The 114,882-nt window shown below is 73.7% G+C and carries 91 protein-coding genes and 1 tRNA gene (1 of these 92 running past the window's edge); 37 read left to right on the top strand and 55 right to left on the bottom strand.

Annotation, left to right across the window (positions count from 1 at the left end):
• The 6 genes in view from ACFYXS_RS16585 to ACFYXS_RS16560 are tightly spaced (at most 55 nt apart) and all read right to left on the bottom strand, a layout consistent with a single transcriptional unit that may run on beyond the window.
• On the bottom strand, positions 1–981 hold the 5' portion of the coding sequence (locus ACFYXS_RS16585) for an ABC transporter ATP-binding protein (RefSeq protein ID WP_389248528.1). 36 nt of this gene lie to the left of the window's left edge; 981 of the gene's 1,017 nt are visible here — the first part of the coding sequence; it begins with the start codon at positions 979–981; its stop codon lies beyond the left edge, outside the window.
• Complete coding sequence (locus ACFYXS_RS16580; protein WP_319658032.1) at positions 978–1,871, bottom strand: ABC transporter permease; 894 nt, start codon at positions 1,869–1,871, stop codon at positions 978–980. Before ACFYXS_RS16580 ends, ACFYXS_RS16585 begins: the two co-directional genes overlap by 4 nt.
• Entirely contained in the window at positions 1,868–2,959 is a 1,092-nt protein-coding gene (locus ACFYXS_RS16575) for an ABC transporter permease (RefSeq protein WP_389248525.1), read from the bottom strand. The genes ACFYXS_RS16580 and ACFYXS_RS16575 overlap by 4 nt, the downstream gene beginning before the upstream one ends.
• Before the next feature lie 3 nt (positions 2,960–2,962).
• Complete coding sequence (locus tag ACFYXS_RS16570; RefSeq protein WP_389248523.1) at positions 2,963–4,822, bottom strand: ABC transporter substrate-binding protein; 1,860 nt, start codon at positions 4,820–4,822, stop codon at positions 2,963–2,965.
• Between the two features lie 55 nt (positions 4,823–4,877).
• A complete protein-coding gene (locus ACFYXS_RS16565; protein ID WP_389248878.1) occupies positions 4,878–6,188 on the bottom strand; it encodes a M20/M25/M40 family metallo-hydrolase in 1,311 nt (436 codons plus the stop codon).
• Positions 6,189–6,226: 38 nt separating this feature from the next.
• Positions 6,227–7,156, bottom strand: coding sequence for a MurR/RpiR family transcriptional regulator (locus ACFYXS_RS16560; RefSeq protein WP_389248521.1), 930 nt, complete (start codon positions 7,154–7,156; stop codon positions 6,227–6,229).
• A gap of 124 nt (positions 7,157–7,280) precedes the next feature.
• Here ACFYXS_RS16560 and ACFYXS_RS16555 point away from each other — a divergent pair, with 124 nt between their 5' ends.
• From ACFYXS_RS16555 to ACFYXS_RS16530, 6 genes are all read left to right on the top strand, one after another.
• The gene (locus ACFYXS_RS16555; RefSeq protein WP_389248519.1) at positions 7,281–7,913 is read left to right on the top strand and encodes a helix-turn-helix domain-containing protein; all 633 of its coding nucleotides are present in this window, start codon (positions 7,281–7,283) and stop codon (positions 7,911–7,913) included.
• Positions 7,914–7,918: 5 nt separating this feature from the next.
• The gene (gene lysA, locus ACFYXS_RS16550; RefSeq protein ID WP_389248517.1) at positions 7,919–9,346 is read left to right on the top strand and encodes a diaminopimelate decarboxylase; all 1,428 of its coding nucleotides are present in this window, start codon (positions 7,919–7,921) and stop codon (positions 9,344–9,346) included.
• Positions 9,347–9,375: 29 nt separating this feature from the next.
• Positions 9,376–11,448, top strand: coding sequence for a prolyl oligopeptidase family serine peptidase (locus ACFYXS_RS16545; protein WP_389248515.1), 2,073 nt, complete (start codon positions 9,376–9,378; stop codon positions 11,446–11,448).
• A 478-nt stretch (positions 11,449–11,926) separates the two neighbouring features.
• Positions 11,927–14,878, top strand: a complete 2,952-nt coding sequence (locus ACFYXS_RS16540; protein WP_389248513.1) for a SpoIIE family protein phosphatase — start codon at positions 11,927–11,929, stop codon at positions 14,876–14,878.
• A gap of 118 nt (positions 14,879–14,996) precedes the next feature.
• A complete protein-coding gene (locus tag ACFYXS_RS16535; RefSeq protein ID WP_389248511.1) occupies positions 14,997–15,941 on the top strand; it encodes a D-2-hydroxyacid dehydrogenase family protein in 945 nt (314 codons plus the stop codon).
• Positions 15,942–15,970: 29 nt separating this feature from the next.
• Positions 15,971–16,117, top strand: coding sequence for a hypothetical protein (locus ACFYXS_RS16530; RefSeq protein ID WP_389248509.1), 147 nt, complete (start codon positions 15,971–15,973; stop codon positions 16,115–16,117).
• Positions 16,118–16,346: 229 nt separating this feature from the next.
• Here the strand turns inward: ACFYXS_RS16530 and ACFYXS_RS16525 are convergent, their stop codons facing one another.
• The 5 genes from ACFYXS_RS16525 to ACFYXS_RS16505 all read right to left on the bottom strand — a co-directional run bounded on the left by ACFYXS_RS16525 (position 16,347) and on the right by ACFYXS_RS16505 (position 21,850).
• On the bottom strand, positions 16,347–16,976 hold the full coding sequence (locus ACFYXS_RS16525) for an MBL fold metallo-hydrolase (RefSeq protein WP_389248507.1): 630 nt from the start codon (positions 16,974–16,976) through the stop codon (positions 16,347–16,349).
• A complete protein-coding gene (locus ACFYXS_RS16520; RefSeq protein ID WP_389248505.1) occupies positions 16,976–18,061 on the bottom strand; it encodes an S-(hydroxymethyl)mycothiol dehydrogenase in 1,086 nt (361 codons plus the stop codon). The genes ACFYXS_RS16525 and ACFYXS_RS16520 overlap by 1 nt, the downstream gene beginning before the upstream one ends.
• Before the next feature lie 188 nt (positions 18,062–18,249).
• Positions 18,250–20,565 carry an FtsX-like permease family protein gene (locus ACFYXS_RS16515; RefSeq protein WP_389248503.1) on the bottom strand — a complete coding sequence of 772 codons (2,316 nt, stop codon included), beginning with the start codon at positions 20,563–20,565 and terminating at the stop codon, positions 18,250–18,252.
• A 5-nt stretch (positions 20,566–20,570) separates the two neighbouring features.
• Positions 20,571–21,347, bottom strand: coding sequence for an ABC transporter ATP-binding protein (locus tag ACFYXS_RS16510; protein ID WP_389248501.1), 777 nt, complete (start codon positions 21,345–21,347; stop codon positions 20,571–20,573).
• Positions 21,344–21,850: a PadR family transcriptional regulator gene (locus ACFYXS_RS16505; protein WP_389248499.1), complete on the bottom strand. Its 507-nt coding sequence runs from the start codon at positions 21,848–21,850 to the stop codon at positions 21,344–21,346. Before ACFYXS_RS16505 ends, ACFYXS_RS16510 begins: the two co-directional genes overlap by 4 nt.
• A gap of 170 nt (positions 21,851–22,020) precedes the next feature.
• Here ACFYXS_RS16505 and ACFYXS_RS16500 point away from each other — a divergent pair, with 170 nt between their 5' ends.
• The 5 genes from ACFYXS_RS16500 (at position 22,021) to ACFYXS_RS16480 (ending at position 28,539) form a co-directional block, all read left to right on the top strand.
• On the top strand, positions 22,021–23,298 hold the full coding sequence (locus tag ACFYXS_RS16500) for an ABC transporter substrate-binding protein (RefSeq protein ID WP_389248876.1): 1,278 nt from the start codon (positions 22,021–22,023) through the stop codon (positions 23,296–23,298).
• A gap of 224 nt (positions 23,299–23,522) precedes the next feature.
• Positions 23,523–24,854, top strand: coding sequence for an ABC transporter substrate-binding protein (locus tag ACFYXS_RS16495; protein ID WP_389248497.1), 1,332 nt, complete (start codon positions 23,523–23,525; stop codon positions 24,852–24,854).
• Between the two features lie 9 nt (positions 24,855–24,863).
• Positions 24,864–26,213 carry an ABC transporter permease subunit gene (locus ACFYXS_RS16490; RefSeq protein ID WP_389248495.1) on the top strand — a complete coding sequence of 450 codons (1,350 nt, stop codon included), beginning with the start codon at positions 24,864–24,866 and terminating at the stop codon, positions 26,211–26,213.
• On the top strand, positions 26,210–27,136 hold the full coding sequence (locus tag ACFYXS_RS16485; RefSeq protein WP_389248493.1) for a carbohydrate ABC transporter permease: 927 nt from the start codon (positions 26,210–26,212) through the stop codon (positions 27,134–27,136). Before ACFYXS_RS16490 ends, ACFYXS_RS16485 begins: the two co-directional genes overlap by 4 nt.
• Positions 27,137–27,267: 131 nt before the next feature.
• Entirely contained in the window at positions 27,268–28,539 is a 1,272-nt protein-coding gene (locus ACFYXS_RS16480) for an alpha-L-fucosidase (RefSeq protein ID WP_389248491.1), read from the top strand.
• 35 nt (positions 28,540–28,574) lie between these two features.
• Here the strand turns inward: ACFYXS_RS16480 and ACFYXS_RS16475 are convergent, their stop codons facing one another.
• The 6 genes from ACFYXS_RS16475 to ACFYXS_RS16450 form a co-directional block, all read right to left on the bottom strand.
• Complete coding sequence (locus ACFYXS_RS16475; protein ID WP_389248489.1) at positions 28,575–29,555, bottom strand: hydroxyacid dehydrogenase; 981 nt, start codon at positions 29,553–29,555, stop codon at positions 28,575–28,577.
• A gap of 144 nt (positions 29,556–29,699) precedes the next feature.
• The gene (locus ACFYXS_RS16470; protein ID WP_389248487.1) at positions 29,700–30,353 is read right to left on the bottom strand and encodes a hypothetical protein; all 654 of its coding nucleotides are present in this window, start codon (positions 30,351–30,353) and stop codon (positions 29,700–29,702) included.
• A gap of 118 nt (positions 30,354–30,471) precedes the next feature.
• Positions 30,472–31,560: an adenosine deaminase gene (locus tag ACFYXS_RS16465; protein WP_389248485.1), complete on the bottom strand. Its 1,089-nt coding sequence runs from the start codon at positions 31,558–31,560 to the stop codon at positions 30,472–30,474.
• Positions 31,557–31,979, bottom strand: a complete 423-nt coding sequence (locus tag ACFYXS_RS16460) for a VOC family protein (RefSeq protein WP_389248483.1) — start codon at positions 31,977–31,979, stop codon at positions 31,557–31,559. Before ACFYXS_RS16460 ends, ACFYXS_RS16465 begins: the two co-directional genes overlap by 4 nt.
• Before the next feature lie 146 nt (positions 31,980–32,125).
• A complete protein-coding gene (locus ACFYXS_RS16455) occupies positions 32,126–33,778 on the bottom strand; it encodes an amidohydrolase (protein WP_389248481.1) in 1,653 nt (550 codons plus the stop codon).
• Positions 33,779–33,880: 102 nt separating this feature from the next.
• Positions 33,881–34,837, bottom strand: coding sequence for a LysR family transcriptional regulator (locus ACFYXS_RS16450; protein ID WP_389248479.1), 957 nt, complete (start codon positions 34,835–34,837; stop codon positions 33,881–33,883).
• 128 nt (positions 34,838–34,965) lie between these two features.
• On the opposite strand from ACFYXS_RS16450, the gene ACFYXS_RS16445 reads away from it, so the two are divergent.
• From ACFYXS_RS16445 to ACFYXS_RS16435, 3 genes are all read left to right on the top strand, one after another.
• Positions 34,966–35,658: a type 1 glutamine amidotransferase domain-containing protein gene (locus ACFYXS_RS16445; protein WP_389248477.1), complete on the top strand. Its 693-nt coding sequence runs from the start codon at positions 34,966–34,968 to the stop codon at positions 35,656–35,658.
• Positions 35,659–35,722: 64 nt separating this feature from the next.
• A complete protein-coding gene (locus ACFYXS_RS16440) occupies positions 35,723–36,526 on the top strand; it encodes an SDR family NAD(P)-dependent oxidoreductase (protein ID WP_389248475.1) in 804 nt (267 codons plus the stop codon).
• A 65-nt stretch (positions 36,527–36,591) separates the two neighbouring features.
• On the top strand, positions 36,592–37,590 hold the full coding sequence (locus tag ACFYXS_RS16435; protein ID WP_389248473.1) for an NAD-dependent epimerase/dehydratase family protein: 999 nt from the start codon (positions 36,592–36,594) through the stop codon (positions 37,588–37,590).
• 6 nt (positions 37,591–37,596) lie between these two features.
• Here the strand turns inward: ACFYXS_RS16435 and ACFYXS_RS16430 are convergent, their stop codons facing one another.
• Positions 37,597–38,385 (bottom strand): tyrosine-protein phosphatase, encoded by a 789-nt coding sequence (locus ACFYXS_RS16430; RefSeq protein WP_389248471.1) that lies wholly within the window; start codon positions 38,383–38,385, stop codon positions 37,597–37,599.
• A 224-nt stretch (positions 38,386–38,609) separates the two neighbouring features.
• Here ACFYXS_RS16430 and ACFYXS_RS16425 point away from each other — a divergent pair, with 224 nt between their 5' ends.
• A complete protein-coding gene (locus ACFYXS_RS16425) occupies positions 38,610–40,073 on the top strand; it encodes an MDR family MFS transporter (protein ID WP_389248469.1) in 1,464 nt (487 codons plus the stop codon).
• A 130-nt stretch (positions 40,074–40,203) separates the two neighbouring features.
• Positions 40,204–42,621: a SpoIIE family protein phosphatase gene (locus ACFYXS_RS16420; RefSeq protein ID WP_389248467.1), complete on the top strand. Its 2,418-nt coding sequence runs from the start codon at positions 40,204–40,206 to the stop codon at positions 42,619–42,621.
• 333 nt (positions 42,622–42,954) lie between these two features.
• Here ACFYXS_RS16420 and ACFYXS_RS16415 read toward each other — a convergent pair whose 3' ends face one another.
• From ACFYXS_RS16415 to ACFYXS_RS16395, 5 genes are read right to left on the bottom strand one after another with little or no spacing between them, the layout of a single operon-like run.
• Positions 42,955–44,013, bottom strand: coding sequence for a YbhN family protein (locus ACFYXS_RS16415; protein ID WP_389248465.1), 1,059 nt, complete (start codon positions 44,011–44,013; stop codon positions 42,955–42,957).
• Positions 44,010–44,894 (bottom strand): methyltransferase domain-containing protein, encoded by an 885-nt coding sequence (locus tag ACFYXS_RS16410; protein ID WP_389248463.1) that lies wholly within the window; start codon positions 44,892–44,894, stop codon positions 44,010–44,012. Before ACFYXS_RS16410 ends, ACFYXS_RS16415 begins: the two co-directional genes overlap by 4 nt.
• The gene (locus tag ACFYXS_RS16405; RefSeq protein WP_389248461.1) at positions 44,891–46,000 is read right to left on the bottom strand and encodes a glycosyltransferase family 4 protein; all 1,110 of its coding nucleotides are present in this window, start codon (positions 45,998–46,000) and stop codon (positions 44,891–44,893) included. Before ACFYXS_RS16405 ends, ACFYXS_RS16410 begins: the two co-directional genes overlap by 4 nt.
• Complete coding sequence (locus ACFYXS_RS16400) at positions 45,997–46,395, bottom strand: 6-pyruvoyl tetrahydropterin synthase family protein (RefSeq protein ID WP_389248459.1); 399 nt, start codon at positions 46,393–46,395, stop codon at positions 45,997–45,999. Before ACFYXS_RS16400 ends, ACFYXS_RS16405 begins: the two co-directional genes overlap by 4 nt.
• Positions 46,396–46,417: 22 nt before the next feature.
• Positions 46,418–47,398, bottom strand: a complete 981-nt coding sequence (locus ACFYXS_RS16395) for a zinc-binding alcohol dehydrogenase (protein ID WP_389248457.1) — start codon at positions 47,396–47,398, stop codon at positions 46,418–46,420.
• Between the two features lie 92 nt (positions 47,399–47,490).
• On the opposite strand from ACFYXS_RS16395, the gene ACFYXS_RS16390 reads away from it, so the two are divergent.
• Positions 47,491–48,279 (top strand): CDP-alcohol phosphatidyltransferase family protein, encoded by a 789-nt coding sequence (locus ACFYXS_RS16390; protein ID WP_389248455.1) that lies wholly within the window; start codon positions 47,491–47,493, stop codon positions 48,277–48,279.
• Here ACFYXS_RS16390 and ACFYXS_RS16385 read toward each other — a convergent pair.
• The 4 genes from ACFYXS_RS16385 to ACFYXS_RS16370 form a co-directional block, all read right to left on the bottom strand.
• Positions 48,258–48,938: a RibD family protein gene (locus ACFYXS_RS16385; protein ID WP_389248453.1), complete on the bottom strand. Its 681-nt coding sequence runs from the start codon at positions 48,936–48,938 to the stop codon at positions 48,258–48,260. The genes ACFYXS_RS16390 and ACFYXS_RS16385 overlap by 22 nt on opposite strands.
• A gap of 144 nt (positions 48,939–49,082) precedes the next feature.
• Positions 49,083–50,105, bottom strand: a complete 1,023-nt coding sequence (locus ACFYXS_RS16380; RefSeq protein WP_389248451.1) for a TIGR03617 family F420-dependent LLM class oxidoreductase — start codon at positions 50,103–50,105, stop codon at positions 49,083–49,085.
• 50 nt (positions 50,106–50,155) lie between these two features.
• A complete protein-coding gene (locus ACFYXS_RS16375) occupies positions 50,156–50,503 on the bottom strand; it encodes an MmcQ/YjbR family DNA-binding protein (RefSeq protein ID WP_389248449.1) in 348 nt (115 codons plus the stop codon).
• Positions 50,504–50,620: 117 nt separating this feature from the next.
• A complete protein-coding gene (locus ACFYXS_RS16370) occupies positions 50,621–50,986 on the bottom strand; it encodes a PH domain-containing protein (RefSeq protein ID WP_389248447.1) in 366 nt (121 codons plus the stop codon).
• Between the two features lie 410 nt (positions 50,987–51,396).
• On the opposite strand from ACFYXS_RS16370, the gene ACFYXS_RS16365 reads away from it, so the two are divergent.
• Positions 51,397–51,906: a hypothetical protein gene (locus tag ACFYXS_RS16365; RefSeq protein ID WP_389248445.1), complete on the top strand. Its 510-nt coding sequence runs from the start codon at positions 51,397–51,399 to the stop codon at positions 51,904–51,906.
• Positions 51,907–52,102: 196 nt separating this feature from the next.
• Here ACFYXS_RS16365 and ACFYXS_RS16360 read toward each other — a convergent pair whose 3' ends face one another.
• The 5 genes from ACFYXS_RS16360 to ACFYXS_RS16340 form a co-directional block, all read right to left on the bottom strand.
• Positions 52,103–53,611, bottom strand: a complete 1,509-nt coding sequence (locus ACFYXS_RS16360) for an alpha-N-arabinofuranosidase (RefSeq protein WP_389248443.1) — start codon at positions 53,609–53,611, stop codon at positions 52,103–52,105.
• Between the two features lie 51 nt (positions 53,612–53,662).
• Entirely contained in the window at positions 53,663–54,598 is a 936-nt protein-coding gene (locus ACFYXS_RS16355) for a carbohydrate ABC transporter permease (RefSeq protein WP_389248441.1), read from the bottom strand.
• A complete protein-coding gene (locus ACFYXS_RS16350) occupies positions 54,588–55,451 on the bottom strand; it encodes a carbohydrate ABC transporter permease (RefSeq protein WP_389248439.1) in 864 nt (287 codons plus the stop codon). The genes ACFYXS_RS16355 and ACFYXS_RS16350 overlap by 11 nt, the downstream gene beginning before the upstream one ends.
• Positions 55,452–55,509: 58 nt before the next feature.
• A complete protein-coding gene (locus ACFYXS_RS16345; RefSeq protein WP_389248437.1) occupies positions 55,510–56,793 on the bottom strand; it encodes an ABC transporter substrate-binding protein in 1,284 nt (427 codons plus the stop codon).
• A 117-nt stretch (positions 56,794–56,910) separates the two neighbouring features.
• Positions 56,911–58,077, bottom strand: coding sequence for a LacI family DNA-binding transcriptional regulator (locus ACFYXS_RS16340; protein WP_389248435.1), 1,167 nt, complete (start codon positions 58,075–58,077; stop codon positions 56,911–56,913).
• Positions 58,078–58,375: 298 nt separating this feature from the next.
• Between ACFYXS_RS16340 and ACFYXS_RS16335 the strand changes: the two genes are divergently transcribed.
• Positions 58,376–60,232, top strand: a complete 1,857-nt coding sequence (locus ACFYXS_RS16335; RefSeq protein ID WP_389248433.1) for an arabinofuranosidase catalytic domain-containing protein — start codon at positions 58,376–58,378, stop codon at positions 60,230–60,232.
• A 353-nt stretch (positions 60,233–60,585) separates the two neighbouring features.
• Here ACFYXS_RS16335 and ACFYXS_RS16330 read toward each other — a convergent pair.
• Positions 60,586–60,659, bottom strand: a tRNA-Pro gene (locus tag ACFYXS_RS16330).
• Positions 60,660–60,820: 161 nt separating this feature from the next.
• Between ACFYXS_RS16330 and ACFYXS_RS16325 the strand changes: the two genes are divergently transcribed.
• On the top strand, positions 60,821–61,111 hold the full coding sequence (locus tag ACFYXS_RS16325; RefSeq protein WP_389248431.1) for a YiaA/YiaB family inner membrane protein: 291 nt from the start codon (positions 60,821–60,823) through the stop codon (positions 61,109–61,111).
• Here the strand turns inward: ACFYXS_RS16325 and soxR are convergent.
• A complete protein-coding gene (soxR, locus tag ACFYXS_RS16320) occupies positions 61,092–61,616 on the bottom strand; it encodes a redox-sensitive transcriptional activator SoxR (RefSeq protein ID WP_389248429.1) in 525 nt (174 codons plus the stop codon). The two genes, ACFYXS_RS16325 and soxR, sit on opposite strands and share 20 nt — an antisense overlap.
• Positions 61,617–61,670: 54 nt before the next feature.
• On the opposite strand from soxR, the gene ACFYXS_RS16315 reads away from it, so the two are divergent.
• The gene (locus ACFYXS_RS16315; RefSeq protein ID WP_389248427.1) at positions 61,671–62,372 is read left to right on the top strand and encodes a transketolase; all 702 of its coding nucleotides are present in this window, start codon (positions 61,671–61,673) and stop codon (positions 62,370–62,372) included.
• Positions 62,373–62,424: 52 nt separating this feature from the next.
• Entirely contained in the window at positions 62,425–63,360 is a 936-nt protein-coding gene (locus ACFYXS_RS16310; RefSeq protein ID WP_389248425.1) for a transketolase family protein, read from the top strand.
• Positions 63,361–63,378: 18 nt separating this feature from the next.
• On the opposite strand, the gene ACFYXS_RS16305 is transcribed toward ACFYXS_RS16310, so the two are convergent.
• The gene (locus tag ACFYXS_RS16305; protein ID WP_389248423.1) at positions 63,379–64,341 is read right to left on the bottom strand and encodes an aldo/keto reductase; all 963 of its coding nucleotides are present in this window, start codon (positions 64,339–64,341) and stop codon (positions 63,379–63,381) included.
• A gap of 135 nt (positions 64,342–64,476) precedes the next feature.
• Between ACFYXS_RS16305 and ACFYXS_RS16300 the strand changes: the two genes are divergently transcribed.
• Positions 64,477–67,152: an alpha/beta fold hydrolase gene (locus tag ACFYXS_RS16300; RefSeq protein WP_389248421.1), complete on the top strand. Its 2,676-nt coding sequence runs from the start codon at positions 64,477–64,479 to the stop codon at positions 67,150–67,152.
• Positions 67,149–68,048 (top strand): ABC transporter permease, encoded by a 900-nt coding sequence (locus ACFYXS_RS16295; RefSeq protein ID WP_389248419.1) that lies wholly within the window; start codon positions 67,149–67,151, stop codon positions 68,046–68,048. The genes ACFYXS_RS16300 and ACFYXS_RS16295 overlap by 4 nt, the downstream gene beginning before the upstream one ends.
• Before the next feature lie 61 nt (positions 68,049–68,109).
• Here the strand turns inward: ACFYXS_RS16295 and ACFYXS_RS16290 are convergent, their stop codons facing one another.
• From ACFYXS_RS16290 to ACFYXS_RS16260, 7 genes are all read right to left on the bottom strand, one after another.
• Positions 68,110–71,502, bottom strand: a complete 3,393-nt coding sequence (locus ACFYXS_RS16290) for a lectin (protein ID WP_389248417.1) — start codon at positions 71,500–71,502, stop codon at positions 68,110–68,112.
• Between the two features lie 496 nt (positions 71,503–71,998).
• Positions 71,999–72,286 carry a hypothetical protein gene (locus ACFYXS_RS16285; protein ID WP_389248415.1) on the bottom strand — a complete coding sequence of 96 codons (288 nt, stop codon included), beginning with the start codon at positions 72,284–72,286 and terminating at the stop codon, positions 71,999–72,001.
• Positions 72,287–72,364: 78 nt separating this feature from the next.
• The gene (locus tag ACFYXS_RS16280; RefSeq protein ID WP_389248413.1) at positions 72,365–74,098 is read right to left on the bottom strand and encodes a hypothetical protein; all 1,734 of its coding nucleotides are present in this window, start codon (positions 74,096–74,098) and stop codon (positions 72,365–72,367) included.
• Complete coding sequence (locus tag ACFYXS_RS16275) at positions 74,095–77,640, bottom strand: DUF5682 family protein (protein WP_389248411.1); 3,546 nt, start codon at positions 77,638–77,640, stop codon at positions 74,095–74,097. Before ACFYXS_RS16275 ends, ACFYXS_RS16280 begins: the two co-directional genes overlap by 4 nt.
• 5 nt (positions 77,641–77,645) lie before the next feature.
• Positions 77,646–78,830, bottom strand: coding sequence for an AAA family ATPase (locus ACFYXS_RS16270; RefSeq protein ID WP_389248409.1), 1,185 nt, complete (start codon positions 78,828–78,830; stop codon positions 77,646–77,648).
• Positions 78,827–83,815 carry a hypothetical protein gene (locus ACFYXS_RS16265; protein ID WP_389248407.1) on the bottom strand — a complete coding sequence of 1,663 codons (4,989 nt, stop codon included), beginning with the start codon at positions 83,813–83,815 and terminating at the stop codon, positions 78,827–78,829. Before ACFYXS_RS16265 ends, ACFYXS_RS16270 begins: the two co-directional genes overlap by 4 nt.
• Positions 83,812–84,666: a DUF4132 domain-containing protein gene (locus ACFYXS_RS16260; RefSeq protein ID WP_389248405.1), complete on the bottom strand. Its 855-nt coding sequence runs from the start codon at positions 84,664–84,666 to the stop codon at positions 83,812–83,814. The genes ACFYXS_RS16265 and ACFYXS_RS16260 overlap by 4 nt, the downstream gene beginning before the upstream one ends.
• Before the next feature lie 154 nt (positions 84,667–84,820).
• Between ACFYXS_RS16260 and ACFYXS_RS16255 the strand changes: the two genes are divergently transcribed.
• Positions 84,821–85,543, top strand: a complete 723-nt coding sequence (locus tag ACFYXS_RS16255; RefSeq protein ID WP_389248403.1) for a transporter substrate-binding domain-containing protein — start codon at positions 84,821–84,823, stop codon at positions 85,541–85,543.
• A 105-nt stretch (positions 85,544–85,648) separates the two neighbouring features.
• Here the strand turns inward: ACFYXS_RS16255 and ACFYXS_RS16250 are convergent, their stop codons facing one another.
• Together ACFYXS_RS16250 and ACFYXS_RS16245 are read right to left on the bottom strand one after the other, a co-directional pair.
• A complete protein-coding gene (locus ACFYXS_RS16250; protein ID WP_389248401.1) occupies positions 85,649–86,746 on the bottom strand; it encodes a glycosyltransferase in 1,098 nt (365 codons plus the stop codon).
• Between the two features lies 1 nt (position 86,747).
• Entirely contained in the window at positions 86,748–87,347 is a 600-nt protein-coding gene (locus tag ACFYXS_RS16245; protein ID WP_389248399.1) for a TetR/AcrR family transcriptional regulator, read from the bottom strand.
• Positions 87,348–87,498: 151 nt separating this feature from the next.
• Between ACFYXS_RS16245 and ACFYXS_RS16240 the strand changes: the two genes are divergently transcribed.
• The 3 genes from ACFYXS_RS16240 to merB all read left to right on the top strand — a co-directional run bounded on the left by ACFYXS_RS16240 (position 87,499) and on the right by merB (position 92,205).
• Positions 87,499–88,038, top strand: a complete 540-nt coding sequence (locus ACFYXS_RS16240) for an AAA family ATPase (RefSeq protein WP_389248397.1) — start codon at positions 87,499–87,501, stop codon at positions 88,036–88,038.
• Between the two features lie 410 nt (positions 88,039–88,448).
• Entirely contained in the window at positions 88,449–91,412 is a 2,964-nt protein-coding gene (locus tag ACFYXS_RS16235; RefSeq protein WP_389248395.1) for a glycoside hydrolase family 2 TIM barrel-domain containing protein, read from the top strand.
• Between the two features lie 91 nt (positions 91,413–91,503).
• The gene (gene merB, locus ACFYXS_RS16230; protein ID WP_389248394.1) at positions 91,504–92,205 is read left to right on the top strand and encodes an organomercurial lyase; all 702 of its coding nucleotides are present in this window, start codon (positions 91,504–91,506) and stop codon (positions 92,203–92,205) included.
• A gap of 60 nt (positions 92,206–92,265) precedes the next feature.
• Here the strand turns inward: merB and ACFYXS_RS16225 are convergent, their stop codons facing one another.
• The 4 genes from ACFYXS_RS16225 to ACFYXS_RS16210 all read right to left on the bottom strand — a co-directional run bounded on the left by ACFYXS_RS16225 (position 92,266) and on the right by ACFYXS_RS16210 (position 96,603).
• Positions 92,266–93,432, bottom strand: coding sequence for an MBL fold metallo-hydrolase (locus ACFYXS_RS16225; RefSeq protein ID WP_389248392.1), 1,167 nt, complete (start codon positions 93,430–93,432; stop codon positions 92,266–92,268).
• Between the two features lie 158 nt (positions 93,433–93,590).
• Positions 93,591–94,022, bottom strand: a complete 432-nt coding sequence (locus ACFYXS_RS16220; protein ID WP_389248390.1) for a PPOX class F420-dependent oxidoreductase — start codon at positions 94,020–94,022, stop codon at positions 93,591–93,593.
• Positions 94,023–94,029: 7 nt separating this feature from the next.
• The gene (locus tag ACFYXS_RS16215; RefSeq protein ID WP_389248388.1) at positions 94,030–95,883 is read right to left on the bottom strand and encodes a DUF2264 domain-containing protein; all 1,854 of its coding nucleotides are present in this window, start codon (positions 95,881–95,883) and stop codon (positions 94,030–94,032) included.
• Between the two features lie 93 nt (positions 95,884–95,976).
• Positions 95,977–96,603, bottom strand: coding sequence for a GNAT family N-acetyltransferase (locus ACFYXS_RS16210; protein WP_389248386.1), 627 nt, complete (start codon positions 96,601–96,603; stop codon positions 95,977–95,979).
• 100 nt (positions 96,604–96,703) lie between these two features.
• Between ACFYXS_RS16210 and ACFYXS_RS16205 the strand changes: the two genes are divergently transcribed.
• A complete protein-coding gene (locus tag ACFYXS_RS16205; protein ID WP_389248384.1) occupies positions 96,704–97,558 on the top strand; it encodes an alpha/beta fold hydrolase in 855 nt (284 codons plus the stop codon).
• Here ACFYXS_RS16205 and ACFYXS_RS16200 read toward each other — a convergent pair.
• Both ACFYXS_RS16200 and ACFYXS_RS16195 read right to left on the bottom strand, forming a co-directional pair.
• A complete protein-coding gene (locus ACFYXS_RS16200; protein WP_389248382.1) occupies positions 97,545–98,933 on the bottom strand; it encodes an NAD(P)/FAD-dependent oxidoreductase in 1,389 nt (462 codons plus the stop codon). The genes ACFYXS_RS16205 and ACFYXS_RS16200 overlap by 14 nt on opposite strands.
• 221 nt (positions 98,934–99,154) lie before the next feature.
• Positions 99,155–100,000 (bottom strand): NmrA family transcriptional regulator, encoded by an 846-nt coding sequence (locus ACFYXS_RS16195; protein WP_389248379.1) that lies wholly within the window; start codon positions 99,998–100,000, stop codon positions 99,155–99,157.
• 83 nt (positions 100,001–100,083) lie between these two features.
• Between ACFYXS_RS16195 and ACFYXS_RS16190 the strand changes: the two genes are divergently transcribed.
• Genes ACFYXS_RS16190 through ACFYXS_RS16180 form a run of 3 tightly spaced genes read left to right on the top strand, consistent with a single transcriptional unit; the run spans position 100,084 to position 103,773 of the window.
• On the top strand, positions 100,084–101,028 hold the full coding sequence (locus tag ACFYXS_RS16190; protein WP_389248377.1) for an AraC family transcriptional regulator: 945 nt from the start codon (positions 100,084–100,086) through the stop codon (positions 101,026–101,028).
• 15 nt (positions 101,029–101,043) lie between these two features.
• Positions 101,044–102,180: a site-2 protease family protein gene (locus ACFYXS_RS16185; protein WP_389248375.1), complete on the top strand. Its 1,137-nt coding sequence runs from the start codon at positions 101,044–101,046 to the stop codon at positions 102,178–102,180.
• Positions 102,181–102,237: 57 nt separating this feature from the next.
• Complete coding sequence (locus tag ACFYXS_RS16180; protein WP_389248373.1) at positions 102,238–103,773, top strand: ATP-dependent DNA ligase; 1,536 nt, start codon at positions 102,238–102,240, stop codon at positions 103,771–103,773.
• 646 nt (positions 103,774–104,419) lie between these two features.
• Here ACFYXS_RS16180 and ACFYXS_RS16175 read toward each other — a convergent pair.
• Together ACFYXS_RS16175 and ACFYXS_RS16170 are read right to left on the bottom strand one after the other, a co-directional pair.
• A complete protein-coding gene (locus ACFYXS_RS16175; RefSeq protein WP_389248370.1) occupies positions 104,420–104,938 on the bottom strand; it encodes an O-acetyl-ADP-ribose deacetylase in 519 nt (172 codons plus the stop codon).
• A gap of 27 nt (positions 104,939–104,965) precedes the next feature.
• Positions 104,966–105,811 carry an NUDIX domain-containing protein gene (locus ACFYXS_RS16170; protein WP_389248368.1) on the bottom strand — a complete coding sequence of 282 codons (846 nt, stop codon included), beginning with the start codon at positions 105,809–105,811 and terminating at the stop codon, positions 104,966–104,968.
• A 135-nt stretch (positions 105,812–105,946) separates the two neighbouring features.
• On the opposite strand from ACFYXS_RS16170, the gene dnaK reads away from it, so the two are divergent.
• Positions 105,947–107,830: a molecular chaperone DnaK gene (gene dnaK / locus ACFYXS_RS16165; RefSeq protein WP_389248366.1), complete on the top strand. Its 1,884-nt coding sequence runs from the start codon at positions 105,947–105,949 to the stop codon at positions 107,828–107,830.
• Positions 107,827–108,525 (top strand): nucleotide exchange factor GrpE, encoded by a 699-nt coding sequence (gene grpE / locus ACFYXS_RS16160; protein WP_389248364.1) that lies wholly within the window; start codon positions 107,827–107,829, stop codon positions 108,523–108,525. The genes dnaK and grpE overlap by 4 nt, the downstream gene beginning before the upstream one ends.
• A gap of 27 nt (positions 108,526–108,552) precedes the next feature.
• On the opposite strand, the gene aroQ is transcribed toward grpE, so the two are convergent.
• From aroQ to ACFYXS_RS16145, 3 genes are read right to left on the bottom strand one after another with little or no spacing between them, the layout of a single operon-like run.
• Positions 108,553–109,014, bottom strand: coding sequence for a type II 3-dehydroquinate dehydratase (gene aroQ, locus ACFYXS_RS16155; protein ID WP_389248362.1), 462 nt, complete (start codon positions 109,012–109,014; stop codon positions 108,553–108,555).
• 22 nt (positions 109,015–109,036) lie between these two features.
• A complete protein-coding gene (locus ACFYXS_RS16150) occupies positions 109,037–109,798 on the bottom strand; it encodes a pirin family protein (protein ID WP_389248360.1) in 762 nt (253 codons plus the stop codon).
• 58 nt (positions 109,799–109,856) lie between these two features.
• Complete coding sequence (locus ACFYXS_RS16145) at positions 109,857–111,005, bottom strand: helix-turn-helix domain-containing protein (RefSeq protein WP_389248358.1); 1,149 nt, start codon at positions 111,003–111,005, stop codon at positions 109,857–109,859.
• A 70-nt stretch (positions 111,006–111,075) separates the two neighbouring features.
• Here ACFYXS_RS16145 and ACFYXS_RS16140 point away from each other — a divergent pair, with 70 nt between their 5' ends.
• From ACFYXS_RS16140 to ACFYXS_RS16130, 3 genes are read left to right on the top strand one after another with little or no spacing between them, the layout of a single operon-like run.
• Positions 111,076–112,833: an FAD-dependent oxidoreductase gene (locus ACFYXS_RS16140; protein ID WP_389248356.1), complete on the top strand. Its 1,758-nt coding sequence runs from the start codon at positions 111,076–111,078 to the stop codon at positions 112,831–112,833.
• A gap of 13 nt (positions 112,834–112,846) precedes the next feature.
• Positions 112,847–113,722 (top strand): intradiol ring-cleavage dioxygenase, encoded by an 876-nt coding sequence (locus ACFYXS_RS16135; protein ID WP_389248354.1) that lies wholly within the window; start codon positions 112,847–112,849, stop codon positions 113,720–113,722.
• Positions 113,719–114,798 carry a maleylacetate reductase gene (locus tag ACFYXS_RS16130; RefSeq protein WP_389248352.1) on the top strand — a complete coding sequence of 360 codons (1,080 nt, stop codon included), beginning with the start codon at positions 113,719–113,721 and terminating at the stop codon, positions 114,796–114,798. The genes ACFYXS_RS16135 and ACFYXS_RS16130 overlap by 4 nt, the downstream gene beginning before the upstream one ends.
• Positions 114,799–114,882: the final 84 nt, after the last annotated feature.

The raw sequence follows: 114,882 nt of genomic DNA, 5'->3' as shown, positions 1-114,882 counted from the left end.
CGACCCGCCCTGGAATTCGGGCAGTACGCGCAGGCAGGCGGCGTCCCGCTCCGGTCCGCTCGGCCACAGCTGGACGGCACGGGTCCGGCAGGCGTCGAACACCTCGGGGCAGCGGGGGGCGAACGCGCAGCCCTCGCCGAGCTGCGACAGGTTCGGCGGGTCCCCCGGCAGCCCGGCGGGCGCACGGCGCGAGGCCGGGTCGCCGATGGTCGGGAACGCACGGCCCAGTGCCCGGGTGTAGGGGTGGCGCGGGTCGCCGAACAGCTCGGTGGACGGCCCGGTCTCCACCATCTCCCCCGCGTACATCACCGCGAGGCGGTCGCACATCTGCGAGAGCACCGACAGGTCGTGGCTGATCATGATGACGCCGATGTTCCGCTCCCGGACCAGGTCCGTGAGCAGTTGCAGGATCTGCGCCTGCACCATCACGTCCAGGGCGGTGGTCGGCTCGTCCGCGATGATCAGGTCGGGGCGGCAGGCCAGCGCCATGGCGATCATGATGCGCTGCCGCTGGCCGCCGGAGAACTCGTGCGGGTAGCTGCCCAGCCGGCGCGCGGGGACACCGACGCTGTCGAGGAGTTCGGCCGCGCGGGTACGTGCCGCCCGCCGGCCCACCTTCTCGTGCAGCACGATCGGCTCGCAGATCTGGTCGCCGATGGTCTGCACCGGGTTCAGCGCGCTCATCGCGCCCTGGAACACCACCGACGCCTGGGCCCAGCGCACCGCACGGAGCCGGCTCCAGGACGCGGTCAGGGTGTCCTCGCCCTGGAAGCGCACCTCGCCGCTGATCCGGGCGGACGCGGGCAGCAGCCGCAGCAGGCTCAGCGCCATGGTCGACTTGCCGGAGCCGGACTCGCCGGCCAGGCCGAGGGTCTGGCCGCCGTCGAGGTCGAAGCTCACTCCGCGTACGGCGGGTACGTCGCTCCCGTACTTGCCGTTCCGGTAGGTGACCTTGAGGTCGCGTACCTCGAGCATGCTCATGAGCCGCTCACCATCCGGGGGTTGAGGACGTGCTCGACGGCCCGTCCGGTGAGGGTGAAGCCCAGGACGACGACGAGGATCGCGACGCCGGGCGGCAGCAGCCACCACCAGTCGCCGGCGCTCACCGCGCCCTGCGCGAGCGCCGCGTTGAGCATCGAGCCCCAGGACACACTGATCGGGTCGCCGAGGCCGAGGAAGGTCAGGGTCGCCTGGGACAGGATGGCCGAGGCCACCGTCAGCGTGCTGGAGACCAGGATCAGCGGTGCCACATTGGGCAGTACGTGCCGCAGCATCACCTGGACGTCGCTGGCCCCGAGCGCCTTGGCCCGCTCGATGAACGGCCGCGCCTCGACGGCGAGCGTCTGGGCGCGGATCAGGCGCGCGGTGCCGGTCCAGCTCGTCACCGCGATGGCGATCGTGATGGACGCCGAGCCCTGACCGATCACCGCGGACAGCGAGATGGCCAGCGGCAGGCTGGGCAGCGCGATGAACCAGTCGGTGACGTGCATCAGGGCCTTGCCGACGCGGCCCTGGTAGTGGCCCGCCAGCAGTCCGATCGCACTGCCGAGCAGCACGGTCAGCAGCGTGGCGATGATGCCGATGGCCAGTGACGAGCGGGCGCCCCAGATGGTCATCAGCAGGATCGACCGGCCCGCCTGGTCGGTGCCCAGCAGGTAGCCCCCGCTCGGCGCCGCGAGCAGGGGGCCGTCCACCTTGACCACGTCGAGCTGGTCGTCGCCGATGAACAGCGGGGCGCACAGAGCGAGCAGGCCGAAGGCCAGCAGGATGCCGAGGCCCGCCAGGCCGGACGGGCGCTGCGCGTAGGCGCGGGCGAAGCGGCGCAGCGCGTGGAACCGCGGCGGCGCGAGTGCGGTGTCGAGGTGGGTCATTGGGCACGCACCCGCGGGTCGAGGAAGCGGTACACCACGTCGGCGAGAAGGTTCATGATGATCACCGAGGCGCTGAAGATGATGAAGGTCCCCCGGAGCAGCGGGAGATCGGGAACCTGGAGGGCCTGGTAGGTCAGATAGCCCAGGCCCGGCCAGGAGTAGACGGTCTCCACCGTGATCGCCCCGCCGACGATGGTGCCGAGGTGGAGGAAGATCACGGTCACCGAGGGCAGCAGGGCGTTGGGCACCGCGTGCCGGCGCCGGACGACGTCGTCCCGCAGTCCTTTGGCGCGCGCGGTCAGCAGGTACGGGCTGCCCAGCTCGTCGATGATGGAGGACCGCATGATGGTCACGTACTGCGCGAACACCACCAGGACCAGGGTCGTCGCGGGAAGCACCAGATGCCGGGCCACGTCGAGGACGTGCTCGATCCCGCCGCCGTCCAGGGACGGGTCGCTCATCTGGCCGGCCGGGAACAGGCTGGGGATCGGCCCGATGCCGACGCTGAAGACGATCAGGAGGATCATGCCGAGCCAGAAGGTCGGCACGGACCACAGCGTCAGCGAGGCGCCCGAGGTGATCCGGTCCAGGAGGCTGCCGTGCCGCCAGCCGCTGCGGACACCGAGCCAGAGGCCGAGCACGACGGAGATCACGGTGGCGGTCCCCATCAGCAGCAGCGTGGGGCCGATGCGCTCACCGATCAGGTGGGCCACCGAGTCCTTGAGCCCCCACGAGTAACCGAGCTTCCCCTGCAGGGTGTCCGTCACGAACGACACGAACTGCCGCCACAGCGGCTGGTCCACGCCGAGCTGGTGGCGCAGCTGGATCATCTGGGCGTCGCTGACCGGACGGCCCCGGGTCAGCGCCTGCACCGGGTCGGCCGGCATCAGGCTGAACATCACGAAGCAGATGACGAGGGTGACGGCGAAGCTCACCACGGCGGCGGCGAGTTTGCCGCCGAGGTAGCGCAGCAGGCCGAGTCGTCGCGGGTCGCGCGGCTTGCCCGGCCCCGGGCGGGGAGCGCCCGAAGGCGCCTCCCCCGCGGTGCCCGGGCCGACCGGCCCGGCGGTGTCCGTAGTGCTGGTCATCGGCTATTCACGCTCGTCCGCGCCGGCCCGGCGCCTGATCACGAACACGGCGCCGGCGAGGATCACGACCACGACCGCGACACCCACGCCGATGAGCGTGCCGTTGCCGGAGGAGGAGGCCGCCTTGCCGCCCGCCGCCGGGGTGGCGTTCAGGAAGTTCCAGAAGGTGGTCTGCGGCTGGTACAGGCCGTCCGCGTCGGGCTTGCCCTCGGCGAGGCCGGTCACCGTGTCGCTGCGCACCGCGTTCAGGCCGTTGGCGTAGTACAGGGTCAGGTCGCTGTTGGCCTTGTAGAGGATGGACTGCATCTGGCCGATGATCTTCGCCCGCTCGGCCGGGTCGAAGGTGATGACCTGCTGCTTGAAGAGCCGGTCGTACTCCGGGTCGCAGAAGAAGGCGTCGGTGCTGCCGGCGGAGCCGTCGTCGTTGGGCCGGGCGTCGCAGGTCTGGATGCCGAGCAGGTATGTCGGGTCCGCGCCGGTGCTCCAGGAGTCCATGAGCATGTCCCAGTCGCCCTTGGCCAGGTCGTCGTTGAGCTTGGTGGAGCTCAGCGCCTGGATGTCGACCTTGATGCCGATCTGCTTCAGCCAGCCGGACATATAGGTCGAGACCTGGGTGTCACGCGAGGTGTCGGAGTGGATCCCCAGGCGCAGGACCAGCGGCTTCTTGGTCCTGGGGTCGGTCCGGACGCCGTCCTGGCCCTTGGTGTAGCCGGCGTCGTCCAGCATCTGGTTCGCCTTGGCCGGGTCGTGGTCGAGCTTCTCCCCCGCGGCGGGGTTCCAGGACCACTGCGGCCAGGCCGGCGGCAGGTAGCTGTGGCTCACCGTGCCGAGACCGCCGAGCACCTTGTCGACCAGGGTCTGCTTGTCGGTGGCCAGCGCGATCGCCGTGCGCAGGGTCGCGTCGGCCAGCGCCGGGTTGCCGGTGCCGATCTTCTTGCCGGTCCGCGTCTTGGCGCCCGCGTTGATCTCGACGGCGGTCCAGCGGTTGCCGACCTCCTGGAAGGTCTGGACCGACTTCTGGCCCTTCAGCGACTCGTACAGCGTCGAGTTGAGGCTGGCGTTGTTGACGAAGTCGAGCTGACCGCTGCGCAGCGCGGCGACCGCGGCGTCGGAGGTCTTGAAGGACTGCTGGATCAGATGGTCGAACTTGGGGGCGCCCAGGACGAACTTCTTGTTGGCGTCGAACTTGGCGTACTGCTCGGTCTTGTACTGCGTCAGCGTCCACGGGCCGTAGCCGACGAGCGGGAAGCTGTCGTTCGTGTAGTCCTTGAGACCGGCGACGTGCGACTCCCAGATGTGCTTCGGCACGATCGGGATACCGCTGACCGGGATGCTGACGTACAGCATGTTCGCCTGCGGCGCCTTGGTCTTGATGACCAGCGTGGTGGGGTCGGGGGCGGAGACCGACGCGAAGTTCTCGACCAGTGACCCGTTGGCCGTGCCCGCGATGTCATCGGTCATGATGAGGTTGAGCGTCCAGGCGGCGTCCTCGGCGGTGAGCGGCTTGCCGTCGCTCCACTTCAGGCCGTCCCGGATCTTGAACGTCCACGTGAGCTTGTCCGGCGAGGTGCTCCACGAGGTCGCGAGGTACGGACCGGGGGTGCCGTCGGCCTTCAGGGTGTTGAGGGTCGGATAGACAGCTGCGTAGACGTCGAGCGAGCCCTTGAGGTACCCGAGGAAGGGATTCAGGGAGTCCACCTGGCCGGCCATCGCCGACCGCAGGGTGGTGCCCTGCGCGGCGGACGCCGTCGGCGCGGTGCCGATCGTCGCCGCGCCGAGCAGCAGGGTGGCGCCGAGAGCGGACGCGGCGCGTGCGAATCCGCGGCCGCGTGGCCTCAAGGGCGTGGCAGTGCCTATCGTCACGGAATCCTTCTCCTTTTCAGTGCCGTGGTCGTGCCAGGGCAGGGGGGACGTCGGCTCAGCGGGCCGAGCCGGTACGAGGGTCCGTTCGCAGGTAGCTGTCGAGGACCCGGACTCCGAAGGCAAGGCTGTCCACGAGCACCCGCTCGTCGACGCCGTGCACGAAGTCCCAGTGGGAGAAACCCGGTGGAGTGGTGCCGGGGGCGAAGCCGTAGCCGGCGATGCCCAGCCGCGCGAACGCCTTGGCGTCGGTGCCCCCGGACATGCAGTACGGCAGGACCAGCGCTTCTGGGTCGTGGGCCCGCAGCGCCGCCGCCATCGCGGCGAACTCGGCGGTGGTGTGGTCGGCGGAGACCGGGGCGGCGAAACTGGCGAACTCCCGGGTCACCGCGTCGCCCAGGATGCCGTCGACGACCTCGAAGAAGGCGTCCTCGGCTCCGGGCAGAATCCGGCCGTCCACGCCGCCGGTGGCCTCGCTCGGGATGACGTTGTGCTTGTAGCCGGCCTGCAGCATGGTCGGGTTGAGGGTGTTGGACACGGTCGCCTCGACCAGCCGGGCGGCCTCGCCGAGCCGGGCCAGGGAGGCCGGGTCCGCCGGGTCGACCTCGATCCCGAGGTGCGCGCTCAGCCCGTCGAGGAGGGCGCGCACGGTGGGCGTGATGTGCACGGGCCAGGGGTGGGCGGACAGTTCCGCGAGCACACGGGCGAGCGCACTGACAGCGTTGTCCGGATTGCGCCGGGAGCCGTGGCCCGCGGTCCCGCGGGCGGTGAGGGTCATCCAGGCGCTGCCCCGCTCCCCCGTGGCGATCGGGTACAGCCGTGTGCCGTTCGGCAGGTGCACCGCGTGGCCGCCGGATTCGCTGATCGCGGTGGTGACGCCCTCGAAGAGGTCGGGGTGCTTGTCCGTCAGGAAACCCGCGCCGTACGCGCCGGTGTCCTCCTCGTCCGCTACGAAGGCCATGACGATGTCGCGCGGCGGCCGGTGGCCGGTGCGCCCGAACGACCGGGCCACGGCCAGCATCATCGCGTCCATGTCCTTCATGTCCAGGGCGCCGCGGCCCCAGACGGCCCCGTCCCGCACCTCTCCGCAGAACGGGTCGAAGCTCCAATCGGCGGGCTCGGCCGGCACCACGTCCAGGTGGCCGTGGACCAGCAGGGCCGGGGCGGAGGGGTCGGTGCCGGGGATGCGCACGACGGTGCTGGCCCGGCCGGGGGCGGACTCCAGGACGGTCGGCGCGAATCCCGCGTCGGTGAGGGTCTCGGCGACCCACTCCGCCGCCGCACGCTCGCCCCGCGAGTCGCCGCCCCCGAAGTTGCTGGTGTCGAAGGTGATGAGACGGGAGCACAGGTCGACGGTGTCGGCGGCCATGGCGTCGTGCTCGGGCGTCGCGGGTGCGGGCTGTGCGGTCACGAGGTGCTTCTCTCGGGGTCTGCCTGCGGGAGGGGGGCAACGTCGGTCGGCGCGGCATCGTCGGCGTAGCACTGCAGCGCCCGTGCGAGCTCGGCCCGTCGCCGGTCGCGGCGGCCGGCGCCCTTCGCGCCCGCGGCGGCCAGCGAGGCCAGGATGTGGCCCACCGCGGTGACCGCTGTGGGCGAGTGACGCGGCGACTCGCTTGTCGTGTTGATGGCGAGCACGTGGTGCGCGGTCGCGCAGACCGGGCTGTCGTAGCTGTCGGTGAGGGCAATCACCGTCGCGCCGAGCGCCTGGAACTGCCGGGCCACGCCCAGGGTGAGCTGACTGTAACTGCGAAAGCTGTATGCCACAAGCACATCGCTGGGGTGAGCATCGCTGATCGCATTGACGGCCGCCCCGCTGCCCGGCTGGATCAGCGTGACGTCACGCAGTGACGAGGTCAGGTCCGAGGCGAGCAGCGCCGCGTAGCCGATCGACTTGAGGTCGCCGAAGATCCAGCGGCGGCGGCCGGCGAGGATCGCCTCGGCCGCCAACTCCAGGGCACCGTTGGCCTGCAGTGAGTTGAGCGTGCCGGCGAGGTTCTGCTGCTCCCGGTCGAGCGTGCGGCGCAGCGGAGAACGGTCCTGCGCCTCGCCGTCCCGGCGGGTGAACCGCAGATCGGGCGGGGTGAGCCGGCGGTTCGCCTCCCGGCCGGCCTGACGCCGCAGATCGTCGGTGTCGGCGAACCCGGCCATGGCCAGCAGTCGGTCGATGTCCTCGGACCTTGCACCGGCGGCACGGAGCAACTGGGCCGGTCTGCGTTCCAGCGCCGCGGGGTAGTCCGCGGCGATGACCGCGACGAGGCGCTCACCGGCAGGGCCGCACTGCGCGGCCGCAGTCCTCAGCAGAGTGAGCACCGGCGTGGGGGCGAATGCCGTGGCCATCCGCGACCCTCCCTCGTGTCCGATTCGCGGTGAGCTGATCCGTTAAGCGAGGTCAATTTACTGGGAGTTAATGCATCTGACGGATCGATTGCCCTAAGTGCTCGGCGAGTATTACTGTCGCCCGATGACATCGTCAAGGGTTGAATCACCCGAGGCATCACCACCGCCGGACGGGTCGCCCCGTGCCGCGCTGGACGAGGCCGCGAACCGGGCGATCGCCACACTCGCCGGGTCGGTGGCCCAGGTCAGACGGGCATCCGGCCTGACCCTGTCGACCGTCGCCGGCCGGGCGGGCTTCTCCCCGGCCTACATCTCCCAGATCGAGTCGGGATCGGCCAACCCGACCGCGCGCACGCTGGCACAGGTCGCCGCGGGCCTCGGGTGCGGCGTGGCCGAACTGTTCGGCGCGGCAGAAGGGGAGGCCGGGAGCGCCCCCGCGTTCCCGGCGCGCTTCGCTGCCGCCCCGCTGCTCGCCCAGGTGCCCGGCCACTCCGGAATCTGGGACCGCACCGCGAGCGGCGCGTCCCGGCTCCAGATCCGGCTGGTCCACGGCGATCCCGGCGACCACGGCGAGCCGGTCCGCCACCCGGGCGAGGAGGTCCTCGTCGTGCTCGCCGGCGGATGCACCGTGCGGGTCGCCGACATCGTGCACCACCTGCGCCCCGCCGACGTCTGTCACCTGGCGGCGTCGGACGAACACCAGATCACCGAGTCCAGCGACGACCTGCTGCTGCTGGTCGTCCTCAGCGAGGAGTAGCGCCCATGGCATCGGCCCACGCGGCCCCGCCCGCCCCGCGCCAGGCGTCCGCCGCCGGCAGCGTGTCCGCCGCGCACGAGGCGGCGGCCGACGGTCTGGCCCCGGCCGCCGGACCGGAGGATGCACCCGAGGTCTGGCCGCTGACCGCCCGCACCGTCGACGGTGAACTGCGCGTCGGCGAGGTCTCCTTGCCCGCTCTGGCCAAGGCGTGCGGCACACCCCTCTACGTCGTCGACGAGGCCGACTTCCGGGAACGGGCCCGCCAGTGGCGGGCCTCCGGGGCCGACCGGGTGCACTACGCCTCCAAGGCCTTCCTGTGCGCCGAGATGGTCCGCTGGGTGGACGCGGAGCGCCTGCACCTGGACGTGTGCAGCGAGGGCGAACTCGAACTCGCCGTCGGCACCGGCTTCGACCCGGCCCGGGTCGTCATGCACGGCAACAACAAGCTCCCGGCCGAACTCGCCGCCGCCGTCCGGCACGGGGTCGGCGTCGTGGTCGTCGACTGCCTGGAGGAGATCGAGCGACTGGCCGCCCTCGCGCACGCCGCCGGCCGGGTCCAGGACGTCTATCTGCGGATCGCGCCCGGGGTCGCGGCCGACACCCACGACTACATGGCGACCGGCAGCGACGACGTCAAGTTCGGCTTCCCGATCTCCGGCGGCCACGCCGAGCGGGCCGCCCTGGCCGCCCACCGCGCCCCGGGGCTGCGGTTCGTGGGTGTCCACTCGCACATCGGCTCGCAGATCGTGGACACCGCTGGGCTGCGCACGGCGGCGGCCCGGATCGCCGGCTTCGTGCGGACGCTCACCGAGCGCCACGGCATCACCGTCACGGAGATCGACCTCGGCGGCGGCGCCGGCATCCCCTACCTCCCCGGCCGCCCACGGCTGCGTCCGGCCGACGCCGTCGCCGCGCTGCGGGCGGGGATCGCCGAGGTGCTCGATCCCCGCGAGGTGCACCTGGCCGTCGAACCCGGCCGGTCGATGATCGGTACGGCCGGGGTGACGCTCTACCGGGTCGGCGTGGTCAAGGACGGCCTGCGGCGCCGCTTCGTCTCCGTCGACGGCGGCATGAGCGACGCCCTGCGCCCCTCGCTGTACGCCGCCCAGTACACGGCCTGGACCGCCAACCGCACCCCGGCCGCACCGCCCCGGCACTCGGTCGTCGTCGGCAAGCACTGCGAGAGCGGTGACATCGTGGTGCCCGACATCGCCCTGCCCGGGGACGTCGCGGTCGGCGATCTGCTCGCCGTCCCCGCCACCGGCGCCTACCACCACGTGATGGCCAGCAACTACAACTTCCAGCCGCGCCCTGCCGTGGTCGCGGTCGCCGACGGCCGCGCCCGGCTGATGGTGCGCCGGGAGACCGCGGCCGATCTGCTGGCCCGCGACGCGGCCGGACGGGCCGTCGACCTCAAGGGGAGCCCGCGTTGACGGAGCGTCAGGTACATCAGGAGCGTCCGGTGCGGCAGGACCCCGGCCACAAGCGGGTACTGCCCCACGGGGAGTGGCCCTCACCGATCACCGCGGACATGGTCGCGGCCGGTTCGGGGTCCAAGAGCTGGCCCTCCGGCGCCGGGGCGGAGACCTGGTGGTGCGCCCTGGATCCGCGGACCGCCACCGTACGGCTGCTGCGCACGCGTCCGTCCGCGCCGGAACCGCGGCCGGTGCTGGGCGAGGGCTGGTCCGTGCGCAACCGCGCGCTCGGCTACGGAGGGCGTCCCTACGTCCTGCGACCGGGAGCCGACCACCACCTGCTGGTCTTCACCGACCACCGCGACCAGCGGCTGTACCGCGCCGACGTCGCGTCCCTCCACGACGACGCCGCGGCCCCCGACGTACCGGCCGAGCCGGAGCCGCGTCCGCTGACGCCACCGGACGGCCCCGAAGCCACCACGTGCTACGTCGATATGACGATCAGTCAGGACGGGTCGGAGGTCTGGTGCGTCCGCGAGGTGACGACCGCGCCGTCCGGTCCCGGGGACGACGACCCGGCCCCCCGCACCCGCCGCGACATCGTGGCCGTACCCCTGTCCGGGGCGGCGGCCGACGACCCCGGAGCGATCCGGGTGGTCGCCCGCTCGCACCACTTCCTGTCCGGTGCCCGCGTCAGCCCCGACGGCCGCCGGCTGGCCTGGATCGGCTGGGACCACCCTCTGATGCCGTGGGACGCCACCGACCTGATGGTCGCCAACCTGGTGGACGGTGTCGCGGTCGGCGCCGTACGCGTCCTGGGCGGTGACGGGGTGTCGGTGCCGCAGGCGGAATGGGCCGGCCCGGACACGCTGTACGCGATGGCGGACCCTGACGGCTGGTGGAATCTGCACCGCGTCTCGCTGAGGCCGCACGACGCCGACGCCGCAGCCGACGCCGCTGTCGAGTGCGTCCTGCCGATGCGTCGGGAGTGCGCCGGCGCGCTGTGGCGGGTCGGGCAGAGCTGGTTCGCGGTCACCGCCGCGGGCGTCGTCCTGCGCCACGGCCTCGGCGACCAGCAGCTCACCCTTTGGCGTCCGGGCACCGGAACGCTCACCGAACTCGCCCCGGGATGGACCGAGTTCGGCTCCGACCTGTGGGCCGACGACACGCACGCCGTGCTCCTCGCCGGCGCCGCCGACCGCGGCCGCACCGTGCTGCGGGTGCCCCTGCCCGGTGCGGGGACGCCCCCCGCCCCGGCCGTCGACTGCGCTCCGGCGGGCCGCACCCCGTACGCCGCCTTTCACTCGGTCCCGGAGCGCCGTACCGCCCGCGCGGCGGACGGCCGTGAGGTGCACTACGTCTACTACCCGCCGGTCAACCCGGACGTCGAGGGACCGGCCGGCGAGACGCCACCCCTGCTGATCCACGTCCACGGCGGCCCCACCAGCAGCACCGGCGCCACCCCCGACCTGGAGTTCTCGCTCTTCTGCAGTCGGGGCTTCGCGGTGGCGAGCGTGGACTACGGCGGCTCCACCGGATACGGCCGTGAGTACCGCGACCGACTCCGGCACTCCTGGGGCGTGGTGGACGTCGAGGACAGCGTCACCGTGGCCCGCGAACTGGCCGCACTCGGCCTGGCGGACCCCGCCCGCACCGCGATCCGGGGCGGCTCGGCCGGCGGGTGGACGTCGCTGGCCTGCCTGAGCTCGACCGACGTGTTCGCCTGCGGAGCGGTGTACTACCCGATCAGCGACCCCCTGGCCTGGTCCGGCGGCCACACGCACGATTTCGAGTCGCGCTACATCCAGAGCCTCATCGGCGAACTCCCCCGCGACCGCGCGCGGTACGAGCGGGTCTCGCCGCTGGCGAACGCGGCGCGCATCAGCAGCCCCCTGGTGATGCTGCAGGGCGCCGACGACTTCATCTGCCGCCCGGACCAGGCCGAGGTGATCGTCGCGGCGGTCGCGGCACGCGGGCTGTGGCACCGCTATCTCCTCTTCGAGGGCGAGGGGCACGGCTTCCGCAAGGCGTCCAGCGTCGCGCGCTCGCTGCTCGCGGAGGCGGAGCTGTACAGCCACGTCATGGGCGTCACGGTGGATGTGGACCACCAGGACACCTGACGGAGCAACACCTGGTGCGGGACCCGTCGGTCCCGCACCAGGCCACCCGCGACGCGGCCCGTGACGGCGGCGGCGCCCACGCTCCTGGCACGGGCGGCCCCTGGTGACAGCGCCACCGGTCCTGCCCGACCCGATGGCTCGCGGGGCGCCCGCCGACGCTCCCGCGCAGGAGCGGCACCCGCGCGGGCCGGAGTCGAGGACACGACCCGCAACCCCGGCACAGGCGGCAGCCGCCCGCCCCTCGGCGGAGCCGGGATCGCGACAACCTGCGCCCTGGGCAGCAGCGCCCCGGCCGACCGCCGCCGCGTCGTGACCCGCCCCGGGAGCGTGCGGGACTTCCGCCGACGGGCGCGGCTGCGCCCCCGCGCTCCCGGCACGGGCGGCACGCACCCGGCCCGGTGCGGAGCCGACTCGCACTGACGGCGCGCGCGCTCGGCGCTATGTTGGCCTCGGGAGGAGTATCCGACGGAATGAGGGCATGATCCCGAACGAAGCCTCCGCCCAGGAACCGCGAGCGCCATCGGAGCAGCCCGGCGAGGACAGGCTGCGGCTGCTCCTGTCCACGGGCGACGATCAGGGCGAACGCGATGCGCTGCGGCTGGGGCTGCAACAGGCCGTGGGCGCCCTGGCAGGGCTGGGCGGGCTGGTGCACCTGCGCGGACGGCAGGCCCGCGGCGGGATCCCGCTGCGGCTCTCGACCAGCATCGGGCTGCCCAGGAACCTCACCCGGGGCTGGGTCTACCTCGCCGACCACGACCGCACCGCCCCGGGCAGGGCCACCGCCGAGAACACCCGGCTGTGGCTGCCCACGACCGCGGTCACCCCGGGCCCGCTCCCGCCGCGCTCCGGTGTCGCGGCGGTCCCGCTGCCCGGCCCCGAGGGCCCGCTCGGCGCGCTGTCCGTGGTGACGGCCGGCGACCTGCCGCCCACCGACGCCCAGTGGGACCTGCTCGAGCGGATCGCGGCCTGGGTCGCCGACCGGCTCGGCCGGCCCGCGCCCGCCGAGCCGCGCCAGCGCTGGCGGCTGGCCGAGCGCAGGCCCGGCACCCGGCTCCCGACCACCGCCACCGACGTCGGCGTGGGCACCTGGGAGTGGAACGTCCGCACCGGCGAGGCCTTCCTCGACGACACCGCGCAGCACGTCTTCGGCATGCCCCCCGACCTGTACGACGGGCGCATCGAGACCTGGGTGGAACTCGTGCACCCCGAGGACCTGCCCTGGGTGATCGCCGACGCGGAGGACGCGGCCCGGGCGGTCGGCGGGTACGCCTCCGAGTACCGGGTGCGGCGCCCCGACGGCGGCTTCCGCTGGGTCCAGGCGCGCGGACGCAGCGTGCACGGCGACGACGGCAGGCCGCTGCTGCTGCGCGGGGTGCTGTGGGACAGCACCGAGACCCGGGTCGCGATGGACACGGTGGGACGCGCGCTGCGGCACATGAGCGACGGCTTCCTGGCGCTGGCCCCGGACGGGCGGATCGTGTTCGCCAACGGCCAGGCCGATCGGCTGCTGGGCGCCCACGGCAGGACCGGCGGCCGGATCCTGTGGGACCTGCCCGGGGTCGGCCCCTCGGGGCTGGAGGCCCGCTGCCGGGAGGCCGCCGTGTCCGGGAGCCCGGTCAGCGGTGACATCGCCTGGGACGGCGGGCAGCGCACGTACCGGGCCCGGGTGATGCCCGTGCCCGACGGCCTGACGGTGTACCTCACCGATGTGTCCGAGCAGCGCCGGGCGGAGGAGGCGCAGGCCAAGGCCGCGCAGGCCGCGGCCGACCGCGCCGCGCACATCGGGCGGCTGACCACGGCACTGGCCGAGGCGGTGACGGTGAACGACGTCGTGCACGCCGTCGCCGAGCGGGTCCTGCCGTTGTTCGACGCGACCGGTCTGATCATCCAGACCCTGGAGGGCGACTTCCTGCGCGCCGTCGGCTTCGTCGGCTACCCCCCGGACCTCATGCGGCGCACCGGCCGGGAGCAGCTCACCCCGGGCACCCCGGGCGCCGACGCCCTCCGCGACCGGATGCCGCTCTACATCACCTCGGCCCGGGAGTACGTCTCGCTCTACCCGAACCGCGCCGAGCTGCGCGAATGGGCGCAGAAGCACGCCTGGGCGTTCCTGCCGCTGATCGTCTCCGGCAAACCGGTCGGCTGCTGCGTCCTCTCCTTCTCCGAGCCGCGCCCGTTCACCGAGGAGGAGCGCACCCTGCTCACCGCGCTCGCCGGGCTGATCGCCCAGGCGCTGGAGCGCGCCCGGCTGTACGACGCCGAGCACGGCCGGGCCCAGGAGCTGCAGCGCGGACTGCTTCCCCGCACGCTGCCCGTGCTGCCCGCGGTCACCGCCGCCGCGCGCTACCTGCCGGCCACCGAGGGCACGACGGCGGGTGGCGACTGGTACGACGTCATCCCGCTCTCCGCCGACCGTACCGCGCTGGTCATCGGCGACGTCATGGGCCACGGGATCTCGGAGGCCGTCACGATGGGCCGGCTGCGTACCGCGGTGCACACCCTGGCGGGTCTGGAACTGCCGCCCGACGAGCTGATGGCGCACCTCAACGACCTGGTGAGCGACCTCGGCGACGACTTCTACGCGACCTGCCTGTACGCCGTGTACGACCCGGCCGCGGGGCGCTGCACCCTGGCGCGGGCGGGCCATCCGCCGCCCGCGCTGGTCCGTCCCGACGGAACCGTCCAGTTCCTCGGCGGCCCGCCCGACCCTCCGCTGGGCGCGGCCACCCCGCCGTTCGCGCTGGTGGAGCTGGAGGTGCCGGACCGCAGTCTGCTGGCCCTGTACTCCGACGGCCTGGTCGAGTCCTCGCGGCGGGACATCGACACCGGGATGGCCCAGCTCGCCGAGGTGCTGACCCAGGCCCTCGCCCTCACGCCCTCGGCGCCCGGCGGCGGTGGCCGGCACGACGACCGGCGGCTCGAAGTGCGCCGCCTGGAGCGGCTGTGCGAGCAGGTGTGCGCCGCGCTCGGCCTCGGCAAGGAGCACGCCGGCGACGACGCGGCGCTGCTGATCGCCTGCGCCCACGCGCTGGCCCCCGAGGACATGGCCTCCTGGTCGCTGCCCGAGGAGCCGGTCGCGGCCGGCCAGGCCCGGGACCACGTACGGCGGCAGCTGGAGCGGTGGGGCCTGGACGACCTGGTCACGACCACGGAGCTGATCGCCAGCGAGCTGGTCGGCAACGTCGTCCGGCACGCGCGCGGACCGGTGGGCCTGCGGCTGATCCGCAGCCGCAACCTGGTGTGCGAGGTGTCGGACGGCAGCCTCACCACCCCCCGCATCCGGCACGCCGCCCCCAGCGACGAGGGTGGCCGCGGACTGCAGTTGGTCGCCGCGCTGTGCCAGCGGTGGGGCACCCGCTACACCCCGTACGGGAAGAGCATCTGGACCGAGCAGACGATCCCGGAGGCGGACGCACGGCCGGAGCTCTGATCGGCCGAGCCGCCCGGCCGGGGGTGTCCGTGAGCGGCGCGACCCCGCGGATTACCCTCGGCGGCAGCGATCAAGAACCGGCCGGCGGAGCACCGGTCCCGAGCCAAGGAGCCGAGCGATGCGCATCGCAGTGCTGGACGACTACCAGAGGGCGGCCCACCGCTTCGCCGACTGGAACGCCCTGGGCGCGGAGGTCGTCTTCCGCCAGGACCACCTCGACACCACCGAGGCGCTGGTCGCGGCGCTGGACGGGTTCGACGTGGTGGTGGCCATGCGGGAGCGCACCCCGTTCACCGCCGAGCGATTCGCGGCACTGCCCGCGCTGCGGCTGCTGGTGACGACGGGCATGGCCAACGCGTCCGTCGACCTGGAGGCGGCGCGGCGTCACGGGGTGACGGTCTGCGGCACCGAGAGCCCCGCGCATGCCACGGCGGAGCTGACGTGGGGGCTGATCCTGTCCCTCACCCGGCACATCCACCAGGAGGCGGCGGGGATGCGCCGCGGCGAGTGGCAGCACAGCGTCGGAGGGGACCTGGACGGCCGCACGCTGGGGATCGTGGGCCTCGGCCGGCTGGGGGCGCGCGTCGCCGCGATCGGTACCGCCTTCGGGATGCGGGTGCTGGCGTGGAGCACCCACCTCGACCCGGCGAGGGCGGCCGAGCACGGGGCCCTGGCGGTGGACAAGGAGGAGCTGTTCTCGGCGTCCGACGTCGTCACCGTGCACTACAAGCTCAGCGAGCGCAGCACGGGCCTGGTCGGCGCTCGGGAACTGGCCCGGATGAAGCCGACCGCACTGTTGGTGAACACCTCCCGCGGCCCGCTCGTCGACACGCCCGCCCTGGTCGCCGCCCTGCGCGAGGGCCGGATCGCGGGCGCCGCGCTGGATGTCTACGACACCGAACCGCTTCCCCCGCGGGACGAGTTGCGCACGCTGCCCAACACTCTGCTCACCCCGCACCTCGGCTACGTCACGGAGGCCACGTACGACGTCTTCTACCGTCAGGCCGCCGAGGACATCGCGGCGTTCCGCGACGGGACGCCGCTGCGGGTGCTGACGTCCTGAGGCGTGCGGGCAGGTTTCTGCTGTGCCCGGTGGTCGCACTGGCGCTGTTCGGGCTGGTGCTCGGACCCGTCGCACACCTGCCCCTGCCCGTCATCCTCGTCGCGGTCACCGCCATCGGCGGCCGGCCGGCCCTCTACGGCATCCGCAGGCGTCTGGCGCACCGCGTGGGGCGATGACCGTGACCGCGACCCCGGCACAGACGTGCCGCGGCCGGGCGGAGCGCGGCGGAGGCCTCGTTCGTCCTCGGGCCGGTGGGCCTGCTGGTGCCACGGCCACGGGCCCTCGGCGCGGCCGACCTGATCGTGCCGGCCGTGGTCACCGCCACCGACCACACCTTCGTCTGGTCGCTGTGACCCCCGTCGGGGGGGAGGACCGGCCGGTCCTCCCCCCGAACGGTCTTCCGGCTCAGTGGCCGCGGGCGATCCACTCGTCGAGGTGCGGTGCCTCGGCGCCGATCGTGGTGCTGTCGCCGTGCCCGGTCCGGACCACCGTCTCCGGCGGCAGCGTCAGCAGACGGTCGCGGATCGAGTCGACGATGGTGGGGAAGTCCGAGAAGGACCGCCCCGTGGCCCCCGGGCCGCCCTGGAAGAGGGTGTCACCGGTGAAGACCGTGCCGAGCTCCGGCGCGTACAGGCAGACGGCGCCCGGGGCGTGGCCCGGAGTGTGCAGGACGGTGAGGCCGGTGCCGGCCACCGCGATCTCCTGACCGTCCGTCAGCTCGCCGTCGGGGGCGCGGTCGGGGTGGGTGTGCTTCCACAGCGGCAGGTCGTCGCCGTGCAGCAGGATCGGCGCGCCCGTCAGCGACGCGAGCGCGGGGGCCGCGTCGATGTGGTCGTTGTGGGCGTGGGTGCTGACGATGGCGAGCAGGCGCCGCCCGCCGAGCGCGCGGGCGATGGCCTCGGCGTCGTGGGCCGCGTCGATGACGATCGCCTCGCTGTCGTCGCCGACGATCCACACGTTGTTGTCGACGTCCCAGGTGCCGCCGTCGAGGGAGAAGGTGCCGGAGGTGACCAGGTGGTCCACGCGGGCGGCCATCAGAGGACCACCACCGAACGCAGGACGTCGCCGCCGTGCATGCGCTCGAAGGCCTTCTCCACCTCGTCCAGGGCGATGGTCTCGGTGACGAAGGCCCCCAGGTCGAGCCGGCCCTGCTGGTACAGGTCGATGAGCATGGGGAAGTCGCGGGACGGCAGGCAGTCGCCGTACCAGGAGGACTTCAGGGCGCCGCCGCGGCCGAAGACGTCCAGCAGCGGGAGCTCCAGCTTCATCTCCGGGGTGGGCACGCCGACCAGAACGACGGTGCCGGCCAGGTCGCGGGCGTAGAAGGCCTGCCGGTAGGTCTCGGGGCGGCCGACCGCCTCGATGACGACGTCGGCGCCGAAGCCGCCGGTCAGCTCGCGGACCGCCTCGACCGGGTCGGTCTCCTTGGAGTTGACGGTGTGGGTGGCGCCGAGCTTCTTGGCCGTCTCCAGCTTCCGCGGGTCGACGTCGATGGCGATGATCTTCGAGGCGCCCGCCAGCCGCGCGCCCATGACGGCCGAGCCGCCGACACCGCCGCAGCCGATGACGGCGACGCTGTCCCCGCGGTCGACGTTGCCGGTGTTGAGGGCGGCGCCGAGGCCGGCCATGATGCCGCAGCCGAGCAGCCCGGCGACGGCGGGGCTGGCGGCGGGGTCGACCTTGGTGCACTGGCCCGCGTGAACGAGGGTCTTCTCCGCGAAGGCGCCGATGCCCAGGGCCGGGGACAGCTCGGTGCCGTCCAGCAGCGTCATCTTCTGCTTCGCGTTGTGGGTGTTGAAGCAGTACCAGGGGCGGCCGCGCAGGCAGGCACGGCACTGGCCGCACACCGCACGCCAGTTGAGGATCACGAAGTCGCCGGGGGCCACGTCGGTCACGCCTTCGCCGACGGACTCCACGATGCCGGCCGCCTCATGACCGAGCAGGAAGGGGAAGTCGTCGTTGATGCCGCCCTCGCGGTAGTGCAGGTCGGTGTGGCAGACCCCGCACGCCTGGATCCTGACCAGCGCCTCCCCCGGTCCCGGGTCGGGCACGACGATCGTTTCCAGGCTGACGGGGGAACCCTTCTCCCGGGCGACGACGGCACGGACCTGGTGGGCCATGGGGTACTCCTCGGCTGGTACGAATCCTGGGACGGACGTTTCCCGTCGCGGCACACAAGGCGCATATCGCGACGCAAGCATCGGCGACTCCGGACAGAGCGGTCAAGGACCGCACAGCCCGGCCGGCCGGCCCGGTCCATTCTTACCAGGGATCCTGCCGACGGTCCCCGCACGGCGAGGGGCGCCGGTCAGGCGGTGTGCATCAGGGTGCGCGCCCCGCGGTCGCCCGCCGCGCGCGCGGCGGGCAGCAGCGCGGCCGTCACGGCGACCGTCACGCACACGAAGCCGACCAGCAGGAGCGCGGTCCACGGCGGCGACTGGGCGATGCCCGCGCCGACGCCGCTGGACCGCCCCTGCAGGTCGATCAGCCAGTCCGAGGCGTACACCCCGGCCGTGACGCCGGCGACCGCGGCCGTCAGCGCGGTCAGCCCGATGCCCGTCACCACGGTCGCGACCGTCTGCTGGGGCGTCAGGCCCACCGCGCGGTAGGCGCGCATGTCGCGGGCGTGGTCGCGGATGCCGGTGCCGACGGCCGTGGAGAGCTCGGCCAGCGCGATCAGCGCCAGCACGGTCACCAGGCCGATGACGACCCCGCGCACCGGGGAGAGTTCGGCGCCGGGCCCGGCGACCTCGCGCACTTCCAGCGCGCCGCCCGAGTCCTCGGTCAGCCGCGTGCGCACGGCCGCCCGGTCCGCGTCCGGCCGCAGCACCAGGCTGTAGTAGGCGGGGCGGATCGAGTCGTCCTGGGCGTGGAGCACGTCCAGCGGCGCCGAGATCACCCGCCCGCCGTGCCCGGTCTCGATGCTGCGCCCGACGATGTGGAGGATGTGCGGGGTCCCGCCGACGGTCACCCGCACCCACTGGCCGACGCCGGCGTGCAGCGCGTCGAGCAGGCCCTGTCCGGCCACCGCCTCGTCAGGACCGGTGGGACGGCGGCCCTCGGCGACGGCGAACGGGTAGGGGTCGGCGACGGTGCCGATGCCGCGCAGCGTGACGGACTGCGACTGGCCGGGCGCCAGCGCGGTGAGTTCGGCACCCGGGTGGACGGCGGTGACGGCGGGCTCCGCGGCCAGCAGCCGGCGCGCGGCCGCGTCCGTCAGCCCGTTGGGACGGGCGGTCAACGCCCCGGCCTGGCCGACCTGTTCGGGATGGTGCTCGAAGCGGTCCAGGGTGGCCCACGTGCCCAGCGCGACGGTGATCATCAGTACCGGGAGCGCCAGCCGGGCGACCGCGACCGCCGAGCGCAGTGGCCGGTGCAGCACTCCCCGGCATCCCAGGACGAGGGCGGGCGGGGTGCGCAGCCGCAGGGCGGCCCTGGCCGCGCCCGACATCCGCCGCCGCCCCGGAACGGCCCCGCGCGCGGCGGGAATCGGCGGCACCCGGCCGGCGCGCCACGCGGCGAGTACCGTCGCCAGGGCGATGACCAGCACGGTCGCGGCCGCCGTGCCGGGCAGCGCCCAGGTGTGCTGCGGCAGCCCCTGCCACAGCGCGACGGCCTCGCCCATCGGGCCGGGGATCCCCGGCGCCAGGGTCTCCGCGGCCACCGCGCCGAGCACCACCCCGGCCGTGGCGAGCACGGCGTGCTGCACCAGGAACATCCGCACGACCTGCGCCGGGGTGAAGCCGACGGCCTTGAGCACCGCGATGTCGCGCACGTACGCCAGCACGCGCGTGCCGATGCCGCCGGTCACGGCGATCGCCGCGGCCAGCAGCGCGGCCAGCCCGAACAACCCGAGCAGCAGCCCGAGAAGGTGGTTGTCGCCCTCGGCGTCGGCGCGCGCCTCGCGCCAGGTGGAGACCGTCAGTACGCGGTCCGAGCCCACGGCGGTGACGGCCCGCTGCACGACGAAGGCGGTGTCGGCCGGGTCCGCGAGCCGCAGCCCGACGGTCTCCCCGGTGTGCCCGGCCCCTGGGCCGAGGGCACCGATCAGCGTGGCGGAGGCCCAGCCGACACCCGGGGTGTCGCCCGGAGCGTAGCCCGGCTCGGCGGTCGCGGCGATGCCCACCACCCGTACGGTGCCGTGCCGTCCGCCGCCGGTGACGGTGATCTCGTCGCCGGGCTCGGCCCACAGCGCGGTGGCCACCGACCGTTCCAGCACCACACCGTCGCCGGCGCCGCCGTCGAGCCAGCGGCCGCGGTCCATGAGCGGCCGGCCCACCTCCGGCGGGGTGGCACCGGAGGCGCGCAGGTCGAGGGCGGCCTTCTCGCGGCCGTGCTGGGCGGTGACGGTGAGCGTGCGGAAGGGGCCGGAGACGCCGGTGACGCCGTCCAGCCGGGACAGCGCCGCGGTGCCGGCGGCGGTGCCGGTGCCGTCGGTGCGCAGCCACACGTGCGCGCCCTCCGTGGCGGTGAACATCCGCTGCCAGGGGTTGGCCGCGTAGACCAGCAGCGCGACCGACAGCAGCAGCGCCACGGTGATCCCCGCGGTGGCCAGGACGATGGACAGGGCCTGCCCGCGGTGCGTGCGCAGATCGGCGAGGGCCCAGCGGGCGGTGGCGCGCACGGCGGTCAGCCCTGCAGTTTCACGACGTCGGCGGCGGCGCGGGAGGGGCGGGCGCCGTCCGAAGGGCCGTCGAGGACGACGTCGTCGACGATCTCGCCGTCGAAGAGGCTGATCACCCGGTCCGCGGCGCTGGCCACCTTGGCGTCGTGCGTGACCAGCAGGATGGTCTGGCCGCGTTCGTGGCAGCGGGCGAGCAGCCGCAGCACCTCCCGGCTGCCCCTGCTGTCCAGGCTGCCGGTGGGCTCGTCGGCCAGCAGCAGGGCGGGGCGGTTGACCAGTGCCCGGGCCAGGGCCACGCGCTGCTGCTCGCCGCCGGAGAGGTCGGCGGGAGTGCTGTCCTCCTTGCCCTCCAGGCCGAGTTCGGCCAGCAGTTCCTGCCGGGCGGCGCGCACCTGGCGCGGCGAGCGGCCGGCCAGCAGGGCGGGAAGTTCGATGTTGTCGGCGACGGTGAGGGTGGAGACGAGGTTGAAGAACTGGAAGACGATGCCGACGCCGCGCCGCCGCAGCACCGCCCAGCGGGCCTCGCTCAGTTGGTCGACCCGCTGCCCGTCCAGCCATATGCGGCCGCGGTCGGGGCGTTCCAGCCCGCCGAGCAGGTGCAGGAGGGTGGACTTGCCGGCGCCCGACGGCCCGGTGACGGCGACGAACTCACCGGGCCGCACTTCCAGGTCGACCCCGCGCACCGCCCTGACCTCGCCGCCGTCCACGCGGTGCGTCTTGACCAGTCCCTCGACCCGGAGCATGTGGGGCGCCCGCGGGAGGGGCGGTTCGGCCCGTCTCATTCCAGCTCCTCCTGGCAGCGCTCCAGCCAGTCGAGGTCGGCCTGCAGATGCAGGGTCGCGCCCTCGATGAGCAGTTGCGCGATGCGGTTGTCCCGGTCCTCCCCCGAGGCGAGCCGCGACATGGCCCGCATCAGGTTGAGGTAGTGGCGGCGCTGCTTGTTGATCAGGGAGACCTGGTCGGCCATTCCCGTGGCAGGGGCGAGGGCGAGCTTCATGAAGAACTCGTCGCGCACCCGGGCTTCGCTGGACGGCTCCTCGAACCAGGCGGAGACCGCTTCCCGCCCGGCGTCGGTGAGTTCGTAGATCCGCTTGTTGGGCCGGCCGGACTGGGTGACGTCCTCGCCCCGGATCAGTCCCGACTTCTCCAGGCGCGCCAGTGTCACATAGATCTGGCCGATGTTCGGCTGGGGATAGGCAGCGCCGAAAAGCTTCTCGAGTTCCGTCTTGAGCTCGTAGCCGTGGGCGGGCCCCTTGGCGAGCAGTGCCATCAGGGGAAGGCGCACGCTCGTCCCGCCTCCTCCCCGGCTACCTGCGTGTTAGGGGCTCCTGTTGCCCCGGCCCGTCGTCGAGCAGGCCATATTGCCGCAATGGCTAGTATCGCGCATGTCCAACAGGTATACATGGCCCTTCGGACGACGACGACGTCGCGCCGGTGCGGGACCTGGAGGACGACATGCGCTGGGCGGGGGCCGCGGGAAGAACGCTGCTCGTCGCTGCGCTGCTGCTGACCGGGTACGGGGGCGCGGGGGCCCGGGCTGCCGACGGGCCGCCCGGCGAGGGCGGCCGGGGGCCGGTGACGCTGGCCACCGGCCGGGATCTGACCGGCTACCTGCAGCACGTCCTCGACGGCTGGAACCGCGCCCACCCGCTGGAGCGGGCCACGCTCGTGGAGCTGCCGGAGGCGGCCGACGAGGTGCACGCGCAGATGGTGGACAGCCTGCGGTCCGGCAGCGACCGCTTCGACGTCCTCAACATCGACGTCGCGTGGACCTCGGAGTTCGCGGGCGCGGGCTGGATCGCTCCGGTCGACCCTCGCGGGATGCCGCTGGACCGGCTGCTGCCCTCGGTCGTGGACACCGCGACCTTCCACGGGCGCCTGTACGCGGTGCCGTACGTGACCAACGCCGGGCTGCTGTACTACCGCAAGGACATCCTCGACCGGGAGCACCTGGCGCCGCCGCGCACCTGGGCGGAGCTGGAGGAGCAGGCGAAGACCCTCGCCCCCAAGTACCGGATCGGCGGCTACGCCGGGCAGTTCCTGCCGTACGAGGGGCTGACGGTCAACGTCACCGAGGCCGTGCAGTCGGCCGGCGGCGGCATCCTCGGCGGCGAGGGCAGCCGCGTCACCGTCGACTCGGCGGCGGCGCGCGAGGGGCTGGGCTTCCTCGTGCGCGGGGTGCGCGAGGGCTGGATCCCGCGCGCGGCCTTGCGGTTCAAGGAGGAGGAGTCCCGGCGCGCCTTCCAGGAGGGCGAGTTGCTCTTCCTGCGCAACTGGCCCTATGTGTACGACCTGGCGTCCGGGCCGGACTCCAAGGTGGCGGGCCGGTTCGGCGCGGTGCCGCTGCCCGGCCCGGACGGTCCGGGCTCCAGTGTGCTCGGCGGGTCCAACCTGGCGGTCAACACGCACGCGCGGCACGCCCGCACGGCGGCGGATCTGATGGCCTACATGACGGGTGAGGCCGTGCAGCGGCAGGTGCTCACCGAGGGCTCGCTGCCGCCGGTGTGGGCGGACCTGTACCGGGACCCCGTGCTGGTGCGCCGCTATCCGTACCTCCCGGTGCTGGAGCAGAGCGTACGGGCGGCCAAGCCGCGCCCCAAGAGCGCGCGGTACGAGCAGGTGAGCCTGGCGGTGGCGGCGGTGAGCCGGGACGCGCTGGCGCAGCACGCGACGCCGGCACAGGCGGTGGCGCGGCTGGACCGCGAGCTGCGGGAGATCGTGCGGGGCGGCTGAGCCCCTCTTCTCTTCGCTAGTTACTTGTTAAGTATGCCGTCGGGACGCCCCTTGCCGCTTTGCCCGGCATCTATCGCCACAAACACCCCCAGTAGTGAGTGCCTCTCGGCAGCTCCATTGACATCGCACCAAGATGGCTACCTAACATGCATGCATAACGAGCCAGTTGACGCGGCGTGCCGTGTCGTTCCCTCACCACTCCACCGAGGAAAGGACCCTCCCCGATGAAGCGCACGCTCGTCGCGGCCACCGCCCTGTGCGGCCTGGCCCTCACGACCACCGCCTGCGGCGGCGACACCAAGGCCGCCTCCGACTCCGGTGCCGGCTCCGGCAGTCAGGAGCTCAAGGGCCAGACGGTGACGGTCGCCGCCGTCTGGACCGGCACGGAGCAGAAGAACTTCCAGAAGGTCCTGGACGGCTTCACCGCGAAGACCGGGGCGAAGGTCGCCTACGTCTCCACCGGCGACAACTTCGCCACCGTCCTCGGCAGCAAGATCGCGGGCGGCGACTCGCCCGACGTGGCCATGGCCCCGCAGCCCGGCGTGGTCCAGCAGTTCGCGGGCAAGGGCTGGCTCCTGCCGCTGTCCCCCGCCGTGAAGAGCGCCGCGGAGCAGAACTTCGCCAAGGTCTGGCAGACGTTCGGCACCGTCGACGGCACCTACTACGGCCTGTACTTCAAGGCCTCCGACAAGTCGACGGTCTGGTACAGCCCCCAAGCGCTGGACACCGCGGGCGTGCAGCCGCCGAAGACCTTCCAGGAACTGCTGGACGCCGCCGGCGCGGTCTCCGACTCGGGCCTGCCCGCCTTCGCCGTCGGCGGCTCGGACGGCTGGACGCTCACCGACTGGTTCGAGAACGTCTACCTCTCGCAGGCCGGCCCGGAGAACTACGACAAGCTGACCCAGCACCAGATCCCCTGGACCGACCCGACCGTCGTCAAGGCACTCGGCACCCTGGCCAAGGTGTTCGGCAAGGACGACCTCCTCGCGGGCGGCCGCAAGGGCGCCCTGGCCACCAGCTTCCCCGACTCCGTCGCGCAGGTCTTCGGCAAGACGCAGAAGGCCGGCATGGTCTACGAGGGCGACTTCGTCGGCGGCGTCGTCTCCGGCGACCTGGGCGGCACGGTCGGGGAGGACGCCAAGTTCTTCCCGTTCCCGTCCGTCGACGGCGGTCCCGCGCCGGTGGTCGGCGGCGGCGACGCCGCGGTGGCGCTGAAGTCCGGCAAGAACACCAAGGCCGGCATGAAGCTGCTGGAGTACCTGGCGACCCCCGAGGCCGCGGCGATCTGGGCCAAGGCGGGCGGCTACCTCTCCCCCAACCAGAAGCTCGACCCGGCCGCCTACGCGGACGACACGACCCGCGAGACGGCCAAGTCCCTGGTGGGCGCCGGGGACACGGTGCGCTTCGACATGTCCGACCAGACGCCTCCCGCCTTCGGCGGCACGCCCGGCAAGGGCGAGTGGAAGATCCTCCAGGACTTCCTGGCCGACCCGAAGGACCCCAAGGCCACCGCGGCGAAGCTCGAGGCCGCGGCCGCCAAGGCCTACCAGGGCTGAGGCTCCGTCATGTCCTCCGCGCTCACCCGCAAGGTGCCGCCCGCCCCGGCGGGCGGCACCGCCCCGCCGGCCGTACGGCGCCGTTCGCGCCGGGCCAAGGTCACCGCGGTCGCCTTCGCCCTGCCGGCGCTGGCACTGCTCGGCGCCCTCGTCGGCTACCCCATCCTCTTCTCCGTCGGCCGCAGCCTCTTCGACGCGAGCGGCGACCGCTTCGTGGGACTCGGCAACTACCAGGAGATGTTCGCCGACCCCGCCACGTTGAAGGCCGTCCGCAACACCGCGATCTGGGTCGTGGTCGCCCCGGCACTGCTCACCGGCGTGGGCCTGATCCTGGCCGTGCTCACCGAACGGATCCGCTGGGCCACCGCGTTCAAGCTGCTGATCTTCATGCCGATGGCGGTCTCCTTCCTCGCCGCGGGCATCACCTTCCGCCTGGTGTACGACCAGGACCCGCAGCGCGGCGTGCTGAACGCCACGGCGGTGGCGATCCACGACTCCTTCACCGACGCCTCGGCCTACCCGGGCGCCCGGCCGCGCGGCAACGACGTGCTCACGGCGTCCGACGGCGGCTTCCGCACCGTACGGCCGGCGGAGCCCGGCGAGACCGTCACGCTCGGCCTGGTGGGCCTTCCCCCCGCCTCGCTCCCCGCGACGGCCCGCCCCGCGGCACCCCCCGCGACCGGCGACGACACCGTCGGCGGCGTGGTCTACCTGGACTTCGTGCCGGGCGGCGGCGGCAGGCCGGGGCAGGTCGACCCGCAGGAGAAGGGCCTGCCGCACATGACGGTCGAACTGATGAAGGACGGCGGGGTCGTCGCGACGACCACCACCGCCGACGACGGCTCCTTCACCTTCACCGACGCCGCGGGCGGCGGTGAGGTCCGGCTCCCGGCCGCGAACTTCGCACCTCCGTACGGAGGCATCTCCTGGCTCGGCCCGACGCTGATCACCCCGGCGATCATCGGCGCCTACCTGTGGATCTGGACCGGTTTCGCGATGGTGCTGATCGGCGCCGGACTGTCCTCGCTGCCCCGCGAGACCCTGGAGGCCGCACGGGTCGACGGCGCGAACGAGTGGCAGATCTTCCGCCGCATCACGGTGCCGCTGCTCGCACCCGTGCTCGGCGTGGTCTTCGTGACGCTCGTGATCAACGTGATGAAGGTCTTCGACCTCGTCTACATCATCGCGCCGGGCCCGGTGCAGGAGGACGCCAACGTGCTCGCCCTGCAGATGTGGCTGGTCTCCTTCGGCGGCGGCAACAACCAGGGCCTGGGCAGCGCCATCGGCGTCGTCCTGCTGCTGCTCGTACTCCCCGCGATGGCCCTCAACATCCGACGCTTCCGCAGGAGTTCGCGATGACCGTGCAGAGCGCCGCGCCGCGGCCCGCACCGCCCCGCACACCCGCCACGCGGTCCGGCGGCGGCGCCGGCCGGCCCTCGGCCGCCCGCCGCATCGCCTCCTGGCTGCGCGGCGGGCTGGTCCAGGCGCTGCTGACCGTCGTCGCGCTGATCTGGCTCACGCCCACCGCCGGGCTGTTCGTCTCCTCGCTGCGGAACTCCGACGACACCTCCACGTCCGGCTGGTGGACCGGGCTGCTGCACCCCGGGTCGCTCGGCTTCGGCAACTACTCGGCCATCCTGGCCGACAGCAGCATCACCCAGGCGTTCTGGAACACCGTGCTGATCTCGGTCCCCGCGACCGCGGCGGTCGTGGTGCTCGCCGCGCTCGCCGGGTACGCCTTCGCCTGGCTGGAGTTCCCGGGCCGGGACTGGGTGTTCCTGGTCGTGGTCGGCATGCTGGTGGTACCGGTGCAGATCGGGTTGCTGCCGGTCGCCCGGCTCTTCGGGGCGGTCGGCCTGTTCGGGACGACCGCGGGCGTGGTCCTCTTCCACGTCGCGTACGGACTGCCCTTCGCGATCTTCCTGCTGCGCAACTACTTCGCCGAGATCCCGCGCGAGATGCTGGAGGCGGCGCGGATGGACGGCGGCACCGAGTGGACGATCTTCCGCAAGCTCGTGCTGCCGGTCGGGCGGCCGGCGATCGCGAGCCTGGCCATCTTCCAGTTCCTGTGGGTCTGGAACGACATGCTCGTCGCGCTGATCTTCGCGGACAGCGGATCGCAGCCGCTCACCGTCGCCCTGCAGTCGCAGATGCGGCAGTTCGGCTCCAACATCGACGTGCTGGCGCCGGGAGCCTTCCTGTCGCTGATCGTTCCGCTGGCGGTCTTCTTCGCCTTCCAACGGCACTTCGTGGAAGGGGTCATGGCCGGTTCGGTGAAGTGACGATCGGCGAACCGGTCGGGACGGAGACATCGGAGGACTTGCTTGCCAGGTGGTCCATACCACTTTAGAGTCGGCCCGGCAGGCCGGAACCCTCCGACGTCTCCGCCCCGACCGGCAAGGACCCCGCCCCCATGCCCATGCAGCCCTGGTTCCCCGACGCCAAGCTCGGCATCTTCGTCCACTACGGGATCTACGCGGTCGACGGCGTCCCCGAGTCCTGGTCGTTCTACACCGGGCAGGTCAGCCACGAGCGGTACATGCGCCAGCTCGACGGCTTCACCGCCGCCCGCTACGACCCGGGTTCCTGGGCCCGGCTGTTCGCCCGCGCGGGCGCCCGGTACGCCGTCCTGACCGCCCGCCACCACGACGGCGTCGCGCTGTGGGACACCGCCGAGGGCGACCTGTCGGTGGCGCGCCGCACCCCGGCCGGGCGCGACCTGATCGCCCCGTACACGCGGGCGCTGCGCGAGGAGGGCCTGAAGGTCGGCCTGTACTACTCGCACTCCGACTGGAACCATCCCGACTACGCCAGCGTGATCCACCCCGAGCCGCCGATGCCCGACGTGGGCACCAGCCGCTGGGTCGCCCCGGCGAACGGCCGGCAGGACCCGGTGGCCTGGCGCCGCTACCTCGCCTACCGGGACGCCCAGGTCGCCGAGCTCGTCGGCCGGTTCCGGCCCGACCTGCTGTGGTTCGACGGCGAGTGGGAGCGCAGCGAGGAGCAGTGGGGCCTGGACGCGCTGGCCGCCGTGATCCTGGACGGGAACCCGGACACCGTGCTCAACGCCCGGATGCTGAGCCACGGCGACTACGCCACCCCCGAGCAGGGCATCCCGGTCGAGCCGCCGGCCGGGCCGTGGGAGCTGTGCCTGACCGTGAACGACTCCTGGGGGTTCCAGCACGGCGACCACCACCACAAGTCGGTGTCCCGGCTGGTCCGCTACTTCACCGAGACCATCGGCGCCGGCGGCAACCTGCTGCTGGACGTCGGTCCCCGCGAGGACGGCACCATCACGCCCGAGCAGACCGAGCGCCTGGAGGGTCTCGGCAGCTGGATCCGCGCGCACTCCGACGCCGTCCACGGCACGGTCGCCGGACTGCCCCCCGGGCACCACTACGGCCCCAGCACCCTGTCCGCGGACCGCCGCACCCTGTACCTGGTCTGCTTCGACGCCCCGCGGGAGGCCGTGTCGGTCCGGGGTCTGCGCAACCGCGTCCGCCGTGTCTCGGTGGTCGGCACCGGCACCGAGCTGGGCCACGACGTCACCGGCGGGCTGCACGAAGTGCCGGGTGTCACCTGGATCGACGCCCCGCCCGCGAGGGACGTGGACCCCCACGCGACCGTGCTGGCGGTCGAACTCGACGGCGAACTCGACCTCTACCGCGGCACCGGCCGTTCCTGACCCGCGGGCCCCGAAGGCTCGGCGGGCCACGCGGGTCACGCGGAGCGGTCGAGGTCCTCGGCCCGTACCGCGTGCGCCAGCGGCACGCCGCGGGCGTACCGCTCGATCTCGTCGATCGCCGTGTCGGCCAGCCGGGCCAGCTCGGTGCCGAGCGACCCCGCCACATGCGGGGTGAGCAGCACGTTGGGCAGGTCCCACAGCGGGGAGTCGGCGGGCAGCGGCTCGGGGTCGGTCACGTCGAGTACGGCGTGCAGACGCCCGGCGACCAGCTCCGACGTGAGCGCGGCGGTGTCGACCAGCGAACCGCGCGCGGTGTTGACCAGGGTGGCGCCGTCGCGCAGCAGCGCGAGCCGCGCGGCGTCGAACAGGTGCCGGTTCCCGGGAAGTTCGGGTGCGTGGATGCTCACCACGTCGCTGTCCCGGCACAACTGATCGAGCCCGACGCACTCCACGCCCAGTGCCGCCGCCCCGGCCGGGTCCAGGTACGGGTCGTGGAGCAGCAGCCGCAGGTCGTACGGCCGCAGCAGTTCCAGGACCCGCCGGCCGATCCGGGAGGCGCCCACGATGCCCACTGTGCGGCGGTAGTTGCCCGCCCCGGCGAGTGCCTCGAACGCCCCGAAGTCGCCCCGCGCCGCGCGGAAGGCGCGGGCCGCGTCCAGGACCCGCTTGTTGGACAGGAGCACCGCGGCGACGGTGTACTCCGCGACCGGCAGCGCGTTGGCCGCCGCCGCGGTCGAGACGAGCACACCGCGCCGCCAGACGGCCTCCGTGACGTGGTGCTTGACGGTGCCGGCCGCGTGCGCGACCAGCCGCAGCCGGGGCATCCTGGCGAGCGCGGCCTCGTCCAGCGGCGGACAGCCCCAGCCGGTGAGCAGCACCTCGGCGTCGGCCAGCACCTCCCGCGCCCCCGGCGCGGCGAAGTCCTCGACCAGCAGGCCGGGTTCGAGGCGCGCGACACGCGCGAGCCGTTCCAGGGCGCGGGTGTCGAACACGGCGTCCCGGGTGCGCGCGCTCATCGCCAGGACGGTACGGGGGGCAGGCTGCACGAGGAGGACCGTCCTGTGGCCGGGGCGGGCGGACAAGGCGAGCGACCGCCATCCTTCGCAGGGCGCCGGACGAAGTCAAGGGCGCACGAAGCGCGGCGAAGGGGACGGACGAGGTCAGCGGTCCGGTGCGCCCCCGCCCCTGCGGACCTGCTCGTGCACGTACTCCGGGTACCAGTTGGTGAACCGCACGGCGAGCACCAGCAGCGTGATCGGGACCACCCAGTTCAGCCAGTCCGTGCCCGCGGTGACGTGCACGGCGACCAGCCCCAGGACCGCGGTGACCAGGAAGACCCCGCCCCACACGAGCGTCAGCACCCGGTTGGCGCGCTGGAAGGCGGGCGTGCCCCAGACCTCCCGGGGCGTCGACTCGCGGGCGTACTGCTCGGTGAAGGGCACGAAGGCGAGCGACCCCAGGGCGACGGCCGCGATGACCGCGTTGGCGAGCACCTGGGCATAGGTCTCCAGCCACAGCAGGTCCTGCCGGTCCAGGGACAGCCCCAGCAGCGAGATGACGGTGAAGAAGACGATGCCGGTGACGTCCAGCAGCTTCACACTGCCGTGCGCGGCGTCCGGCACGCTCAGCACGACGGACGCGACGAGGCCCACGAGGGCGGCGAGTTTCCAGGTGCTGGGCCCGGCGACGACGTCGAAGGCGATCCACGGCACGAACGCGAAGAAAACCCCGGCGCGCCCGCCCGAGGGCCGCCGCGCGGCGTGCTTCCCCGCTCCGCGCGCGGCCCCGGACGCGTCAGCGTCGTCCCCGTCCATGGCGCCTCCCGCCTGCCCGTACCGGCCCCTCCATGCTGCGGCACACCCCAGGTGCCCGCATGTCAGGGCCGACGGCACGTCAGGGCGCCACGGCACCCGGCCCGTCGGGAGGGGGCGGTCAGCGACCGCCGGCGAGCGCGGCCTCGTAGCCCGGCAGGACGACGTCGCGGATGAGCGCGTTGCGCTCGTCGAAGGGGATGAAGGCGCTCTTGAGGGCGTCCACGGTCGCCGTCCGCAGGTCCGCCACGGTCCAGCCGGCCTCCGTGACGAGGCGTTCCATCTCGCGCGTCATCGTCGTGCCGGACACCAGGCGGTTGTCGGTGTTGACGGTCACCCGGAAGCCCAGGTCGCGCAGCAGGGTGATGGGGTGGTCGGCCACGGAGACCGCCGCGCCCGTCTGCAGGTTGGAGGTGGGACAGACCTCCAGGGCGATGCGGCGGTCGCGTATCCAGTGGGCGAGGCGGCCCAGCTTGCCGTCGACGATGTCGTCGGCCAGCCGGACGCCGTGGCCGATCCGCAGCGCCCCGCAGACCTGCACGGCCTGGTGGATGCTGGGCAGGCCGTGGGCCTCGCCGGCGTGGATGGTGAAGGGCACGTTCTCCCCGCGCAGGTACGCGAAGGCGGCCAGGTGGTCGGCGGGCGGGAAGCCGTCCTCTGCACCGGCGATGTCGAAGCCGACGACCCCCGCGTCCCGGTAGGTCACGGCCAGGCCCGCGACCTCGCGGCTGCGGTCGGTCATCCGCATCGCGCACAGCAGCGTGCCCACCCGGACCGGGGTGCCCGCCGCGGCGGCCTTGGCCATGCCCGCGGCCAGGCCCTCCTGGACGGTCTCCACGACCTCGGCGAGCGCCAGCCCGCTGTGGACGAGCAGTTCGGGGGCGTAGCGGACCTCGCCGTAGACCACGCCGTCGGCGGCCAGGTCGAGCACGTACTCCTCGGCGACGCGCAGCAGGCCCTCGCGGGTGCCCATCACGGCGATGGTGTGCTCGAAGGTCGCGATGTAGCGGACCAGGTCGCCGGAGTTGGCGGCGTCGTAGTACCAGGCCGCCAGCGCGGCGGGGTCGGTGACGGGCAGCGTGTGCCCGATCCGCCCGGCCAGTTCCACGAGCGTCGCCGGGCGCAGGCCGCCGTCGAGGTGGTCGTGGAGCACGGCCTTGGGCAGCCGGCGGATGAGGTCGGTGGCGGTGTCGGGGGTGGCCGTGGTCACGCGGTGTGCTCCTGGTCGGCGGTCGTGGGGGCGGCGGGCTGGAGGAGGTCCCAGCGGTTCCCCCAGGGGTCCTGGAAGACGACGACCGAGCCGTACGTCTCGTGGCGGGGTTCCTCCAGGAAGGTCACCCCGGCGGCGCGCATCCGCGCGTAGTCGCCGGCGAAGTCCTCGGTGTGCAGGAAGAAGCCGACCCGCCCCCCGGTCTGGTCGCCGACACGGGCGAGCTCCGCCTCGTTCTTCGCCCGCGCGAGCAGCAGCCCGCTGCCCTCCCCGGCGCCGCGCGGGCGCACCACCACCCACCGGCCGCCGCCGGGGCGCGGCTCGTCCTCGGCCAGCTCGAAGGCGAGGGGGCCGGTGTAGAAGGCGATGGCCTCGTCTTGGTCGGGGACGACGAGGGTGACCAGGGCTATGCGGGACATGCGCCAACGTTATACGTAACACCTGGAGGCGGGCAAGGCGCGCCCGCGGGTGCCGCCGCCGGCTCGCCCGCGAAGTCCGGGGGCCGGGCGTACCCGGGCGGAGGACGCGGCGGGGTCACCCGGACGTCGCCGGGCCGCAAGGAGTCTCACGCGTCCGCGGCGGCGTACACGCGGCGGCCGTCGACGAAGGTCTGCAGGACGCGGGTGTCCGCGATGGCCTCCGGTGGGCCGGTGAAGGGGTCGCGGTCGAGGACGACGAGGTCGGCGAGTTTGCCCGGGGTGACGGTGCCGGTGTCGTCGAGGTGGTTCACGTGGGCGGAGCCCGCGGTGTAGGCGGCGATCGCCGCGGCGAGGTCGAGGCGCTGCCCGGGCAGGAAGGCGGGGGTGCCGTCGGGGGCGCCCGGGATACGGCGGTTGACGGCGACGTGCAGGGCCTGGAACGGGTCCGGGCTGCTGACCGGCCAGTCGCTGCCCGCCGCGAGGGCCGCCCCGGAGCGCAGGAGGTCGCCGAAGGGGTACTGCCACGCGCCGCGTTCGGGGCCGAGGAAGGGCAGCGTGAGTTCGTCCATCTGGGGCTCGTGGGCGGCCCACAGGGCCTGGATGTTGGCGGCGGCGCCGAGTTCGCGGAAGCGGGCGACGTCGTCGGGGTGGACGACCTGGAGGTGGGCCAGATGGTGCCGGGTGTCGCGGAAGCCGTTGGCGGCGCGTGCGGCGCGGACCGCGTCCAGGGCCTCGCGGACGGCGCGGTCCCCGAGGGCGTGGAAGTGCACCTGGACGTCGTGGGCGTCGAGTTCGGCGACGTACTTGGCGAGGTCGGCCGGGTCGACGAAGCTGATGCCGCTGTTGCCGGAGACGCAGCCGCAGGCGGTGAGGTAGGGGCCCAGCAGGGCGGCGGTCCCGTTCTCCGCGATGCCGTCCTGCATGATCTTGACGGTGGTGGCGCGGAACCGCCCGCGGCTCACCGCCGCACGCCGTTCCAGGAGTTCGGGGATCTGCTCGGCGCCGCGGTCCCGGTCCCACCACAGGGCGCCGACCACGCGGGCGGTGAGCAGCCCGTCGTCGAGAACGGCGTGGTACGCGGGCACGGGGTCGGTCATGTTGGCGTACGTGCCGACGATGGCGTCCTGCCACGCGGTGACGCCGAAAGCGTGCAGTACCGACTGGGCGCGCAGCAGCGCGGCCTTCTGCTCTGCGAGGGTGACGGCGGGCAGCAGACGGCCGACGAGGTGCTGGGCGCCTTCCTGCAGCATGCCGGTGGGATTGCCGTACGCGTCGCGCTCGATGCGGCCGTCGGCCGGGTCCGGGGTGTCCCGGGTGACCCCGGCGAGCTCCAGGGCACGGGAGTTGACCCAGGCCCCGTGGTGGTCGCGGTTGGGCAGGAAGACAGGACGGTCGGGGACGACGGCGTCCAGGAGGGCGGCGGTGGGATTGCCGCCGGGGAACGCCTCGAGCGACCAGCCGCCGCCGGTGATCCACTCCGCGCCGGGGTGCGCGTCGGCGTACGCGCGGACCAGCCGCACGTACTCCCCCGCCTCGCGTGCGTCGGCGAGATGGCACTGCCCGAGTTCGAGGCCCGCGCCGAGCGGATGGACGTGGGCGTCCTGGAATCCGGGCAGCAGCAGCCGTCCGGCCAGGTCGACGACCTCGGTACCGGGGCCGATGAACTCGCGGACCTCGTCGTGGCCGACGGCGGTGATCCGGCCGTCCGTCACCGCGACACCGCCGGCACGGCCGAGCACGGCGTCCACCGTGTGGACCGGGCCGCCGGGGAACACCAGGTCGGCATGGGGTCGGGACATGGGGCACGCTCCAAGCGGGGTCCGGGGCGGGCATGGACCAGCCGTTCTACACCCACCCGCACGGAACGCACCACGCCCGGCGCCGCCGGCGGGCGCCCGCCGTCACCAGGAGCGGGCCGCCCCGAGCAGCCGCTCCCGCACCGCGGTGACCGCCGGACGGGCGGGAGCACCCGCACGCTCGGCCAGGTAGCCGGTGTTGATGGGCGGGTCGTCCGGGGCGAGCAGGGCGACGAGCGCCCCGGAGGCCAACTCCGCCCCGCAGAGGTAGCGGGGCACGACGCTGATCCCCGCACCGGCGACGACGGCCGACACGACCGCGCGCAGGTCCGCCACCACGACGGCGGGCCGGGCGCTGAGACGGGTGCGGAAGACGTGCCGCCAGTACCGGCGCAGGATCGGCAGGTCCTCGGCGTACGCCACCACCGGGACGTCGCGGAGGGGGCCCGGGTCCTCGCACCCGAGCGGGCCGATGCGCTCGGCCCAGTCCGGCGCCGCCACCAGGACGAACTCCTCGTCCATCAGCGGGACCGCGGCCAGCGTGCGGCCGCGCGGCCGTACGGCCGACAGCACGAGGTCGAACCGCCCCGCGTGCAGACCGTCGAGCAGGTCGTCGGCGAGGCCCGTGGTCACGCGCAGCAGCAGGCCCCGGGCGACCAGGGGTGCCAGGGCTGGCAGCACGCGGGCGGCCACCATCTCGGCGGGACCGCCCAAGTGGACCGGCTCCGGCGGGGCTTCGAGTCCGGCGCGGCTCCTTTGCGTGACCTCGGCCAGGGCGTCCAGCGGTCCGGCGATCTGCCCGGCGAGCTCGTCGGCCACGCCGGTGGCGGTCACTCCCCGGGGGAGCCGCTCGAAGAGCTGCCGGCCGAGCTGCTGTTCCAGCGTCCGCACCTGCGCCGTCACCGTCGGCTGGGAGATCCCCAGCATCCGGGCGGCGGTGGTGAGGGAGCCCGCCCGGTGAACCGCGAGGAAGGTCCGCAGCAGCCCGAGGTCCAAGGGCCCGCCGGGTTCCGGAATCGACTCCTCACCGCCGGCTTTCCCATCGGAATTCTGATGATCCATGACAGTCATCCTATTGGCTTGCCAATGGATGGGCTGCCTAGGGTCGACACCGTTCCGCCGCCGGACCACCGGTGGCCGCGACCCCCGCCCCCGGGAGCACCCGGGGGCCGACCAGGAGCGATACCGACATGTCAGAGATACTTCTCGTGGTGACCGGCAGCGACCACCTCACCCTGACGGACGGCACCGAGCACCCCACGGGCTACTGGGCCGAGGAGTTCACCGCCCCCTACCGGGCCTTCACCGCCGCCGGCCACCGCGTGGCCGTCGCCACCCCTGGCGGCGTCGTCCCCACCGTCGACCCGGTGAGCCTGCGGCCCGAGTTCAACGGGGGCCAGGCGGCCGCGACGACCATTGCCGCCCTCCACGCGACACCCGAACTGGGCCACCCGCTGGCCCTGGCCGACGTCGACCCCACGCGTTACGCCGCCGTCTTCTACGTCGGCGGTCATGGCCCCATGGAGGACCTGGCCGACGACGCCGATTCCGCCCGGTTGCTGCACGCGGTGCTGGCGCAGGGGACGCCGCTCGCCGCGGTCTGCCACGGGGTGGCCGCGCTGCTCGCCGCACAGGACTCGGACGGCCGTTCGCCGTTGGCCGGCCGCCGGATGACCGGTTTCAGCACGGCGGAGGAGCGACAGGGCGGGCTGGCCGACCGGCTGCCCTGGCTGCTGGAGGAGCGACTGGTCGCCTTGGGCGGCGAGTACTCGGCGGGCGAGCCCTGGGGGCCGCACGTCGTCGTCGACCGGAACCTGCACACCGGGCAGAACCCCGCCTCCTCGGTGCCGCTGGCCGAAGCGCTGCTGAAGACCCTCCGCTGACGGTTCGGTCCCCACCCACCCCCGGCGGCGCCCACGATGCCGCCCGCCCCGAAAGGCGCACACCATGGCAACGATCCTCATCACCGGCGCCTCCGACGGCCTCGGCCGGGCCCTCGCCGAGGACCTGGCCGCCGACGGACGGCACACCCTCCTGCTCCACGGCCGCGACCCGGACCGCCTGTCCGACGTCGCCGCGGCCACCGGCGCACAGGCCTACCGGGCGGACCTCTCCTCGCTCGCCGGGGTCCGGCGGCTCGCCGCCGACGTCTCCGCCGCCCACGACCGGCTCGACGTGCTCGTCAACAACGCCGGAGTCGGCTTCCACGCCACCGGCACCGACCGGCTGACCTCCCAGGACGGGCACGAACTGCGCCTGGCCGTGAACTACCTCGCGCCCGTACTCCTGACCCGCGAACTGCTCCCGCTGCTGCGCCGTTCGGCACCCTCCCGAGTCGTCAACGTGGCCTCGGTCGGGCAGCAGCCGATCGACTTCGGCGACCCCCAACTCACCCGCGACTACACCGAGGTCGCCGCCTACTGCCGCTCCAAGCTGGCCCTGATCGGCCACGGACTGGACCTCGCCGAGGAACTGTCGGGCAGCGGCGTCACCGTCAACAGCCTCCACCCCGCGTCCTACATGCCGACGGCCATGTCCCGTGCGTCCGGCATGGACGTCGTCGACTCCCTGGAGCAGGGAGTGGCCGCCACCCGGCGCCTCGTCGACGCTCCCGAACTGGCCGGCGTCACCGGCCGGTACTTCGACGGCGAGCAGGAGGCGCGGGCCTCGGCCGAGGCGTACGACGCGGAGTTCCGGCGCCGCCTCGCGGACCTGACGGCGGAACTCCTCCGCACGGACCGCGCCGCGTGAGCCCCGCGGTTGCGCTCACAGCGTGACCGCCCCCGCGCAGGCCCGCGGGGCGGCACAGTGGCGTCATGAATGTGCTGATCCTGGGTGGTACGGAGTTCGTGGGGCGCGCGGTGGCGGAGGAGGCACTGACGCGTGGCGAGAAGGTCACGGTGTTCCACCGGGGACGGCATTCGCCGCCGCCCGGGGTCACCGCGCTGCACGGGGACCGGGTCGCCGAAGGCGGCCTCGCGCCGCTCGCGGACGGCGAGTGGGACCTGGTGGTGGACACCTGGTCCGGCGCGCCGTCGGCGGTACGGGACACCGCCGCCCTGCTGGCGGGCCGGGCCGGGCGCTACGCCTACGTGTCCAGCCGCTCGGTGTACACCTACCCCGCGCCCGCCAGGCTCGACGAGGACGGCCCGGTGGTCGACGCGTCGCCCGACGACGGCGCGGACGTCGACTACGCGCGGGCCAAGCGGGGCGGCGAACTGGCCGCTGTCGGCGCGTTCGGCGACCGCGCGCTGCTGCTCCGGGCAGGTCTGATCCTCGGCCCGTACGAGAACATCGGCCGCCTGCCGTGGTGGCTCACCCGCATCGCCCGCGGCGGCCCCGTGCTGGCCCCCGGGCCGCGCGATCTGCCCCTGCAGTACATCGACGCGCGCGACCTCGCCGCCTTCACGCTGGACGCCGCCGCGGCGGGACGGGGCGGCGCGTACAACCTCGTCAGCCCGAGCGGGCACACCACCATGGGTGAACTGCTCGACACCTGCGTCGCGGTGACGGGCGGAGAGGCCGACCTGCGCTGGGCCGAGCCCTCCGCGGTGCTCGACGCCGGGATCGAACCGTGGTCCGAACTCCCCGTCTGGCTGCCGCCGGGCGAGCTGTACGACACCCTGCACGCCGGCGACGTCTCCCGTGCCGTCGCCGCCGGTCTGCGCTGCCGCCCCGTCGGCGAGACGGTCGCCGACACGTGGTCGTGGCTGCGTTCCCTGGGCGGGGTGGCGCCGCAGCGCCCGGACCGTCCGACGGTGGGGCTGCCCCAGGAGAAGGAGGCGGCCGCCCTGAAGGCGCTCGGCCTCGACTGACCGCCGTCAGCCCTCGGGCCCGGCCACGAGCGCGCCCTTGAGGCGGCCGAGTTCGGCGCCGGTCAGGCCGCGCTCCCGCAGCCACCGGCCGGCGCCGCCGTGGCGGGTCCTGAGGGTGTCGAGGAAGTGCTGCATGACCTGCGGCTTCGAGGCCATGTAGTGGTGCTCGACGGCGGGCAGGTCCCGGTAGGAGGGGAGCCGGGCGAGGCGCTCGCGGATGCGGACGACGCGCTGCGCGGTGAGGGCGTAGTCGGCGGCGATGGCGTCGGCCGGCACGCCGACCGCGTCGAGGAGCAGGGCGGCCAAAACGCCGGTGCGGTCCTTGCCGACGGCGCAGTGGAAGACGACGGCGTGCTGGTCGGTGTCGGCGACGATCCGCGCGGCGTCGACCAGGGACGCGCCGCTGCCGTCGAGCAGGCCCTCGTAGAAGCCGGCCGTGTCGTCGACCGCTTCGCCGCGCACCGCCGGCACGGCGTCGGTCACGACAGCCTGCACGCGGCGGACGGGCAGGCTGACCCGGCGCACGGCGGTGTCCGCCAGCAGGCCGTGCCCCTCGCGGGCCGCCTCGTCCGGGCCGCGCAGGTCGACGACCGTCCGCAACCGGTAACGCCCCAGGAGCAGTTCCACGTCGTCCGCCGTGGCGTCCTGGAGGGTGCTCGCCCGGAACACCACGCCGCGCCGGGTCCTGCCGCCGCCGTGGACGGGCAGCCCGCCGAGGTCGCGGATGTTGTCGACCTCGGCCAGTTCCACCCATCGGGCCGTGCCGCCGGGCGGGCCGTCGTACGTCGCTTCCAAGACGGCCTCCTCGGACGGGGTTCGGGTCGCCTGTTCTTTTGTACCAGTGCGTCAGGGCCGCGGGACGCGCATCCGGATGCGCCCGGGGTGCGGACGGCGGCGGCCCGGGTTTAGCTGGAGGCTGTGACCGGCTGGGCACGGTCCGTGAGGGCGGCCCGGCCGGCAGGCGCCGTCCGGGCGCGGGCGACCGCGCGGGGGCGGCGGCGAGAGCGAGGAGATCCCCCGTGGCCCGCAGGACGATTCCGCCGACGACCGCGGTAGCCGTCGTGTTCGTCTCCGCGCTCTTCATGGCGATCATGGACACGACGATCGTCAATGTGGCGGTCCCCGCGATCGGCCACGACTTCGGAGTCCCGGCCTCCGGCCTCGGCGCGATCAACATCGGCTACCTGGTCAGCCTCGCGGTGTTCATCCCCGTCGCCGGCTGGCTCGGCGACCGTTACGGCACCCGGCGGACCTTCCTGACCGCGCTGGTCGTCTTCACCGGCGCCTCCGCGCTGTGCGCCACCGCGACCAGCATGGACCAGCTCACCGCGTACCGGATCCTGCAGGGCGCGGGCGGCGGTCTGCTCACGCCGGTCGGCCAGACGATGCTGTTCCGGGCCTATCCGCCGGCCAAGCGGATCAAGGCGCAGCGCGCGCTGATGGTGCCCACCGCGGTCGCCCCCGCGGTGGGCCCGGTGCTCGGCGGCTGGCTGTCGGACGCCGTGTCCTGGCACTGGGTCTTCCTGGTCAACCTGCCCATCGGCGCCGCGGCCGTCGCCTTCGGCCTGCTGTTCCTGCCGGACTACCGGGTGGATGCCCCGGGCCGCTTCGACCTCACGGGCTTCCTGCTGGCGGGCGGCGGTCTGTCGCTGACGCTCTACGCCTTCACCGAGGGCCCCGACCAGGGGTGGGGCACGGCCGGCGTCCTCGTGCCGCTGGTGTTCGGCATCGCGGCGCTGCTCGCCATGGTGGCGGTGGAACGGCGCATCGCGAAGCCGATGCTGGACCTGGAGCTCTTCAGGGACCGGCTGTTCCGGGCCAACACGATCGTGATGTTCCCGCTGAGCGCCGTGTTCCTCGGCACGGTCTGGCTGTACCCGCTGTTCCTGCAGGAGGCGCTCGGCTTCGACGCGCTGCGCAGCGGCATGGCCACCTTCCCCGAGGCGCTGGGCGTGATGGCGGCGGCGCAGGTGGCGCCCCGTCTGTACCGGCGCATCGGGCCGCGCTGGCTGATGGTCGGCGGCTCGGCGGGCATGGGCCTGTGCGTGGCCGTCATGGCGGGCTTCACCGCCGCCACGTCGGAGTGGACGCTGCGCGGTGTGCTGTTCGTGCTGGGCTACTGCATCGGGCACGTGATGATGTCCGCGCAGAACGCCGCCTTCGCGACCGTCCCGGCCCCCTCGACCGGGCGGGCCGCCACCGTCTTCAACATGCAGCGCCAGCTCGGCGGCGCCTTCGGCACGGCCGTGATCGCCACCCTGCTCGCGGCCGTCGGCACCACCGTGCTGGGCGCCGACGGCACGCCGACCGCCAACCTGACGGCCTATCACGCGGGCTTCGTCCTGTGCGCCGGGCTCGCGCTGATCTCCGCGGTCGCCGCGCTCTTCGTCTCCGACCAGGACGCCCTGGGAGTGGAACGGCCCGACGCGGAGCGGCCCGCCCGGCCGGGCGCCGCCGAGGCGGCGACCTCCGCCGCTCCCTGACGCTCCCCCGGCCCCCGGCCCCCGAGCCCCGAGCCCCGGCGTCTGTTTGAGACGTTTTGCCCCCGGTGGGATGCTGGGAAGGATGGCGCGGGGTCCGGGCCTCGGAACCGACCAGGCGAGGACGTCGGCGATGCCGGTACAAGAACCGATGGACGACGGGCAGTCCGTTGCCAGGGCCGCCATGGCCGCCGTGGACGCCAGCGGCGTCGTCACCGGGTGGACGCCCGGCGCCGCGCGGCTGCTGGGGTACCGGCGGGACGAGGTGGTGGGACGGGCGGCCGGGGCACTGCTCGCCGGGCAACTCCCGCTGTCCGCGCTGCGGAGCCTGAAGCGGCAGGAGGAATGGCGCGGCCGGCTGCTGCTGCGGCACCGCCAGGGCCACGCGGTGGGGGCCGAGGTCGACGCCGCCCCGCTGGGCAGCGAGTGGGCGATCATGGCGGAGGAGCCCGGGATACCGCTCGCGGAGTGGGCCCTGGACCAGATGCCCGCGGTCTTCGGTGTGTACGACCACGAGAAGCGGCTGATCGGCAGCAGCGCGGAGGGCCGCCGCGTGATGGGGGTCCCGGAGCAGGAGGTCATCGGGCTGCGGGTGGTCGAGTTCTCCCCCGGACGCCGGTCGGAGAAGCTCGAGGAACTGATGGACCGGGTGATGGAGACCGGCGAGCGGATGACCGCCGAGACGTTCACCCAGGCCCCCGGCGAGACCCGCGCCCACGCCTGGTCGGTGTACCTCTATCCGCTCAAGGACCCGGCCGGGCACGTGCGCGGCGTGTCCGTGGCCGCGCTCGACACGACGTCCCAGTACAAGGCGCGCAAGCGGCTGAGCCTGGTCAACACGGCCGGCGTGCGGATCGGGACCACGCTGGACGTCATACGCACCGCCGAGGAGCTCACCGAGGTCGTCCTCGGGCAGTTCGCCGACTTCGCGAGCGTCGACCTGCTGGACGCCGTCCTGGACGAGGCGACGGACGCCGGGCCGCGTGCGTCCGGTCCGGTGATCCTGCGCCGGGCGGCCCAGGACTCCGTCCTGGACGGGGCGCCGGAGACCTCCGTGTCCCCCGGGCAGCCGGACCGCTATCCCAAGGAGTCGCCCATGGCGCGGGCGCTGGTCACCGGGCGGGCGTCGCGCCACTGGATCGAGGACGAGGACGTCCAGGAGTGGCTCCACGCGGACCCGCCGCACGCGCGCTCCGCGCACGCCTTCGGCATCCACTCGCTCATCGTGGTCCCGCTGCGCGCCCGGGGCACGACGCTGGGGCTCGCGCAGTTCGTCCGGCACCGCACGCCCGACCCGTTCGACCCCGACGACCTGATCCTGGCGGAGGAGATCACCGCACGGGCGGCGCTGTCCATCGACAACGCGCTGCGCTACACCCGTGAGCGCAACACCGCCCTCACCCTGCAGCGCAGCATGCTGCCGCAGCGCACACCGCGGCAGGCGGCGGTCACCGTCGCCTCGCGCTACCTGCCGGCCGACGCGCGGGTGGGCGTCGGCGGCGACTGGTTCGACGTGATCCCGCTGTCCGGGACGCGCGTGGCGCTCGTGGTGGGCGACGTGGTCGGGCACGGCATCCAGGCGTCCGCGACCATGGGCCGGCTGCGCACGGCCGTACGCACCCTCGCCGACGTCGACATGCCGCCCGACGAACTCCTCACCCACCTGGACGACCTCGTGCTGCGGCTCGACCGCGAGGAGCACCCGGACGGGCCCGCGGGGGACTCCGGGAACGGCGAGCGCGCCGACGCCGGGAACATCGGCGCCACCTGCGTGTACGCGGTGTACGACCCGGTCGCCCGCCGCTGCACCATCGCCCGCGCCGGACACCCGGCGCCCGTGGTCGTGCGCCCGGACGGCGCGGTCGAGGTGCCCGCGCTCCCCGCCGGGCCGCCGCTGGGCCTCGGCGGTCTGCCGTTCGAGTCCACGGAGCTGGACCTGCCGGACGGCAGCATGATCGCCCTGTTCACCGACGGGCTCATCGGCGCGGGCAAGCACGACCGCGTGCCCGAGGACGAGCTCGCGGCGGGCGCCGCGCGGCTGGCCGCGGCGCTCACGAACGGCCCGTCGGCGTCCCTGGACGACGTGTGCGACCACGTGATGGGCACCATGCTGCCCGACACTCCCGACGACGACGTCGCGCTGCTGCTCGCCCGCGCCAACGGCCTCGACACCTCCCGCGTGTCGACCTGGGAGCTGCCGCTCGACCCGGCCATGGTGGCCCACGCGCGCAAGCTCACCACGGAACAGCTCGCGCAATGGGGGCTGGAGGAGATGGCGTTCGTCACCGAACTCGTCGTGAGCGAACTCGTCACCAACGCCATCCGCTACGCCCGCGCGCCCATCCAGCTGCGGCTGATCAACGACACGAGCCTCATCTGCGAGGTCTCCGACGCCAGCAGCACCGCTCCCCATCTGCGCCGCGCCCGCGTCTACGACGAGGGCGGCCGCGGCCTGCTCCTCGTCGCCCAGCTCACCGAACGGTGGGGCACCCGCCACACCCTGCGCGGCAAGACCATCTGGACCGAACAGCTCCTGCCGCCGTCCACGTGACGGCGCTTCGCCGGACGCGGGCCGGGTCCGTACGCCTCGCGGGCCCCCGTGCCCGCCGCCGCCGACATCGAGGAACGCGGCACACGAAACCCACCGCGTCATGGAAGGGCGGCCTGCGCCGTCCGCGGCGCGGACGAGATCAACGCGGCCACGGTGAGCGAGGCTCGCCGCAGTGCGGATCAGCTCGCGGAGCAACAGCGACCGCGACGCCCCGACCTGCCCGACGGTCGGCACACGCCGGGAGCGGGCCGTGGGCCCGGGGCGCTGCCCGGCCCTCGCGAGGACCGTGGCACACGAGGGAAAGGCGGCCCGCACCGTCCGCCGCGGGCCGGATCAGCTCTCCGGGGCGACGGTGACCGCGACGGGCCGGCTGAGCGTGCGATCGCGGCGGACGGAGCGGATGCGGGCCGTGAGGGGACGCCGCGGGGGCGCGGTGGCGGGACGCGGGGGCCGGGACAGCACGAGGACGGCGACGCCGGGAAGGCTGGCGACGAGGGTGAGGACCCCGTAGACGACGGCAGTGGACAGGCCCTGGGCCGCGCCGAGGCCGGCCGCGCCGAAGGCGAGCGTGGAGACGGCCTCGCGGGGTCCCCAGCCGCCGATGTTGATCGGCAGGCCCATCACGAGGAGGGCCAGGGTGAGCGGCGGGACGAGCTGCGCGACAGGTGCGGTCGACCCGGCGGCGCGGGCGGCGACCACGAAGAGGGCGACATGGCCGACCAGGCCCGCCGCGGAGAGCAGGACGACGCCCGGCCAGGTGCTCCGGGCCAGCAGGCCGCGGCGCAGGTCGGCCAGGCTGTCCGCGAGGGCCCCGGCGACCTTGCCGGTGCGGCGGCGGCGGCGCCGCACCGCCCACACCGTGACCGGTCCGGCGACCGCGAGCGTGCCGAGGACGGCCGCGGTGAGCGCCAGGGCGCCGGTGCCGTCGGGAAGGAGTGCGCGCGTCATGTCGGCCAGCAGGGCGGGCCGGCTGAGCAGTACGGCCGCGCCGAGCGTGAGGACGACGATCTGTCCTCCGGTCCGTTCCAGCACCACCGCCCGCACCCCGCGGCCGACGTCGCCCTCGGTGCGCCCGTGCCGGACCGCGCGGTGCACGTCCCCGAGGACGCCCGCCGGGAGCACCGCGTTGAGCAGCAGCGCCCGGTAGTAGTCGGCGACGGCCCGCCCGATGCGCAGCCGCAGGCCGAGCCGGCGGGCCACGATGCACCAGCGCCAGGCGCTGAGGACGGTGGTGAGCAGGCCGATGCCGAGGGCGGCGAGCACGGACACGCCGTTGACCATGTGGAGCCCGTCGAGGAACGCGCTCGTGCCCAGCCGGGACACCAGGGCGACCAGGATGCCGGCGCCCAGCAGGAGCCGCAGCCAGGGCCACGCCCGCTTCAGGATCGTCATCGGACGTCACCGCCCGGCGCCGCGGGGAGCACGAGCAGGTCGATGTGGCCGATCTCGGCCCGGAGTCCGCCGGCCGCGCAGGTGTCGAGCCGGCGGCGGAGATAGCCGTCGGCGCGGGCCGTGAGCGCGGGGCGCTGCTCGACCGCCGCGCCGACCCATCCGCGGAGCCATTCCGCGGTCAGGGCGGACTCGTCCGGGCCCAGCCGCCAGGAGCTCGGACGGCTGAGCACGGTGGCGCCGCGCCGCTCGAACGCCTCGGTGGCGGCAGCCACGGCGTCGGGTCCGAGCAGGGCGCGGCCGTCGCTCTCGCGCCTCTGGTGCTCGTCGAAGGCCGCGGCGATCTCGTGGTCGAGGGGGTCGGCGGGGTCGAGCGCCACCCGGCCGACGACGGACAGGGTCAGCAGCGCGGGGCAGCCGGCGTCGGCGCACGCGGCGGCCAGGGCGTCCACCTCGTCGGCGGTGAGCAGGTCCAACAGCGCCGAGGCGGTGACGAGCGAGGTCCCGGCGAGGTCGGCGGCGCGCAACCGGGTCAGGTCGCCCTCGTGGATCGCGGCGGTGACGGCGCCTCCCGGGGTGATCCGGCCGTCGAGACTGGCCCGGGCGAGGGCGAGCAGTCCCGGGTCGCGGTCGTGGAGGATCCAGTGCTGGGGTCCCGGCAGCCGGTCGGACAGCCAGCGGCCCAGCGATCCGGTGCCGCAGCCGAGGTCGCGCACGACGAGCGTGCCGTCCGGGGGCGGCACCGCGGTCAGCCGGTCCAGCAGCGGCGCGATCAGTTCCGCCGAGCGGGCGGCGGCGTCGGCGCCCTCACGCAGCGACAGCCATTGCGGGGTGAAGGCGGGTGCCTCCGCTTCCCCCGCCGATGTCCCCGGCCTGTTCGTCATGACCCCTCCCGCACCATCTTCCGGAGCACCGCGTCCATGCGCCGCGATGTCTCCTCCCAGCCCCGCAGGGTGTCGCGGCGGTCCCGCGCCGAGGTCCGCAGGCGGCGCCGCAGCGTGTCCTCGGCGAACCAGCGGCGCAGTCCTGCGGCCAGCGCCGCGCTGTCGCCGGGCGGCACGAGGACGCCCGGGAGGCTGCCGTCGGGGGCCTGCCCGAGGGCGTCCGGCACGCCGCCGACGTCCGAGGCGAGCACCGGGATGCCCCGCATCAGCGCCTCGGTCACGACCATCCCGAACGTCTCGGCCCGGGACGGCAGGACGAGGAGGTCGGCGGCGGCATACGCACCGGCCAGGGCCTGGCCGGTGAGCGGGCCGGTGAGCCGCACCCGGTCGGTGAGCCCCGTCGCCGCGAGCAGTTCGCGCATCAGCTCGGTGTAGGCGCCGTCGCGTTCGAGCGGCCCGACGAGATCGCAGGTCCAGCTCAGGCCGGCGAGGTCCGCCAGGGCCTCGATGAGCACATCCTGCCCCTTGCGGGGGGTGACGGACGCGACGCAGAGCAGATGTGACGACCCGTCGGTGCCCGGCGCGAGGGGCGCCGCGTCCGTGCCCGGGGGCACCACGTGCACACGGCCGGTGGGCAGTTCGTGGTGCGCGACGAGCCGCCGCCCGGCCCAGGGGCTGGTGGCGACCACCGCGTCGACGCCGTGCAGGGTCTCCCGTTCCCGGGAGTCCAGTTCGGCGGCGACCTCGGCCGGCAGTCCCGTCTCGTCGGCGAGCGGCAGGTGGACCAGGACCGCCACCCGCAGCCGGCCCGACTGCGGGACGACGATGTCGGGGACGCCGCAGGCCACGAGGCCGTCGAGGAGGACGCAGGCACCGTCGGGCAGATCCGCGAGCGACCGGGCCAGCCGCTCGCGGGCGGCCTTGCCGGGCCGCGGCCAGTCACCCGGCACGGCGATCTCACGGACGGTGCGGCCGCCGGCCGCCAGCGACTGGTTCAGCCGGCGGTCGTAGATGTTGCCGCCGCTCGGCACGGCCGTGTCGTCCACGTCGCCGGGCAGGACGACGTGGACGGTGCGCACGTCCGGCGCGAGGGCCGCGGCGCTCACAGTGTCCGCTCGTAGCTCGCCCAGGCGACATGGGACTCGTGCAGGGCGACGCCGATGGCGGTGAGTCCGCGCGCGCCCTCGCCGAGGGCGCCCTCGGCGACCCGGTCGGCGAGCCGGTCGGCGATGTACTTGGCCAGGAACTCCGTCGAGGTGTTGATCCCGGCGAACTCCGGCTCGTCGTCCAGGTTGCGGTAGTTGAGGCCGGCGACGACCTTGCCGAGCTCCTGGGTGGCCAAGCCGATGTCGACGACGATGTTGTCGTCGTCGAGTTCGGGACGGCGGAAGGTCGCGTCCACCAGGAACGTCGCGCCGTGCAGTCGTTGCGCGGGTCCGAAGACCTCACCGCGGAAGCTGTGGGCGATCATGATGTGGTCACGAACGGTGATACTGAACACGGTGGAACCTTCCAGGGCTGAACTAGGCCGGTCGGTAGGCAATACGGTGGCAGAGCACGGATGGTTCACCGCCGGCGACACGGTTCATCATCTCGGGCAGACGGTCGAAGGGGCTCTCCCCGGTGATCAGCGCGTCGAAGGCCGGATCGGCCAGCAGGCGCAGGGCCACCGCCATCCGGTCGGCGTAGCTGCGCCGGGTGCGCCGATTGGGCGAAACGGTGCCGACCTGGCTGCTGCGGACCACCAGGCGGCGGGAGTGGAAGGCCTCGCCGAGGGGCAGCGAGACCCGCCGGTCGCCGTACCAGCTCATCTCCAGCAAAGTGCCCTCCGGCTCCAGCAGTTCCAGGCCGCGGGCGAGCCCGGCCTCGGTGGCGCTGGCGTGGACGACGAGGTCGCAGCCCCCCTCGGCCTCGTCGGGCAGGGCGAACCCGACGCCGAGGGCCGCGGCGACCGCGGCGCGCGCCGGGTCGACGTCGACGAGCTGCACCCGCGCCCCGGGGAGGCCGGCGGCCACCGCGGCGACGCTGCACCCGACCATCCCGGCGCCGATGACCGCGATCCGGTCGCCGACCAGGGGCGCGGCGTCCCACAGGGCGTTCACGGCGGTCTCGACCGTGCCGGCGAGGACGGCCCGCTCGGCGGGCACGTCGTCGGGGACGGGGGTGACCGCCGAGGCCGGGACGACGTAGCGGGTCTGGTGCGGGTACAGGCAGAAGACGGTGCGGCCCAGCAGCTCCGCCGGCCCCTGCTCGACCACGCCGACGTTCAGGTAGCCGTACTTCACCGGGCCCGGGAAGTCGCCCTCCTGGAAGGGCGCCCGCATGATCGTGTGCTGACTCTCCGGTACGCCTCCGCGGAAGACGAGGGTCTCCGTGCCGCGGCTGATGCCGGAGTGCAGGGTGCGCACGACCACGTCGTCCGGTCCCGGCTCGGGCAGGGTGACGTCGCGGATCTCGCCCTCGCCGGGTTTGCGAAGCCAGAAGGCCCGTGCCGAACGCTCCATGGGTTTTCTCCGTATCCCTCCACGACAGATGAGGCCGTACCGTACGCGGCGCTCCCGAGAAACCCGTAACCGGGGGAACAAAGATGACCGTGATGACCGTGGGAACCCGGCTCGACAAGGGCACGGCGGGGCGCGAGCAAGCCGTCGCCGCGGTGGCCCAGTTCGGGTTGCTCGTCGTGCTGTGGGCCTCGGTGGGCCTGCACGCGCTGGGCTGGATCGCGGGGACCGCCTACGGCGCCGCCATCTGGGCGTTGCTGACGGGCGGGCTGCGCCGTTCGGGGGCCCGTGCGCTCGGTCCCGCCGACCGGGTGACCCTCGGCCGCGCGGTGCTGGTCGGCGGGGTCACGGCGCTGGCGGTGGCGGGCGCGGCACACGGCGCCGTCTTCACCGGCGTGGCGTCGGTGGCGCTGGTCCTCGACGCGGTGGACGGCAAGGTCGCCCGCCGCACCGGGACCTGCTCGCGGCTGGGCGCCCGTTTCGACATGGAGGTCGACGCGTTCCTCATCATGGTGCTGAGCGTGCAGCTGGCCATGGTGCAGGGCCCGTGGGTGCTGGCGATCGGCGCCATGCGGTACGCGTTCGTCGCGGCGTCGTGGGTGCTGCCCTGGCTGAACGCGCCGCTCCCGCCGAGCTTCGCCCGCAAGACGGTGGCGGCGTGCCAGGGGATCGCGCTGGTGGCGGCCTGCTCGGGGATCCTCCCGGGGGCGGCCGCGGCGGGTGTGGCGGCGCTGGCGCTGGCCGCGCTCGTGTGGTCCTTCGGCCGCGACATCGCGTGGCTGTGGCGGACCCGGCCGGCCGAGGCGCCCGGGGGCGGCCACGAGTCGCTGCCGGTGCCCGTGCCGGTGGCCTCGGCCGCCGGTCAGTCGTCCTGGCGGGGGTGATACCGCAGCAGGACGACGTCCCCAATCTGCCGGGTCTCCGCGAGCCGCATGCGGTGGCCCGGTCCCTGGGGGAAGTCGGCCGGCTGGACCAGCCGCGGCGCGTCGGCCTGGCCCACGAAGAACGGGGCGTACACGAGCTGCAGCTCGTCGACGAGCCCGGCCGACAGGAACAGCGTGTGGACCACGCCCCCGCCCTCGACCATCAGTCGTTCGATCCCGCGCGCGGCGAGGTCTTCCAGCACCTCGCGCACATCCAGCGGGTCGCCCGCGCCGACCACCGTGGCCAGCCCGTCCAGCCGCTCGTCCAGCGCGGACACCGCGCCGGTGGTCGTGTAGACGATCTTGGCGCAGTCGCCGGTCGTGAAGAACCGCGCCTCCGGGTCCAGTTTGCCGCTCTCGGTCAGCGTGACCTTGACCGGCGTCGCCGGCCGGCCCGCGCTCAGCCGCTCGCGCTGCCGCTCCGGGCACACCAGCAGCCGGGGATCGTCCGAACGGATGGTGTTGGCCCCCACCAGGATGGCGTCCACCCCGGCCCTGACCTGGTCGATGCGGTCGAAGTCCTCGTCGTTGGAGAGCAGGAGGCGGGTCGTGCTCGTGTCGTCCAGGCAACCGTCCAACGAGGAGGCGACCGACAGCAGCACATACGGGCGCGATCTCATGTCGCCCATGATCCCCTCCCAGGTCCCCGCAGGCGATGGAGCTTTCGTAAGCTTGCACGATTCGGGGCGGCGGGGTATAGGGGCCCGCCGCAGGTCAGCGCACCGGCCGGGTGCGTCCCGGGTCGGCGCCGCGCGGACCGGCGTTCACTCCCGGGCGGACGCGAGCACGTCGAGGGCGAGGGTGTCGTCGGCGTCGTGGGAGAAGGAGACGCTGACGCGGGTGTACAGGCCGCCGAAGCGCTCACGCAGGGCCCGGCCCACCGCGCCCGGTTCGCCGTGCAGGGCGAAGGTGTCGAGGACGTCGTCGTCCACCAGGCGGCCCATCTCCTGCCACTGGCCGCGCACGGACATCCGGTGCAGCTCCCGCTGGAGCCCGCCCCAGCCGTGCAGTTCGAGGACGGGGAGGTAGGCGGGGGTGGAGGCGTAGAACGCGATCCGCTCACGGGTGGCGGTGAGCGCGGCGGCGTACTCCTCCTCCGTGCGGCCGGTCGCGACCAGCGCGGTCCCGGCGACGTCGAAGGGCCGCCCGGTCCGCCCGGCCTTCTCACGGGCGTCGTGGACGATCGGGAGGCTCACCCGGCGCAGGTACTCCGGGGAGGTGAGGGGGTGACAGATCAGCCCGTCGGCCACTTCTCCCGCGACGGCGGTCATGCGCGGGCCGACGGCGGCCAGCCACACCAGGGGCGGCCCGGACGGCAGCGGTCCCGGGTCGAACATCGGGGTCATGAGGGTGTGGGTGTAGAAGTCGCCGCGGAAGGCCAGCCGTCCGCCGGTCTGCCAGCTGTGCCAGACAGCACGCAGCGCCTCGGTGAACTCCCGCATGCGAGCGGCCGGTTGCGACCACGGCATGGCGTAGCGGCGGGTGATGTGCGGCTTGACCTGCGAGCCGAGTCCGACGATCGCCCGTCCGCCGGACAGCCGCTGTACGTCCCAGGCGGCCGTCGCCACCGTCATCGGGTTGCGGGCGAAGGCGATGGCGACCCCGGTGGTCAGCGCGATCCGCCGGGTACCGGCGGCCGCGACGGCCAGTTGCAGGAAGGCGTCGTGCTGCAGCTCGTTCACCACAAAGCCGTCGGCGCCGCGCGCTTCGGCCAGCGCGGCCGCGGCGGCGGCCTGCTCGATCCGGCCGGAGAAGGTGACGTCGGTCTTCAGGGGTGCGGTGGTCACGAGGCGGCTCTCCGGGCGGGCGGTTCGTCATGGGCGGGGTCGCGGGAGGTTCAGGACCGTGAGGGGTCCTGCGACTCCAGGAGCGCGGGCGGTGCGGCCTGCCGCCAGGAGTCCACGAGGATGTCCCGCAGCTCGTCCAGATCCTCCAGCGCGGCCAGGCGCACCCGCACCCAGTGCGAACCGGCCTCGTGCGGCGGCACCCAGAACTTCTCCGGCTCCGCCGCGATCAGCTCTTCGCGCTCGTGCATCGGGCAGCGCACGGCGAACGACGTCTCGTCGTCGGGGACCGTCACGAACATCTTCCCCGCGACCCGGAACGTGGGCATGCTCCAGGCTTCCTTCTCGGCCGTCTCCGGCAGCGAGAGGGCGATGCGGCGGACGTCTTGGGAGTCGGGCATGCCCCTACGGTAGACACCGCCACCGACACCGGCGTCCCGGGCACACGCGAGGCCGCTCCCCCGTCACGGGGAAACGGCCTCCCGCCTGCGGCGGTTCGCGTCCGAGGAGAGGGACGGCTAGCGCGCCGCGAACTTCGCGAGGATGCCCTGCATCTCGTAGACGTTGACGCCCCGGGTGAAGCTCTTCTCGATCGGCTCGTGGCTGCCGGAGATCCAGATCTTGAGGTCGGCGTCCAGGTCGAACGGGCCGGCCGTCTCCACCGAGAAGCGCGTGATGCTCTTGTACAGAACGGAGAGGTACTCCACCTTCTTGCCGGTCACGCCCTCCTTGTCGACGAAGATCAGCCGGCGGTCGGTGAACAGGATGCTGTCGCGGACCAGCTCGAAGGCGGCGTGCAGCTGCTCGTCCTCCCCCAGCAGTCGCGCGAACTCTTCCCGGGCCGCCGTCGCATCGACCGCGTGCGCGTTTCCGAACATCGCCATAACAGACCTTCCACAGCAGCAAGTTGACCGAAGATCATCAGCCTATCGGAGCGCCGTGGGACGGATCGCACGGGAGCCGCCCGCACCACCGTGCGTTCGCGGTCGTCGAATGGCGGCGGATCATTCGGGCAAAATCGACAAAAGCCGCTTCCGCTGAGCGGAAACGGCCACGGCCAGGGCCGACTGCGACCACTTCGGCTTCCCGGCGCTTCCGGCAATCCATTGACGGCGGCATCGCGCGTGCCCCGCCGGCAACGGTTTCAACTCTCGGCGAGGGGGGACACCTGACGTGCGATCAGGACGTCGAACGAGAATCGGGGCACGCGATGGCAAGTCCCACCAATCCCCATAGTAACGTCGAAGCGATAACGGCCCTGTACTCTGCCACGCGAGCCGACAACTCATCGATCATGAACATCGGGCTGGCCCTTGTGGGAGTCGGCGCCACCTACGCAGTAGGGACCCTCGCGTTCGCGGATAAATTCGGCAGCGTCGTGCCCTGGCCGCTCGTGCCGGCACTGCCTCTCCTGATGTGGATGATCGCGGCATTTCACTCACAACTCACCATCTGCGCCATGCTGAACGCCGTCACCATCCAAAGAATCGAAAAGGAGCTTCTCCTCAGGACGGGGCTGACTCAGTCCATCCAGGACGTCATTGGATACACCCCCACGGAGAAGATCACGAATATTATGGTCTCTCGCCTGCCCCACAAAATCACCACGGTTATCACCTACGCGGGAGTCTTTTTCGTAGTCGCGGGCTACACGGCATATGTTCTCGTGAAAGCAAGTCCACACATGGACGACTGGATCTACGTGTACGGTGCCGCATACGCCGGGGCGACCATAGTGGTTGGCTGGGCATGGCTCGACGGCATACAGCAGTCCGAACTCAATAAGACGGCAGCCGGACTCTGAGGTCCCCAACGATCGCCGAGTACCGCCGGCGCCCGTGCGCCACAGCCGGCGGCCACAACCCGGCATCCGCGTGCACGGCGGGTCCCCCGGCACCCGGGTGGAGCAGACCGGCACGGCCCGACAGCGGACCGGCAGGAACCGCAGACCTGCCGCGACCCGCCGGTCGCTGTCGGGGGCACTTCCCGCGTACCGGGGGTCACTTCCTGGGCGGAGCCGTTCTGATCATCGTCCAGGACACCGGGGGGAGTTCCGCCGAGAAGCCCTTCGGCTCCACGAAGTGGCGGGTGCTGGAGCGCGGTTCGACCCGGCGGGGGGCCGTCTTGGAGTTGGTCGCCAGCAGGTCCTCGCCGCCGAGCACCACATGCTCGACGATGTCGTACTCCTGGCCGGCCATCGCCAGCTGCAGGGTGGCCGCCTGGGTGCCGTCCCGGTTGACGGCGAAGATCGTCGTCTCGCCGGTCTCGGGGTCCCGGGTCGCGGTCACGTCGACGGCGGCCACATCGCCGAGGGTCTCGGAATGCAGTACGGGCGAGGTGGGCTCGACGCGCAGCACCTCGCCGCGCGCGTGCCGGGCGGTGAGCGCGAAGGGGTAGAAGATGGTCTGCCGCCAGGCACCGGTGTCGGACTCCGTGCGGATCGGCGCGATGACGTTGACGAGCTGGGCGAGGCAGGCGATGGTCACCCGGTCGCTGTGCCGGAGCAGGCTCATCAGCAGGTTGCCGAGCACGACGGCGTCCTCGACGGTGTACTCGTCCTCGATCAGCCGGGGCGCCTGCGCCCATTCGAGGTTGTCCTGGCCGGCGAACCGGCTCTCGTACCAGAGGTTCCACTCGTCGAAGGAGAGCTTCAGCTTGCGCCGGGAGCGCTTCTTGGCCGCCACATGGTCGCAGGTGGCGATGACGCCCTCGATGAAGGTGTCCATCACCTGCGCGGACGCGAGGAAGCCGATCCGGTCGTCGCCGTGCTGCTCGAAGTAGGCGTGCAGCGAGATGTAGTCGACGACGTCGTAGGCCTCGTCCAGGACGTCGGCCTCCCAGGACCCGAAGGTCGGCATCCGCTCGTTGGAACTGCCGCACGCGACGAGTTCCACGGACGGGTCGATGCGCCGCATGGCCTTGGCGGTCTCCGCGGCCAGCCGGCCGTACTCCGTGCCGGTCTTCTGGCCCACCTGCCAGGGGCCGTCCATCTCGTTGCCCAGGCACCAGGTCTTGATGTTGTGCGGCTCACGGACACCGTGGGCGATGCGCAGGTCGGAGTAGCGCGTGCCGCCGGGGAAGTTGGCGTATTCGAGCAGGTTGCAGGCGTCCTCGACGCCGCGCGTGCCGAGGTTCACGGCCATGATCGGTTCGATGTCGGTCTGCCTGGCCCAGGACATGAACTCGTTGAGCCCGAACGTGTTGGGTTCCAGGGAGCGCCAGGCCAGGTCGAGGGCGACCGGACGGCCCTCGCGGGGGCCGACTCCGTCCTCCCATCGGTAGCCGGACACGAAGTTGCCGCCGGGGTAGCGGACGGCGCTCACGCCGAGTTCGCGGGTGAGCTTGATGACGTCGGCACGCAGGCCGTCGACGTCCGATTCCGGGTGGCCGGGCTCGTAAATGCCTCCGTAGACGCAGCGGCCCATGTGTTCGACGAACGACCCGAAGAGGCGCGGGGGCACCGGCGCGATGACGAATGCGGGATCGATGGTTGCAGTGCAGGTGAGCACACCTGTCTCCGGTTTCTCTGGAAACGAGCGGGGGTGGGCGGAGGGAGCGAGCTACTTCATGCCTGTGGTCGCCACGCCCTGCACGAAGAAGCGCTGGAGGACGAGGAAGGCGATGGCGAGAGGGCTCAGCGAGATGGCGGCGCCGGCCATCAGTGCGGCGTGGTCGACGCCCGACTGGCTGGAGAACAGTGTCAGGGCGGCGGGCAGCGTCTGCATGTCGGCGTTGCTGTTCACCACGAGGGGCCACAGGAAGTCGTTCCACAGCGCGGCGAACTGGATGATGAACAGCGAGGCAAGGGCCGGTTTGGCGTTGGGCAGGATGATCCGCCAGTAGACGGTGAAGTCGTTCGCCCCGTCGATCCGTGCGGCGTCGTCCAGCTCTCGCGGCAGCTGCATGAAGAACTGGCGGAGCATGAAGATGCCGAGGGCGCTGGTCGCGCGGGGGATGATCAGGCCCTGGTAGGAGTTGAGCCAGCCGAGGTGGAACAGGGTCAGGAAGACCGGTACGAGGGTGACCTGGAAGGGCACCATCAGCGTGGCCAGGATCAGCACGAACACCACATTCTGCCCCCTGAACCGCAGCCGGGCCAGCGCGAACGCGGTCATGGAGTCGAACAGCAGCAGGACCACGGTCGTGCCGCCGGCGAAGACGAACGTGTTGAGTACGAGCCGGCCGAACGGGAGCTGGTCGAGCACCGCGTCGACGCCGTGCATCGTCCAGTGCCGCGGGAACAGCCGAGCGGGGTCGGCGTAGAGGTCGGCGTTGGTCCGGAAGGCGACGCCGAGCATCCACAGGAACGGAATGATCATCGCGAGCGCGCCGACGGTGACAGCGACCCAGGACACGACCGTGCCGAAGCGGGCGCCGTACCGTACGGCGACCAGTGCGGCCGACCGCAGGCGGGTCGGGCCGTCCGGCCCCGCTCCGCTCTTGTCGGGGCCGAGCCGTCCTGCCGAGGCGCGCGTCCGGAGCGTGTCAGTCTGCATCGCGGAACCTCGACAGACGCAGTTGGAGTGCGGAGATCACCAGGATGATCGCGAACAGGATCCACGCGACGGCGCTGGCATAGCCCATCTGGAACTCCACGAACCCCTTCTGGTACAGGTACATCACGACGGATTCCGTGTGGAAGATCGGCCCTCCGCCGGTCAGGGAGAAGACCAGGTCGAAGAGCTGGAGTCCGGTGACGGTGGCGATCAGCGTGGTGAACAGCAGTGCGGGACGCAGCCCGGGCAGGGTCACATGCCGGAAGCGCCGCCAGGGGCCCGCACCGTCGAGCGCGGCCGCCTCGTACAGGTGGGGTGGGATCTGCTGGATGCTCGCCAGCAGGACGATCATGGTGAAGCCGACGTTCTTCCAGATGCCGACCGCGATCACCGTGGGCAGCGCCAGCGAGGTGGACTGGAGCCAGTCGGGCGGGGTGATCCCGATGTCGGACAGCCAGGCGTCGACCAGGCCGACCTGCGGGTCGAGCAGGAACTTCCAGACGATGCCGCTCACCACGAGCGACGCGATGAACGGGAAGAAGTACGCGGTACGCAGCATTGCCGAGTACCAGGTCGTCCTGCGCAGCCGGGAGGCAATGGCCAGAGCGATCACGACCTGCCCGACCGACACCGCGGCGGTGTAGATCACCGTGATGCGCAGGGCGTTCCAGAACCGCGAATCGTGGTACAGGGCCGTGTAGTTGTCGAACCCCACGAATGTGTGGTGGGACTCGCCCACGGTCCAGTCGTGCAGGCTCATCCAGCCGGACTGCAGGATCGGCTCGGCGATGAAGACGCCGATGAGCAGGATGCTCGGGAGGATGAACAGATAGGCGCTGTTGATCCGGGGCATGCGGCGCCGTGCGGGTGCGGTCCCCCGGGCGAAAGGGAGTTGGATGCCGGCCACGTGCCTACCGCTTGCAGCCGGTGAGTGAGTCGATCGTCTTCGCCGCGTCGTCCGCGGCGGACTGGACGTCGGCGCCGCGTTCGATCTTCTGGATGAGCGGGACGTAGGCGTCGGTGTCGATGCGGGTGGCGCTCTCCTGGCCGGCGAGGTAGAGCTTCGCGTTCGGGAGCGCGGCGGCGAACTGGGCCGCGGTCGGGTTCGCGTCGACGGCGCTGCCCAGGTCGGTGCGGGCCGGCGGGAAGCCGGAGATCTTCGAGAACTGCGCCTGGGCGGTCTTGCCGGTGTACCAGGCGAGGAATTCCTCGGCCTGCGCCGCGTGCTTGGTGGTGCGCGCGATCATCAGCGGCACCGTGGACGCCAGGGTCACCGGGCCGGCCGCGCCGACCGGCACCTGGGCGATACCGAGATCGATGCCCGCGGCCTTGAAGCCGGCCGCGGCCCAGGGTCCGTTGATCTCCATCGCGGCCTTCTTGGACGAGAACAGTGTGTCGGCGTCCGCGCCGGCCTGGCCGACCGGGCTGATGCGGTCCTTGCGGACCAGATCGCTCCACCGGCTCAACGCGGCGGTACTGGCGGAGCTGTTGACGGCGGCGCAGTTGTCGGGTCCGACGATGTCGCCACCGCTCATCCACTGCAGGATCGGCCACATCTGGATGGTGTTGTTGTCCGCCAGCGAGAGCCCGTACTGGCTCGGCTTGCCGCCGGAGCCCTTGGTGAGCTTCTTGGCGTCGGCTATGAACTCCTCCTCGGTGGCCGGCGCCTTGGTGATGCCGGCGGCGGCGAACATCTCCTTGTTGTAGTAGAGGACGAGCGTGGCCATGTTGGCCGGTACCGCGTAGAGCTTGCCCTTGACCGTGAACGCCGACTTGACCGCGGCCGGGAAGGCGCCGGAGTCGATCTGCGTGGTGCCGGTGCCGACCGCGGGGTCCAGCGGAAGCACCGAGTTGGTCTTGATGTACGTGAAGATCGCGCCCGGATCCGAGCTGGGGGTGGCCAGGTCCGGGCCCTGGCCCGTGGCCCAGGACGCCGGCAGCTTCTGGCCGATGGTGGCCCAGGGCTCGGTCGTCATCGTGACGTGGATCTTGGGGTGACTCGCGTTGAACTGCTTGATCACGGCTTGGTACGAGGGGGCGTCGGGGCCGGTGAAGCCGGTGAGCACGGTCAGGCTCACGACGCCGCCGGGCGCACCGCCGCCGCTTGCGCCGTTGTCGCCGCAGCCGGCGAGGAGGAGTGAGACTGTCGAGGCGACGGTCAGGGCCGCGGCCGTTCTGCCGTATCTGAGGTGCATGCCGATCGTTCCATTTCGTTCGTGCCCCACGGCGTCGTGGGGCTGGAGGGTCGATGGAGCTGCCTTCTTCTGCGCACCGCCGGTCCGGTCCGGATCTCTCGTCCGGGTCCGGGCCGCTCAGCCGGGATGGCCTCCGCAGGACTCGCGGATCACGAGCTCGAACGGCAGCACGGTGTGGACCGGGTCGGGTGCCGTCCCGTCCACCAGGTCGAAGAGGATCGCCGCGGCCTTGCGGCCCAGCGACTCGGCCGGGACGTGGATGGTGGTGATCCCCGGCGTGGTGAGCCGTGAGACGCCGAAGTCGTCGTATCCGGCCAGTGCGATGTCCTCGGGGATGCGCAGTCCGCGGGAGCGGATCTCCAGCATCGCGCCGTAGGCCATCTCGTCGTTGGCGGCGAAGATCGCCTGGACGTCGGACATGCTGTCCAGCACCTCGCGGGCTGCGGCCCGTCCCGACTCCTCGCTGAAATCGCCCACGGCGAGCGTGTGGGTGCAGTGCCGTCCCGACTCGGCGAGCGCGGTGCGGAAGCCCTCGTAGCGGTCCACCGCGGTCTGGTGGTTGAGCGGGCCGCTGATGTGGGCGATACGGGTCAGGCCGTGGTCCGCCACCAGGTGGCGGGCGATCGCCGCGGCGCCCGCGATCTCGTCGATGCCGACGCTCACCGCATGCGGCAGGTGCACGAACCGCCCGATCAGGACCACCGGCAGGGCGGCGTCCACCATGCGGTTGACGTTCGGGTCGCTGATCGACGCCGAGGCGACGATCGCTCCCGAAGCCGCCTGGGAGCGCAGCACCCGCTCGTAGGCGGCGACGCCGTGCGACTCGTCGGGATTGGTGGACACCATCAGCGCGGCGTCGCGTGCGTTGGCCTCGGCGGTCACCCCCACCAGGAGGTGCATGAAGTAGGGGTGGCCGAAGACATGCTGGCCGGTGTTGGGCACGACGACCGCGATCGAGGTCGACCGGCCCGCGCGCAGTGCCCGTCCCGCGGAGTTCGGGACGTAGCCGAGCTTCGCCGATGCGGCCCGTACCGCCTCCTTGGTCGCTTCGCTGATCCGCGGGTGGTCCGAGAGCGCCATGGACGCTGCGCTCTGGGAGATCCCGACGGCCGTCGCGATGTCCTTGAGCGTGACGGTGGCGCGCTTGTCCGCCGGCGCCGAGCGCCTGCGGCTCCCCCGGCCGCCGTCCGGCACAGGGTTCGCGCCGGCTCCATCCGCCGAGGTGCCCCGCTCCAGAGGGACGGCGTTGTCGTCGCGGCCCTCGTCCCGCCCGGCGGCCGTCATCGCCGCACCCCCGGCGCGTCGCCGCGGTTCGTGCACTTCATCCGGTACCTCACACGGTGCTCTAACGATTCAGCAACCCGGACGCTAGGTCAGAGCGAACATCGCGTCAAGAGCTGTGTACGAGATCTCATCGGGCATTTTCCGGGCGGGTACGGGGGTTGACGGCCGCGACACGCCAGCTCTACTTTCGGACCCGCTGAATCGTATGAGCATCATCCTCCGAGCGCGTCGCACCGCGTTCCACGGGCGCGCCGGCGCACCACCGCCCTCGACCTCACCCCACGGAGAAAGGTCGACGATGCCCCCTCACCCCCACCGACCCGATGTGCGGCGCGCGTTGCGCCGCTTCCACGACGTCCTGCTCGCCCTCGGCGCGACCATGACCCTGGCCCTCGGGCTGCTGATCGGGCTCACCGGCCCCGCTCAGGCCGCGACGGACCAGCCCTGCGACATCTACGGCAGCGCGGGAACACCCTGCGTGGGTGCCTTCAGTACCGTCCGGGCGCTCTACGGCTCGTACGACGGCAGCCTCTACCAGGTCACCCGCATCCAGGACGGCGCGACCCTCGACATCGGGCTGCTCGCCGCAGGCGGGATCGCCGACGCCGGCCCGCAGAACATCTTCTGCACCAGCGGCCCCTGCGTCATCTCCAAGATCTACGATCAGTCGCCGCGGCACAACGACCTGACCGTCGAGGGCGCGGGCACCGCGGGCCCCGCCGACGTCGGCGCCCTGGCGAACGCGCTGCACGTCACCGTGGGAGGCCACTCGGTGTACGGCGTCTACGTGCCGCCGGGTGTGGGCTACCGCCACGCCGTCGGCTCCGGCGTCGCCACCAACGGGCAGGCCGAAGGTATGTACATGGTGACCAGCGGCACCCATACGGTTCACGAGTGCTGTTTCGACTTCGGCAACGTCGAGGCCCAGGTGCACGACACCGGGCACAGCCACATGGACGCGCTCAACATGTCCACACTCGCCGCGTGCGACCCGTGCCACGGCAGCGGTCCGTGGGTGCAGGCCGACCTGGAGGACGGGATCTACCAGGCCGACACCAACGCCCACAGCGTCAACGGCGGCAACACCAGCCCGTTCGTGACGGCGCTGCTCAAGAACAACGGCCGGACGACCTTCGCGCTCAAGGGCGGCAACTCACAGTCCGGCAGCCTCACGACATGGTGGAACGGCCCCCTCGCCCCCGAGGACACCCCGATGCACCAGGAGGGGTCCATCGTTCTCGGCACGGGCGGCGACAACAGCAACAGGGCCGTCGGGTCCTTCTTCGAGGGCGTGATGACCTCCGGTTACCCGTCGGACGCCGCCGACAACGCCGTACAGGCGAACATCGTGTCGGCCGGTTACGCGGGCGACACGGCCGGCGTCGCCCCGGCCACCATCGCCGGTCCCGCGGGCACGTGCGTGGACGTCACCGGCAACGACGTCGCGGGCAAGTCCGCCGCCGTCCAGCTCTGGGACTGCCAGAGCGCCGCCGCCGACCAGCACTGGACCCACGACGTCGACGGCTCGCTGCGTACGCTCGGCCGCTGCATGGACGTCGTCGGCAACGTCACGGCCGAGAACGCCCAGGTCCAGCTCTACGACTGCAACGGCGTCGGCGGCCAGAAGTGGGTGCAGCGCGCGGACGGCTCGCTGCTCAACCCGCAGTCCGGCCGCTGCCTCGACGCGACCGGCGGGGCCACCGCCAACGGCACCCGCCTGCAGATCCACGACTGCAACGGAACCGCCGCGCAGGTCTTCGCGATCGGCGGCGGTTCGCCCGTCGCGGCCCCCGGCGGCAAGTGCGCGGACGTCTACGGCGACGACAACGGGGGCAACCTCGCCGCGGCGCAGTTGTGGGACTGCCAGCCGTACGCACGGGACCAGCACTGGGTGCACACGGCTTCGGGCCTGCTCACCACGCTGGGCCGCTGCCTGGACATCGCGGGCAACGGCACCGCCCAGGACACGCTGGTGGAGCTGTACGACTGCAACGGAGTCGGCGGCCAGATATGGCAGCCGCAGTCCGACGGCTCGCTGCTCAACCCGCAGTCCGGCCGCTGCCTGGAGGCGGCCGGCGGGGCCACCGCCGACGGCACCCGGCTGCGGATCCACGACTGCGACGGCTCGGCGGGGCAGAAGTTCGCACTGAGTTGAGGTGAGTCCTTCGGCCTCACGCGCCGAATCGAGGGTGCGGTTCGCAGGAAGGCCTGCGGACCGCATCCCGTTCCGGACGCGGAGAGCTCCTCGGTGGCTGCGGGAAGTCCCCGGCTCCCATCCGTGCCAGGCAGGTCTTGTCGCCGAACAGGCCCGGAGCGTCGCCCACATGGACGAGACACGCCCCCTGGTCGCCCCACGCCTGCTCGTGTTCCGGGACAAGCCCGACGCCCGCCTCTTCACGGACCGGCCTGGCAGGGACGGCCGACGCCGCGGTCCCCCTGCACGTCGTCGCCAAAAGCAAAAGGCCCGCTGACCTGGCCACATGCCAGTCAGCGGGCCTCTCCGCACCGTCGGGACGACAGGATTTGAACCTGCGACCCCTTGACCCCCAGTCAAGTGCGCTACCAAGCTGCGCCACGTCCCGGTGCCGGATCCCCCGGGGATTCCCGGGCTGACCGCGCACGAGAACAATACCGCACGTCGGCCGGTGCTCGCTCACAGGTATGACGCCGGGCGGCGGCCACCGCGTGAAGATGAGTAGCCGTACTCATGTGGCACGCGCCACACCGCGCCGACACTGCTGTCATGGCGAATCCGATCCGGCAGCAGACGACAGGGGCCTACTCCGCGCAGGCCGCGCTCTCGTTCGCGCTCGCTTTGGCGGCGATGGTGGTGGGCATCGCCTACCTGCCCGTGGGCCCGTGGGTGCGGGCCTTCCTGGCGGTGGGACTGCTCTATGTGGTGACCTCGGCGTTCACCCTGGCCAAGGTGGTACGCGACCGGCAGGACGAGGGCCAGGTCACCAGCCGTGTGGACCAGGCACGGCTGGACAAGCTCCTGGCCGAGCACGATCCGTTCAAGGTCGACGGGCTGTAGGCGCGGCCTCCTGACCCGCGGGCTCGTCCCCGAGCAGGTAACGGGCGCCGGCGCCGGAAGCGGCGGCGGCGTCACCGGGGTTGTACAGACCGCATTTGCGCAGAGACAGGCAGCCGCAGCCGATGCAGCCGGTGAGCCGGCGCTTGAGGCGCTCCAGCTCGGTGATCTGCTCGTCGATGCGGCGGGTCCAGGCGCGGGCGACGGAGTTCCACTCGGTGGCGTTGGGCGCGCGGTCCTCGGGCAGCCGGTCCAGCGCCGCGCGGGCCTCCTCCAGGGAGAGGCCGACCCGCTGGGCGGCACGGATGAACGCGACACGGCGCAGCGTGGACCGCGGGTAGCGACGCTGCCCGCCTGCCGTGCGTTCCGAGCGGATGAGGCCGATCTCCTCGTAGTAGCGCAGACAGGAGGCGGACAGGCCGCTGCGGGCGGCGAGCTCGCCGATGGCGAGACGGTCCTGGTGCGCGGGGCGGGCCGGGGTCGGGGGCTGCGACGCATGCGGGCTCATGTCCTCCGAGCCTACGCTTGACCTCAAGTCGCCTTGAAGTTGCACGCTCGTCCCATGACCCCGACACGCACAACCCCCGCGTACGACTACCGGGACCTGCCACGCCTGATGTCGCTGATGACGGGCGACGAGAAGCACGGGCCGGCGGCCACCTCCACCCTCGACGTGCTGTGGGTGCTCTACGACCGTGTGCTGCGAGTGACCCGGGACACCGCGGACGACGAGGACCGCGACCGCTTCCTGCTGTCCAAGGGCCACGGTCCGATGGCGTACTACGCCGTGCTCACGGCCAAGGGCTTCATTCCGGAGGAGTGGCTGCCCTCCTTCGGTTCCTACGACTCACGGCTCGGCCACCACCCGGACCGGATGCTGGTGCCGGGTGCGGAGATCGGCTCCGGGTCTCTCGGGCACGGGCTGGCGCTCGCGGTGGGCAGCGCCCTCGGGCTGCGGGCCCAGGGGCTGACCTGCGCCAAGGTCTGGGCACTGGTCGGCGACGCCGAGATGGACGAGGGCAGCAACCACGAGGCCGTCGCCTTCGCCGGCGCGACCGGCCTGGAGTCCCTGCACGTCGTGGCGATCGACAACTCCTCGGCCACGTACGGCTGGCGGGGCGGGCTCGCCTCGCGCTTCGCCGCCGAGGGCTGGTCGGCGGTGACCGTGGACGGCCGCGACCACGAAGCGCTGTACGAGGCGTTCACCGCGCCGCACCCGGGCGTGCCGCGTGCGGTCGTCGCCCGCGTCGAGTCCAAGTACTGACCGCCCTCCCCCACTCCACCGAAGACGACACGGACCGAGGAGTCTCCCCACCATGGACACCATGCGCGAGCGCTTCACCGCCGTCACCACCGACCTGCTCGACGAGGACCCGCGGCTGGCCGTGGTCCTGGCGGTCATCTCGGGCGACCGCTTCAGGGACGCGGCACGGGCCCATCCCGACCGCGTGATCGACGTCGGCATCCGCGAGCAGTTGCTCGTCGGCGCGGCGGGCGGGCTGGCCCTGACCGGGCTGCGGCCGATCGTGCACACCTTCGGCAGCTTCCTGGTGGAGCGGCCGTTCGAGCAGGTCAAGCTGGACCTGGGGCACCAGGGGGTGGGCGCGGTGCTGGTCAGTTCCGGCGCGTCCTACGACATCGCGGCCGGCGGCCGCACCCACCAGTCGCCCGGCGACGTGGCGCTGCTCGACACCCTGCCGGGATGGACCGTCCACGTCCCCGGCCACCCCGACGAGGCCGAGGCACTGGTCCGGCACGCGGCCGCCGACGGCGACCGCCGGGTCTACGTACGGCTCAGCGAGCAGTCCAACCGCGCCGCGCTGCCGGTGTCCCCCGGGCGGTTCCGCACGCTCCGCGAGGGCCGCGCCGGGGTCGTGGTCGCCGTGGGGCCGCTGCTCGACGCGACGCTGGAGGCGGTGGCCGGACTCGACGTCACAGTGCTGTACGCCTCCACGGTGCGGCCTTTCGACACGGCCGGGCTGCGCGCCGCCGCCGGGGCGGCGGACCGCGCGGACGTCGTCCTGGTCGAGCCGTACCTGGCGGGCACCTCGGCGGGGGTCGCGAACGACGCGCTCATGGATCTGCCGCACCGCGTCCTGGCCCTCGGTACCGCACGGGAGGAGCTGCGCCGCTACGGCACCTGGCGCGACCACGCCCGGGCGCACGGCCTGGACGCGGCGGGGCTGCGGCGCGGCGTCCAGGCCTTCCTCGCGGTCGCGCGGGCGGGCGCCGCGACGGCCGCGGTGCGCTGAGGGCCCCTGCCGGCGGGATCAGGTCCAGGGCAGGGCGGAGCGCTCCCGCCAGTAGACCGGGGCCGGTTCGGCGAGGGCGGTGAGGCGGGCGAGGCGTTCCGCGCCCAGGTGGACGACGGCGGCGGCGTTGGACTCCACCTGGGCGCCGGTGGCCGCGCCGGACAGGACGACGTCCGCCCAGGGGCGGTGCAGGATCGCGGCGAGGGCGACGGCGTCCGGGGTGGCGCCCGCCCCGCCGGCGACCTCGGCGAGGACCGAGCCGGGCGCGGCCTGGGCCAGACGGCCGTTGGCCATGCCTTCCTTGACGATGACGGTCAGACCCGCGGCGTGGGCCTCGGCGAGGGCCGACCCCGCCGAGGGTTCGAGCAGGTTGTACGTGGCCTGGACGGCGGTGAAGAGCCGCTGCCCGTCGACCGTCACCTCCATGGCCGCGCGGATGGCCTCGGCCTGCAGCGCGCCGCTGGTCGAGAAGCCGACGGCGACGCCCTCGGCGGCGAGGGCGGCGAGGCGTGCGTGGAGGGCGCGGTCGGTCAGCGCCGGGCTGTCCGGGGTGACGGAGTGGATCTGGTAGAGGTCGAGCCGGTCGCCGAGCAGGGCCCGGGTCTCGACGATCTGCCGGTCGTAGGTGGCCGTTCCGTGGTCCTTGACCTCGTGCACCTTCGCGTCGGAGCGCCAGTCCGCGGTGTAGGTGTAGCCCCATTTGCTGCCCACGACCACGTCGTTGACCTCGGGCCGGGCGGCGAGCCAGCCGGCGAGGAACTCCTCCGCGCGGCCGTAGGAGCGGGCCGCGTCGAAGTAGCGCATCCCGGCGGCGTACGCGGTGTCGAGCACTTCGTGGGCCCGGTCGCGCATCGCGTCGACGGTGCGGTCGGCGGGCAGGTCGGCGTCCCGGTGGAGATTGATGTAGCCGGGCCTGCCGACGGCGGCGAGGCCGAGTCCGAGGCGGGGCAGGGGCGCGGTGGCGAGGCGGTCCAAGGGCACGTCCGCCACCGTACTCCCGGTGGAGTACGGCGATCCGGTGCCTGAGACGGACGTCGCGAGTGATCACCGGAATGCATAGTGGAAGGCACCGGAACTCCGCCGGCGCACGTGCCCTTCCCACCCGAGGATCACCGCATGCGATTGGCCCTGCCCAGGCCCCTGCGTACCCGGCGGCGTCTCGCCGCCGGGGTGGCCGCGCTCGCCCTGCTGGCCGGCGGCGGGGCGGTGACACTGGCCGCGGCCGACGAACCGGCGGCCGTCCACCGCGAGGACCGGGTGTTCTCCCTCCCGGAGTCCCCCGGCAGCGCCCGGACGGTGCGGATCGACGCGTCGTACTTCACCTCCGGGGGCCGCACGCCGCGGCCCGCCGTGCTGCTCGCGCACGGCTTCGGCGGCAGCAAGGCCGACGTCCGGCCGCAGGCCGAGGACCTGGCCCGGCACGGCTACGCGGTGCTGACCTGGTCGGCGCGCGGCTTCGGCCGGTCCGGCGGCCGGATCGGGCTCAACTCCCCCGACGCCGAGGTCGCCGACGTCTCGCGGCTGATCGACTGGCTGGGCAAGCGCCCCGAGGTGCTGCGCGACGGTCCAGACGACCCGCGGGTCGGCGTCACCGGTGCCTCGTACGGCGGCGCCATCTCGCTGCTCGCCGCCGGCCACGACCGGCGGGTCGACGCGATCGCGCCCGCCATCACCTGGTGGAACCTGTCCGACGCCCTGTTCCCGGGCGGCGTGTTCAAGAAGCTGTGGGCCGGGATCTTCTTCTCCACCGGCGCGGACGGGGCGAAGTGCGGCTTCACCGCCCAACTCTGCGCGATGTACGACCGCTCGGCGGTCTCGGGGCGGGAGGACGCCGCCACCCGGCAGCTGTTGGAGCGCTCCAGCCCCTCGTCGGTCGCCGCGAGCATCAAGGTGCCCACCCTGGTCGTCCAGGGCCAGAACGACTCGCTCTTCCCGCTCGACCAGGGCGACGCCATCGCCCGCGCGGTCGAGGCGGGCGGCGCACCGGTCGCCGTCGACTGGTTCTCCGGCGGACACGACGGCGGCGACCAGGAGACCGACCGGGTCGAGGGCCGGATCACCTCCTGGTTCGACCGCTACCTGAAGAAGGACACGGGCGTCGGCACCGGCCCCGCCTTCCGCGTCACCCGGGCCGGCGGCGTGGACACCACCGACGGCCGGGCGATCAAGCGCGGCGCCGACGCGCCCGCCTATCCCGGGCTCGACGGCACGGGAACCCGCCGGGTCGCCCTCACCGGCGCCGCCCAGTCGGTGGCCAACCCGGCCGGCGGCAACCCGCCCGCCATCTCGGCGGTACCCGGCGTCGGCGCGCTGTCGCAGCTCTCCGACCTCGGCCAGGGTCTGTCCCTGTCGGTGGACTTCCCCGGCCAGCGCGCCGCGTTCGACTCCGCGCCGCTGCGCTCCCCGCTGTGGCTGACGGGCGCCGCGAGCGTGCGGGTGGACATACGCACCGACGCCCCGGACGGCGCGGTGCTCTTCGCGAAGCTGTACGACGTGGGGCCGGGCGGCGCCGAGTCGCTGCCGCACCAACTCGTCGCCCCCTTGCGGGCGGACGGGAAGGGCACCGTGCCGGTCACGCTGCCCGCCGTGGACCACGAGTTCGCCGCGGGGCACCGGCTGCGGCTGGTGCTGTCCAGCACCGACCTCGGCTACTCCTCACCGGTGCGGCCCGCGACGTACCGCGTGTCGCTGCCCGTGGGCGCCGCGCTGACCGTTCCCGTCGACCCGGCGCTGACCACCGACCAGGGCGGGCTGCCCGCCTGGGTGTGGGTGCTGCCCCTCGCGGCGCTCGCGCTGGCCGCGGCCCTGCTGCTGACCGGGCGGCGGCGGGCGGGCACCGTGCGGCAGGCCCCCGATCCCGCGCTCGCCGACGTGCCGTTGGAGATCTCGGGGCTGTCCAAGCGGTACAAGGGCGCGGCCGACCGCTACGCGGTGCGCGAGCTGTCCTTCCGCGTGGAGCGCGGCCAGGTGCTCGGGCTGCTCGGCCCCAACGGCGCCGGCAAGACCACGACGATGCGGATGATGATGGGCCTGATCCGGCCCGATGCGGGCGGCATCCGGGTCTTCGGGCAGGCGATCCGGCCCGGCGCTCCCGTCCTGTCGCGGGTCGGCGCGTTCGTGGAGGGCGCCGGCTTCCTGCCGCACCTGACCGGGCGGGCCAACCTGGAGCTCTACTGGCGCGCCACGGGCCGCCCGGCCGCCGACGCCCATGTGGAGGAGGCGCTGGAGATCGCCGGTCTCGGCGAGGCCCTGGAGCGCGCGGTGCGGACCTACTCGCAGGGCATGCGGCAGCGGCTCGCCATCGCGCAGGCCATGCTGGGCCTGCCCGACCTGCTGATCCTCGACGAACCGACCAACGGCCTGGACCCGCCGCAGATCCGCGAGATGCGCGAGGTCGTACGGCGCTACGCCGCCGCCGGGCGCACCGTCATCGTCTCCAGCCACCTGCTGTCGGAGGTCGAGCAGAGCTGCACGCACCTGGTGGTGATGGACAAGGGGCGGCTGATCGCGGCCGGCCCGGTCGGCGAGATCTCCGGCGGCGGCGAGGTCCTGCTCGTCGGCGCCCCCGGGATGCCGGAGGAGGCCCGCGAGGCCGTCGCCGCGAAGCTCGCCGCGCTGCCGGGGATCGCGGCGGCCGAGTCCGTGGAGGAGGGGCTGCTGGTGCGGCCCGGCACGATGACCGTGCCCGAGCTGCTGACCGAACTGCTGCGGCTGGACGTGCCGGTGGAGCGGGTCGGGCCGCACCGGCGCCTGGAGGACGCGTTCCTGACCCTGATCGGAGAGTCCGCATGACCGGCCCCTTGGACACCGTGGACGCCGCGAGCCCGGCAGGCCCGGCGGGCGCGGCGGAGGTCGCGCCGGGCTATCGCCCGGCCCGCACCCTGCCCTTCCGCGTCGAGGCGGTACGGCAGCTCCTGCGCCGGCGCACGCTGGTCGCGCTCGCCGTCGTCCTGGGTCTGCCCGTCGTCGTCTGGGCCGCGTTCGCCATCGGCGGCACGCCCAGCGGCCGGGACTCGGTGCCGACGATGATCGACGTGGCGACGGCCTCCGGGGTCAACTTCGCGCTGGCGGTGCTCTTCGTCTCGTCCGGCTTCCTGGTGACGATTCCCGTCGCGCTCTTCTTCGGGGACACCATCGCCTCCGAGGCGAGCTGGTCCTCGCTGCGCTACCTGCTGGCCGCGCCCGTGCCCCGGGCCCGGCTGCTCTCCAGCAAGCTGCTGGTCTCACTGGTCTTCAGCGCGGTCGCGGTGCTCGCCCTGCCGGCGGTCTCGCTGGGGGTCGGCACCCTCGCCTACGGCTGGCACGACATGGAACTCACCTCGGCCGGCTCGCTGCCGCCGGGGACCGCGGCCGGGCGTCTGGCGATCGCGGCGCTGTACGTCTTCGCCTGCCAACTGGCCGTCGCGGGGTTCGCCTTCTGGCTGTCGACGGTCACCGACGCCCCGCTGGGGGCGGTCGGCGGCGCGGTCGGGATCGCGATCCTGTCGAACATCCTGGACGCCATCACGGCCCTGGGCTCCTTGCGCAGCGTCCTGCCGACGCACTGGCAGTACGCGTGGTTCGACGCGCTGCAGCCCCGGCTGGAGTGGGCCGGGATGCTCAAGGGAGTCTCGGTGTCGGTCTCGTTCGCGGTGGTCTTCTTCGCCCTGGCCTACCGGGGGTTCCGGGGCAAGGACGTCGTGTCCTGAGCCTGCCGGACGTACGGCCGGGTGGCGGTGCCCCGCGGGGCGCCGCCACCCGGCCGCGGCGTCAGCTCCCGTACCCGAAGGCGAACACGTGCGCCGTGCCGTCGGCGGTCGCCGGCAGGGTGATGCTCGCGACGCGCTTGGCGGCGTCAACGGGCAGCTTCACGGCGAACACAAAGGTGGCCACCTTGTCCTGCTTGCCGCTCCCGGTGTTGCGGTAGGCCGTCGTGACGGCCGTGGTGTTGCCCGGGATCGGCTTGCCCCCGCCGCCGCCCAGCGTCCAGTCGGAGAAGCCGGAGCGGATCTGCGCCGTCGTGCCGTCGGCGTAGGTGACGGTGAAGGTGCCGGTCGCGCCGGCGGACGAGGCGTTGGTCGCCGAACCCAGGAGGCCGACCGAGGTCGTCCCCGCGGGCGCGGTCAGCGGGACGGTCTGCCCCGAGGCCTCGATGTTGTCGGGCTGCCCGGCCGTGGTGCTCGGCCAGGTGTAGGTGATGCCGTCGGCGGTCACCGTGCTGCCGCCCTGGACCCCGGCCGCGGCCAGCGCCTCCTTGGAGTACGCCCAGCCGCCGCCGTCGAAGCCGCCGTTGTACTGGCTGCCATCGGGGTGGACACCCTCATTGGTGTAGTACGGCCACAGGGCGCCCGGCGCGGCGACGGCGACGTGCAGCACCGTGGTGCCGAGGTCGCTGCCGGACGCGGTGCTCAGCGAGAAGACGATGTCGTACGTGCCCTCCGCACCGCCTCCGGTCACCGTCACCGGGTGGGACTCCTTCGCCCCGGCCCCCAGGGTGAGCGACCCCGACGTGGCCGCCAGGGAGACCCCGGACGGCACCTGCGCGGTCCAGCGCACCACCTCTTCCTTGGATCCGATGTTGGCCAGGTCGAGCGTGCCGGTACCGCTGCCGCCGGGGGCGAGCACCAGCCCGGCGCCGGACGGGCCGGAGCCCGCCAGCACGGTGCGCTGGCCGGTGGCGTCGGACGGCGGGGCGGCCGAAGCCGCCGACGCCCACGAGGTGTTGGGGCTCGTACCGAGCGTGAAGTCCAGCGTGGCGCCCTCACTCAGGTCGGCGAACGGCAGCCAAGCGGCGTTGTGCGCCGTGCCGTCGACGCGCAGCGACTGCACGTACGGTGCGTCCGTGGCGGCCTGCGGGGCGTTGATCCGCACCGTCCGGCCGCCGCCGAGGCGGATCTGCGCCTTGGGGAAGACCGGGCTGCCCAGCACCAGGGTGTCGGTGCCCGGCGTCTGCGGGTACATGCCCAGCTCGGACCAGACGTACCAGGAGCTCATCGCGCCCAGGTCGTCGTTGCCGAACTGCCCGACGGGTGCGTTGAAGTACAGCTTCTGCTGGGCCTCGCGGACGGCGGCCTGCGTCTTCCAGGGACGGCCGAGGTAGGAGTACTCCCAGGGGATCTCCACGCTCGGCTCGTTGCTGAGGTCGGCGTTGGTGCCGCCGGGGTGGGCGATGTCCGACAGGAGGCTGTCGAGGTAGGCGTCGTAGGCGTCCGCGCCGCCGCGGGCCGCGATCAGCGCCTTGAGGTTGAACGGGATCATCGGCGTGTACTGCGCCGAGGTGCCCTCGACGAAGCCGTTGGAGGTGCCGGGCGCGAAGCCGGTGGCGAAGGCGCCGGAGGTGGTCCGGGCCTGGACGTAGCCGGTGCGCACGTTGAAGACGTTCTGCCAGTCCTGGGCGCGGGTGGCGAAGGTGCGGTGGACGCCGTTCTCGCCGAGGGACTTGGCGAGCGCGGCGATGGCGTAGTCGGCGCTGTCGTACTCCAGTTGCGTCGACACCGGGCCGTAGAAGTTGCAGCAGCCCCAGTCGCTGCCGTCGATGGGCAGGTAGCCCTTGGCGTCGCGGACCGTCTGGCCGGGGCGGTCGTTGTTGGGGTGGGTGGCCTGGTGGACGAGGGAGTCCAGCGCGCCGGGGGCGTCGAAGTCGCGGGCTCCGAAGGCGTACGCGCCGGCGATGATCCCGGCGGCCGGGTCGCCGACCATGACGTAGCTCTCGCCGTTGTTCTGCGCCCACTTGGGGAACAGACCGGTCTGGTCGAAGCCGTTGACCATGGAGGTGACGACGTCGCTGGTGACGTCCGGCGCGACGACGGCCATCAGCTGCGTCTGGGACCGGTAGGTGTCCCAGCCGGAGTAGTTGGCGTACTGGGCGTGGCCCTTGCGGACGGTGTGCACCTCGCCGTCCATGCCGGCGTACTCGCCGTTGACGTCGGAGAAGACGTTGGGGTGCAGGAGCGAGTGGTACAGCGCGGTGTAGAACTGCACCTGCTGGTCGTGGCTCCCGCCGCCGATCCGCAGCCGGCCCAGGACCTTGTTCCAGGCGTCGTGGTTGGCCTGCCGGACGCCGGCGAAGTTCCAGCCTGGGATCTCGGAGGTCAGGTTCTTCCCGGCGTTGGCGTCACTGGTGTACGAGATGGCCACCTTGGCCTTCACGGCCTTCTGGGTGGTGGTGTCGAACGTCAGGTACATGCCGTTGGCGCCGGTGACCGGGGGCTTCGCGCGGGTGCCGGCACTCGGGGTGACCCCGGTCTCGGAGCCCTTCGCGGAGTCGCCGTCCGGGCCGTGGCCCGCGCGGGGGCCGGGGCGGCCCGGCACGGTGAAGTGCCGCTCCTTCTGCGGGCCGCGGGTCGCCGGGGGCGTGGCCGGCTGCTCCGGGGCGCCGAGGCGCAGCGACTTCGCCTGCGGATTGATCGTGGAGCCGACCCAGGTGCCGCTGCTGGTGAAGGGGCGGTCGAAGGTCATGCGGAAGTGCAGCGTGTAGGTGTTGTCGGCCCCGCAGAAGTGGCCACTGCTCACCGCGCCCGACACCTCGTGGTCGTTGACCACCTGGGCGCGGGTGTTGTCGATCTGCGTGGCACCGCCGCTGAGCTTGAGCAGCAGGTGCGAGTCGGCGCTGCCGGGGAAGGTGAAGGTGGCGAGCCCGGCGCGGGTGGTGCTGGTCAGCTCCGTGGTGATGCCCGTGTCGTCGGTCAGCCGGTAGTAGCCCGCCTCCGCCTGCTCGTTGGCGTGGCTGAAGCCGGTCGAGGTCGCGCCCAGGTCGCCGGTGAGGGACCCGGCGACGGGGAGCACGGGCACGTCACCGGCGGCGGGGCAGCCGGGGCCCGAGATGTGCGTGAGGCTGTAGCCGGAGATCTTCTTGTCGTCGTACTCGTAACCGCCGCCGGAGGGGCGGTTCGGGGTCGTGTCCGGACCCCACTGGAGCATGCCGAAGGGCGCGTCGGGACCGGGGAAGGTGTCCACTGCGCCCGATGTTCCGATGATCGGATTGACCAATGACGCCGGGTCGTCGGCCCAGGGGACGTCGGCGGCCGGCGCCGCGGCGGAGGCCGCCTGCAGCGGTCCGGCCGCGAGACTCAGGACGGCGACCGCCGCCAGCGGAACGCGCAGGCGCCGTACGCGCGGGAGATGGGGCCTGCGGATCAGCAGGTCGCGCCAGGGTCTTGCCATCACGTGCCTCCACAACCGGGTCGTCTTCACGGATGACTGAGAGTGCGCCGCACTCGCTCGGCGCACGACAACGTTGTCCGGCTCCTGACAACGTTGCCAGCGGGCATGAGTGAAACGCCTCAGCTGAATACCTGTCAACACCGGGCCCACGATGCGCACGTGAACCACACGCCCGGGCGAACGGATCGCGCCAAACGGGGTCGCGCGGACCCGGGGCAGGTACGGAGGCGGGCCCGGGGCGGTCACGGAGGCGGGACCGCGCGGCCGGCGGGGCTCCGCCGGCCGCCGCCGGAGGGTGCTGGGGACGCGTCCGCGCAAAGTCCCTTCCGGCGGCGGACATGGGGCCGGCACCCGGTGCGGGCCCACGTCATGCGGATCCGGGCCCCGTTGGTGGCGGCGCCCGTCGCGCTCGCGCAGGACGGAGAAGACGGCCGGAACCCGCGGGGACGTACCGGGCGCGCGACGCGGCCCCGGGCCGGTCGGACGATCACAAAGATCAGCTGTCGGCGGGCTCCTGACGCGGATCGCGATCGGGGTCCGGCACAAAGACGCTCAGCCGGTAAGCGGTCGGGTGGACCAGGCGGCCGCAGAACATGTCCATCCGCACCGCCGTCCAGTCGATCCGCGTGTCGGACGATCGAAGGCGTCGCATGTGCGCACGCCACTCCACCGCGTCGTCGGTCTCGAAGAGCACTTCCCAGTGGCCCGTGTCCGGCGCGCACCGCGCGGCAGCCCGCTCCCTCTCGTCACGCTGCTGACGTTTCCTCTCGCGCTGCCCCGGCATCGGCCCGGCATCCCGGCCTCCACCGTCGCAGCATGGCCATGGCCCGGGCGTGAGGCCGGGGCGACGTCGATCACCCGCTCACTCGCGGACGTCGGCGCCCCAGGCGGCGGCGCAGAGGGCGCGGTCGACCTCGGCGGTGTAGGTGACGGCGGCGAGCCAGGCGTGGGCGAAGTGGGCGGGGTCGGTGGGGAGGAGGCGGCCGAACGCGTCGCGGTCGCGGGTGGCCGCGCGGGCGTGGAGGTCGGAGAGGAGGTCGGCCGCGGTGGCGAGGCCGGCCCGGCGTAGGCGGTGGGTGTCGGCGGGGACGGTGGAGGAGAGGGCGACCACGCGGCGGCCGCCCGACACGGCCTGCTGGACGCGGCGGTGCAGCAGGTGCAGGGGCGCGTCGTCGGAGGCGGCGGGAGGGGCGGCGGTGACCGTGGGCGGGCCGGACGGGGGCAGGTCGGCACGTTGGAGGCGGTCGAGTCCTGCGTCGAGCCGTGCCTCGGGGTCCGTGGGGTGGCTCAGGGCGAGCAGCCGGGCGCGGGCGTGCGGTGCCGGGTCGAGACGGGCGATGACGCGCAGGCGGAGGCCGGGGGCGGCCGCGAGGAGTCGCAGATTGTCCCGGTACGGCAGGGCGGGGTGGTCGTGGGCGGCGGTCAGACGGAGCGTCAGGCCGTCGCAGTCGGCGAGCAGGCAGTCCCCTCCTGACTCGCGCACGGTGCCGGTGAGCGTGACGTCGAGGAAGAGCAGGCCGTCACCCGTGGCCAGCGCGCGGGCTGCCTGGTCGGCGGCGGGTACGGACCACAGCCGGTCCAGCGGCTCACCGGTCCAGGCCGCGCCGGAGGCCCGTACGGCCCGTACCCCGGCGCCCGCGCCGAGCCGGCCGGTGGGCGAGACGGTGGCGCCGGACACCGCGAGTCCCGCGCGGGACAACTCGCGGTGGGTCAGGGCCGTGTCGCCGATGCGGACGCTGCGGTCGGCGGCGCCGGTGGCCCTTCCGGGGCCACCGGGGAGGACGTCGGAGACGGTGTAAAGGCGGCCCTCGGCGTCGGCCGTCCATGTGACGGCGCCCGCGTGGCCGCTCGCGGTGAGCACGGGTTCGGAGAACAGGCCGTACAGCCGCAACGAGCCGTCCGGGGTGTAGGGCTGCCGTGCGGTGCCGCGCACGGCAGCCAGTTCGGGGCCCGCGGCGTACGGCAGGCGGTGCGCGGGGCCGAGCAGTTCGCGCAGTGCCTCGACGAGCTCGGCCAGGCGGTGGGCCGGGTCGCCGGAGCGTGCGGCACGGAGTCGGGTGACGACGGAGACGGCGGCCGAGGCGATCCGGGGCAGCCCGGCGACCCGGGCCGTGTGCGCCGCGCGCAGCAACTCCGCCTGGGGCACGGCGCCGGCACCGTCGACGCCCGCCTCGAGGACGGCGGCGGCCGCGCCGCGCACGGCGTCGGCGGCGGCGCGCTGCTCCGGGGTGGCGATCTCCGCCGCCTGGGGCGGCCCGGCGTCCCCGGTCTGGACGGCGCCTTCCGGATCCGTGTACTCCGCGTCGGCTTCGGCGACCGGCGCTGCGGAGGCGGCGGAGGCGCGGTGCAGACAGTCCGGGGCGAGCAGGCATCCGCAGCGGATCGCCTCGGTGCTCGTCACCCTGCCGCCGGGGGCGTGCAGTTCGAGGTCGGTGTCGTCGTCGATCGCGATGCGCATGGTGTCGCCGTCGCGGACGACCGGACGGTCGGCCAGCTTGGCGGCGCCCGCGTCGAGGCGTTTGCGCAGCCGGGGCGAGAGCGCCGCGACGAGGGCGGCGGTCACGGCGGGAGCGACCGGGGGCAGGTTCGGGTTCACGTGATCTTCTCCCCCACCCAGCGGGCGAGTTCGAGGGGGCTGAGGGCGGCCACGGGCATGCCCGCGGCGACGAGCTGACCGGCCACGCCGGTGGAGTAGCGGGGGCGTCCCGTGTCGTCGAGGCTCGCGCAGCCGAGCACGTGGCAGCCGGCGCCGACGAGCGCCCGGACCTCGGCGAGGAGTCCGCCGACCGGGTAGCCCTCCTCGAAGTCACTGACGACCACGACGAGCGTGCGCGACGGGACGGTCACCAACTCCCGCGCGTGGCGCAGTCCGGCCGCGATGTGGGTGCCGCCGCCGACGCTGACCTCCAGGAGCAGCGACAACGGGTCCGTGACGTGATCGGTGAGGTCGATGACCTCGGTGGAGAACGCCAGGAAGTGCGTCGACAGGGTCCGCACCCCGGCCAGGACGGACGCGGTCAGCGCCGCCCAGATCGTGGACGCCTCCATGGACCCGGACACGTCCGTGACGAGGATCAGCCGCCAGTCGGCGGCGCGTTGGGCCCGGGTGCGGAACACCGGGCGCTCGGGGACGACCTGGACCGTGCCGTCCGGGGCGCGGCGGGCGGTCGCGAGGTTCGCCCGCAGGGTGCGCGGCAGGTCGAGACCGCCGCCCGGCCGCCGGCTGGGTCGGGGCACGACGGCGCCGTGCAGCGCGGGGCGCAGGCGGGTGGCGAGCTGCCGCGTCAGGGCCTCGACGAGGCGGCGGACGAGGGGCCGGAGGGCCGCCAGCCGTGCCTCGGGCAGGCCTCCGGCGTGCGCGAGCACCGTACGCAGCAGCTCCACCGAGGGGCGCACGCTGTCCGGGTCGAGTTCGGTGAGGGCGTCCTTGCGGCCCGACGCGGCCGCCGCGGCGAGGACTTCCTCGCGGATACCGTGCCCGAACAGCGCGGCCAGTTCCTCCGACCACTCGCGCACCCCGGGGTAGGCCGCCTCCCGGCCCCCGCCGTTGCCGGCCGCCATGTCGCCGCGGCTCCCCTCGCCACGTCCCCGGCCGTACAGCTCGTCCAGCGCGGTGGCCAAGGCCGCCGCGCCGCGCGGCAGGCGCTCCGCCCGGCGGCCGAGCACGAGCCGCCAGCGGTCCGCCGCACCGATGGTGCGGGCGGACGGGTCGTCCGCCGTGCCGGGTGCGGAATCACGCGCGCCCGGCCCGGCGTCGTCCGCCCCCTCCGGCGACGGGGCGTCACACGGAGGGAGCAGGCCCAGGCGTTGCAGGGTGGTGCGGGCGGTGAGGTCGGCACGGGTCCACGCGGCGAGGGCCAACGGGTCGGCTCCCGCCGTGTCGGCGATGCCGCTGACGTCGAGACGTTCCTCGACGGCCGTCAGGAGCCGGTCGCGGGCGGCGGGGCTGAGGGTGTCGAAGCCGCCCCGGAGGGCGGGGAGTCGGTCGAGGAAGGCGCGGTCGGGGAGGTCGGCGACACGGTCGAGCAGCGGTTCCAGCGCCGGGGCGGCGGCTTCCAGGAGCGGGCCGGCCGCGGTGAGCAGGCCGGTCAGGCGGGCGCCGAGGGCGGCACGCGAGGGCGGGTCGGTCGCCCCGTCGAGCCACGAGGCGACCCGGGCGCCGAGATCGCGCGCGGGCTCGTGGCCCAGGAGGACACGGACGGCGCCGGCGGCACCGCGCATCAGGGGCGATCCGCCGGCCGCGAGGCGCGCGAGTGCGTCGGCGAGCCGGATGCCGCCGAACCGGTCCGCACGGTGGGCGAGTTCGAGCAGCGCGTGGGCGTCGGCGGGATCCTCGGAACCGGTGAGACCGTCGACCTGGCGTACTGCGGCGGCCGTCAGCAGGTCGGCAACGGCTTCCGCTCGAGCCGTGCGGTCCGCGTCGGGACCGAGGCCGGCGATGTGCCCGGCGCGCACGCGGTCCAGCAGTGCCAGGCCACCGAGGAGTTCGGGCAGGGTGCCGGTACCGGGCAGGACGCCCGCCGCCTCGGCCAGACGTTCGTCGGTGAGCACGGGCAGCCCGCACTCGGCGGCCTCGGCGAGGCCGCGCAGCGTCTGGGCCGCGGTGGGACCACCCTCGTCCGTCTCCGACCGGCGGCGCTCGCGGAGCACGCCCTCGGCGGCCTGGGCCGAGGTGACCCCGCGGGTGCCCGCGGCCGTGAGCATCGCGGCGGTCGCGGGGGTCCAGCGCACCTGCCAGCGGGTGGTGAGCGCGTCGGCGCCGCCGACGCCGCTGACGTCCCTCGGCTCGGCGTACGGCACGCCGCACACCGCCAGCCGGCGCAGGAGCAGTTCGCGCCGGCGGTCGAGGTCGGAGCGCAGCGGGTCGAGCCGCAGGTCCCGGGCGTCGGCGGCCGCCGTCGTGGAGTCCGGTCCCGGCAGTCCGAGCGCGGCGGCCTCGGCCTCCACCGCGGGGGCGAGTCCGCTGCGCGGGGCGCCGGGGGCGGGCCGCCCGCTCCGGCTGCCCACGAGGACGCGCTCCATGGCCCGCGCGACCGCTCGCCCCCGCCCGTACGGCTCGCCCTGCGTGAGCACGGTCTGCACGGCCTCGACGAGTTCGCCCCGCCCCGCGGCCGGCAGTCCGCGCAGCCGGGCAAGGTCGCCGGCGAGCCGGCCGATCTCCCGGGCGTCGGCCGGGCCGGACGGGTGGCCCTGTGCCCGCAGTTCGGCGCAGAGGCGGACCGCTGTGCGGATGAGCGCGTTCTCGAGCGCCTCGGGGTCGCCGGCCGTGTCGAGGACGAGGTGCTGCCATTCCGGGTCGCGGATGCCCGCGGGGTAGCCGGAGCGCTCGTCCAGCAGCGCATAGGTGTAGGGGATGAGGGAGGTCGTCCAGGGGCGGGCGTCCTCGCGCGCCGCTGTCCCGGTGTCCTCGCCCTCCGCGGACACGCCCGCGGGGGTCGCCCCCGGCAGCAGTGCCGGGGCGTGGAAGGCGCCGACGACCACGGCCGCTCGGGCCCCGCCGGTCGTGGCGTCGGCGAGGCGGGATCGCATCCACGCCTCGCGCCGCAGGTCGAGTACGGGAACACCGCCGGAGGCTGCCGCGTCCTCGCGCAGGGCCCATCCCGTCAGCAGGGCGGCACGGCGCAGCGCCTCGGGCGTCGAACCGGGGGCGGTGGCCTCGACGAGGCGGTCCCACAGGTCGTCCCCGGGGCGTCCGGTGACGTGGTCGCCCAGGGCCGCGTGGAGTCCGGGCCGCCCGGACTCCCCCGCCGCGCCCGGTGCTTCCCGGCCGACGGCCCACGCGCGATCGGCGAGCGGCAGGTCGCAGGCCACGGCCGGGACGCCGTGCCGGGCCGCCCAGCGCACGGCGGCGAGCTCGGGCGAGAAGTCGGCGAAGGGGTAGAAGGCCGGACCGCCGCCCGCTCCGTCGCCGGGGGCGGCGGCGAGGGCGACGGGTGCCCGGGTCTCCTCGTGGGCGAGCCAGGGCAGCCATTCCTGCATCTCGCCGGGGAGTTCGACGAGCAGGACGTCAGGCTTCGCGTCGTCCAGCAGGGCGGGCACGGCGGCCGCGAGCGACGGCGCGTGGTGGCGCACACCGATGAGGTACGGCGCCGCCGTGTCCGTGAACGCCGCGAGGGCGGCGTCGGGGGTACGGGACACGGCCGTCAGCCCTCCAGCACGGTGCGCAGTTCCCACAGGGTGCGCCAGGTCGGGGAGCCCTGCTCGGCGCGGCACCGGACGGGACCGTCCCAGTAGCCGAGCAGCCGTGCCGCGTCGGCCGGGTCGTCCTTGCGCACCACGCCGAGCAGATGCCCGGGCAGCAGGCCGAGCACGTCGCGGTCGCCGGGGAAGTACGCGGCGGCCAGGGCGAGTGCGCCCGCCACCGACACGGCCTCGGCGGTGCTCATGACCGTGGAGGGGCGCTCCACCTCCCAGCCCTCGGCGGAGCGGCCCTCGCGCAGGTCGCGGAAGGCGGTGACCAGGGCCTCCAGGACGGCGTCGTCGACCTGGTAGGGCGCCCCCGCGCGTTCGACGGCGGCGCGGGACTGGCTGCGCACGAGCGCGGTCTCGGCGTCGAGGTCGCCGATGGGGCCGACGGTCTCGAAGTTGAAGCGGCGCTTGAGGGCGGCGGACATCTCGGAGACGCCCTTGTCGCGGAGGTTGGCGGTGGCGATGAGGGTGAAGCCGGGTGCGGCGTGCGCCAGGGCATCGTCACCGCCCGCGAGTTCGGGGATCGCGATGCGTCGCTCGGAGAGCAGGGAGACCAGGGAGTCCTGTACCTCGGGAAGGCAGCGGGTGACCTCCTCGACGCGGGCGACGGCGCCGCGCGACATGGCCGTGAGGACCGGCGAGGGGACGAGCGCCTGCCGACTGGGTCCCTGGGCGAGCAGCAGGGCGTAGTTCCAGCCGTACTTGAGCTGGTCCTCCGTCGTGCCGGCCGTGCCCTGGACGACCAGGCCGCTGGTGCCGCAGACGGCGGCGGACAGCAGCTCGGAGAGCATCGACTTCGCGGTGCCGGGCTCGCCGACGAGCAGCAGGCCGCGCTCCCCCGCGAGCGTCACGACACAGCGCTCCACCAGGGCGCGGTCGCCGACGAACTTCCCCTCGACCACGAGCCGGCGCGGGACGCCGTCGGGCACCACGGCGTCCTCCGGCAGCTTCAGCGGCTGTCCGCCGCTGCCCATGACGAAGGTGACGACGGCACGCGGGGTGAGCCGCCAGGCGGGCGGGCGGGGGCCGCCGTCGTGGGCCGCGAGGAAGGCCAGCTCGGTGGCGTACCGGTCCTCGGGCGGGGTGATCTGCCGCCGCGCGGGCGTGGTGGGGTCGGCGGGGGGTGCGGTGGTGGTCATCGGCGGCGGCCCTTCCGGGTGGCGCGGGTGGTGAGTTCTTCGAAGGCGGGGGCGTCGCCGTCGCGGACACGGTCCCAGGCGGCGGTGAACAGTTCGGGCACCGGGAGCAGCGGGACGGTCCTGACGTGGTCGCGCACGGGGTAGAGGCCTTCCTTCCAGGTCTCCACCGGCAGGGCGGGTGCCTTGAGGTCGCGCCAGCCGCAGGGCAGGAAGAGCGTGCGCCCGGCGCGCGGACGGCGGGCCTCGACGACCAGGCCGCTCGCGGCGAGTTCGGTGCGGGCCTTCTTCGTGCGCGCGGGCTTCCAGCCGGTCCAGCGGACGCAGTTGCGGTCCGTGGGGTCGGGCAGGGCGAGCAGTTGCAGGTAGAGCGCGGCCGCGTCCTCACCGAGACCGTGGGCGGCGGCGACCTCGGAGACGAGGCCGGGCACGGTGAGGGTGGGGTCCTGGGCATGGCCGGCCGGGGCGTCGGGACCGGTGCCCGCGGCGAGCGCGCGCTCCAGCCCGTGACCGAGGACGGCGCGCAGGCTGCGCAGGGCGCCACCGCGGTGCGGACCGACCAGTCCCTCGACGAGGCCGAAGACGGAGTCGTCGGGGCCGGTCAGCCCGGCCGGGCGGACGAGCACCGCCTCGGTGTCGCCGTACCAGGGGCGCAGCACCAGGGCCTCGCCGGCATGGGTCAGGCCATGGGCGTCGGCGCCGCCGGTGGCGGGCAGTCCGTAGGCCTTGCGGAGCTGGACAGCGGTGGAGCCGCCCTTCTCCATCCACTCGATGTCGGCGTCGACGAGCAGTCCGGGATCGGCGAGCCGGCGGCGCAGCGCGGTCAGGCCGCCGGGCAGCGCGGCGCGCAGCGGATGGCCGTACGGCAGGCCGTAGGCGAGTTGTGCCAGCGCGGCGACGGAGCGGGGGACGTCCTGCCGTCCGGGCAGCGCGTGGGGGTCCTGGGGGACGAGGTCGCCGTCCTTGTCGGGCCGTTGCACGGTGGTGCGGCTGAGCCACGGGGTCAGGGCGGGGTTGAGGACCGCCTCGGCCGCCGCGGCCGGAACGCCGGCGAGTTCACCGGCCACCTCCTCCGGCACACGGACGAAGTCGCCGAGCCGTTCCGCCCAGACGCGGCCGGCCGCCGCGATGTCGGGCCCGGTGGTCCACAGTTCGGCCGGGTCCTCCGGCAGAAGGGCGCCGGCCAGGGCCGCCTGGTCGTCCTGATCGAGTGAGCCCAGCAGGCCCTCGCCGAACTCCCCCTGCCGCGGCTTCAGTCCGACGACCGCCAGTGCCGAGGTGTCCGGGTCCTTGGGCAGGCCGGCCAGCAGCAGTGTCGCCTGCACGGGGCCGAGGCCGCCGCCCGTCGCCGCGACGAGCTCCCCCGGGCCGTCCTCCCGCCAGGGCGTCGCGCCCTTGTCCCGCAGGAGCCGGGTCAGTTCGTCCAGTCGCCCGGCGGGAAGGTCCGGGGCCCGGTCGGTCTCCTCCTCCGAGGTGAAGTGGGCGACGGCTCCGAACGCCCCGGAGGGGTCGTGGTCGAGGGCGACCCATCGGACGTGATCACGCTGTCCGTCGACGCTCTTGCAGGCGAGGATCACCACGGTGCGGTCACCGCGGCGCAGGACCTGCCCCACCCGCTGCTGCGTCTCGTGCTTCTCCCGGAGGACGACCTCGCGGAGCCCGCCCCCGGGTGCCGCCAGCCGTCCTTCGCCGATCGCCTCGAAGAGCAGGCACAGCGCCTCGCGCTCCTTCGCCGGCACGGCGGGGGACGCCGCCCGGAAGGCCAGCGCGCGCAGCCCGCCGAGGACGGACGGCCACGCCAGCCCCATGCCGGGAACCGTGTGCTCGTCGCTGTGCCATCCGTCTCCGGGCGCGCCGATCCTGTCCCGGCCGGGGAGCGGCTTGCCCTCGGCGGGCCGGCCGGACAGTACGTGGTTCACGGAGTGGATCTGCCGGAGTGTGGTCCACTGCGTGTCGCCCGACCACCAGGAGTAGATCTGCTCGGCGATGCCGGCGACGGCGCCGCGCAGAGTGTGGTCGTCGCCGTGCTCGGGGCTGTGGTCGGCGAACATGCCCTCGGTGCGGTTGCGTGACTGCGCCGTCCGATCCGCGGGCGGTGCCACGAAGCCGGTCACGCCCTCCAGGTGACGCAGCACGCTCTGCACGAGCGCGCCCACTCCTTCGAGCATCCGCTTCTCGGTGAGCGCCGGGAGGGCCCGCGCCACGCAGGCACGCGCCAGGACGGCGGCGGAGGGGCCGGTGTACTCCTTGGTGCGGGCCACCTCTTCCCGCCGTTCGGCGAGGGCGCTCGCGGTGGTCCTCAGCACGTCGGCGGCCTGCGCGTCGGTGAAAGCGCGCAGTATGGCCGAGCCCTGCTCGTCGCGGGGGCGCAAGGCGTGCCAGAAGGCGAGCGGCGGGACGAGCCGGGTGCCGGCGGCGAACTCCCCGCCGTTCCCGCACAGCGACAAAGTGGCGAGTTCGTCGGTGCCGGTCGTGTCGCCGGCCGCGTGGAGCGACACCGACTGGCGGGTGTGAGCCACGACCGGCTCCGCGCCACCGGGCAGCCGCAGGGCGCCGAGCGGCACGGTCCGGGACCAGCTCTCCGCCTTCCGGGCGGGGAAACCGACGATGCGGCCGTCGGGCGTGCCGGCGGTGCAGCGCGCCTCCGCGCCCGCACCCTCGACGCGGACCCAGCGGCCCAGGACCGTGCCGTCCGTACCGAAGGGCGTTCCCTCCAGGCCGGGTTGAAGCGGCAGGACCTCGCAGTCGTCCTGCTGGAGCCGGGCGCCCTCGCGGATGCCGGAGCGCAGGAAGGCGGGGAGCGAGGCGCGGCCGTGGGTGCCCGTGACCGGGTCGTACTCCACCCAGACCTGTTCGCGGCCCTGCTTGCCCTGGCGCCAGAAGGAGGTGCCATCGCCGAGGACCGGGTGGCTCGGCGGCACCACCGTGTCACCGGCGTGCAGGGTGCGTCCGCCGGTGGCACGGCCGCCGCCGGGGAGGGGGATCGAGGGCGTGGCGACCTGCGCGTGCCCCCACGTCGGAACGGTCTCGCCGCCGAGGGTGAGGATGTCGGCGGGCCTGGCGGACCAGTAACCGCGCTGTTTGTCGCCCTCCCGCCACATCACGAGGAGTTCGCCGTCGGTGTAGCGGAAGTGCGGCTGGTGCCAGCGGTCGAGTTCCACGGGGATGCGCAGGTCGTGTTCGAGGAGCACCTTCTCGGGGCCGACGACAACGACCTTGTGCTTGCGGACGAGGACGAGGGCGGGCCAGGCCTCGGTGATCGCGAGCGAGTGCTCCCCGGGAGACGCGACGACAGCGGCGTCGAGGAGTTCCATGGCCTCCTCCAGTGCCGGCCAGCCCAGTTCGTCGAGGATGCCCTCGCGCAGGGTGTGGCCGAGCAGCGGAGCGAGGTCGTGACCGGCTACGCGGGCGAGGGCGGCGGGGTTGACCCGCGCCGCGACGGACCGGAAGGGCCGCATGCGGCTGAGGGCGGTGCGGGAGGCGGGCAGGCCGCGGGCGCCGGTGAACTGTTCCGCCGCCTCGTCCAGCCAGGCGTGCAGGACGGTGCTGAGCACCGGGTGCTCGGCCAGGGCTTCCAGTGCCGCCGGCTGCGTGCGCTGGTCGCCGAGTTGACCGATCGCGTGGTGCAGCAGGCGCCGAAGGCGCGGGTCGGCGCCGGTGGCCACGAGGTCGCGCTGTCCGGTGCCGCGGTCGAGCAGCCACGGCGCGAGCGGCAGGTGGACGTTCGCGGGGTCGTCGGGGACGGTGAGCGGGACGCCCTCCGCCGCGCAGAGGTCGAGCAGGTCGAGTTCGGCGCCGGCGCGCCAGCGGGCCGCGAAGAGGTCGACGGGGCGTCCGCCGGCGCGCAGCCGGGGAGCCATCCGGGCGACCAGGGCGAGAGTGGACGCGGAGCGTTCGGAGCTGGGCGAGCCGTGCTTGCGGTGCGTGGCCCAGCGGGTCAGCCAGTCCGCCGCGTCGACGGCCGTCGCGGTCTCGCCGGCCTCCCCGGTCAGGAGGGTGTCGGCGCCGGTCTCGGCGAGCAGCGCGAGCCAGAACTCGTCGTGCTCGGGGTCACGGCCGAGGCCGGTCGGCATGATCTCCAGCAGCCGGGCCCGTACCGCCGGTTGCCGCTCGGCGAGCACCACCAGGGTGGGCCGGTAGGCGGTCCAGAAGGAACCGGGCGCGCGCACGACGGCGGGCGAGGCCAGCAGGTCGGCGACGAGGGCGCACTCCTCGCTGACCCGGTCCAGCCCGGCGGCCTTGATCAGCCCGCGGGCGTCCTGCGGCAGCGAGGCGTACGGCGGCATCCCGGCCGCGCAGCGCTCCACGGTGAGTTGGCGGAACTGCCGCCAGGCCTCGGACGGGTCGAGGCGCAGCGCGAGGTCCTTGACGTGCTCCTTGAGCGCCTTGACGGTGAGCGCGCCCGCGAAGGCGAACTCCAGGAACACGGCACGTTGGCGGTCCTCGTCGACAGCGAGGCCGTGGACGCGCTCGGCGGCGCGGGCCTTGCCGAAGAAGGCGGCGGCGTAGGTGGTGTTCTCGTGCTGGAGGAAGACCCGGGCGGCCTGCTCGTGGAAGGTGGGCAGGAAGTGCGGCACGGCGCGGCCGAGGCGTTCGGCCAGGGCCTCGAAGCCGTCCTTGGCGGCTCCGGCACGGGATTTGGCGATCCGTGCGAGCCGTTCGATGTCCTTGACCAGCGCGAGCGCGTGGTGGCCGTTGGCCGGGTCGTTGACCAGGGCCCAGGCGGGGAAGCCGAGGGTCTCCCGGCGCACCTGGCCGACCTCGGGCGTCTCCGGCTCGCGGATCAGGCCGAGGAAGTCCAGTGCCAGGTCCTCCGCCGCGCCGAGGGTGCCCGGGACGAGCCGGACGACACGGCGGCCGTCGAGAACGGGGTGGGTGTAGCCGCGCACGGTGAGGGTGTCGGCATCCTCGCCCGCGGTGGTGCCCAGGGGCAGCACGGCTCCGGCGTCCAGCAGCGCGGTGACGGTGTTCCGGTCGGGGGTACTCATGCCGCCTGCTCCTCGTCCTCGATGTCGCGGCCCGCGTACAGGGCGGCCGCCATGCGCATGCCTTCCGACCAGGCGACGGCGCCGACCTGACCGAGCTTCAGGGCGCGTCCCGCGCTGTCGGTCCAGGACAGGGGGCCGGTCTCGGTCTCGCTCCAGCCGTCGTAGTCGCCGATCCAGATGCGGGCCTCGACGGGCCGGCCGTCCTCGAGGACGGGGCAGACGGCGTGCCCTCCGCGCACCCGGTAGCCGAGCGAGGTGGCACGGCCGTGCAGGAAGCGCAGCTCCTTGAAGGTGCCGCCCGCGTAGTCCTCCACCGTGGTGCCCTCGGGGTCCAGGTCCGCCGGGCGGTGCCAGACCTCGCGGAAGAGCTGCTGGGCCCGCTGCTCCACGCCCAGCTCGACCGCGAACTCGCGCAGGTCATCGAGGTCGTCCAGGAGGACGGGGTGCGGGATGCGGACGAGTTCGGGGGCGATGCGCACGGTGTCGCCGTCCAGGTCCACCAGCCCGAGCCCGCGCTCCGTCCCGGCGTCCCGCAGGAAGCCGGCGACCTGCCCGTCGGCGCCGGTCACGACGACGTCACGCAGGGCCGCCTGCCAGGCCGGGTCGGGCCACACCGCAGCGACGACGGCGATCGGCACCGGCAGCGAGCGCACCATCCACCGCTCCACGTCGGCCAGGCACTGCCGTTCGTGCCGTTCCAGCCATTCGGTGAGCTGACGCAGCCCCACCACCGCGGGATCGTCGGCCAGTTTGCCCGGAACGGACTTCAGCCGGCGGCCGGCCGCGTTGCGGCAGACGACCTTTCCGTCGTCGAGGGAGACCTCGTAGTCGCCCGCCGTCACCCACCCCATCGTGTGCCTCCCTGCACCGGGTTGATCAAGTGACCGGAACTGTAGGCGGGGGCACTGACAACACCGCCGCAGGCCTGTGGAGAGAGGGGCACGGGGGCCGCCGACGCGTGCACCACCTGCCACGATGTCGGTGGGGACTCCTACACTCGGCCCCATGACCATCGCAACGACCGACGTCATCGGGGACTTGGCCCCCACCGGAGTTCTGCGGGCCTCGATCAACCTGGGCAATCCGGTACTGGCGCACGGCACCGAGCGCGAGCCGGGCGGCGTGACCGTCGCCATCGCGGGGGAGATCGCGGCACGGCTGGACGTGCCGGTGGAGTACCTGTGCTTCGACGCGGCCCGCAAGTCCTACGAGGCGATGGCGACGGGCCGCGCGGACCTCTGCTTCCTGGCCGTGGAGCCCGCCCGCGAGGCGGACGTGGCCTTCACCGCCCCGTACGTGGTGATCGAGGGTGTCTACGCCGTGCCGCGGGACTCCACGATCGTCACGGCGGCCGACGTGGACCGGCCGGGTGTGCGCATCGGCGTGAAGCGCGGCTCGGCCTACGACCTCTTCCTCACCCGCACCCTGCGGCACGCCGCGCTGGTGCGCGGCGACGAGGGCGTGGACGTGTTCCTCGCCGAGGGCCTCGAGGTCGCGGCGGGCATCCGCCAGCCCATGACCGGCTTCGTCGCGGACCGACCCGGACTGCGGCTGGTCGAGGAGCGGTTCATGGAGATCCGGCAGGCGGTCGGCACGACGAGGAAGCGGCGGCCCGAGACGGTCGCGTTCCTGCGCGCCGTGGTGGAGGAGCTGAAGGCCGGCGGTTTTGTGGCCGCCGCGCTGCGGGACTCGGGGCAGTCCGAGACGCTGGTCGCACCGCCCGCCTAGGCGCACGGCCGCTCGCGGTCGCCGGCAGCCGTGCCGAGCTGCCGGGCGGTTCGGCGGTCCCGGCACGACTGCCGACGATGCGTCACCGGTCGCCGGGAAGGACCGTCAGACGGGAGCCGCCGCGAGCGCGCCGATCCGGTCGGCGGCGGCCGCGGCGCCGCCGCGGGCCCGGATCAGGGCGCCGAGCCGGGCGGCGGCCTGCCGGTGGGATGCGGAAGTGAGCAGGTCGGCGATGGCGGCGCGGATGCGGGCCGGGGAGGCGTTCCGCCGGACGACCCGGGCCGCACCGTGCTCCTCGACGACCTTTCCGACGGCCGGCTGGTCGAGCATGGGGTGCATCGGCATGACCACCAGCGGCAGGTCGTGGGCGAGCGCCTGCATGGTGGTGCCGTGGCCGCCGTGGCCGACGACGAGCGAGACCTCGGGCATCACCTCGTCGTGCGGGATGTACCGGTGGAGTTCGGCGTTGCGCGGCGCACGCATCGTCGACGGTTCGACGGCGTCGCCCGTGGTCACCACGGCGTGCACGGGCAGGTCCGCGACGGCGTCCAGGATCGCCTGGAGGGCACGGGCCTGCGCGGGGTAGTGAATGGTGCTCAGGCTCACCAGGATCCGCTGCCCTTCAAACCTGGCAGGCCGAGCCGCGCCGGGGAGCACCGGCCCTGTGTGGTGGACGTTGGGCGGTCGCGAGCCCGACCGCGCCGGGTCCAGTTCGGGAAGGGCGGTCACGAGCACCTCCTCGGCGGACGCCCAGAGCCGCAGCGGGCGGTACCCCTTGAACGCGGCACCGACAGCGAGGGGGCCGCGGCTCCAGCTCCTGGTCAGGTACCCGTGGAAGGTGTGCGCCAGCACCACGTGGCGCAGCCCCGTCTCCTGGGCGGTCCGCAGCGCGGAGAAGCTCAGGCAGTCGATCACCGCCAGGTCGGTCCGCTCGCGCGCCACGGCGGCCGCCAGGTCCCGGCCGGGCCCGGCGTCCGTGAACATGCCCAGGTAGCCGGCCGGGCTGGTGCGCGCCGTGGCCGACCAGGGCCGGGCGGTGTCACAGGACTCGAAGCGGAACCCCGCCGCCTCGACCGTCCCGCGCTGCTGCGGGTGGCCCAGGAAGCGGACCGTGTCGCCGCGCCGGGCGAGTTCGGCGGCCATGCCGAGGGCCGGCGGCACATTGCCGCCGCCCTCCCAGGTGACGAACAGGATGCGGGCCATCTCAACGCTCCTCCCCCACGGTCCCCAGGACCGCGTCGATCATGAACCTGACCCGCTGTTGCGCCTGGCGCCGGTCCAGTTCCCGGTCGCGGCACAGCAGCTTCCATGTGTAGACGTCGGTGGCGACCACCAGCAGGTCGGTCACCAGCTCGCGTTCCGCGTCGGTGCGATCGGACAGCTGCGGGGCGAAGACCTGTTCCACCCAGGCTCGGTGCAGTCGGCGGCCCTGCTCGGTCACCGACCGCACCCGTGGGTCGCCCAGTTCCTCACCGAGCAGTCGCAACACCATCTCGCCGCGCAGCTCGTAGTGGTCGTAGAGCACCTCGACCGCCGTCGCGGCATCGCCCACGGGCGCGGCCCGCTCCTCGCGGACCTCGTCACGGACGTACGCGGTCACGGCCTCGAAGAGCCCGTCCCGGCTTCCGAAGTGCCGCAGTACGGTCCGCACACTGACCCCCGCGCGGGCCGCGACGTCGGCGACGACGATCTCCAACGACTTGGTCTCGTTCGACAGTTCGAAGGCCGACTGCATGATCCGGCGGCGTGTCTGCGCCGTGGTCTCCGCCCGGGCCTTCATCTCATAGGTCCGTTTGTTGTCCATGCGGGTTCCAGTGGACCACCGACGTAATTTCGTGTCAATGGACGTGACACGAAATCGGCCGCTCCCGCGTCCGCGGCGCGGCGTCCCCGACACGTCGGCGAAGTCGGCCGAATGGGGTATTCCGGCCCCTGCCGGTGGCTAAGGTCGCGGCATGCTAGCCGTGTTGGTCAACGGTCTGCCCGGTGCCGGGAAGACGACGCTCGCGCGGGCGCTCGCCCGCGAACTGGAACTCCCCTTGCTGAGCAAGGACTCCGTGAAGGAGACCCTGGCCGACACCCTGGCGCCGCTGCGCCCGGCGGACCGGACTGCGCGCGAATGGAGCCGGTCGCTGGGGGCGGCGGCGGCCGAGACGCTGTGGACACTGCTGGCGGACGCGCCCGTGGGGGCGGTGCTGGAGAGCCCGTGGCTCGCGCACACGCGACCGCTGGTGGCCGCGGGGCTCGCGCGCGCCGGGGCCGACGACGTGCACGAGGTGTGGTGCGCGGTGCCCGCGGAGACGGCGCGCCGCAGGTTCCGTGAACGGGCCCACCAGCGGCATCCGGTGCACACCGAGGTGACGCGATTCCCGGAGGAGGACTGGCCGTTGTGGGTGGAGAACGCCGTACCGCTCGCCCTGGGCCGGGTGCACCGGGTGGACACGACCCGTCCGGCCGGCGTGAAGGCGCTGGCCCGCGCGATCACCGGGGGATGAGGCCCGCGGGCGGCCACCCGGGCCTTCCCCGCGGGTTGCCGCAAGGGGCTGCGCGAGGCCCGCGCGCCGCCGTAGCCTTCCCGTGCGAAGGCCGGTCCGCGAGGGGGCGCAGGGGGCCGCGATGAGAGGCACGTCCCGGGGCATCCGCACGACGGGCCGCCACCGCCCGCAGCCGCACGCCGCCGCCTTCGCGGTCCGCCGGTGCCGTCACGGCCGGAACACCCGTACCGCCCCGGCCCGCGCCGCACGCAGCGCGCGTAGGGCGTCCGGCGTGGTCCCTCCCCGCGCACCGGGGCGCCTCCTGGCGCCGCACCCCTCCCCATGATCACCTTCGTCAGCGGGTGGCCCGCACCCTCACCGTCCACGAGCCCGGTGCGCCGGCCGGCGCGCCGGGCCGACCGAGGAGCCGTATGAGCATGCCCCAGCCCCGGCAGGCGTCCGCGCGAACGCCCGGGGCACCGGAACTCCCTTACTACGAGGACTTCTCCCCCGGCCACGGCGCCCTGCCGCCGCGTGCCTGGACCCCCGCCTCGGACGCGGCGCGGCTGAGCCTGAACGGCCTGTGGCGGTTCAGGCTCTCCCCGTCCGCGGAAGCCGAGGACACCTCCTTCGTCCGCCGGGACTTCGACGCCTCGCGCTGGGATGTGCTGCCGGTGCCCTGCCACTGGCCGCTGCACGGCCATGGAGCGCCCTGGTACACCAACGCCCGCTACCCCTTCCCCGTCGACCCGCCGCACGTCCCCACCGAGAACCCGACCGGCGACCACCGCCTCGCCTTCGCGCTGCCGGACACCTGGCCCGCGGACGGCGAGTGCGTCCTGCGCTTCGAGGGGATCGAGTCCTGCGCGCGGATCTGGCTCAACGGCGAGGAGCTGGGCGTCTTCAAAGGCAGCCGGCTGCCCGCCGAGTACGCGGTGGGGCATCTGCTGCGCCCGGTCGGCAATGTGCTGGCCGTCCGCGTCCACCAATGGTCCTCCGGCAGTTACCTGGAGGACCAGGACATGTGGTGGCTGCCGGGCGTCTTCCGCGACGTCATGCTGCTGCACCGGCCGGCGGGCTGCGTGCCCGACTTCTTCGTGCACGCCGCCTACGACCACACCCGCGGCGCGGGCACGCTGCGCGTCGACGCCCCGTCCGGGTGCCGGGTCACCGTGCCCGAACTCGGCGTCGACATCGCCGCCGGCGAGTCCGTCACGCTGCCCGTCGAGCCGTGGAGCGCGGAGGTCCCGCGCCTGTACGCCGCGGAACTGGCCGGCGAGGGCGAGCGCGTCCCGTTCCGGATCGGCTTCCGCACCGTCGCCGTCGAGGACGGCGTCCTCACGGTGAACGGCCGGCGCGTCCTCTTCCGGGGCGTCAACCGGCACGAGTTCCATCCCTCGCACGGGCGGGCCCTGGACCTCGCGACGATGCGCGAGGACGCGCTCCTGATGAAGCGTCACAACATCAACGCCGTCCGCACCAGCCACTACCCGCCGCACCCCGCCTTCCTGGAGATGTGCGACGAACTGGGCCTGTGGGTCGTCGACGAGTGCGACCTGGAGACCCACGGCTTCGGCGAGGTCGGCTGGGCCGGCAACCCCGTGGACGACGACCGCTGGACCCCGGCGCTGCTGGACCGCGCCGACCGCATGGTCGAGCGCGACAAGAACCACCCCTCGGTGGTGATCTGGTCGCTGGGCAACGAGTGCGGCACCGGCCGCGGCCTGACCGCCATGGCCCGCCGGATCCGCGAGCGCGACCCCGACCGTCCGATCCACTACGAGGGCGACCTGTCCTGCGCCGACACCGACCTGTACTCGCGGATGTACGCCGACCACGCCGAGGTCGAACTGATCGGCCGGCGCGAGGAGCTCCCCTGGGGCGACCCGGAACGGGACGCCAGGCGTCGCGCGATGCCCTTCGTCCTGTGCGAGTACGCGCACGCCATGGGCAACGGGCCGGGCGGCCTTCTCGAGTACCAGCGGCTGTTCGAGGCGCACGAGCGCCTGCAGGGCGGCTTCGTGTGGGAGTGGATCGACCACGGCATCGCCCGCCGCACCCCCGACGGCCGCCGGTGGTACGCGTACGGCGGCGACTTCGGCGAGGACATGCACGACGGCAACTTCGTGTGCGACGGGCTGCTCTTCCCCGACCGCACGCCCTCCCCCGGCCTCGTCGAGTACAAGAAGGTGATCGAGCCGGTCCGCATCGAGGGCGATGCCGCCGCGGGCACCGTGTGCGTCACCAACACCCATGACGTCATGGACCTTTCTCACCTGCGCTTCACCTGGACGTACGAGGTCGACGGGGTCACCGCCGCGCAGGACTGCCTGGCCGTGCCGCCGCTGGCACCCGGCGAGTCGACCGAGCTGAAGCTGCCCGAGCCCGCCGCGTCGGACCTGGCAGGGGAGGCGTTCTGGCAGGTACGCGCGGTCCTGGAGCGGGACATGCCGTGGGCACCGGCCGGGCACGAGGTGGCCTGGGGCCAGTGGCCCGCCCTCGTCCCGTCCACCGCGCGCCCCGCCGCGGGGGGTTCCGCCCCGCACGCGCCGCGGGCCGCCGAGGGAGGTGTCGTACTGCTCGGTCCCGGGACGTTCGACGCGGCCCGCGGGGAGCTGCGGCTGATCGACGGTTACGCGGTCTCCGGTCCCCGGCTCGACGTGTGGCGGGCCCCGACCGACAACGACGAAGGCGCCCCCTGGCAGCCCGACGTGCGCTACGGGCAGTTGTGGCGGGAGGCCGGACTGCACCGCATGCGGCACCGCGTCGACGAGGTCGTCGTGGAGGACGGCGGCCTGACCGTGCGGACCCGGGTCGCCCCGGCCGCCAAGGCGTTCGCGCTGCGCACCGTCTACCGCTGGACCGCCGACGGCGACCGGCTGCGCCTGGAGGTCGACGTCACGCCCGAGGGCGAGTGGACGCTGCCGCTGCCCCGGCTCGGCGTCCGCCTCGGCCTGTGCTCCACCCTGACGTCGGCCGAGTGGTACGGCGGCGGACCGGGCGAGGCCTACCCCGACACGCGCGCGGCGTCCCGCATCGGCCGCCACACGGCGCCGGTCGAGGCGCTGCAGACGCCCTACGTCCGCCCGCAGGAGAACGGCGCCCGCGCCGACGTACGGTGGGTGCGGCTGCGCCGCGAGGACGGCACGGGAGTGGCCATCGAGGGCGAGCCGCCCTTCTGGTTCACCGCCCGGCTCTGGACGACCGAGCAGCTGGACGCCGCCGCGCACACGACCGCGCTCGTGCCGGGCGACACGCTGTGGGTCAACCTCGACCACGGCCAGCAGGGCATCGGCAGTCAGTCGTGCGGACCCGGCGTGCTCCCCCGGCACCGGCTGGACGCCGCCCCCGCGTCGTTCTCGTTCACCTTCTCCTCGCTCACCGGCGACCACTGACCCCGGCGCCGCCGGACGGCTTCCCGCCGTCCGGCGGTGCGCGCCGGGGTGCAGGCTGGGGACGCCGGCCACAGCGACGTCAGGAGCAGCGATGAACGCATCCGCCCCTTCCTCACGGGCAGCGCGGACCGAGCGCGTCCGTACGGCGGTCTACTCCCACTTCGCCGCCACGGGCGGCGCCCCCTCCGTGGCGGACCTCGTGGCCCGGACCGGTCTGCCGTCCTCCGACGTGCGGAGCGCGCTGTACGCCCTGCACGAACACCGCGATGTGGTCCTCGACCCGCGGGGGCCCGAACGAATCGCCATGGCGCACCCCTTCGCGTCGATTCCGCTCGGCTTCTCGGTCATGGGCCGCGGCACTCTGTGGTGGGGCGGCTGCGCCTGGGACTCGTTCGCCGTCCCGCACCTGCTCACCGACGAGCCGGACGTGCTGGTCGCCACCCGCTGTCCGGCGTGCGACACCCCCCACGCCTGGGTGGTGGGCCGGCAGGCGCCGCCCCCGGGAGACCAGGTCGCCCACTTCCTGACCCCCGTGCGGCACATCTGGGACGACGTCGTGCACGCGTGCGCCAACCAGCGCGTCTTCTGCTCCGCCGACTGCGTCCACGACTGGCTCGAGGAGGCCGGACTGACGCCCGGCTACGTCATGGACCTGCCCACTTTGTGGAGGCTCGCAAGCGGCTGGTACTCGGGCCGCATGGATCCCGGCTACGTCCGGCGCGACCCCGCCTCGGCCGCGTCCTACTTCGCGGGCGTGGGTCTGCGCGGGCCGTTCTGGGGCCTGGACGACTGACCCGGCCGCCCCCGCGGGGCGGCGCGGGGGACCGGGTCGGCGGGTCGATCCGGGGGCCGGCTACGCCGTGGCGGTGTCCGCCTGCGGGGCGGCCGTCCCGTTCCCGTCGGCGAGGGCGGGCCAGGCGCGTCCCTCGCCGCCCTTGGCGACAGCCCGCCACCAGGGGTCGAGGGGCAGGCCGGCGGCGGGCTCGAAGGGCTCGCCGGGGCGGGGCACGGCGACCCGGGCACCGGAGGCGCGGGCGGCGGCGACGGTGCCCTCCGCGGGCGCCTCCCAGGGGTGCGGCGCGAGGTTGAAGGTGCCCCAGTGGATCGGCAGCATCAGCTCGCCGCGCAGGTCGCCATGGGCGCGGACGCCCTCCTCCGGCGTCATGTGGATGTCGGGCCAGAACTCGCTGTAGGCGCCGATCTGCACCATCGTGGCATCGAAGGGGCCGTAGGAGGCACCGATCTCGGCGAATCCGGGGAAGTAGCCGGTGTCGCCGCTGTGGTAGACGCGGTGCTCGGGGCCGGCCACGACCCAGGAGGCCCACAGGGTGTGCTGGGTGTTGCGGATGGCCCGGCCGCAGAAGTGGCGGGCGGGCGTCGCGGTCAGGGTGAGCCCGCCGACCTGCGTGGACTCGTGCCAGTCCAGCTCGGTCATGCGGTCCGCGGGGACGCCCCAGCGCTCCAGGTGCGCCCCGACGCCGAGCGGGACCACGAAGCGCGTGCCCGTACCGGCCAGCGCCTTGATCGTGGGCATGTCCAGGTGGTCGTAATGGTCGTGCGAGATGACGATCGCGTCGGCCTCGCCCAGTTCCCGCAGCGCCACCGGGGGCCGGTGCAGCCGCTTGGGCCCGATGAAGGAGAAGGGGGAGCAGCGCTCGCCCCATACGGGGTCGAAGAGGACGCGGTGCCCGTCGATCTCGGTCCAGACCGTGGAGTGGCCCATCCAGGTGAGCCGCAGTCCGGACGCGGGCGGTGCCGCCAGATCCGCCAGGGTGGACCCGTACAGCGGGATGTCGCCGCCCGGGGCGCGGCGCACCCGGTCCTCCTTGCGGAAGTAGGAACGCGCGAACCGCAGCATGGAACCCGAGGGCGCCGTCCGGGCGCTCACCGGGTTCGTGAAGACGCCGTCGGCGAAGTGGGGCGACCGCTGGATGCGCTCCATCCTTTCCCCGTAGGGATTGTCTCCGAAAGCGGGGATGAGACGGGCGAGCGGAGAACGCTTCGGACTGGAGCCGGTCACGGCACCTCCCGGTAGTCGGCGGTCACGATCGCGCCGTGACCGTGCGGGTCCCGGCAGCACCAGTATGTACAGCGACAACTCCTACATCGGTCATTCCAGTTCCGCGCCCCGTTGTCCATCCTGTGCACGTCCTGTCACGGGGCGCGGACCCGGCGTGGCTATCCCGTGGCGCGGGGCTGCCCGTAGGCGCGCTCCACATGCAGCTTCAGGACCAGGCGTTTGTCCTCCACCATGGCGCGACGGTAGTCGTCCCAGTCGGGGTGCTCGCCCTGCACGGCCCGGAAGAGGTCGATGAGTTCCTCGACGGTCGCGTCGTTCCGGTCGGCGGCGACGGGGGTGAGTTCGGCCGTGCCCTCGGCGACCGTCCAGGCCCAGCGGTCCGTGGTGGTCACGTGGTAGCTGGCGCGGGGGTCGCGCCGCAGATTGCGGGTCTTGGCGCGGTCGTCGGTGAGGGAGACCCGCAGCACCCGGGTCGCCGGGTCGTAGTGGTGGGTGACGTTGGAGATCTGGGGACGGCCGTCCCGCTTGATCGTCACCAGCTCGCCCCCGTGGGTGTCGGCGAGCAGTCGCAGCAGTTCCGTATCGCTCATGCCCGCCTCAACGACCGTCCGGGACAGAGGATTCCACGACCGCGCCATCCGGGGTGAGGTGCGCGTGATGGGCCGTTCCGTCCGCCCAGTGGACGGTCACCTCGTGGCCGGCGGAGGTGCTGCGCACCTCCGCCTTCGCCGCCGCGGACAGCGGTTCCGGGTCCGGTACGCCGGTCAGCCGCGCGGCGCACACGAAGAGATCGCCGCGCTCGCCGCGGTTCCGGCCGGCGCCGGTGGTGACACCGTCGGCGGCCGGGACGACGGCGTGCGGGGTGCACGCGGTCGGCGCGGGCGGCAGCGCGGGGGCGTCGCCGAGTCCGTGCAGCGGCAGCAGCTCGGAGCGCAGCCCCTCCCCCGCGGGCCAGCCGGTCTGCCGCACGGCCGTGCCGGGCTCGGCGCCGGTGACCAGATGGAGGCGGACCTCGGCGGCGCCGCGGGCCAGGACGACGGCGACCACGCGCACGCCCTCGCCGGCCGTCGATCGCGAGGCGGCCCAGCCCTCGCCCGCGCCGAGCGGGACGATCCCGGCCCGCGCGGTGACCGAGCCGTCGGCGCGGACCAGGCCGAAATGGTTGTCCGGTGAAGCCGCGACAGAGACCGGCGCCGTGGCGCTGGAGTACGCGAGGCGGGTGTAGTGCGGGTCGTAGCGGGCGTCCTCGCTGCCGTGGTTGTGCAGGCGCACGACGCCGTCCGCCACGGTGGACTGCAGCAGCCAGTTGGGCGCCGGCAGCGCGGTCAGCGCGTCGGCCCGTTCGGCGGGCGCGGCCTCCTCGGTGGCCGTCCACACCTCGTGGTCCGCCGGGAGCAGCAGCCCGAGGAATCCCTTGCTCGCCCAGTACGGGGACGCGGGCCCGGAGTACGCCTGGAGCACGGGCTCGTACGGGCCGTGCCAGCCCAGCGACAGCAGCCCGTCGGGCCCGGCCGCGCCGCGGTCGAGGAAGTGGCGCAGGGCGCCGGAGGCCAGCCGCCGGTTGGTGCCCGGGGTGAGCGGGGTGTGGCCGGTGAGCGCGCCGAGCCACAAGGGGCCGGCGGTGGCCATGCGGTAGGTGAGGGAGCGCCCCTGGTGCACGGGCGAGCCGTCGGAGCCGAAGAGCCGGGCGTAGTCGGCGAGGTGGACGCGCAGCCGCTCGCCGTAGCGGTCGAGGCGGTCGGTGTCTCCGGAGAGCCACGCCTCCAGCACGGGGTACAGGTGCAGGGCCCAGCCGTTGTAGTAGTCAAAGGCCCGCCGGTCGCCGTCGGTGTACCAGCCGTCGCCGACGTACCAGCGCTCGATGCCGTCCAGGCCGCGGGTGACGGCCCCCTGGTCGCCGAGGAAGCCGGCGACGGTGACGGGGAACAGCTCCCAGTTGCAGGCCCAGGGTTCGGCGGTGACCGCGCGGGACAGCCACGCGCGGGCGCGCTCGCGCACCGCGTCGTCGAGGTGGTCCCAGAGCCAACGGCGGGTCAGGCGCAGCGCGAGGGCGATCGAGGCGGCCTCGACCAGGGGCTGGCTGCGGTCGGCGACGACCGGCCAGTCCTCGGGCCCGTCCCCGCCGGGGCGGGCGGTCCCTGCGGCCAGACCGTCGGCGTACCGCTCGAGGAGCCCTTCCGGGTCGTCGCCGCCGGCGCCCGCGACGCGGATCGCGGCGAGCAGGAAGGTCCGCGCGTAGCCCTCCAGTCCGTCCGAGCGCCCGCCGGAGCTGCTGGGGCGGCCACCGGGCAGGTGGTAGAGCGCGCGGCCCGGGGTGGCGTGCGGGGCGACGGCCGCGAGCAGCCCGTCGGCGACGGCCTCCCAGTGGGCCCGGGTCCATCCGGTGCACGGGCTCAGCACCCGGTCCTCGGGCGGCAGGACGAAGGGGTGCGGGGGCGCGGAACGGGTCACGGGGTGGCTCCTCTCCGGCCGCTGGGTGGGCCGTCGTGGACCCTACCCGCGGGGGCAAGCGCTTTCTAGACCGCCTGCGGACGTCCCGGCGCCTCAGCGCACCGGCACGTCCGTCTTCCGCCCCAGGTAGGTGAGCGGCCCGGGGTCCACGACCGGGATCACGTGGAAACCGAGGCGGTCGTAGAAGGCGCGGGCCGGCGTGTTCGCCGTGACCATGCCCAGATGGACGGCACCCGCCCCGCGCGCGGCCAGCGCCGCGAGCAGACGCGCCATCAGCTCCCTGCCGTACCCGGCCCGCTGGTACTCGGGCAGCAGGTCGATGTGCAGATGCGCCGGATAGCCGGCGAGTTCGGGGAGGAGCATCCGCTCGGGCCAGTGCAGCAGGCGCGCCATCTCCTCGTCCGGGGTCAGCGGCGCGCCCTTCGGCTCCGGGTGGCGGTCGGCGACCGCGGGCAGCCACTCGTCGCGGAAGCGCCGCACGAAGGCCGCCGTGTCGGCGACCCCGACGACGTAGCCCACGACGCGTGTCCCGTCGTCCACGACGAAGGCGAGGTCCGGCTCCAGGCGGGCGTACGGGCCGGCGAAGATGTCGGGCAGCAGGTCCTGGTCCGCGTACAGGGCGCGGGCGTCGCCGCCCTCGTGGCCGGTGCGCACGCAGACGTCGTAGAGGCCGGCCCGGTCCTCCGGGCGGTAGAGGCGGATGGCCGCGCGTGAGGTCATGCGGGCATCATGGCCCAATGGGAGCGCTCCCACAACCCCCTCGGCGCGGAGCGATAGGCTGAAGGAAGGGCCCACGGAACGCGGCCGAGGGGAGATCGCCATGGCCCCGGGCACCGAGACACCGGCCGTCACGCGCGGCCCCCACCGGCTGTACGCCGAGGTCTCCGCCGGCACGGGCACCCCCGTCGTCCTGATGCACGGCTTCCCCGACAACTGCCGTCTCTACGACCGGCTGCTGCCACTCCTCCAGGGCCGCGTCCCCGTCGTCCGCTTCGACTTCCTCGGCTGGGGACGCTCCGACAAGCCGCCCGGCCACCCCTACTGCGTCGCCGAGCAGGAGGCCGACCTCGCCGCCGTCGCCGACTCCCCGGCCACCGGACTCCGCGACCGCCGGCTGATCCTGGTGGCGCACGACGCCTCGGGACCGCCCGCGATCGACTGGGCACTCGCCCACCCCGGCCGCGTCGCCCGGCTCGTCCTCCTCAACACCTACTACCACTGGACACCCGCCCTGCGCCGGCCACCGGCGATCGCGCTCTACTCCACCCCCCTGCTGCGTTCCGCCGCCCGCGCCGTCGCCCGGCGCCGTCCGGACCTCGACCGGCGCCTGTTCGCCTGGCAGGTCGGGTCGTTCATCCGCGACCCCGTGGCGCGCGAGCTGTACGTGGCGCTGCTGTACGAGGAGTTCCCGGCCGCGCGTCCGGCCTTCTGGCGCCTGGGCGAGGAACTGCCGCGGGCGGTGCTGCGCCGCCGCCGGCGCATCCCGGAACTCCAGGACTTCCAGCCGCGGGTCCGCGTGGTCTTCGGCGCCCGGGACCGCTGGCTCAACGCGCGCGTGGCCCGCCAGTTCGCCGTCCTCTTCCCGCACAGCGAACTGCGGCTCCTCCTGCGGGCCGGCCACTACGTCCAGATCGACGAACCGGCCCTGGTGGCGGGCGCGATCACGGCCGGGTAGCCGGCAGGGGACCCAACGGCGGGCCGGCGAGGGCCGGGCGGCGCCCCAGGAACATCGTGCGCAGGGCCACGGCCGGGGCGAGCATGCGCGACGGCGGCGCGGTGAGGGCCACCACGTCCCGGAAGGCCGACCCGACGACAGGGTCGACGGCGGCGCGGGCCACGAGCCGTTCGACGTACCAGCTCTTGAACCGGTCACCGAGGCCCGCGGCGGAGGACTGCCCGGCGTCCAGGTAGGGGCTGTCGGCGCCCACGGCAATGAGCCAGGCGGCGTCCGCGGCCCGGGCGACGGCCCGCTGCGCCCGCACGGCCAGGCCCGCGCGCGGGCCGCCGTCCGCCAGGGCGTCGCGCAGGGCGAGCGCGCCGACCGCCGCGACCGTCATGCCCTGGCCGTAGACGGGGTTGAAGGAGCAGGCGGCGTCGCCGACGACGACCAGGCCCTCGGGCACACCGCCGGGTGCCTCGTAGTGGCGCCGCCGGTTGGAGGTGTCCCGGAAGCCGATCACCGGGGACAACGGTTCGGCGCCCCGCACCAGTTCGTGGAGGTAGGGGTGGGCGAGCCCGGAGGTGAACTCGGCGAAGGCGTCGTCGTCCGTGGGGACGTCGAGCCCCCCGATCCCGGACACCGTGAGGATCCAGGTGCCGTCCTCCAACGGCAGCAGCCCACCGGCGGCCGGGTTGTCCGGCCGGTACTGGACGTACACCCCGGTCTCCGGGGGCTCGGGCAGCCGCAGGACCCGCGTGGCGTACTGGAGGCCCGGGTCCACCGACTCCTGGGCGGGCGCCGCCCGTCCCAGTGCCTCCAGCCACTGCGGCGTGCGGGAGGCCCGTCCCGACGCGTCCACGACGAGGTCCGCGGCGATGTCCCGCTCCTCGCGCCCCTCGCCGCGCGACCGCACGCGGACACCGGTGACGCGGTCGGGGCCGCCCAGCAGGCCTACGGCATCGGTCGCCTCGACGACCTCCAACGCGGTGCCGGAGGCGGCGGCCAGCGCGAGGACGCGGCTGCGGACGACGTGGTCGAGCAGTGGGCGCGTGCAGGAGATCAGCGAGTGCCGGCCCTCGTCGAACCGGATCTGCCATCCGGTCGGACCGCAGGTCAGCAGGTCGCGCGGCATGTCCAGGCGCCGGGCGCCGGCCGCGGCGAGTTCCGCGCCGGTACCCGGAAGGAGCTCCTCCAGCGCCTCCTGGCCACCGGTCAGGAGGATGTGCAGGTGCCGGGCCTGCGGCACGCCCTTCCGGAAGGCCGGGCCGTCCGGGTAGCGATCGCGTTCGACGACCGTCACCTTGCGGACGTGGCCGAGCAGCGCCCGTGCGACCAGCATCCCGGCGAGGCCGCCGCCCATGACCACCGCGTCGCCCTCGCCGCCGCCCATGAGCGCTCCCGCCAGTCGTCCATCGTCGATCCGCCCAGCCTCGCGGGCCCGGCACGGTCGGTCAACTCCGGTGCGGGTGGATGGGACGGGCCCCGCACCGAATCCCCACGGATGTCCCACAGGACCGGCCGAGTCCCCGTCCGCCCCCTCCGAACCCGCCCCGCCCCAGGGCGGGTTCGAACATCGGGCCGATGACGTGGCGTCGGGGAGCCTCGGGAGCGTCAGCGACGCCAGGCGCCCGCGGCGGCGGCCTCTCGGGCGAAGTCGCCGAAGTCGCGGGGTGTGCGGCCGAGGACCCGTTCGACGTCGCCGGTGAGACGGGCGTTGCGCCCGTCGAGCAGATCGCCGAAGAGCTGGGTGAGGAAGTCGACGGCCTCGTCCGGCAGTCCGAGGGCGGCGAGGTGCGGGCCGTACTCGCGCGGCGGAACGGCGGTGTACCGGATCGGGCGGCCGATGGCGGCGCCGATCTCGGCGGCGGCGTCGGCGAAGGTCAGCAGGCGCGGGCCGGTCACGTCGTAGGTCAGGCCGGCGTGTCCGTCGCCGGTGAGCGCCGCGACGGCGATGTCGGCGATGTCCCGGGCGTCGACGAAGGGTTCGCCGACCGTTCCGGCCGGGAAGACGATCCCGCCGTCGAGGACGCCGTCGCGGAACAGTCCCTCGCTGAAGTTCTGGCAGAACCAACTGGCCCTGATCACCGTGCAGTCGGCGCCCGCGCTCCGCACCGCGTCCTCGGCGGGCAGGGCGAGGTCCTCGCCGCGGGCGGACAGCAGGGCGATGCGGCGCACGCCGCTCGCGGCGGCGAGCGAGGCGAAGGCGCCGAGCGTGGCGGCGGCCCCCGGGTCGCCGACGTCGGGGTGGTACGCCAGGTAGGCGACGGTCGCGCCGTCGAGCACGGGTGCCCAGGTGGCGCGGTCCGCCCAGTCGAAGGGCGGTTCGCCGGAGCGGGAGGCGGTGCGTACGGCGAGGCCGTGCGCGGCCAGCGCCCGGACGACATGGCGGCCGGTCTTGCCCGTGCCGCCGAGGACGAGCGCGGTGCCTGCGGGGTTCGGTGCGGGTGTCTGCGTCATGTTCCCCAGTGAATCGGTCGCCGGATGAGACGGTCCATGGCCGATCGGCTCCGTTCCATACGCGAGCGTCTACGCTGACCCGTATGGACGCACTGACGGGCCTGCTCGACGGACCCCGCGCGCGGGGCGCGTTCCTGCTGCGCATGGTCATGGAACCGCCGTGGTCGGTACGGATCGAGGACCGGGCGCCGCTGTGCGTCATGACGGTCGCGCGCGGCGGGGCGTGGATCGTGCCCGAGGACGGAGAGGCGGTGCGGCTGGGCCCCGGCGACCTCGCCGTCGCCCGCGGCCCCGCCCCGTACGCCGTCGCCGACCGGCCCTCGACCCCACCGCACGCGTGGATCCTGCCCGGCGGGGTGTGCCGTTCCGCGGACGGGCACGACCTGGCCGACGCGACGGCGCTGGGGGTCAGGACCTGGGGCAACCGGGCCGACGGGGCGGACGTCATGCTGGTCGGCACCTACCAGCTGGGCGGCGAGGTCGGCCGGCGCCTGCTGGACGCGCTGCCGCCGCTGCTGGTGCTCCCCGCCGGGGACTGGGAGAGCCCGTTGCCCGCGCTGCTGTCGGAGGAGATCGTCAAGGACGAGCCGGGGCAGGAGGCGGTACTGGACCGGCTGCTGGATCTGCTGCTGATCTCGGCGTTGCGTACGTGGTTCGCCCGGCGCGGCGCGTCGGCCCCCGCCTGGTACCGCGCCTTCGCCGACCCGGTGGTGGGCCGGGCGCTGCGTCTGCTGCAGAACAACCCGGCCCACCCCTGGACGGTGGCCGGCCTCGCCGCCGAGGCCGGTGTGTCCCGGGCGGCACTGGCCCGCCGCTTCGGCGAACTCGTCGGAGAACCCCCGATGGCCTATCTGACCGGCTGGCGTCTCACGCTCGCCGCGGACCTGCTGCGCGAGCCCGACGCCACCCTCGGCGCGGTCGCCCGCCGGGTCGGCTACGGCAGTCCCTTCGCGCTCAGCGCGGCCTTCAAGCGCGTGCGCGGGATCAGCCCGCAGGAACACCGCGGCGCCCCGGCCCGTACGGAGTGACACTGGACAGTAGCGATGAACGGCTCGATTCAGATGGGACGGGTGTACGGGGTTCCGCTGCGGATGCACTGGAGCGTCCCCGTACTCGTCGTGCTGCTCGCGTACGGGCTCGGCCACGACACCCTGCCCGCCTGGATCCCCGGGCTGTCCACCACCGTCTACACGCTGGCGGCCGCCGTGGGCGCGGTCCTGCTGATGGGGAGCCTGCTGGTTCACGAGATCGCCCACGCGGCGACGGCCCTGCGCAAGCACATCTCCGTGCAGGACGTCACCTTGTGGGCGATGGGCGGCATGACACGCATGGACCGGGCCACGTCGGCGGGCGCGGCCTTCCTGGTCGCGGTCAGCGGACCGCTGGCCAGCCTCGTCATCGGGGGCATCGCGCTCGGCGCGGGCCTCGGCGTGGCCGCGGCCGCCCACCGCTCCGTCCCCGGGGCGCTGCTGGTCTGGCTGGGCTGGGCCAACCTGCTCCTCGGGGCCTTCAACCTGCTGCCCGCGTCGCCCTTGGACGGCGGGCGCGTGCTGCAGGCCCTGCTGTGGTGGCGGACCGGTGACCGCGACCGCGCCGACCGCGCGGCCGGCCGGGGCGGGCAGGTCGTCGGCGTGCTCCTGGTCCTCGGTGGCTGGCTGGCGTTCGCCCGCGGTGTCCCCGGCGGCCTGTGGCTGGCGCTCGTCGGGCTGTTCATGGCCCTCACCGCGGGCGCCGAGCGGCAGCGCGCCGTCATCGGCGCGGCACTGCGCGGGGTGCGCCTCGGGGACGCGATGTCCTCGCCGGTCGCGACGGGTTCCGACTGGCTCGCCGTGGACCGCTTCATCGACGAGGTCGCGCTGCAGTCGCGGCACTCCGTCCTGCCGCTGCTCGACTTCGACGGGCGGCTGTCCGGTCTGGTGTCCCTGCGCCGTCTGACCTCCGTGCCGGCCGAGCGCCGCGCCGAGGTCCGGGTGCGCGACGTCGCGGTCCCGCTGTCCCAGGTGACCACCGGTTCGCCCGACGAGCTCGTCAACGACGCCCTGGACCACCTGCGGTCCGGCGCCGGAGGGGTGCGCGTGGTGGTCGTGGACGGCGGCCGCCCGGTCGGCATCGTCACCGGCGGCGACATCACCCGGCTGGTGCAGCGCCGGCAGATGGCGGGCGGCAGCCGCGCCGCGTGACCGCGCGAGCACGGCAGGACTGCTGCGCACGGGCCGCCCCTGGGCGACGATGGAGCCATGCTGCTCGCGGAGATCGCGCGTACGTCCCAGGAGATCGCGGCCACGTCCGCCCGGTCGGAGAAGGTCGCGGCGCTCGCCCGGCTGTTGAGGGCCGCGGAGCCCGACGAGGCGCCCGTGGTGATCACCTACATCGCGGGACGGCTGCCGCAACGCCGCACGGGCGTCGGCTGGAGCACCCTGCGCGAGCGCCACGAGCCGGCGGCCGAGCCGCTGCTGACCGTGGCCGCGGTCCACGCGACGCTCGACCGGATCGCGGCGGTGACGGGCAAGGGCGCCGCCGCGGAACGCAAGCGGCTGGTCGCGGAGCTCATGGGCGCGGCCACGCAGGAGGAGCAGGCCTTCCTGCTCGGGCTGATCGGCGGCGAACTCCGGCAGGGGGCCCTGGACGCGCTCGCCGTGGAAGGGCTCGCGGTCGCGGCGGGCGCGCCCCCTGAGGACGTACGGCGCGCGGTGATGCTCGGCGGCTCGCTCGGCACGGTCGCGCACGCGCTGCTGGCGGACGGCCCCGAAGCCCTCGCCGCGTTCCGGCTGGAGGTCGGCCGCCCGGTGCAGCCGATGCTCGCGCAGACCGCCAAGGACGTGGACGAGGCACTGGACCGCCTCGGCCCCTGCGCGCTGGAGGAGAAGCTCGACGGCATCCGCGTCCAGGTGCACCGCGCCGGGCCCGTCGTCCACGTCTACACCCGCACCCTCGACGAGATCACCGACCGGCTGCCCGAAGTCGTCGCCGCCGCCATGGAGTTGGCGGTGGAGGAAGCCGTGCTCGACGGCGAGGTCATCTCCTTCGGCGACGACGGCCGCCCGCGCCCCTTCCAGGAGACCTCCTCCCGCGTCGGCTCACGCCTCGACGTCGCGACCGCCCAGGTGGCCCTGCCGGTGGCACCGGTCTTCTTCGACCTGCTGTCGGTCGACGGCCGCGACCTGCTCGACCTGACCACCGCGGAACGCCATGCCGAACTGGCCCGCATCGCGCCCGAGCCGCGCCGCGTCAAACGCCTGGTCGCCACCGACCCGGCCGACCCCGCCACACGCGAGGCGGCACGGGAGTTCGCCGCGCGGGTCCTGGAACGCGGCCACGAGGGCCTCGTCGCCAAAGCCCTCGACGCCCCCTACAGCGCGGGACGGCGCGGCGCCGCCTGGCTCAAGGTGAAACCGGTGCACACGCTGGATCTGGTGGTCCTCGCCGCCGAATGGGGCCACGGCCGCCGCACCGGCAAACTCTCCAACCTCCACCTCGGGGCCCGCCGGCCCGACGGCACGTTCGCGATGCTCGGCAAGACGTTCAAGGGCCTCACCGACGCGATGCTCGCCTGGCAGACCGAACGCCTCCAGGCACTCGCCGTCAGCGACGACGGCTGGGTCGTCCGGGTCCGCCCCGAACTCGTCGTCGAGATCGCCTTCGACGGGCTCCAGCGGTCCTCCCGCTACCCGGCCGGGGTCACGCTGCGGTTCGCGCGGGTCCTGCGCTTCCGGGAGGACAAGGCGGCGGCCGACGCGGACACGGTGGACGCGGTGCTGGCCCTCCGCGCGTAACGCGGCGCTGGCCGTCCGGGTAGGTTTTTCCCCTCCCGCCCTCCCTCCCCCAACCTTCGGCCGGGGGTGCCCCCAGCCCCGTGAAGTCAGTGACCCCGGCGCCCGTTTCAAGGTGGGGCGGGTTCGGGGCCTCCGGGGCTGCACGTCCTGGACTGGCATATTTACGCGCCTTTCCAGCACCTGCTCATCCCATCCCGACCCGGATACCGCGCACAAATATGCCGCACCGTCCAGAACATCCACCCCTACGACCCCGCCCCCTCCGTTGTTTGTCGCGCCTGATCCCCGGTGGGGTGTGGTTGGCGGTGACGGCTGGGCACCTGGACCGCGCCGCGCCAACGAATGGCCCGAGCACGGTGCCGTCTCTACCCCCCTCCGGGGATCAGGCGCATGACGAGACCGAGGGGGCGGGGGTGTAGGGGTGGGCGTTCTGGACTGTGGAGCATATTTGGGTGCATGACCCGGGGTGATCAAGAGAGAGCGCCTGAGGCACCTAAATGTGCTGTCCAGAATGGCCAGCCCCGGAGGCCCCGAACCCGGCACCCCACGAAACGCGCGCCGGGGCGCCCTGACTTCACAGGGCTGGGGGCACCCCCGGCCGAAGGTTGGGGGAGGGCGGGCGGGCGGGAAAAGAGCGCGCCCAGGGTCAGCCCGCCGCCAGCCCCGCCTCGAACACCCCGTACGCCCGGTCGTCGAAAAGCACGAACCGCACCTCCTCCACCCGCCCCGCCACCGCGTCCCGCACCGTGCGCAGCGCGATCCGCGCCCCGTCGTCGAGCGGCCACCCGTACACCCCGGTGGAGACGGCGGGGAACGCCACCGTGCGGGCGCCCAGTTCGTCCGCGACGCGCAGGGACTCCCGGTAGCAGGAGGCCAGCTGCTCCGAGCGGTCCTGCTCGGCGGACCACACCGGGCCGACGGTGTGGATCACCCAGCGGGCGGGCAGCCGCCCCGCGGTCGTGGCGACGGCCTGCCCGGTGGCGAGTCCGCGCCCGTAGCGGGATGCGCGCAGCGCGCGGCACTCCTCAAGGATCTCGGGCCCGCCGCGGCGGTGGATCGCGCCGTCGACGCCGCCGCCTCCCAGGAGCGAGGAGTTGGCGGCGTTGACGACGGCGTCGACGGCCTGCTCGGTGATGTCTCCCTGGACCAGGATGATGCGTGCCATGCGGGTGATCCTCCCACCCAGCGCGGATCACCAGTCGCAGGGCACCCGCAGGTCCAGCAGCGAGTCGCAGAACTCGGCGGGCCGCCGCGGCCAGCCCACGCTGTGCCAGTGGGCGATGCGCCAGCCCAGCCGCTTGGGCCACAGGGGCAGGTGCCGCAGGTCCGCCACGGGCACCCAGACCGGGGCGGCGCCCTTCTCCAGGTCGAGGGAGGAGCGCGGGCCGATCGTGCCACTGGCCTCGACGAGGAAGTAGTGGCCGGGGTGCGAGCCGCGGTGGACCCGGTTCACCCGGGCGATCTCGCGGCCGACGGTGCCGGTGAGCCCGGTCTCCTCGGCGAGCTCGCGCACCACCGCGGCCTCGGGGGTCTCCCCGGGCTCGACACCGCCGCCGGGGATCTCGTAGACGTCGCCGCGGCGGTGCCGGTAGCGGATCAGCAGCATGTGCCCGTCGCGGATGATCACCGCCCCGGCGCGGGTCCGCTTCGGCGGCCGGCCGAGGGGTTCCTCCACGACGAGGCGGCCGCGCCACCAGGGCGGCCCGTCCCAGGAGCGCAGGATGGCCTCCCACGCGGTCCACGGCGCGAGGGGAAGGTGCAGGGCCTCGTCCCGGGCGAGCAGCCGGGGCGGGGCGGAGGCCGGGGCGAGCGGGGCCGCGGCCCGGAAGTACAGCTCGGTGCCCGCGGTCGCGCGCACTTCCAGGCAGGGCGAGGCGTCGATCCGGGCGTCGACGCCGAGGGCGGTGCGGGCCGCCTCGCGGGCCGTCGCCGTGGGGTCGCCGCGCGGCGGGACGGGGGCCCGGGGCAGGGTCAAGTCGTCGTGTACGGCGAGGTGTTGGTCGTGGAAGAGGATCACTCCTGCGTGCAGTGAGGACATCTGGCCGACGCTAGCAGCGCCCGCCGTCGCGGGCGTCGCGAATATTCCGGATCGGGGGCGGCCCCGCCCGTCCGCCCCTGCCGTCTGGTGATCGGCCCCCGGGCGTCGCACCCTGGAGGGAAGGAGGCGACTGACATGACACGTCCGGTCGGTATTGACCTCGGCACCACCAATTCGGTGGTCTGCGCGCTGGAGGGCGGTGAGCCCACCGTCATCACCAACACCGAGGGAGCGCGGACCACGCCCTCGGTGGTGGCCTTCGGCAAGGGCGGCGAGGTCCTCGTGGGCGAGATCGCCAAGCGCCAGGCCGTGACCAATGTCGAGCGCACGGCGCGCTCGGCCAAGCGGCACATGGGGGATTCCGGCTGGCGGTTCCCCGACTCCGGCACGATCGACGGCAAGCGCTTCACCGCCCAGGAGATCTCGGCCCGGGTGCTGCAGAAGCTGAAGCGGGACGCGGAGTCCTATCTCGGCGAGGACGTGACGGACGCGGTGATCACGGTCCCCGCGTACTTCGACGACGTGCAGCGCACCGCGACCAAGGAGGCCGGCGAGATCGCCGGGCTCAACGTCCTGCGCATCATCAACGAGCCCACCGCGGCGGCCCTGGCCTACGGCCTGGACAAGGAGAACGACCAGACGATCCTCGTCTTCGACCTCGGCGGCGGCACCTTCGACGTGTCCCTGCTCGACATCGGCGAGGGCGTGGTGGAGGTGAAGGCCACCAACGGCGACACGCAACTGGGCGGCGACGACTGGGACCAGCGCATCGTGGACCATCTCGTCGAGCGCTTCAAGAACGGTTACGGGCTTGACCTGTCCCAGGACAAGATGGCGCTGCAGCGGCTGCGCGAGGCCGCCGAGCGGGCCAAGATCGAACTGTCGTCGTCGACCGAGACGACCGTCAACCTCCCCTACATCACCGCGTCCGCCGAGGGCCCGCTGCACCTGGACGAGAAGCTCACCCGCGCCCAGTTCCAGCAGCTGACCGCCGACCTGCTGGAGCGCTGCAAGTCGCCCTTCCACCAGGCGGTCGAGGACGCCCGGATCGACGTCTCCGACGTGGACCACGTGATCCTGGTCGGCGGCTCCACCCGCATGCCGGCGGTGACGGACCTGGTCAAGTCACTGACGGGCAAGGATCCGCACAAGGGCGTGAACCCGGACGAGGTCGTGGCCATCGGCGCCAGCCTCCAGGCCGGTGTGCTCAAGGGCGAGGTCAAGGACGTGCTGCTGCTCGACGTCACCCCGCTGTCCCTGGGCATCGAGACCAAGGGCGGGATCATGACCAAGCTGATCGAGCGCAACACGACCATTCCGACCAAGCGCTCGGAGATCTTCACCACGGCCGAGGACAACCAGCCGTCTGTGCAGATCCAGGTGTTCCAGGGTGAGCGCGAGATCGCGGCGTACAACAAGAAGCTCGGCGTGTTCGAGCTGACCGGACTGCCCCCGGCGCCGCGCGGGGTGCCGCAGGTCGAGGTCTCCTTCGACATCGACGCCAATGGCATCATGCACGTGGCGGCGAAGGACCTGGGTACCGGTACGACGCAGAAGATGACCGTCACCGGCGGCTCGGGGCTGCCGAAGACCGACATCGACCGCATGATGCGCGAGGCCGAGCAGTACGCGGAGGAGGACCACCGGCGCCGCGAGTCCGCCGAGACCCGCAACACCGCGGAGGGCCTGGTCTACTCGACCGAGAAGCTGCTGCGCGACAACCCCGACAAGGTCCCGGCCGATCTGCGGACCGAGACGGAGGCGGCGGTCGCGGACCTGAAGGAGAAGCTGGCGGCCGAGGGCGACGACACCGCGGCCATCCGCACCTCCACGGAGCGGCTGAGCGCGACGGCGCAGAAGATCGGCACGGCGATGTACGCCCGGGCCCAGGCGGAGTCGTCCGCCGCGGGGGCCGGCCAGGGGGCCGGACCACCGCCGTCCGACGCGGACGACGGCAACGACGACGTGGTGGACGCCGAGATCGTCGACGACGACAAGCGGGAGGGGGGCACGGCATGAAGGGCGCCGCCCCGCCCGAGGGGGCCGGTGAGCTGCGGGCCCGTCTGGCCGAGCGCACGGCGGACCTCAAGCGGCTGAAGGCGGAGTACGACAACTACCGCAAGCGCGTGCACCGGGACCGGCTGGCGGTGCGCGAGATCGCCGTCGCCAATGTGCTGCGCGGCCTGCTCCCGGTGCTGGACGCGGTGGACCGCGCCAGGGAAGTGGGCGAGGTGACGCAGGGCTTCGGCGCGGTCGTGGACGTGCTGGAGACCCGGCTCGGCGAGCTGGGCCTGCGGTCCTTCGGCACGCCGGGCGACCCCTTCGACCCGGTCCGGCACGAGGCCGTGGGCACTGCCGGAGGGGCGGAGTCCGAGGGACCGGTGTGCGCCGAGGTCGTACGGCCCGGCTACCGGGTCGGCGGGCATCTGCTGCGCCCGGCCGAGGTCGTGGTGGCCAGACCTGCGCCGCGGCGGGCGCGGGTGCACCCTGGAGGCATGGAGACGACCCACAAGGTGGACGTTGCCCCGCTCGCGGAGGACCACCGCTACCGGCGGGTGCACCTGCGCGGCGTCGGCTGGCAGGAGTGCGAGCGCGAGGAGTTCGAGTTGCGGGTGCGCGACGTGTTCCCCGACATCGACGTGTCCGATCCCCAGCAGGTGCACTGGGCCGACCATCCCGGCGAGTGGCCCGACTGGCGGCCGGGCGAGGCCTGAGACGGTACGAGCGCCGCGGGCGGCGGCTCAGGCCGCCGCGAGCAGCGCCACGACGCGTTCCACGGCGAAGGAGTAGCCCTGGACGCCGCAGCCGGCGACGACCCCGTCGGCGCGCAGGGAGACGTAGCTGTGGTGCCGGAAGCTCTCGCGCCGGTGGATGTTGGAGATGTGGACCTCCACGACCGGCATCCCGTCGCAGGCGTTCAGCGCGTCGAGGAGCGCGATCGAGGTGTGCGAGTAGGCGCCCGGGTTGATGACGATGCCGCAGTGCTCTTCGCGCGCCTCGTGGATCCAGTCGACGAGCTGTCCCTCGTGGTTGCTCTGGCGGCAGTCGACGGTGCCGCCGCGCCGCCGCGCGGTCGTCGCGCAGAGCGCCTCGACGTCGGCGAGGCTCTCCGGGCCGTAGATCTCCGGCTGCCGCTGTCCGAGCAGGTTGAGGTTGGGACCGTTGAGGACCATGATCGGCGCGTTGGCGAGAGTGCGGGTCATGGCCCTCAGGTCTACCACGTGATCACCCGAAGGTGACGTCGGCGTCCATCTCCCACACCAGGACCTCAGCGCCCTGCGCCCCGGCGGTCAGCCGCTGGCCCTCGGACCCGGTGACGCGCACGGCGTCGCCCTTCGACAGCAGTCCCGCGCCTTCCAGCGCGACCTCGCCCTTGGCGACGTACACGTGGGCGAAGGGTGCGGTCGGCAGCGCGAGGGTCTGGTCCGCGGTCATGCGGGAGGCCCGCAGGGCGGCGTGCTTCTGGGCGATGGAGATGGCCCGCTCGTCGCGGTCGCGCTCCATGCCTGAGGCGACGGTGACCCAGCCGCCGCGGGCGAGCTCGTCGTTGATGTCCAGCTGCTCGTAGCCGGGCTTGATGCCCTGCTCGTCGGGGAAGACCCACATCTGCACGAAGTGGACGGGGTCCTTGTGCTCGGGGCCGCCGGTGAGCTTCCACGAGTCGTTCTTCTCGCTGTGCAGGATGCCGGAGCCGGCGCTCATGCGCTGGGCGAGGCCCGGGTAGATCACACCGTTGTGGCCCTCGGAGTCCTGGTGGACGAGGCCCCCGTCGAGCACCCAGGTGACGATCTCCATGTCGCGGTGCGGGTGGGTGTCGAAGCCGGTGCCGGGCGCGACGACGTCGTCGTTGGAGACCAGCAGCAGGCCGAAGTGGGTGTTCTTGGGGTCGTAGTGGCGGCTGAAGGAGAAGCAGTGGTGCGAGTCGAGCCATCCCGCACGGGTGTGGAACCGCTGTCCTGCGCGGCGGACATCCAGCTGGGTGGTCATGGGGGTCTCCTCCTGCGGGGGTTGTGCCTACGGCCAAGGTAACATGTTGAAATCTAAACTATATTCCCTGAATGCCGTAGCTCCGCAGCTTGCGGTAGACGGTCGCGCGGGCGATGCCCAGCGCCTGCGCCGCCCGCGCCTTGTTGCCCCCGTGGGTGCGCAGCGCCTCCAGGATCGCGTCCCGCTCGGCCCGCTCCAGACTGCCCAGCCGCCGTCCGCCTGCGGCGCCGCGCACGGCGTCCGGGAGCTCGTCGGGGCGGACCGGGGCGGCCAGCCGGCGCCGGTCGGCCAGCTCGCGCACGATCAGCCCCAGCTCCGCGACGTTGCCCGGCCAGGTGTGCCGCTCCAGGACCCGCTTGGCCTCGACGGTCCAGGTCAGCGGCGGGAACCCGGGTGCGGGGCGCGGGCTGAGCGCGGCCAGCAGGCCCGGCACGTCCTCGGGGCGCTCCCGCAGCGGCGGCAGCGTCACGGAGCGCGCCGCCAGCCGTCCGAGCAGACGGTCCACGCACGGACCGCCCACCGGCTCGCCCGGGGTGGACGTGGCGGTCAGGGGCATACGGGGGTACCGGTCCAGCAGCGACACCAGCAGCGCGGCGGCGCCCGCGTCCAGCGCCTCCAGGTGCCGGACGAACACCGGCACCGGCGCGTACAGGGCGGACAGCCGCTCCACCCACGCGTGCGCGGCCGCCGCGGTGGCCTGCGCAGCGTCCAGCTCCACCGCGTCCGGGCGCACGGCGCGGGCCACGGCGGCCTTGCCGGTGCCCGGCTCGCCCGCGATCAGCAAGGTGCCGGGCGTACGTCCCAGGTCCACCGCGCGCGCCACCGCTGAGCGCCAGGACCGCGACGCGCCGGAGAGCCCCGGCAGCCGCGGGTCCGGCACGGCGGAGTGGGGGGCGCCCGCGTCGCCGGTGGGCGTGAGGATCGCCACGGCGCCGATGACCTCGCCCGCGTCCTGCACGGCACGCAGCCGGGCGGTCCAGCCGCCGCCCGGCAGAGGCAGTTCGCAGCCTTCCGCACGGCCGTCCCGCACCATGCCACCGGCCCGTCGTTCCAGCAGGTCAAGGGCTTCTTCCGAGAGCCGCCGGGCGGCCTCGGCGCTCACCAGGCGCGACCTGCCGTCGGCGGCCACTACCGCACGGGCCTCCGGCCGCTCGCGCAGATAGGCACCGAGCAGCAGTGCCTCGTGCGGTGTATCGGATTGAGACACGCCGGGAACCTCCCGCTGGTTAACCATTCGGTTCGTTGCCATTTCAATTATCCGTCAGGGAGCCGCTTTGATGGACACCGTCGAAACCGATGTGCTGATCGTGGGGAGCGGGCCCGCAGGGGCGACCGCCGCGCTCGCCCTGAGCAGCTACGGAATCCCCAACGTCGTCGTGACCCGGTACGACCGCCTGTCGGCGACTCCCCGGGCGCACATCACCAACCAGCGCACCATGGAGGTCCTGCGGGATCTGGGCGTCGAACAGGAGGTGATCGCCAAGGCCACACCCCAGCCCCTGATGGACAACACGGTCTTCTGCACCAGCCTCGCAGGCGAGGAACTGGGCCGCCTGCGCTCCTGGGGCAACGACCCGCTGGTCCAGGCCGCGCACGAGCTCGCGAGCCCGACCCGCATGTGCGACATGCCGCAGCACCTCATGGAACCGGTGCTCGTCGACGCCGCCGTCGCACGCGGGACGAAGCTGCGCTACGGCACCGTCTACAAGTCCTTCGTGCAGGACGCGGACGGCGTGACCGTGACCGTCGAGGACACCCTGCGCGGCGGCGAGTACGCCATCCGCGCCAAGTACCTCATCGGCGCCGACGGCGGCCGCAGCCAGGTCGCCGAGGACGCGGGCCTGCCGATGGGCGGCAAGATGGGGGTGGCGGGCAGCATCAACATCCTCTTCGACGCCGACCTGTCCCGCTGGACCGCCCACCGGCCCGGCACCCTCTTCTGGGTGCTGACCCCCGGGGCCACGGTCGGCGGCATCGGCGCGGGCCTGGTGCGCAACGTCACGCCGTGGAACGAGTGGCTGATCGTGTGGGGCTACGACGTCGAGGCCGCGCCGCCGGACCTCACCGAGGAGTACGCCCTGTCGGTGGTCCGCCAGCTGATCGGCGACGACGAGGTGCCGGTGACCATCCGCTCCAGCTCGTCCTGGACGGTCAACGAGATGTACGCCGAGACGTACGCGAACGGCCGGGTCTTCTGCGCGGGCGACGCCACCCACCGGCACCCGCCGTCCAACGGGCTGGGCTCCAACACCTCCATCCAGGACTCCTACAACCTGGCGTGGAAGCTGAAGCTGGTGCTCGACGGCACCGCGGCGCCCTCGCTGCTCGACAGCTACACCGCCGAGCGCGCCCCCGTCGGCAAGCAGATCGTCACCCGCGCCAACAAGTCCATCGGGGAGACCGCCCCGGTCTTCGAGGCGCTGGACCTGCTCGCACCGCAGAGCCCGGAGCAGCTCGTCGCCAACATGGCCTCCCGCAAGGACGCCACGCCCGCAGGCGAGAAGCGCCGGCAGCGGCTGCGCGAGGCGATCGACTTCAAGCGGTACGAGTTCAACGCCCACGGCGTCGAGCTCAACCAGCGCTACTCCTCGGCGGCGGTCGTCCCCGACGGCAGCCCCGACCCCGGTTTCGACCGGGACCCCGAGCTCCACCACCAGCCCAGCAGCCGCCCCGGCGCGAAGCTGCCGCACGCCTGGCTGACCGCGGGCACCCGCACCCTGTCCACCCTGGACCTGGGCGGCGGCGGGCGCTTCACCCTGCTCACGGGCATCGGCGGCGACACCTGGCTGGCGGCCGCGCGCAGCGTCGGCGCGGAGCTGGGACTCGACATCGCGACCGCCGTGATCGGCCCCGGGCAGGACTACGAGGACCCCTACGGCGACTGGGCGCGGCTGCGCGAGACCGGCGACACCGGCGTGCTGCTGGTCCGCCCCGACCTGTACGTCGCCTTCCGGCAGGCGGGCGGGGCGGCCGACGAGGCCGAGGCGCGCGGCGTGCTCGGCGCGGCGCTGCGGCGCATTCTGGGACGGGACTGACAAGGAGCCATTGATGGACTTCACCGAAGAGAGCGCGACCGCGGCGGTCGTGGAGAGCTTCGCCGGTACGCCCGATCCGCGGCTGCGCGAGATCCTGGGCAGCCTGACGCGCCATCTGCACGACTTCATCCGCGAGGTCGAGCCCACCATGGAGGAATGGGAGTGGGGCGTCGACTTCCTGACCCGCACGGGCCAGAAGTGCGACGACAAGCGGCAGGAGTTCATCCTGCTCTCGGACGTCCTCGGTGTGTCGATGCTCGTGGAGACGATCAACCAGCGCAAGGCCGCGCGGGCGGCCGGTGAGACGGTCACCGAGTCCACCGTGCTCGGCCCGTTCCACATGGTCGACTCCCCCGAGCGCGCCCTCGGCGACTCGATCGACATGGTGGGCACCGGGCAGCCGTGCGTGGTCACCGGGCGGGTGCTGTCCGTGGACGGCACCCCCCTGGCCGGCGCGATGGTGGACGTGTGGCAGGCCGACGAACACGGCTTCTACGACGTCCAGCAGCCGGGGGCGCAGCCGCAGGGCAACGGGCGCGGTCTGTTCACCACCGACGAGGAGGGGCGCTTCCGGTTCCGCACGGTCGTCCCGGCGCACTACCCGATCCCCACGGACGGCCCGGTCGGCGACCTGCTCGGCGCGACCGGGCGGCATCCGTACCGCCCGGCGCACATCCACTTCATCGCGGGGCACACCGGCTTCCAGCCGGTGACCACGCACATCTTCGTCGAGGACAGCCCGTACCTGGACTCGGACGCGGTGTTCGCGGTCAAGAAGAGCCTGGTGCAGGCCTTCACCGAGGTCGACGACGCCGGGCTCGCGGCGGAGTACGGGGTGCCGGCCCCGTTCCGGCTGGCCGACTTCGACATCGTGCTGCGGGCGTCATGAGCCCCGGCAGGCTGGACTTCGTCCACGAGTCGCTGCCCATGCGGGTGGTCTTCCGCGCCGGGTCCGCCACCACCGCCGTCGCCGGCGAGGCGGACCGGCTCGGGCTGGGCCGCGTGCTGGTGGTGTCCGGGCGGCACGGCCTGGCCACCGCGCGGGCCGTCGCCGACTCGCTCGGCGCGGCCTGCGCGGGCGTCCACCCGGGCGCGGTGATGCACGTGCCGGTCAAGGTCGCCGACGAGGCGGTCGAGGCGGCCCGGGACGTCGACGCGGACGGCCTGGTCGCGGTCGGCGGCGGCTCGGCGGTCGGCCTCGGCAAGGCGGTCGCGCTGCGCACCGGCCTGCCGCTGATCGCCGTGCCGACGACGTACTCCGGTTCGGAGATGACCTCCGTGTGGGGGCTGACCGAGGACGGCGCCAAGCGCACCGGCCGCGACCCGCGCGTCCTGCCGCGCAGTGTCGTCTACGACCCGGAACTGACCGTGTCGATGCCGCCCGCGCTGTCCGCCACCAGCGGCGTCAACGCGATGGCCCACGCCGTCGAGGCGCTGTACGCGCCCGACGCCACTCCCATCGTCTCGCTGATGGCCGAGGAGGGCGTACGGGCCCTGGCCGGCGCGCTCCCCCGCGTCGTCGCCGACCCGGCCGCGCCCGACGCCCGCGCCGACGCCCTGTACGGGGCGTGGCTGTGCGGGGCGTGCCTGGGCGCCACCACGATGGGCCTGCACCACAAGCTGGCCCACGTGCTCGGCGGCACCTTCGGGCTCCCGCACTCCGAGACCCACACGGTGCTGCTGCCGTACGTCCTGGCCTTCAACGCCCCCGCCGCCCCGGCCACTTCGGCGGCACTCCGGCGCGCCCTGGCCACCGACGACCCGGCCGCCGCACTGCACGACCTCGGCGGCCGCCTCGGCGCCCCCCGCTCCCTGGCCGATCTCGGCCTCACCCGGGCGGACATCAACCGCGCCGCGGAGATCGCCGCCGCCGCGCCGTACGCCAACCCCCGCCCCGCCCTCGCGGACGACGTCCGCGCCGTCCTCACCGCCGCCTACGAGGGAGCCCCACCCCCCGCCCTGTGACCACCCCCTCCCCTCCCCGGCGGCCCCCGCGACATCCCGCGGGGGCCGCCGCGCGCCGCCCGACCGGCCGGCACCGGTCGAGCG

Origin of the sequence: Streptomyces sp. NPDC002574 (assembly GCF_042889545.1) — a bacterium.
Classification (GTDB): domain Bacteria; phylum Actinomycetota; class Actinomycetes; order Streptomycetales; family Streptomycetaceae; genus Actinacidiphila.
The sequence above is the reverse complement of the archived record's forward strand: the minus strand, read 5'-3'. Positions and strand labels throughout refer to the sequence as shown.

Coding starts and splice junctions, on each gene's coding strand:
- ACFYXS_RS16150 (WP_389248360.1), bottom strand. CDS start 109,798: ATGACCACCCAGCTGGATGTCCGCCGCGCAGGACAGCGGTTCCACACC.
- ACFYXS_RS16375 (WP_389248449.1), bottom strand. CDS start 50,503: ATGCCCGACTCCCAAGACGTCCGCCGCATCGCCCTCTCGCTGCCGGAG.
- ACFYXS_RS16290 (WP_389248417.1), bottom strand. CDS start 71,502: ATGGCAAGACCCTGGCGCGACCTGCTGATCCGCAGGCCCCATCTCCCG.
- ACFYXS_RS16440 (WP_389248475.1), top strand. CDS start 35,723: ATGGCAACGATCCTCATCACCGGCGCCTCCGACGGCCTCGGCCGGGCC.
- ACFYXS_RS16140 (WP_389248356.1), top strand. CDS start 111,076: ATGGACACCGTCGAAACCGATGTGCTGATCGTGGGGAGCGGGCCCGCA.
- ACFYXS_RS16250 (WP_389248401.1), bottom strand. CDS start 86,746: ATGGCCCGCATCCTGTTCGTCACCTGGGAGGGCGGCGGCAATGTGCCG.
- ACFYXS_RS16185 (WP_389248375.1), top strand. CDS start 101,044: ATGAACGGCTCGATTCAGATGGGACGGGTGTACGGGGTTCCGCTGCGG.
- ACFYXS_RS16520 (WP_389248505.1), bottom strand. CDS start 18,061: ATGGCCCACCAGGTCCGTGCCGTCGTCGCCCGGGAGAAGGGTTCCCCC.
- ACFYXS_RS16455 (WP_389248481.1), bottom strand. CDS start 33,778: ATGTCCCGACCCCATGCCGACCTGGTGTTCCCCGGCGGCCCGGTCCAC.
- ACFYXS_RS16325 (WP_389248431.1), top strand. CDS start 60,821: ATGGCGAATCCGATCCGGCAGCAGACGACAGGGGCCTACTCCGCGCAG.
- ACFYXS_RS16500 (WP_389248876.1), top strand. CDS start 22,021: ATGCGCTGGGCGGGGGCCGCGGGAAGAACGCTGCTCGTCGCTGCGCTG.
- ACFYXS_RS16495 (WP_389248497.1), top strand. CDS start 23,523: ATGAAGCGCACGCTCGTCGCGGCCACCGCCCTGTGCGGCCTGGCCCTC.
- lysA (WP_389248517.1), top strand. CDS start 7,919: ATGGCATCGGCCCACGCGGCCCCGCCCGCCCCGCGCCAGGCGTCCGCC.
- ACFYXS_RS16355 (WP_389248441.1), bottom strand. CDS start 54,598: ATGCAGACTGACACGCTCCGGACGCGCGCCTCGGCAGGACGGCTCGGC.
- ACFYXS_RS16345 (WP_389248437.1), bottom strand. CDS start 56,793: ATGCACCTCAGATACGGCAGAACGGCCGCGGCCCTGACCGTCGCCTCG.
- ACFYXS_RS16460 (WP_389248483.1), bottom strand. CDS start 31,979: ATGTCCCGCATAGCCCTGGTCACCCTCGTCGTCCCCGACCAAGACGAG.
- ACFYXS_RS16535 (WP_389248511.1), top strand. CDS start 14,997: ATGCGCATCGCAGTGCTGGACGACTACCAGAGGGCGGCCCACCGCTTC.
- ACFYXS_RS16475 (WP_389248489.1), bottom strand. CDS start 29,555: ATGAGCGCGCGCACCCGGGACGCCGTGTTCGACACCCGCGCCCTGGAA.
- ACFYXS_RS16210 (WP_389248386.1), bottom strand. CDS start 96,603: ATGACCTCACGCGCGGCCATCCGCCTCTACCGCCCGGAGGACCGGGCC.
- ACFYXS_RS16415 (WP_389248465.1), bottom strand. CDS start 44,013: ATGACGATCCTGAAGCGGGCGTGGCCCTGGCTGCGGCTCCTGCTGGGC.
- ACFYXS_RS16435 (WP_389248473.1), top strand. CDS start 36,592: ATGAATGTGCTGATCCTGGGTGGTACGGAGTTCGTGGGGCGCGCGGTG.
- ACFYXS_RS16445 (WP_389248477.1), top strand. CDS start 34,966: ATGTCAGAGATACTTCTCGTGGTGACCGGCAGCGACCACCTCACCCTG.
- ACFYXS_RS16260 (WP_389248405.1), bottom strand. CDS start 84,666: ATGGGGTGGGTGACGGCGGGCGACTACGAGGTCTCCCTCGACGACGGA.
- ACFYXS_RS16195 (WP_389248379.1), bottom strand. CDS start 100,000: ATGACGCAGACACCCGCACCGAACCCCGCAGGCACCGCGCTCGTCCTC.
- ACFYXS_RS16385 (WP_389248453.1), bottom strand. CDS start 48,938: ATGAGATCGCGCCCGTATGTGCTGCTGTCGGTCGCCTCCTCGTTGGAC.
- ACFYXS_RS16130 (WP_389248352.1), top strand. CDS start 113,719: ATGAGCCCCGGCAGGCTGGACTTCGTCCACGAGTCGCTGCCCATGCGG.
- ACFYXS_RS16470 (WP_389248487.1), bottom strand. CDS start 30,353: ATGGACGGGGACGACGCTGACGCGTCCGGGGCCGCGCGCGGAGCGGGG.
- ACFYXS_RS16560 (WP_389248521.1), bottom strand. CDS start 7,156: ATGGCCACGGCATTCGCCCCCACGCCGGTGCTCACTCTGCTGAGGACT.
- ACFYXS_RS16555 (WP_389248519.1), top strand. CDS start 7,281: ATGACATCGTCAAGGGTTGAATCACCCGAGGCATCACCACCGCCGGAC.
- ACFYXS_RS16350 (WP_389248439.1), bottom strand. CDS start 55,451: ATGCCCCGGATCAACAGCGCCTATCTGTTCATCCTCCCGAGCATCCTG.
- ACFYXS_RS16565 (WP_389248878.1), bottom strand. CDS start 6,188: ATGGCCGCCGACACCGTCGACCTGTGCTCCCGTCTCATCACCTTCGAC.
- ACFYXS_RS16175 (WP_389248370.1), bottom strand. CDS start 104,938: ATGGCACGCATCATCCTGGTCCAGGGAGACATCACCGAGCAGGCCGTC.
- ACFYXS_RS16580 (WP_319658032.1), bottom strand. CDS start 1,871: ATGACCCACCTCGACACCGCACTCGCGCCGCCGCGGTTCCACGCGCTG.
- ACFYXS_RS16270 (WP_389248409.1), bottom strand. CDS start 78,830: ATGACCACCACCGCACCCCCCGCCGACCCCACCACGCCCGCGCGGCGG.
- ACFYXS_RS16240 (WP_389248397.1), top strand. CDS start 87,499: ATGCTAGCCGTGTTGGTCAACGGTCTGCCCGGTGCCGGGAAGACGACG.
- ACFYXS_RS16510 (WP_389248501.1), bottom strand. CDS start 21,347: ATGAGACGGGCCGAACCGCCCCTCCCGCGGGCGCCCCACATGCTCCGG.
- ACFYXS_RS16485 (WP_389248493.1), top strand. CDS start 26,210: ATGACCGTGCAGAGCGCCGCGCCGCGGCCCGCACCGCCCCGCACACCC.
- ACFYXS_RS16450 (WP_389248479.1), bottom strand. CDS start 34,837: ATGGATCATCAGAATTCCGATGGGAAAGCCGGCGGTGAGGAGTCGATT.
- dnaK (WP_389248366.1), top strand. CDS start 105,947: ATGACACGTCCGGTCGGTATTGACCTCGGCACCACCAATTCGGTGGTC.
- ACFYXS_RS16340 (WP_389248435.1), bottom strand. CDS start 58,077: ATGACGGCCGCCGGGCGGGACGAGGGCCGCGACGACAACGCCGTCCCT.
- ACFYXS_RS16200 (WP_389248382.1), bottom strand. CDS start 98,933: ATGGGCGGCGGCGAGGGCGACGCGGTGGTCATGGGCGGCGGCCTCGCC.
- aroQ (WP_389248362.1), bottom strand. CDS start 109,014: ATGACCCGCACTCTCGCCAACGCGCCGATCATGGTCCTCAACGGTCCC.
- ACFYXS_RS16575 (WP_389248525.1), bottom strand. CDS start 2,959: ATGACCAGCACTACGGACACCGCCGGGCCGGTCGGCCCGGGCACCGCG.
- grpE (WP_389248364.1), top strand. CDS start 107,827: ATGAAGGGCGCCGCCCCGCCCGAGGGGGCCGGTGAGCTGCGGGCCCGT.
- ACFYXS_RS16245 (WP_389248399.1), bottom strand. CDS start 87,347: ATGGACAACAAACGGACCTATGAGATGAAGGCCCGGGCGGAGACCACG.
- ACFYXS_RS16300 (WP_389248421.1), top strand. CDS start 64,477: ATGCGATTGGCCCTGCCCAGGCCCCTGCGTACCCGGCGGCGTCTCGCC.
- ACFYXS_RS16525 (WP_389248507.1), bottom strand. CDS start 16,976: ATGGCCGCCCGCGTGGACCACCTGGTCACCTCCGGCACCTTCTCCCTC.
- ACFYXS_RS16490 (WP_389248495.1), top strand. CDS start 24,864: ATGTCCTCCGCGCTCACCCGCAAGGTGCCGCCCGCCCCGGCGGGCGGC.
- ACFYXS_RS16370 (WP_389248447.1), bottom strand. CDS start 50,986: ATGGCGATGTTCGGAAACGCGCACGCGGTCGATGCGACGGCGGCCCGG.
- ACFYXS_RS16395 (WP_389248457.1), bottom strand. CDS start 47,398: ATGGAGCGTTCGGCACGGGCCTTCTGGCTTCGCAAACCCGGCGAGGGC.
- ACFYXS_RS16135 (WP_389248354.1), top strand. CDS start 112,847: ATGGACTTCACCGAAGAGAGCGCGACCGCGGCGGTCGTGGAGAGCTTC.
- ACFYXS_RS16190 (WP_389248377.1), top strand. CDS start 100,084: ATGGACGCACTGACGGGCCTGCTCGACGGACCCCGCGCGCGGGGCGCG.
- ACFYXS_RS16205 (WP_389248384.1), top strand. CDS start 96,704: ATGGCCCCGGGCACCGAGACACCGGCCGTCACGCGCGGCCCCCACCGG.
- ACFYXS_RS16180 (WP_389248373.1), top strand. CDS start 102,238: ATGCTGCTCGCGGAGATCGCGCGTACGTCCCAGGAGATCGCGGCCACG.
- ACFYXS_RS16265 (WP_389248407.1), bottom strand. CDS start 83,815: ATGAGTACCCCCGACCGGAACACCGTCACCGCGCTGCTGGACGCCGGA.
- ACFYXS_RS16540 (WP_389248513.1), top strand. CDS start 11,927: ATGATCCCGAACGAAGCCTCCGCCCAGGAACCGCGAGCGCCATCGGAG.
- ACFYXS_RS16220 (WP_389248390.1), bottom strand. CDS start 94,022: ATGAGCGATACGGAACTGCTGCGACTGCTCGCCGACACCCACGGGGGC.
- ACFYXS_RS16365 (WP_389248445.1), top strand. CDS start 51,397: ATGAACATCGGGCTGGCCCTTGTGGGAGTCGGCGCCACCTACGCAGTA.
- ACFYXS_RS16235 (WP_389248395.1), top strand. CDS start 88,449: ATGAGCATGCCCCAGCCCCGGCAGGCGTCCGCGCGAACGCCCGGGGCA.
- ACFYXS_RS16315 (WP_389248427.1), top strand. CDS start 61,671: ATGACCCCGACACGCACAACCCCCGCGTACGACTACCGGGACCTGCCA.
- ACFYXS_RS16295 (WP_389248419.1), top strand. CDS start 67,149: ATGACCGGCCCCTTGGACACCGTGGACGCCGCGAGCCCGGCAGGCCCG.
- ACFYXS_RS16310 (WP_389248425.1), top strand. CDS start 62,425: ATGGACACCATGCGCGAGCGCTTCACCGCCGTCACCACCGACCTGCTC.
- ACFYXS_RS16420 (WP_389248467.1), top strand. CDS start 40,204: ATGCCGGTACAAGAACCGATGGACGACGGGCAGTCCGTTGCCAGGGCC.
- ACFYXS_RS16390 (WP_389248455.1), top strand. CDS start 47,491: ATGACCGTGGGAACCCGGCTCGACAAGGGCACGGCGGGGCGCGAGCAA.
- ACFYXS_RS16335 (WP_389248433.1), top strand. CDS start 58,376: ATGCCCCCTCACCCCCACCGACCCGATGTGCGGCGCGCGTTGCGCCGC.
- ACFYXS_RS16170 (WP_389248368.1), bottom strand. CDS start 105,811: ATGTCCTCACTGCACGCAGGAGTGATCCTCTTCCACGACCAACACCTC.
- ACFYXS_RS16480 (WP_389248491.1), top strand. CDS start 27,268: ATGCCCATGCAGCCCTGGTTCCCCGACGCCAAGCTCGGCATCTTCGTC.
- ACFYXS_RS16285 (WP_389248415.1), bottom strand. CDS start 72,286: ATGCCGGGGCAGCGCGAGAGGAAACGTCAGCAGCGTGACGAGAGGGAG.
- ACFYXS_RS16255 (WP_389248403.1), top strand. CDS start 84,821: ATGACCATCGCAACGACCGACGTCATCGGGGACTTGGCCCCCACCGGA.
- ACFYXS_RS16410 (WP_389248463.1), bottom strand. CDS start 44,894: ATGACGAACAGGCCGGGGACATCGGCGGGGGAAGCGGAGGCACCCGCC.
- merB (WP_389248394.1), top strand. CDS start 91,504: ATGAACGCATCCGCCCCTTCCTCACGGGCAGCGCGGACCGAGCGCGTC.
- soxR (WP_389248429.1), bottom strand. CDS start 61,616: ATGAGCCCGCATGCGTCGCAGCCCCCGACCCCGGCCCGCCCCGCGCAC.